The 115,343-nt window shown below is 36.9% G+C and carries 115 protein-coding genes, 3 pseudogenes and 1 riboswitch (2 of these 119 running past the window's edge); of the genes and pseudogenes, 51 read left to right on the plus strand and 67 right to left on the minus strand.

The genetic code is table 11. The features are described from left to right. A protein-coding gene (locus BLS02_RS11180) for a glycine betaine uptake BCCT transporter (RefSeq protein WP_092493088.1) crosses the window boundary here: on the plus strand, positions 1-1,002 show its 3' portion. Its footprint begins 507 nt before the window's first position; the window shows 1,002 of its 1,509 coding nt (coding positions 508-1,509); its start codon lies beyond the left edge, outside the window; it ends in the stop codon at positions 1,000-1,002. Between the two features lie 198 nt (positions 1,003-1,200). On the opposite strand, the gene lpdA is transcribed toward BLS02_RS11180, so the two are convergent. From lpdA to BLS02_RS11205, 5 genes are all read right to left on the minus strand, one after another. Beyond that, entirely contained in the window at positions 1,201-2,607 is a 1,407-nt protein-coding gene (lpdA, locus tag BLS02_RS11185) for a dihydrolipoyl dehydrogenase (protein WP_092493089.1), read from the minus strand. Between the two features lie 3 nt (positions 2,608-2,610). Then, the gene (locus BLS02_RS11190) at positions 2,611-3,924 is read right to left on the minus strand and encodes a dihydrolipoamide acetyltransferase family protein (RefSeq protein WP_092493090.1); all 1,314 of its coding nucleotides are present in this window, start codon (positions 3,922-3,924) and stop codon (positions 2,611-2,613) included. 23 nt (positions 3,925-3,947) lie between these two features. Then, positions 3,948-4,925, minus strand: coding sequence for an alpha-ketoacid dehydrogenase subunit beta (locus BLS02_RS11195; protein WP_092493091.1), 978 nt, complete (start codon positions 4,923-4,925; stop codon positions 3,948-3,950). Between the two features lie 3 nt (positions 4,926-4,928). Further along, positions 4,929-6,011, minus strand: coding sequence for a pyruvate dehydrogenase (acetyl-transferring) E1 component subunit alpha (pdhA, locus tag BLS02_RS11200; RefSeq protein WP_092493092.1), 1,083 nt, complete (start codon positions 6,009-6,011; stop codon positions 4,929-4,931). Between the two features lie 412 nt (positions 6,012-6,423). Then, positions 6,424-7,116 (minus strand): YkyA family protein, encoded by a 693-nt coding sequence (locus BLS02_RS11205; RefSeq protein ID WP_092493093.1) that lies wholly within the window; start codon positions 7,114-7,116, stop codon positions 6,424-6,426. A 175-nt stretch (positions 7,117-7,291) separates the two neighbouring features. On the opposite strand from BLS02_RS11205, the gene def reads away from it, so the two are divergent. The 3 genes from def to rnjA all read left to right on the plus strand — a co-directional run bounded on the left by def (position 7,292) and on the right by rnjA (position 10,314). Further along, positions 7,292-7,843, plus strand: a complete 552-nt coding sequence (def, locus tag BLS02_RS11210; RefSeq protein WP_092493094.1) for a peptide deformylase — start codon at positions 7,292-7,294, stop codon at positions 7,841-7,843. 584 nt (positions 7,844-8,427) lie between these two features. Then, positions 8,428-8,643: a DNA-dependent RNA polymerase subunit epsilon gene (locus BLS02_RS11215; RefSeq protein ID WP_092493095.1), complete on the plus strand. Its 216-nt coding sequence runs from the start codon at positions 8,428-8,430 to the stop codon at positions 8,641-8,643. Between the two features lie 3 nt (positions 8,644-8,646). Then, positions 8,647-10,314 carry a ribonuclease J1 gene (gene rnjA, locus BLS02_RS11220; protein WP_092493096.1) on the plus strand — a complete coding sequence of 556 codons (1,668 nt, stop codon included), beginning with the start codon at positions 8,647-8,649 and terminating at the stop codon, positions 10,312-10,314. Between the two features lie 612 nt (positions 10,315-10,926). Here the strand turns inward: rnjA and BLS02_RS11225 are convergent. After that, a complete protein-coding gene (locus BLS02_RS11225) occupies positions 10,927-11,589 on the minus strand; it encodes a potassium channel family protein (RefSeq protein ID WP_092493097.1) in 663 nt (220 codons plus the stop codon). Positions 11,590-11,902: 313 nt separating this feature from the next. On the opposite strand from BLS02_RS11225, the gene BLS02_RS11230 reads away from it, so the two are divergent. The 4 genes from BLS02_RS11230 to cydC are packed head-to-tail and all read left to right on the plus strand — an operon-like array spanning position 11,903 to position 17,750. Then, complete coding sequence (locus BLS02_RS11230; protein ID WP_092493099.1) at positions 11,903-13,249, plus strand: cytochrome ubiquinol oxidase subunit I; 1,347 nt, start codon at positions 11,903-11,905, stop codon at positions 13,247-13,249. After that, entirely contained in the window at positions 13,249-14,262 is a 1,014-nt protein-coding gene (locus BLS02_RS11235; RefSeq protein ID WP_175559477.1) for a cytochrome d ubiquinol oxidase subunit II, read from the plus strand. Before BLS02_RS11230 ends, BLS02_RS11235 begins: the two co-directional genes overlap by 1 nt. A gap of 39 nt (positions 14,263-14,301) precedes the next feature. Next, complete coding sequence (cydD, locus tag BLS02_RS11240) at positions 14,302-16,035, plus strand: thiol reductant ABC exporter subunit CydD (RefSeq protein WP_092493102.1); 1,734 nt, start codon at positions 14,302-14,304, stop codon at positions 16,033-16,035. Further along, complete coding sequence (gene cydC, locus BLS02_RS11245; protein ID WP_092493103.1) at positions 16,032-17,750, plus strand: thiol reductant ABC exporter subunit CydC; 1,719 nt, start codon at positions 16,032-16,034, stop codon at positions 17,748-17,750. The genes cydD and cydC overlap by 4 nt, the downstream gene beginning before the upstream one ends. 338 nt (positions 17,751-18,088) lie before the next feature. On the opposite strand, the gene BLS02_RS11250 is transcribed toward cydC, so the two are convergent. From BLS02_RS11250 to BLS02_RS11265, 4 genes are all read right to left on the minus strand, one after another. Then, a complete protein-coding gene (locus BLS02_RS11250) occupies positions 18,089-19,930 on the minus strand; it encodes an ABC transporter ATP-binding protein (protein ID WP_092493104.1) in 1,842 nt (613 codons plus the stop codon). Between the two features lie 14 nt (positions 19,931-19,944). Continuing rightward, positions 19,945-21,693, minus strand: coding sequence for an ABC transporter ATP-binding protein (locus BLS02_RS11255; protein WP_092493105.1), 1,749 nt, complete (start codon positions 21,691-21,693; stop codon positions 19,945-19,947). A gap of 417 nt (positions 21,694-22,110) precedes the next feature. Further along, a complete protein-coding gene (locus tag BLS02_RS11260; protein WP_092493106.1) occupies positions 22,111-22,563 on the minus strand; it encodes a TlpA family protein disulfide reductase in 453 nt (150 codons plus the stop codon). Positions 22,564-22,672: 109 nt separating this feature from the next. Further along, complete coding sequence (locus BLS02_RS11265) at positions 22,673-23,215, minus strand: peroxiredoxin (protein ID WP_092493107.1); 543 nt, start codon at positions 23,213-23,215, stop codon at positions 22,673-22,675. A 250-nt stretch (positions 23,216-23,465) separates the two neighbouring features. Here BLS02_RS11265 and BLS02_RS11270 point away from each other — a divergent pair, with 250 nt between their 5' ends. Continuing rightward, positions 23,466-24,284 carry a mechanosensitive ion channel family protein gene (locus BLS02_RS11270; protein WP_092493108.1) on the plus strand — a complete coding sequence of 273 codons (819 nt, stop codon included), beginning with the start codon at positions 23,466-23,468 and terminating at the stop codon, positions 24,282-24,284. Positions 24,285-24,465: 181 nt separating this feature from the next. On the opposite strand, the gene BLS02_RS11275 is transcribed toward BLS02_RS11270, so the two are convergent. From BLS02_RS11275 to cbpB, 5 genes are all read right to left on the minus strand, one after another. Beyond that, a complete protein-coding gene (locus BLS02_RS11275; protein WP_092493109.1) occupies positions 24,466-24,717 on the minus strand; it encodes a YkuS family protein in 252 nt (83 codons plus the stop codon). A gap of 72 nt (positions 24,718-24,789) precedes the next feature. Then, positions 24,790-25,905 (minus strand): N-acetyldiaminopimelate deacetylase, encoded by a 1,116-nt coding sequence (locus BLS02_RS11280; protein ID WP_092493110.1) that lies wholly within the window; start codon positions 25,903-25,905, stop codon positions 24,790-24,792. 14 nt (positions 25,906-25,919) lie between these two features. Continuing rightward, positions 25,920-26,639 carry a 2,3,4,5-tetrahydropyridine-2,6-dicarboxylate N-acetyltransferase gene (gene dapD, locus BLS02_RS11285; protein WP_092493111.1) on the minus strand — a complete coding sequence of 240 codons (720 nt, stop codon included), beginning with the start codon at positions 26,637-26,639 and terminating at the stop codon, positions 25,920-25,922. A 272-nt stretch (positions 26,640-26,911) separates the two neighbouring features. Next, the gene (locus BLS02_RS11290; protein WP_092493112.1) at positions 26,912-28,402 is read right to left on the minus strand and encodes an MDR family MFS transporter; all 1,491 of its coding nucleotides are present in this window, start codon (positions 28,400-28,402) and stop codon (positions 26,912-26,914) included. 86 nt (positions 28,403-28,488) lie between these two features. Continuing rightward, on the minus strand, positions 28,489-28,935 hold the full coding sequence (gene cbpB, locus BLS02_RS11295; protein WP_092493113.1) for a cyclic-di-AMP-binding protein CbpB: 447 nt from the start codon (positions 28,933-28,935) through the stop codon (positions 28,489-28,491). A gap of 302 nt (positions 28,936-29,237) precedes the next feature. On the opposite strand from cbpB, the gene trhA reads away from it, so the two are divergent. Next, positions 29,238-29,873 carry a PAQR family membrane homeostasis protein TrhA gene (gene trhA, locus BLS02_RS11300; RefSeq protein WP_092493115.1) on the plus strand — a complete coding sequence of 212 codons (636 nt, stop codon included), beginning with the start codon at positions 29,238-29,240 and terminating at the stop codon, positions 29,871-29,873. An 86-nt stretch (positions 29,874-29,959) separates the two neighbouring features. On the opposite strand, the gene fadH is transcribed toward trhA, so the two are convergent. Then, positions 29,960-30,727: a 2,4-dienoyl-CoA reductase gene (gene fadH, locus BLS02_RS11305; RefSeq protein ID WP_092493116.1), complete on the minus strand. Its 768-nt coding sequence runs from the start codon at positions 30,725-30,727 to the stop codon at positions 29,960-29,962. A 655-nt stretch (positions 30,728-31,382) separates the two neighbouring features. Here fadH and BLS02_RS11315 point away from each other — a divergent pair. The 5 genes from BLS02_RS11315 (at position 31,383) to ric (ending at position 36,018) form a co-directional block, all read left to right on the plus strand. After that, complete coding sequence (locus BLS02_RS11315; RefSeq protein WP_092493118.1) at positions 31,383-32,231, plus strand: metallophosphoesterase; 849 nt, start codon at positions 31,383-31,385, stop codon at positions 32,229-32,231. 122 nt (positions 32,232-32,353) lie between these two features. Then, positions 32,354-32,929, plus strand: coding sequence for an SCO family protein (locus tag BLS02_RS11320; protein ID WP_092493119.1), 576 nt, complete (start codon positions 32,354-32,356; stop codon positions 32,927-32,929). A 243-nt stretch (positions 32,930-33,172) separates the two neighbouring features. Next, on the plus strand, positions 33,173-33,655 hold the full coding sequence (locus BLS02_RS11325) for a YkyB family protein (protein WP_092493120.1): 483 nt from the start codon (positions 33,173-33,175) through the stop codon (positions 33,653-33,655). A 702-nt stretch (positions 33,656-34,357) separates the two neighbouring features. Beyond that, positions 34,358-35,236 (plus strand): DMT family transporter, encoded by an 879-nt coding sequence (locus BLS02_RS11330; protein WP_092493121.1) that lies wholly within the window; start codon positions 34,358-34,360, stop codon positions 35,234-35,236. Positions 35,237-35,325: 89 nt separating this feature from the next. Further along, on the plus strand, positions 35,326-36,018 hold the full coding sequence (ric, locus tag BLS02_RS11335) for an iron-sulfur cluster repair di-iron protein (protein WP_092493122.1): 693 nt from the start codon (positions 35,326-35,328) through the stop codon (positions 36,016-36,018). A gap of 222 nt (positions 36,019-36,240) precedes the next feature. Here the strand turns inward: ric and BLS02_RS11340 are convergent, their stop codons facing one another. Then, positions 36,241-36,402 (minus strand): FbpB family small basic protein, encoded by a 162-nt coding sequence (locus BLS02_RS11340; RefSeq protein WP_092493124.1) that lies wholly within the window; start codon positions 36,400-36,402, stop codon positions 36,241-36,243. A 110-nt stretch (positions 36,403-36,512) separates the two neighbouring features. Here BLS02_RS11340 and BLS02_RS11345 point away from each other — a divergent pair, with 110 nt between their 5' ends. Next, positions 36,513-37,679 carry an aminotransferase A gene (locus BLS02_RS11345; protein ID WP_092493125.1) on the plus strand — a complete coding sequence of 389 codons (1,167 nt, stop codon included), beginning with the start codon at positions 36,513-36,515 and terminating at the stop codon, positions 37,677-37,679. 12 nt (positions 37,680-37,691) lie between these two features. Here BLS02_RS11345 and BLS02_RS11350 read toward each other — a convergent pair whose 3' ends face one another. Continuing rightward, positions 37,692-37,871 (minus strand): aspartyl-phosphate phosphatase Spo0E family protein, encoded by a 180-nt coding sequence (locus BLS02_RS11350; RefSeq protein ID WP_092493126.1) that lies wholly within the window; start codon positions 37,869-37,871, stop codon positions 37,692-37,694. 156 nt (positions 37,872-38,027) lie between these two features. Between BLS02_RS11350 and BLS02_RS11355 the strand changes: the two genes are divergently transcribed. From BLS02_RS11355 to BLS02_RS11375, 5 genes are all read left to right on the plus strand, one after another. After that, complete coding sequence (locus tag BLS02_RS11355; RefSeq protein ID WP_175476803.1) at positions 38,028-38,381, plus strand: PilZ domain-containing protein; 354 nt, start codon at positions 38,028-38,030, stop codon at positions 38,379-38,381. Between the two features lie 75 nt (positions 38,382-38,456). Then, positions 38,457-38,981: a signal peptidase I gene (lepB, locus tag BLS02_RS11360; RefSeq protein ID WP_092493129.1), complete on the plus strand. Its 525-nt coding sequence runs from the start codon at positions 38,457-38,459 to the stop codon at positions 38,979-38,981. A gap of 281 nt (positions 38,982-39,262) precedes the next feature. Continuing rightward, on the plus strand, positions 39,263-40,441 hold the full coding sequence (locus BLS02_RS11365; protein ID WP_254788756.1) for a zinc ribbon domain-containing protein: 1,179 nt from the start codon (positions 39,263-39,265) through the stop codon (positions 40,439-40,441). Positions 40,442-40,472: 31 nt separating this feature from the next. Next, positions 40,473-41,615, plus strand: a complete 1,143-nt coding sequence (locus BLS02_RS11370; RefSeq protein ID WP_175559478.1) for a S1C family serine protease — start codon at positions 40,473-40,475, stop codon at positions 41,613-41,615. A 99-nt stretch (positions 41,616-41,714) separates the two neighbouring features. Beyond that, positions 41,715-41,819 carry a YjcZ family sporulation protein gene (locus tag BLS02_RS11375; protein WP_092493131.1) on the plus strand — a complete coding sequence of 35 codons (105 nt, stop codon included), beginning with the start codon at positions 41,715-41,717 and terminating at the stop codon, positions 41,817-41,819. 44 nt (positions 41,820-41,863) lie between these two features. Here the strand turns inward: BLS02_RS11375 and BLS02_RS11380 are convergent, their stop codons facing one another. The 5 genes from BLS02_RS11380 to BLS02_RS11400 form a co-directional block, all read right to left on the minus strand. Next, the gene (locus BLS02_RS11380; protein WP_092493132.1) at positions 41,864-43,816 is read right to left on the minus strand and encodes a sensor domain-containing protein; all 1,953 of its coding nucleotides are present in this window, start codon (positions 43,814-43,816) and stop codon (positions 41,864-41,866) included. A 30-nt stretch (positions 43,817-43,846) separates the two neighbouring features. Next, on the minus strand, positions 43,847-45,211 hold the full coding sequence (locus BLS02_RS11385) for a TrkH family potassium uptake protein (RefSeq protein WP_092493134.1): 1,365 nt from the start codon (positions 45,209-45,211) through the stop codon (positions 43,847-43,849). 227 nt (positions 45,212-45,438) lie between these two features. Next, positions 45,439-45,849, minus strand: coding sequence for a YwpF family protein (locus BLS02_RS11390; RefSeq protein ID WP_092493135.1), 411 nt, complete (start codon positions 45,847-45,849; stop codon positions 45,439-45,441). 17 nt (positions 45,850-45,866) lie between these two features. Next, a complete protein-coding gene (moaA, locus tag BLS02_RS11395) occupies positions 45,867-46,889 on the minus strand; it encodes a GTP 3',8-cyclase MoaA (RefSeq protein WP_092493136.1) in 1,023 nt (340 codons plus the stop codon). A gap of 22 nt (positions 46,890-46,911) precedes the next feature. Beyond that, complete coding sequence (locus BLS02_RS11400; RefSeq protein ID WP_092493137.1) at positions 46,912-48,174, minus strand: molybdopterin molybdotransferase MoeA; 1,263 nt, start codon at positions 48,172-48,174, stop codon at positions 46,912-46,914. 624 nt (positions 48,175-48,798) lie between these two features. On the opposite strand from BLS02_RS11400, the gene BLS02_RS18965 reads away from it, so the two are divergent. The 3 genes from BLS02_RS18965 (at position 48,799) to nfsA (ending at position 50,606) form a co-directional block, all read left to right on the plus strand. Continuing rightward, complete coding sequence (locus BLS02_RS18965; protein WP_175476805.1) at positions 48,799-48,951, plus strand: hypothetical protein; 153 nt, start codon at positions 48,799-48,801, stop codon at positions 48,949-48,951. 169 nt (positions 48,952-49,120) lie between these two features. Further along, on the plus strand, positions 49,121-49,843 hold the full coding sequence (locus tag BLS02_RS11405; RefSeq protein ID WP_092493139.1) for a hypothetical protein: 723 nt from the start codon (positions 49,121-49,123) through the stop codon (positions 49,841-49,843). Between the two features lie 13 nt (positions 49,844-49,856). Further along, the gene (gene nfsA / locus BLS02_RS11410; RefSeq protein ID WP_092493141.1) at positions 49,857-50,606 is read left to right on the plus strand and encodes an oxygen-insensitive NADPH nitroreductase; all 750 of its coding nucleotides are present in this window, start codon (positions 49,857-49,859) and stop codon (positions 50,604-50,606) included. Between the two features lie 188 nt (positions 50,607-50,794). Here nfsA and BLS02_RS11415 read toward each other — a convergent pair whose 3' ends face one another. Next, positions 50,795-51,238 (minus strand): hypothetical protein, encoded by a 444-nt coding sequence (locus BLS02_RS11415; protein WP_092493142.1) that lies wholly within the window; start codon positions 51,236-51,238, stop codon positions 50,795-50,797. A gap of 171 nt (positions 51,239-51,409) precedes the next feature. Between BLS02_RS11415 and BLS02_RS11420 the strand changes: the two genes are divergently transcribed. The 7 genes from BLS02_RS11420 to BLS02_RS11450 all read left to right on the plus strand — a co-directional run bounded on the left by BLS02_RS11420 (position 51,410) and on the right by BLS02_RS11450 (position 55,092). Beyond that, entirely contained in the window at positions 51,410-51,616 is a 207-nt protein-coding gene (locus tag BLS02_RS11420; protein WP_092493144.1) for a DUF1657 domain-containing protein, read from the plus strand. Between the two features lie 61 nt (positions 51,617-51,677). Then, positions 51,678-52,145, plus strand: a complete 468-nt coding sequence (locus BLS02_RS11425; RefSeq protein WP_092493145.1) for a YhcN/YlaJ family sporulation lipoprotein — start codon at positions 51,678-51,680, stop codon at positions 52,143-52,145. A 19-nt stretch (positions 52,146-52,164) separates the two neighbouring features. Further along, positions 52,165-52,644: a stage V sporulation protein AC gene (spoVAC, locus tag BLS02_RS11430; protein WP_092493250.1), complete on the plus strand. Its 480-nt coding sequence runs from the start codon at positions 52,165-52,167 to the stop codon at positions 52,642-52,644. Next, positions 52,644-53,660, plus strand: coding sequence for a stage V sporulation protein AD (gene spoVAD, locus BLS02_RS11435; RefSeq protein ID WP_092493146.1), 1,017 nt, complete (start codon positions 52,644-52,646; stop codon positions 53,658-53,660). The genes spoVAC and spoVAD overlap by 1 nt, the downstream gene beginning before the upstream one ends. Then, complete coding sequence (spoVAE, locus tag BLS02_RS11440) at positions 53,657-54,007, plus strand: stage V sporulation protein AE (protein ID WP_092493148.1); 351 nt, start codon at positions 53,657-53,659, stop codon at positions 54,005-54,007. The genes spoVAD and spoVAE overlap by 4 nt, the downstream gene beginning before the upstream one ends. Before the next feature lie 8 nt (positions 54,008-54,015). Beyond that, entirely contained in the window at positions 54,016-54,219 is a 204-nt protein-coding gene (locus BLS02_RS11445; RefSeq protein WP_092493149.1) for a DUF1657 domain-containing protein, read from the plus strand. A 12-nt stretch (positions 54,220-54,231) separates the two neighbouring features. Continuing rightward, positions 54,232-55,092 (plus strand): DUF421 domain-containing protein, encoded by an 861-nt coding sequence (locus BLS02_RS11450; RefSeq protein ID WP_092493150.1) that lies wholly within the window; start codon positions 54,232-54,234, stop codon positions 55,090-55,092. 489 nt (positions 55,093-55,581) lie between these two features. On the opposite strand, the gene BLS02_RS11455 is transcribed toward BLS02_RS11450, so the two are convergent. The 15 genes from BLS02_RS11455 to BLS02_RS11520 form a co-directional block, all read right to left on the minus strand. Next, a complete protein-coding gene (locus tag BLS02_RS11455; protein ID WP_092493151.1) occupies positions 55,582-56,565 on the minus strand; it encodes a zinc-binding dehydrogenase in 984 nt (327 codons plus the stop codon). A gap of 6 nt (positions 56,566-56,571) precedes the next feature. Next, positions 56,572-57,504 carry an ArsA family ATPase gene (locus BLS02_RS11460; protein ID WP_092493152.1) on the minus strand — a complete coding sequence of 311 codons (933 nt, stop codon included), beginning with the start codon at positions 57,502-57,504 and terminating at the stop codon, positions 56,572-56,574. Between the two features lie 248 nt (positions 57,505-57,752). After that, the gene (locus BLS02_RS11465; RefSeq protein ID WP_245251261.1) at positions 57,753-57,992 is read right to left on the minus strand and encodes a cory-CC-star protein; all 240 of its coding nucleotides are present in this window, start codon (positions 57,990-57,992) and stop codon (positions 57,753-57,755) included. Between the two features lie 90 nt (positions 57,993-58,082). After that, a complete protein-coding gene (locus BLS02_RS11470; protein ID WP_092493153.1) occupies positions 58,083-59,831 on the minus strand; it encodes a carbon starvation CstA family protein in 1,749 nt (582 codons plus the stop codon). A 190-nt stretch (positions 59,832-60,021) separates the two neighbouring features. After that, a complete protein-coding gene (locus tag BLS02_RS11475; RefSeq protein ID WP_254788757.1) occupies positions 60,022-60,501 on the minus strand; it encodes a helical membrane plugin domain-containing protein in 480 nt (159 codons plus the stop codon). Next, positions 60,491-63,442: a formate dehydrogenase subunit alpha gene (gene fdhF, locus BLS02_RS11480; protein WP_092493155.1), complete on the minus strand. Its 2,952-nt coding sequence runs from the start codon at positions 63,440-63,442 to the stop codon at positions 60,491-60,493. Before fdhF ends, BLS02_RS11475 begins: the two co-directional genes overlap by 11 nt. Before the next feature lies 1 nt (position 63,443). Continuing rightward, complete coding sequence (gene fdhD / locus BLS02_RS11485; RefSeq protein ID WP_092493156.1) at positions 63,444-64,262, minus strand: formate dehydrogenase accessory sulfurtransferase FdhD; 819 nt, start codon at positions 64,260-64,262, stop codon at positions 63,444-63,446. A gap of 679 nt (positions 64,263-64,941) precedes the next feature. After that, positions 64,942-66,321 (minus strand): Glu/Leu/Phe/Val family dehydrogenase, encoded by a 1,380-nt coding sequence (locus BLS02_RS11490; protein WP_092493157.1) that lies wholly within the window; start codon positions 66,319-66,321, stop codon positions 64,942-64,944. Between the two features lie 126 nt (positions 66,322-66,447). Continuing rightward, complete coding sequence (locus tag BLS02_RS11495) at positions 66,448-67,869, minus strand: hypothetical protein (RefSeq protein WP_092493158.1); 1,422 nt, start codon at positions 67,867-67,869, stop codon at positions 66,448-66,450. A 91-nt stretch (positions 67,870-67,960) separates the two neighbouring features. After that, on the minus strand, positions 67,961-68,095 hold the full coding sequence (locus BLS02_RS19330) for a hypothetical protein (RefSeq protein WP_302846741.1): 135 nt from the start codon (positions 68,093-68,095) through the stop codon (positions 67,961-67,963). Between the two features lie 69 nt (positions 68,096-68,164). Then, positions 68,165-68,740, minus strand: coding sequence for an energy-coupled thiamine transporter ThiT (thiT, locus tag BLS02_RS11500; RefSeq protein ID WP_092493159.1), 576 nt, complete (start codon positions 68,738-68,740; stop codon positions 68,165-68,167). A gap of 93 nt (positions 68,741-68,833) precedes the next feature. Beyond that, positions 68,834-68,939, minus strand: a riboswitch (TPP riboswitch). Positions 68,940-69,019: 80 nt separating this feature from the next. Next, on the minus strand, positions 69,020-69,832 hold the full coding sequence (locus BLS02_RS11505; protein ID WP_092493160.1) for an N-acetylmuramoyl-L-alanine amidase family protein: 813 nt from the start codon (positions 69,830-69,832) through the stop codon (positions 69,020-69,022). Beyond that, positions 69,833-70,081, minus strand: a complete 249-nt coding sequence (locus BLS02_RS11510; RefSeq protein ID WP_092493161.1) for a phage holin — start codon at positions 70,079-70,081, stop codon at positions 69,833-69,835. Between the two features lie 186 nt (positions 70,082-70,267). Then, entirely contained in the window at positions 70,268-70,591 is a 324-nt protein-coding gene (locus BLS02_RS11515; protein ID WP_092493162.1) for a hypothetical protein, read from the minus strand. Between the two features lie 21 nt (positions 70,592-70,612). Next, positions 70,613-71,068 (minus strand): DUF6884 domain-containing protein, encoded by a 456-nt coding sequence (locus BLS02_RS11520; RefSeq protein ID WP_092493164.1) that lies wholly within the window; start codon positions 71,066-71,068, stop codon positions 70,613-70,615. Between the two features lie 190 nt (positions 71,069-71,258). On the opposite strand from BLS02_RS11520, the gene BLS02_RS11525 reads away from it, so the two are divergent. Both BLS02_RS11525 and BLS02_RS11530 read left to right on the plus strand, forming a co-directional pair. Next, entirely contained in the window at positions 71,259-71,795 is a 537-nt protein-coding gene (locus BLS02_RS11525) for a YceI family protein (protein WP_092493165.1), read from the plus strand. Positions 71,796-71,997: 202 nt separating this feature from the next. Continuing rightward, positions 71,998-73,941 carry an aconitate hydratase gene (locus BLS02_RS11530; RefSeq protein ID WP_092493166.1) on the plus strand — a complete coding sequence of 648 codons (1,944 nt, stop codon included), beginning with the start codon at positions 71,998-72,000 and terminating at the stop codon, positions 73,939-73,941. A gap of 101 nt (positions 73,942-74,042) precedes the next feature. On the opposite strand, the gene BLS02_RS11535 is transcribed toward BLS02_RS11530, so the two are convergent. From BLS02_RS11535 to BLS02_RS11550, 4 genes are all read right to left on the minus strand, one after another. Beyond that, positions 74,043-76,067 carry an iron ABC transporter permease gene (locus BLS02_RS11535; protein ID WP_092493168.1) on the minus strand — a complete coding sequence of 675 codons (2,025 nt, stop codon included), beginning with the start codon at positions 76,065-76,067 and terminating at the stop codon, positions 74,043-74,045. 4 nt (positions 76,068-76,071) lie between these two features. Continuing rightward, on the minus strand, positions 76,072-77,064 hold the full coding sequence (locus tag BLS02_RS11540) for an ABC transporter substrate-binding protein (protein ID WP_092493169.1): 993 nt from the start codon (positions 77,062-77,064) through the stop codon (positions 76,072-76,074). Between the two features lie 13 nt (positions 77,065-77,077). Further along, a complete protein-coding gene (locus BLS02_RS11545; RefSeq protein ID WP_139180787.1) occupies positions 77,078-77,671 on the minus strand; it encodes a nitroreductase family protein in 594 nt (197 codons plus the stop codon). Between the two features lie 86 nt (positions 77,672-77,757). After that, on the minus strand, positions 77,758-78,861 hold the full coding sequence (locus BLS02_RS11550) for a tetratricopeptide repeat protein (RefSeq protein WP_092493171.1): 1,104 nt from the start codon (positions 78,859-78,861) through the stop codon (positions 77,758-77,760). Positions 78,862-79,100: 239 nt separating this feature from the next. Here BLS02_RS11550 and BLS02_RS11555 point away from each other — a divergent pair, with 239 nt between their 5' ends. Next, positions 79,101-79,451: a DCC1-like thiol-disulfide oxidoreductase family protein gene (locus BLS02_RS11555; RefSeq protein ID WP_175559479.1), complete on the plus strand. Its 351-nt coding sequence runs from the start codon at positions 79,101-79,103 to the stop codon at positions 79,449-79,451. Here the strand turns inward: BLS02_RS11555 and BLS02_RS11560 are convergent. The 3 genes from BLS02_RS11560 to BLS02_RS11570 form a co-directional block, all read right to left on the minus strand. Next, the gene (locus tag BLS02_RS11560; RefSeq protein WP_254788758.1) at positions 79,446-80,270 is read right to left on the minus strand and encodes a VanW family protein; all 825 of its coding nucleotides are present in this window, start codon (positions 80,268-80,270) and stop codon (positions 79,446-79,448) included. The genes BLS02_RS11555 and BLS02_RS11560 overlap by 6 nt on opposite strands. Positions 80,271-80,350: 80 nt before the next feature. Continuing rightward, positions 80,351-80,602: a hypothetical protein gene (locus BLS02_RS11565; protein ID WP_092493174.1), complete on the minus strand. Its 252-nt coding sequence runs from the start codon at positions 80,600-80,602 to the stop codon at positions 80,351-80,353. A gap of 349 nt (positions 80,603-80,951) precedes the next feature. Continuing rightward, a complete protein-coding gene (locus tag BLS02_RS11570; protein WP_092493175.1) occupies positions 80,952-82,160 on the minus strand; it encodes an NAD(P)/FAD-dependent oxidoreductase in 1,209 nt (402 codons plus the stop codon). Positions 82,161-82,351: 191 nt separating this feature from the next. Between BLS02_RS11570 and BLS02_RS11575 the strand changes: the two genes are divergently transcribed. Continuing rightward, positions 82,352-83,011, plus strand: a complete 660-nt coding sequence (locus BLS02_RS11575; RefSeq protein ID WP_092493177.1) for a DNA-3-methyladenine glycosylase family protein — start codon at positions 82,352-82,354, stop codon at positions 83,009-83,011. 2 nt (positions 83,012-83,013) lie between these two features. Continuing rightward, positions 83,014-83,454, plus strand: coding sequence for an SgcJ/EcaC family oxidoreductase (locus BLS02_RS11580; RefSeq protein WP_092493178.1), 441 nt, complete (start codon positions 83,014-83,016; stop codon positions 83,452-83,454). Positions 83,455-83,550: 96 nt separating this feature from the next. Here the strand turns inward: BLS02_RS11580 and BLS02_RS11585 are convergent, their stop codons facing one another. The 5 genes from BLS02_RS11585 to BLS02_RS11605 form a co-directional block, all read right to left on the minus strand. Further along, positions 83,551-84,282, minus strand: coding sequence for an SDR family oxidoreductase (locus BLS02_RS11585; protein WP_092493179.1), 732 nt, complete (start codon positions 84,280-84,282; stop codon positions 83,551-83,553). A gap of 294 nt (positions 84,283-84,576) precedes the next feature. Further along, complete coding sequence (locus BLS02_RS11590) at positions 84,577-85,710, minus strand: zinc-dependent alcohol dehydrogenase (protein ID WP_092493180.1); 1,134 nt, start codon at positions 85,708-85,710, stop codon at positions 84,577-84,579. Between the two features lie 73 nt (positions 85,711-85,783). Continuing rightward, the gene (locus BLS02_RS11595) at positions 85,784-86,854 is read right to left on the minus strand and encodes a Ger(x)C family spore germination protein (protein ID WP_092493181.1); all 1,071 of its coding nucleotides are present in this window, start codon (positions 86,852-86,854) and stop codon (positions 85,784-85,786) included. Further along, the gene (locus BLS02_RS11600) at positions 86,844-87,932 is read right to left on the minus strand and encodes a GerAB/ArcD/ProY family transporter (RefSeq protein ID WP_092493183.1); all 1,089 of its coding nucleotides are present in this window, start codon (positions 87,930-87,932) and stop codon (positions 86,844-86,846) included. The genes BLS02_RS11595 and BLS02_RS11600 overlap by 11 nt, the downstream gene beginning before the upstream one ends. 11 nt (positions 87,933-87,943) lie before the next feature. Continuing rightward, positions 87,944-89,407: a spore germination protein gene (locus BLS02_RS11605; RefSeq protein WP_092493185.1), complete on the minus strand. Its 1,464-nt coding sequence runs from the start codon at positions 89,405-89,407 to the stop codon at positions 87,944-87,946. Positions 89,408-89,620: 213 nt separating this feature from the next. Between BLS02_RS11605 and BLS02_RS11610 the strand changes: the two genes are divergently transcribed. Beyond that, positions 89,621-89,905: a hypothetical protein gene (locus BLS02_RS11610; protein WP_092493187.1), complete on the plus strand. Its 285-nt coding sequence runs from the start codon at positions 89,621-89,623 to the stop codon at positions 89,903-89,905. A gap of 52 nt (positions 89,906-89,957) precedes the next feature. Here BLS02_RS11610 and dacB read toward each other — a convergent pair whose 3' ends face one another. Together dacB and BLS02_RS11620 are read right to left on the minus strand one after the other, a co-directional pair. Then, positions 89,958-91,433 carry a D-alanyl-D-alanine carboxypeptidase/D-alanyl-D-alanine endopeptidase gene (gene dacB / locus BLS02_RS11615; RefSeq protein ID WP_092493188.1) on the minus strand — a complete coding sequence of 492 codons (1,476 nt, stop codon included), beginning with the start codon at positions 91,431-91,433 and terminating at the stop codon, positions 89,958-89,960. A 300-nt stretch (positions 91,434-91,733) separates the two neighbouring features. Then, the gene (locus BLS02_RS11620; protein WP_092493190.1) at positions 91,734-92,945 is read right to left on the minus strand and encodes a S8 family peptidase; all 1,212 of its coding nucleotides are present in this window, start codon (positions 92,943-92,945) and stop codon (positions 91,734-91,736) included. A gap of 520 nt (positions 92,946-93,465) precedes the next feature. Between BLS02_RS11620 and BLS02_RS11625 the strand changes: the two genes are divergently transcribed. Then, positions 93,466-94,170, plus strand: coding sequence for a DUF421 domain-containing protein (locus tag BLS02_RS11625; RefSeq protein ID WP_092493191.1), 705 nt, complete (start codon positions 93,466-93,468; stop codon positions 94,168-94,170). 80 nt (positions 94,171-94,250) lie between these two features. Here BLS02_RS11625 and BLS02_RS11630 read toward each other — a convergent pair whose 3' ends face one another. From BLS02_RS11630 to BLS02_RS11655, 7 genes and pseudogenes are all read right to left on the minus strand, one after another. Then, the gene (locus tag BLS02_RS11630) at positions 94,251-95,843 is read right to left on the minus strand and encodes a YndJ family protein (protein WP_175559480.1); all 1,593 of its coding nucleotides are present in this window, start codon (positions 95,841-95,843) and stop codon (positions 94,251-94,253) included. Beyond that, positions 95,830-96,444: a DUF4166 domain-containing protein gene (locus tag BLS02_RS11635; RefSeq protein WP_254788759.1), complete on the minus strand. Its 615-nt coding sequence runs from the start codon at positions 96,442-96,444 to the stop codon at positions 95,830-95,832. Before BLS02_RS11635 ends, BLS02_RS11630 begins: the two co-directional genes overlap by 14 nt. 10 nt (positions 96,445-96,454) lie before the next feature. Further along, positions 96,455-97,360 (minus strand): DoxX-like family protein, encoded by a 906-nt coding sequence (locus BLS02_RS11640; RefSeq protein ID WP_092493193.1) that lies wholly within the window; start codon positions 97,358-97,360, stop codon positions 96,455-96,457. 114 nt (positions 97,361-97,474) lie between these two features. After that, entirely contained in the window at positions 97,475-97,639 is a 165-nt protein-coding gene (locus BLS02_RS18970) for a hypothetical protein (protein WP_175559481.1), read from the minus strand. A 28-nt stretch (positions 97,640-97,667) separates the two neighbouring features. Beyond that, positions 97,668-98,228, minus strand: coding sequence for a flavin reductase family protein (locus BLS02_RS11645; RefSeq protein WP_092493194.1), 561 nt, complete (start codon positions 98,226-98,228; stop codon positions 97,668-97,670). A gap of 952 nt (positions 98,229-99,180) precedes the next feature. Further along, positions 99,181-99,351, minus strand: a pseudogene (locus BLS02_RS11650) (YozQ family protein); the annotation flags it as partial. 26 nt (positions 99,352-99,377) lie between these two features. Further along, positions 99,378-99,890 carry a DUF3231 family protein gene (locus BLS02_RS11655; protein ID WP_092493196.1) on the minus strand — a complete coding sequence of 171 codons (513 nt, stop codon included), beginning with the start codon at positions 99,888-99,890 and terminating at the stop codon, positions 99,378-99,380. A gap of 384 nt (positions 99,891-100,274) precedes the next feature. On the opposite strand from BLS02_RS11655, the gene BLS02_RS11660 reads away from it, so the two are divergent. The 7 genes and pseudogenes from BLS02_RS11660 to BLS02_RS11690 all read left to right on the plus strand — a co-directional run bounded on the left by BLS02_RS11660 (position 100,275) and on the right by BLS02_RS11690 (position 103,302). Beyond that, complete coding sequence (locus BLS02_RS11660) at positions 100,275-100,820, plus strand: hypothetical protein (RefSeq protein WP_368073013.1); 546 nt, start codon at positions 100,275-100,277, stop codon at positions 100,818-100,820. 4 nt (positions 100,821-100,824) lie between these two features. After that, positions 100,825-101,301, plus strand: coding sequence for a hypothetical protein (locus tag BLS02_RS11665; RefSeq protein WP_092493198.1), 477 nt, complete (start codon positions 100,825-100,827; stop codon positions 101,299-101,301). A 23-nt stretch (positions 101,302-101,324) separates the two neighbouring features. Next, on the plus strand, positions 101,325-101,771 hold the full coding sequence (locus BLS02_RS19335; RefSeq protein WP_092493199.1) for a CBO0543 family protein: 447 nt from the start codon (positions 101,325-101,327) through the stop codon (positions 101,769-101,771). Between the two features lie 148 nt (positions 101,772-101,919). Further along, a complete protein-coding gene (locus BLS02_RS11675) occupies positions 101,920-102,414 on the plus strand; it encodes a DUF3231 family protein (RefSeq protein ID WP_092493200.1) in 495 nt (164 codons plus the stop codon). After that, positions 102,350-102,652: pseudogene (locus BLS02_RS19185) on the plus strand (DUF3231 family protein). Before BLS02_RS11675 ends, BLS02_RS19185 begins: the two are co-directional and overlap by 65 nt. A gap of 35 nt (positions 102,653-102,687) precedes the next feature. Beyond that, on the plus strand, positions 102,688-102,891 hold the full coding sequence (locus BLS02_RS11685; RefSeq protein ID WP_092493202.1) for a hypothetical protein: 204 nt from the start codon (positions 102,688-102,690) through the stop codon (positions 102,889-102,891). A 9-nt stretch (positions 102,892-102,900) separates the two neighbouring features. Further along, a complete protein-coding gene (locus tag BLS02_RS11690) occupies positions 102,901-103,302 on the plus strand; it encodes a YetF domain-containing protein (RefSeq protein WP_092493203.1) in 402 nt (133 codons plus the stop codon). Between the two features lie 208 nt (positions 103,303-103,510). On the opposite strand, the gene BLS02_RS11695 is transcribed toward BLS02_RS11690, so the two are convergent. Beyond that, the gene (locus BLS02_RS11695) at positions 103,511-103,960 is read right to left on the minus strand and encodes a YndM family protein (protein WP_092493204.1); all 450 of its coding nucleotides are present in this window, start codon (positions 103,958-103,960) and stop codon (positions 103,511-103,513) included. Between the two features lie 209 nt (positions 103,961-104,169). On the opposite strand from BLS02_RS11695, the gene BLS02_RS18975 reads away from it, so the two are divergent. After that, complete coding sequence (locus BLS02_RS18975) at positions 104,170-104,325, plus strand: hypothetical protein (protein ID WP_175559482.1); 156 nt, start codon at positions 104,170-104,172, stop codon at positions 104,323-104,325. Positions 104,326-104,396: 71 nt separating this feature from the next. Here BLS02_RS18975 and sdhB read toward each other — a convergent pair whose 3' ends face one another. The 3 genes and pseudogenes from sdhB to BLS02_RS11710 form a co-directional block, all read right to left on the minus strand. Then, on the minus strand, positions 104,397-105,143 hold the full coding sequence (gene sdhB, locus BLS02_RS11700) for a succinate dehydrogenase iron-sulfur subunit (protein ID WP_092493205.1): 747 nt from the start codon (positions 105,141-105,143) through the stop codon (positions 104,397-104,399). 152 nt (positions 105,144-105,295) lie between these two features. Then, positions 105,296-106,594 carry a Zn-dependent hydrolase gene (locus tag BLS02_RS11705; RefSeq protein WP_092493206.1) on the minus strand — a complete coding sequence of 433 codons (1,299 nt, stop codon included), beginning with the start codon at positions 106,592-106,594 and terminating at the stop codon, positions 105,296-105,298. 452 nt (positions 106,595-107,046) lie between these two features. Next, positions 107,047-107,364, minus strand: a pseudogene (locus tag BLS02_RS11710) (AMP-binding enzyme); the annotation flags it as partial. Between the two features lie 176 nt (positions 107,365-107,540). On the opposite strand from BLS02_RS11710, the gene BLS02_RS11715 reads away from it, so the two are divergent. Next, on the plus strand, positions 107,541-109,127 hold the full coding sequence (locus BLS02_RS11715) for a peptide chain release factor 3 (protein WP_092493207.1): 1,587 nt from the start codon (positions 107,541-107,543) through the stop codon (positions 109,125-109,127). 83 nt (positions 109,128-109,210) lie between these two features. On the opposite strand, the gene BLS02_RS11720 is transcribed toward BLS02_RS11715, so the two are convergent. Further along, positions 109,211-110,074, minus strand: a complete 864-nt coding sequence (locus BLS02_RS11720) for a DUF421 domain-containing protein (protein ID WP_092493208.1) — start codon at positions 110,072-110,074, stop codon at positions 109,211-109,213. An 85-nt stretch (positions 110,075-110,159) separates the two neighbouring features. Between BLS02_RS11720 and BLS02_RS11725 the strand changes: the two genes are divergently transcribed. The 4 genes from BLS02_RS11725 to cdr all read left to right on the plus strand — a co-directional run bounded on the left by BLS02_RS11725 (position 110,160) and on the right by cdr (position 113,962). Further along, positions 110,160-110,504 (plus strand): DUF4363 family protein, encoded by a 345-nt coding sequence (locus BLS02_RS11725; RefSeq protein WP_092493209.1) that lies wholly within the window; start codon positions 110,160-110,162, stop codon positions 110,502-110,504. 127 nt (positions 110,505-110,631) lie between these two features. Beyond that, positions 110,632-111,363, plus strand: coding sequence for an ABC transporter ATP-binding protein (locus BLS02_RS11730; RefSeq protein ID WP_092493210.1), 732 nt, complete (start codon positions 110,632-110,634; stop codon positions 111,361-111,363). Continuing rightward, positions 111,360-112,124, plus strand: coding sequence for an ABC transporter permease (locus BLS02_RS11735; protein ID WP_092493211.1), 765 nt, complete (start codon positions 111,360-111,362; stop codon positions 112,122-112,124). The genes BLS02_RS11730 and BLS02_RS11735 overlap by 4 nt, the downstream gene beginning before the upstream one ends. Before the next feature lie 164 nt (positions 112,125-112,288). Beyond that, positions 112,289-113,962 carry a CoA-disulfide reductase gene (gene cdr / locus BLS02_RS11740; protein WP_092493212.1) on the plus strand — a complete coding sequence of 558 codons (1,674 nt, stop codon included), beginning with the start codon at positions 112,289-112,291 and terminating at the stop codon, positions 113,960-113,962. Positions 113,963-114,136: 174 nt separating this feature from the next. Here the strand turns inward: cdr and copZ are convergent, their stop codons facing one another. Together copZ and BLS02_RS11750 are read right to left on the minus strand one after the other, a co-directional pair. After that, positions 114,137-114,343 (minus strand): copper chaperone CopZ, encoded by a 207-nt coding sequence (gene copZ / locus BLS02_RS11745; protein WP_092493213.1) that lies wholly within the window; start codon positions 114,341-114,343, stop codon positions 114,137-114,139. 32 nt (positions 114,344-114,375) lie between these two features. Further along, on the minus strand, positions 114,376-115,343 hold the 3' end of the coding sequence (locus BLS02_RS11750; protein ID WP_092493214.1) for a heavy metal translocating P-type ATPase. It continues 1,426 nt past the right edge of the window; 968 of the gene's 2,394 nt are visible here — the last part of the coding sequence; the start codon falls outside the window, past its right edge — the gene reads right to left on this strand; it ends in the stop codon at positions 114,376-114,378.

Here is a 115,343-nt window from a genome sequence, read left to right on the forward strand (position 1 = left end):
CCTATATTCGGCGATAAAATGAAAGGAGCCTGGGGAACCCTTATTGACTTTATAGTTGTGTTTGCAACAATATTTGGTGTTGCTACTTCCCTAGGCTTTGGGGCTATCCAAATCTCTGGAGGTGTATCATACGTATTTGGTTTAGATAAAACAATTTCGCTGCAACTTATTATTATTGGAATTGTTACTGTACTATATATGACGTCTGCTATGACAGGTCTTAATAAAGGAATTAAATATCTAAGTAATACAAACATCGTTTTAGCAATTGCTTTAATGCTGTTTCTATTATTTGCAGGTCCTACAAACTTCATCATGAATCTATTCACTACAACATTTGGCAGTTACTTGCAAAACCTGCCAGGCATGAGTTTTAGAATGACTCCTTTTGATATGGATGACTCATGGATACAAGATTGGACTATCTTTTATTGGGCATGGTGGATTGCATGGGCACCTTTTGTAGGTACATTTATTGCCCGTGTTTCCAAAGGCAGAACAATTCGAGAATTCGTACTAGGCGTTCTTTTAGTGCCTACCATTTTCGGTGCTCTCTGGTTTTCCGTATTCGGTGGATCGGCAATCAACCTGGAACATTTTCAGGGTGCAGAAATTCAGCAAGTTGTTGATAATCTTGGCTCTGAAGCGGCTTTATTTGTGGTCCTTGAGCAATTTCCATTCGGCATTGTAATGTCAATCATTGCAATTTTATTAATCAGTACGTTTTTTATCACATCTGCAGACTCTGCAACATTTGTATTGGGAATGCAAACGACTGGTGGAAGCTTATACCCACCAAATACTGTTAAGTTTGTATGGGGAATTATCCAATCAAGTGCTGCAGCGGTATTGTTGTGGCAAGGCGGACTCGGAGCTTTACAAACAGCCTCGATTATAGCAGCCTTTCCATTTGCGATAATCATGATTTTGATTATATTTTCGTTAATGAAATCATTTAAAGAAGAGGCCAAAGAAATCGATTTACGGCGGAAAAGACATTAAATAGAAATATACAAGCAGTTCAGTTGGAGTACAAAAACAAATTTTGTACCCTTAACTGAACTGCTTTTTTTGGGCTCTATATGTTAAAAAACTTTGATTTTAAGCCAGCTTAATCCAGAACAATAAATACATAGTTGCATCGAACTGCCAAAAAAAAAGAGAACTGCACTATGACAGCTCTCTTTAAAAAAGAATGATTTACATTGTGTGTATTGGCATTCCTAATGCTACATCAGCAGCTTCCATCGTAATTTCACCAAGACTTGGATGGTTATGAATTGTCAACGCTATATCTTCGGCTGTCATTCCTGCTTCTATTGCCAATCCTACTTCTGCTATCATTTCACTAGCATTTGGACCTGCAATCTGAGCCCCAATTACCAGACCATCTTCTTCTCTGGTAATTAATTTCATAAATCCATCACTATCATTTAATGATAATGCCCGACCGTTAGCAGCAAATGGAAACTTGGATGCCTTTGCATTGTATCCAGCATCTTTTGCTTCTTGTTGACTATAGCCAACTGTAGCTAACTCTGGATCTGAGAATACAACTGTAGGAATTCCAATATAATCAATTTCTGATTTCTCTCCACCGATTACTTCGGCTGCCACTTTTCCTTCATATGATGCTTTATGAGCTAATGGAGGACCATCAACAATATCACCAATTGCATAAATATTGTCTATGTTTGTACGGCATTGTTTATCAATTTTAATAAGTCCTTTATCATCTACATCAATACCTACTTGCTCTAAACCAATTTCCGCTGTATTTGGACGGCGGCCAACTGTTACCAATACATAGTCAGCGTCAACGGTTTCTTCTTTGCCGTTAACTTCATAGGTTACTGTTACACCATCTTTAGACTCTTCAACACCTTTTGCCATTGCTTCTGTGGTAACTGTTACACCTTTTTTCTTAAGGCGTTTGCTTACTACTTGCTGCATTTGTTTTTCAAAAGCGCCAAGAATCTGCTTTGTACCTTCAAGGATTGTTACATCAGTTCCAAAGTTAGCATATGCAGTGCCTAACTCAGTTCCGATATAACCGCCTCCGATAACTACCATTTTCTTAGGAATTTCTTTTAGATCTAATGCACCGGTAGAGTCAATAACGCGATCCGTAAATTTGAAACTTGGAATTTCAATTGGTGTTGAACCTGTTGCAATAATACAGTTGTTAAATGTATAAGTCTGTGAATTCTTTTCATCCATAACTTTTACTGTATTTTTATCAACAAAGTATACTTCGCCTTTAACAATATCAACTTTGTTCCCTTTCAAAAGACTTTCAACGCCAGAAGTTAGTTTATTAACAACTTTTCCTTTCCATTCCTGAACCTTGGAAAAATCAACGGATACATTTTCCGTTTTAATACCTAATTCTTCATTACCATGAGCGTTTTCAGTCAGATGACCAGCTTGAATCATTGCTTTAGAAGGGATACACCCAACATTTAAGCAAACACCACCAAGTGCACCTTTATCAACAATTGTTACATTTTGACCGGTTTGGGCAGCACGGATGGCAGCTACATAGCCACCCGGTCCTGCTCCAACTACTAACGTGTCTAACTCAATTGGAAAATCTCCTACTACCATAATCTACGCCTCCATCATAATTAATTGTGGATCGTTCAATAATCGTTTGATCTGATTTAATGCAAGTTGTGCTGTGGCACCATCAACGATACGATGATCAAAGCTAAATGACACTGCAAGAACAGGAGCAACAACAATCTCGCCGTCACGTACAATTGGTTTTTCAGCAATACGTCCAATCCCTAGAATAATTGCCTCTGGATAATTAAGAACAGGAGTAAACCATTGTCCTCCAGCTGAACCAATGTTAGTAATTGTGTTTGATGCGCCTTTCATTTCTTCAGATGCAAGTTTACCACTACGAGCCTTTTCTGCCAATTCATTAATCTCTTGTGAAATGGTGAAAATCGATTTGCGATCTGCATCTTTTACAACTGGCACTAATAAGCCTTTATCAGTATCCGCAGCAATTCCAATGTTGTAATAATGCTTGTGAATGATTTCATCAGTTTCATCGTCAACAGCAGCATTTAGTATTGGATATTTCTTAGATGCTGAGACTAATGCTTTTGCAACGTAAGGCAGATACGTTAATTTTATATCCTGCTCCGCTGCTACTGCTTTGAATTTCTTACGGTGAGCAACAAGCTCTGTTACATCTACTTCATCCATAAGTGTAACATGTGGAGCTTTCGTTTTTGAATTAACCATTGCTTTAGCAATAGACTTGCGAATTCCACTCATTTTCTCACGGGTTTCGGCATATTCACCTTTAGGTGATTCTGCTCCTTTAGCTGCCGTTGCTTCTTGCTCGTCAGATGCTACATCTTCTGTATCTTCTGCTTTCTGGTCACCACTTAAGTATTTATCTACATCTTCTTTTAGGATACGTCCATTTTTACCAGAACCCTGTACGTCCTGAATAGATACTTCATTTTCACGAGCATATTTACGTACGGACGGCATTGCAATTACACGTTTATCGTCGGAAGATTTATCTTTCGTTTCTTCTTTATCGTCTGACTCATTATTCTTTTTTTCTGCAGATTGTTTTTTATCAGATTCCTGTTCACTACTGGCTTTTGACTCTTCCTTTGTCTCTTCCGCTTCTTCAGAGTCATCTTCCTGATCTTCATAGCCCTCTGCATCAATTGTAATGATAGTATCACCAACAGTTGATACTGTACCTTCTTCAACATGAACCTTTTCAACAGTTCCTTCAACCGGAGAAGGGATTTCAACGACAGCTTTATCATTTTGCACTTCACAAAGCACATCATCTTCTTTAATTTCGTCGCCTTCTTTAACAAACCATTTTACTATTTCGCCCTCATGAATACCTTCACCAATATCAGGCAGCTTAAAATTGTAAGCCATTATTACTACCTCCAATCCTTTAATTAAAAGTTAATTACTTGATTTACTCTTTCTACGATGTCTTCATGATTTGGCAGCCATATTTCCTCAGCTTGTGAGAATGCATAAACAGTGTCTGGAGCCGTTACTCGTAAAATCGGTGCTTCCAGATGGAGTATTGCTCGTTCCTGAATCTCTGAAATAACGTGTGCTCCAACTCCTGCTTGACGCTGCGCTTCCTGAACCATAACCATTCGATTGGTTTTCTTAACAGACTCAACGATTGTATCTACATCAACCGGTGATACAGTACGAAGATCAATTACTTCAGCATCAATATTATCTTTTTCAAGTTCATCAGCTGCTTTTAGGGCTGCATGAACCATTGCGCCATAAGCAACAAGTGTAACGTCTTTACCTTCCCGTTTAATATCCGCCTTATCAAGTTCAACTGTATATTCCTCATCGGGAACTTCACCACGGAAAGAACGATATAGTTTCATGTGTTCCAAAAATAGTACTGGATCATTGTTGCGTATAGCTGAGATTAATAGTCCTTTTGCGTCATATGGTGTTGATGGAATTACAACTCTTATACCAGGTTGCTGTGCAATTAACCCTTCAAGTGAATCAGCATGAAGTTCAGGTGTGTGCACACCACCACCAAATGGAGAACGTATTGTTATTGGCATTGATTGCGTACTGCCGGAACGATAACGCATTCGCGCCATTTGACCATTAACAGCATCCATTGCTTCATAGATGAAGCCGAAGAATTGAATTTCCGGTACCGCACGAAAACCTTGCAGAGCAAGACCAATCGAAAGTCCGCCAATTCCTGATTCGGCTAGTGGCGTATCAAATACACGTTCTTCGCCAAACTCATCTTGTAATCCTTCTGTAGCGCGGAAAACGCCGCCATTTTGACCGACATCTTCACCGTATACAAGCACATTTTCATCATTTTTTAATTCATTGTACATTGCATCAGTGATTGCTTGAATCATAGTCTTTTGTGCCATGGTCTACTTCGACTCCTTTTCTTTATATTCTTCCATTTGCTCCTGCAAATTTGGTGGAAGTTTCTCATGCATATTCTCTATTAAGTCAATTACAGTTTGTTTCGGGTATTCATCTGCTTTTTTAATAGCTTTTTTAATATCTTCTTTTGCTTCATCTATTACTTTGTTCTCTTCTTCTTCCGACCATAATTTTTTCTCTTCTAAAAACTTACGGAAACGAACAAGAGGATCTTTTTTCTCCCACTCATCATTAAGATCGTCAGAACGATAGCGGGTTGGGTCGTCCCCTGCCATGGTATGTGGTCCATAACGATAAGTTAACGTTTCAATTAATGTAGGACCTTCCCCTTTTATTGCTCGTTCACGCGATTCTTTTGTAACAGCATAAACAGCTAATACATCCATACCATCAACTTGAATTCCTTCAATTCCAGCAGCAACCGATTTTTGTGCTAAGGTTTTTGCATTTGTTTGCTCTTCAACTGGTACTGAAATTGCAAAGTGGTTATTTTGGATAAAGAAAATTGCTGGCGCGCCATATGAGCCTGCAAAGTTTATACCTTCATAGAAATCACCTTGGGATGTACCACCATCACCTGTATATGTTACGGCAACTGATTTCTTTCCACGCTTCTTCATTCCAAGTGCAACACCAGCAGCTTGTGTATACTGGGCACCGATAATTATTTGCGGGCTCAACCCTTTTACTTCCTCAGGAAACTGATTACCATGGAAATGCCCTCTTGAGAACAAGAAAGCTTGATATAATGGAAGACCCTGCCAAATAAGTTGTGGAACATCACGATATGCCGGAAGTAAAAAATCATCTGCTTCTAATGCATATTGACTCCCTAACTGAGATGCTTCCTGTCCTGCAGTAGGAGCATAAAACCCTAAACGTCCTTGACGGTTCAGTGCAATCGAACGTTGGTCAAGTATACGAGTATAAACCATCCTGCGCATAAGCTCTTTCAAATCATCATCTGAAAGATCAGGCATTGCGTCTTTATTAACAATCTTTCCATCTTCATTAAGAATCTGGAACATTTCGAACTGACTTTCAACACTTTCAAGTACGTGTTTCAAAATAGTTCACCTCTTCCTTTCTGAATACCTATTTTGTATTTTCTTTTTTAGCCTTCCCAAAATATGAAAAAATCTGTACCCTTTTGCTCTTATTCTTGTTCCCTATATTAAATTTTACTAATCACATTTAAAAATAAGGACTAAACTGTTACATAAGAATAGGAAAATTTAATGGTACAATTCATAATCTAGTTAAAGTTTAGCTTATATATACCAATTTGGTCAATCACTTTGTCTTATTTATTTATTTTTGACAAAAGGGTTGTATCGCTTACATAAAATTCACTCATTTAAGGAACCATCTGTTATAGTAACAAATTAAAACTGTATTAATTGACAGCAAATAGTATACAAATAAAAAAGAACCAAATGAATTTTCATTTGGTTCCACCTACTTACAATATTTACTCGACTATTCTGTACTGTTCTTTTCACCTGTTGGTGCATTATTTTCAAATTCCGCATCTATTCCAGCAGCAGAATAAAATTCTTCTTTTAATGCATTATATTCAGTAGTACGTTCATTGAATGTTTTGTTCGCTGCAATTACCTGTTGATAACTATCATTAACTTTTGTTATATGCTTAGTTAATGTTTTTTGCTCCAAGTCTTCCTTTTGCAGCATAGTATACAAATCTTTTTCAAGCTTTAGAGTTTTGGAGTACGCTTGATATAATTTATCGTATGCTTTATACCGGTCGGTCATTACACTATACATCTCTTGGGCACTCTTTTGTGCATCTTCTTGTTCCAAATCTTCAATCATGCTTTCAATTTTTGTGAATTCCTCTTTGGAGGCTGTTATACTTTCCTTTTCCAGCTCGATTTTCTCTTTTCTCTCATCTATATTTTCAATCGCCTGCTTGGAAAGTTCCTTGATTTGTTCAAACTCATTCATGCCTAGGTCAATTATTTGGCTATATATTTCCTGCTCCTTCTTTTCCAATTCCACGATTGGATCCTGCTGCTTAACAAAGGTGTCTTCTAGTTCCACTGCCTTTTCCAAATGATCATAAATCTGCTCTGAGGTTGATGCCCCACTACATGCAGTAAGTAACGCTAATATAAATAATAATAAAATAAAGAACGACTTTTTAAACGCCACGAGTCAATATCCTCCTTCAATCTAAGCTGCAAATTTTATACCTTAGTATAACACATTTTTCAGACAAAATAGGTTCAAATTAATTAATTTATACTTGTCCTATAGTAAATTTATGATGTAAAAATTCATATTATGTTAAAATATTATCACTATGAACTGTAAGGAGTGTCAATGCATGATAACTATGGATGATATAGTCAGAGAAGGCCATCCATCATTACGCGAAAAAGCAGATGAGGTACCAGTTCCTCCTTCTGACGAAGATAAACAGCTTTTAAATGATATGCTTACCTTTTTAAAAAATAGTCAAGATGAAACAATAGCAAGAGACTATGATTTAAGGCCTGGTGTAGGGTTGGCCGCACCACAATTGGCAGTAAATAAACGAATGGTCGCAATTCACTTCGAAGATTCAAAGGGAAAATTATATAGCTATGGCCTAATAAACCCTAAAATTATCAGTCACTCGGTTGAAGAAGCATATTTATCTTCTGGAGAAGGCTGTTTGTCAGTAGATAGAAATGTAGAAGGATATGTACCTAGATACGCAAGAATTACCGTAAAAGCAACTGGTTTGGACGGTACAGAACTTAAGTTACGTCTAAGGGATTATGCAGCAATAGTCTTTCAGCATGAAATCGACCATCTGAACGGTGTTATGTTTTACGATCATATTAATAAAGATAATCCATTTACTGTGACAGATAACGCCAAAGCCATTGAATAACTTTTAAAATACGGGGACATTCACACGTCCCTATTATTATATTTTGGTATAAGAATCATTTATAGGCTAAAAATATACATAAGGAAAACACGTAGAAATCAATCATTGATATAGAAAAAGAGTCTTTTTTTTAAACAATTGCAGTGTTTTTATTTCAAATTTCCTCAAACAGTATTATACTATGAATAAGAGGGTTGGATCGGTAGAACGTTTTTTGGTGCTTTTCTTAAATAATCGAAAGGAGATGTAGACCTCATGTTAAAACGCCTAAAAGAAAAGCTTAAAAAGCGCTGGAAGGATTTTTTAGGCAGAGGACGTGTACCTACTACTTGTAAAAAGGACTACCACCAGAGTTAACCATCATGTAATGGAGAATATTACCAAATCAAATTTACTGCGAATTATACCATTGCATATTATTAAAGCGATTGGTTAGAAAACACATGTGAATTGTTATGAAACAGCTGTTCGCCTAAATGCCATCAGCTTATTAAGTAATGCTCAGTATTATCAAATGGATAGGAATTTATTATTACGGAATGCAAATTTTAAAATAGAATAAAAAAGAAGTTAGGAGAGATGAAATGATTTTTAAAGTTTTTTATCAAGAATTACCAGGAGAAGTCCCTGTACGCGAACGGACACAAAGCCTATATGTTGAGGCAGATTCAGAAAAAGAGGTACGAAACAAATTATACGATCGCAAGTATAATATAAATATTGAATTTATCCATCCATTGGACGAAGCACATTTAAATTATGAAAAACAATCCGAACATTTTAACCTGGAGACTGTCTAACCAATGAAATTCGTAAAGAATGACCAAACAGCGGTTTTTGCATTAGGTGGACTAGGTGAAATTGGGAAAAACACTTATGGTGTTCAATTTCAAGATGAAATAATTTTAATCGATGCCGGAATTAAGTTTCCTGAAGATGAATTACTTGGTATTGATTATGTTATTCCAGATTACACCTACCTGATTCAAAACCAAGATAAAATTAAAGGATTATTCGTAACACACGGGCATGAGGACCATATCGGTGGAATTCCGTACCTCTTGCGTGAAATAAATGTGCCAATTTATGCTGGAAAACTTGCGATCGGATTAATCAGAAACAAATTAGATGAACATGGCTTATTGCGAAATGCCAAATTGCATACAATTCAAGAAGAAGATGTTATAAAATTCCGTAAAACATCCATTTCCTTTTTCCATACTACCCATAGCATTCCTGATTCATATGGTGTTGTAGTAAAAACTCCACCTGGGAATGTAGTTCATACAGGTGACTTTAAATTTGATTTCACACCGGTTGGCGAGCCTGCTAATATAGCAAAAATGGCTGAGATAGGTAAAGAAGGCGTACTTTGCTTACTTTCAGACAGTACAAACAGTGAAATACCAGGATTTACAATGTCCGAAAGTGTTGTTGCTGATAATATTAATGATATTTTTGCTAGAGCTGATGGACGACTAATCTTTGCAACATTTGCATCAAATATCTATCGCCTGCAACAGGTGGTTGAAGCAGCTGTTAAACACAACCGTAAAGTAGCCGTCTTTGGACGGAGCATGGAAACTTCTATTCGAATCGGACAGGAACTGGGCTATATCCAAGCTCCAAAAGACACATTTATTGAAGCTAATCAGATTAACCGTCTTCCGGCAAATGAAGTTACCATTCTTTGTACAGGCTCACAAGGGGAACCAATGGCAGCATTATCTCGAATAGCTAACGGTACACACCGCCAAATACAAATTATTCCTGGTGATACAGTTATCTTTTCATCATCCCCTATCCCTGGAAATACTGTGAGTGTAAGCCGTACAATTAATAAACTTTACCGTGCTGGAGCCGAAGTGATTCATGGCCGGCTAAGTAATATTCATACATCCGGACATGGCAGCCAGGAAGAACAGAAATTAATGCTAAGACTTATCCAGCCAAAATACTTCATGCCGATTCATGGTGAATACAGAATGTTAAAAGAACACACTAAGCTTGCCGAAGCATGTGGAGTAGAGCCAGCAAATTCATTTATTATGGATACTGGTGATGTACTTGCCTTAGGCAAAGATAATGCAATGGTAGCAGGAAAAATACCATCAGGTTCTATTTATGTGGATGGGAGCGGCATCGGTGATATTGGAAATATTGTATTGCGTGACCGCCGTATTCTATCGGAAGAAGGACTTGTCATGGTGGTTGTAAGTATTAATATGAAAGAATTTAAAATTGCATCAGGACCTGACATTATCTCACGTGGATTTGTCTATATGAGAGAATCTGAAGACCTAATAAATGAAGCGCAGAAGCTTGTATCAAATCATTTAGACAAGGTAATGGAACGCAGGACAACACAATGGTCGGAAATCAAGAATGAAATAACAGATACTATCGCACCATTCCTCTATGAAAAAACGAAACGCAGACCTATGGTATTACCGATTATCATGGAAATCTGATCAAATAATTGGGATGACATTTTTTATGAAGCCTAACACATCTTATAGTTGTGGATGGCTAACGAATAATGTCATCCCTTTTTAATTGTGTAGGAAACTATACAATTAAAGTGATGTAGATAACTGGACTCCCGAATCAGCCGCGTACAGGACGTACTAGTGCCGGTGACGCCACAGGACATGGCGTACTCACCGGCCAGCGCCTAGCGCCTAGGGACTTCCTTCCCCGTGTCTACGATAAGAAATAAAGGATGTTCGACTAAAACCACCACATCCTGTGGGGCAGCTTACACTCTTCGTGTATTCTTTTCGCTTTCCAAGCATAAGATCCATCTTGACTTTCGCCATCATTGGCGATAAGTCAAGTTCATCTAATCTCTGGGAAAAGGAAGATCGACTAAGACCGCCGCTTTGCGCGACAACGTCGACCTACCCGCAGCGCTGAACAGGCGCTTGCGCTTTTGTTCAATCCTTCTTCACTAATACAATCGAATCTGCAATAAAAAAAGTGGCATTAAAATTAAATTTTAATGCCACTTTTTTTTGTTGAGAAACGATAATAGTAAAAAGAGAGCTCTTTAACAATTATCAACCTATACCCATAGATAAAGCTTAGTCAATAATAAGATGCTTCTCAAATCTGGATATGTCTTTATCTGCTCCAATAACTATAAGGATATCTTCTTCCTCTAGAGTTTCATCTGCGGTTGGTGAAACATTAATATCTTTTCCATGCTTAATTGCAACAACGTTACACCCATAATTTGCTCGAATATCAAGGTCAACTAATGTTTTACCGCGCATCTTTTCACCAGCTTTCACCTCAACAATACTATGGTCATCGGATAGCTCCAGATAATCAAGTATGTTGTTCGAGATTATGTTATGTGCAATCCTCTTCCCCATATCTCGTTCCGGGTGAACAACCTGATCAGCACCAATTTTATTTAATATTTTCTCATGGTAATCATTCTGAGCCTTTACTGTTATTTTCTTAATGCCAAGGTCTGTTAAAACAACAGTTGTGAGGATACTTGCCTGAATATTATCACCTATTGCAACAATAACATGATCCAAATTTTTGATTCCTAGCTCTTTTAAAGTAACCTCATCTGTAGAATCTGCTATAACTGCATGTGATGCAATGTTTTTAAATTCATTTACTTTATCTTCATCAATGTCAACTGCGAGCACTTGCATACCTTCCATACTTAATTCACGGCAAATACTCCCGCCAAATCGACCTAAACCAATAACTGCGAATTCTCGTTTCATAATATTTCCTCCATCACTCAACGTACTTTTAATTAGTCTACCACACTACTATTACAAGTGAAATTGATTAAAGATAATTTTAACCTTTATTATTAGTTAGTATTAAAAAATGTCAATTAACTGTCATAAGCAAAGGGCTTTTACCATAACAAAATGTTTTATACTATCTACATAGGGAAAACTAAATCCGTTAACCTAAACGGCTTATCTCCCTTTGCTCAATCAAATCTTAAATGAATAGATTGTCAACGACACATGCTCAGTATTGAATATGTGTATAATAAATACTTTACTATTAGGGGAGGCTTACACAATGGATCTTGATACAGTCTTAATGAGTAGATTGATTACCGCAATGACATTAGGATTTCATATAATATTTGCAACACTTGGCGTTGGAGTTCCCTTGATGATTTCGATAGCAGAGTTTGTCGGAGTTAAAAAGAATGATCCGCATTACAAGATGATGGCCAGACGATGGGCAAGAGGATTTGTCATTACAGTTGCGGTAGGTGTTGTAACCGGAACAGCAATAGGGTTACAATTATCATTAGTGTGGCCTAACTTTATGCAGGTTGCAGGAAATGTCATAAGCCTGCCGCTCTTTATGGAAGTCTTTGCATTTTTCTTTGAAGCTATATTCTTAGGTATCTATTTATACACTTGGGATAGGTTTAAAAAACCTTTTACACATTGGTTTTTATCCATACCAATAGTAATCGGTGGAGGGCTATCGGCCGTTTTTATAACAACCGTAAATGCATTTATGAATACACCGGAAGGATTTGCAATGGAAGATGGCTCATTCTTGGCTGTTAATCCACTTGCTGCTATGCTAAATCCAGCTACTCCATCAAAGGTGTTCCATGTGTTAAGTTCTGCATACTTAGCATGTGCTGCACTTCTTGCTGCTATAGCTGCTTTTACAATTCTAAAGAAAAAAGCATCAGCCTACCATCAAAAGGCGCTAAAGCTAACTGTAACGATTATGTTTATATTCGCGGCGGCAAATTTGCTGACTGGAGATACATCAGCTAAGTTTCTTGCTGAACACCAACCTGAAAAATTGGCTGCTGCAGAGTGGCATTTTGAAACTGAACAAGGTGCGGACCTAGTAGTGTTTGGCTGGCTGAATGAAACGCATGAGATAATAGGTGAAATTCGAATACCTAAATTTTTGAGTTTTCTTGCACATGGTGACTTCAATGCTGAAGTAACAGGGCTGGAAGAAACGCCTGAGAAAGAGAGACCACCCCTTTGGATACATTATATGTTTGACTTAATGGTGACTATTGGAATGGCTCTCTTAGGAGTATCTTTTCTCTATCTTGTGTTTAGTATGATAAGAAAATGGAATGAACTTAACAAGTGGTTTTTATGGTCTCTCCTATTTAGTGGGCCTCTTGCCTTCCTCGCAATAGAGTTTGGCTGGATTTACGCTGAAGAAGGACGCCAACCATGGATTATACGAGGCTATATGACGGTTGACGAAGCAGCTACTTCCTCCCCTTATATAGGTCTGATGTTCTTTTTGTTCTTAGGTTTATATATCGTATTAGGTACTTTGTGTATTGTCACATTACGTAAACTCTTCCGTAACAATCCGGTCGAAGAAGAACTCGAAAAACAGTATCCCTCCATAGAAAAGGGTGATGAATAATGAGTTATGAATTAATAGGAATTACGGTATTATGGCTGTTCCTATATGGCTATTTAATAGTAGCTTCGATTGACTTTGGTGCTGGTTTTTTTGCATATTATGCCAAAATCTCGAAAAAAGACCATATTATGAATCAATTAATCTCAAGGTATTTATCTCCTGTATGGGAAGTAACTAATGTATTCTTTGTCTTTTTCTTTGTTGGTATTGTTGGATTCTTCCCGGAAACGGCTTATTATTATGGAACAGCCTTACTAGTTCCTGGTAGTATTGCAATCATACTACTTGCGATACGAGGTTCGTTCTATGCATTTGAAAACTATGGTTCGAAACAGAGCAATATTTATATGTTCTTATATGGTGCAACCGGATTATTAATCCCAGCATCCTTATCTACTGCATTAACACTGTCAGAAGGTGGCTTTATTGATGAGAAAAATGGAGAAGTCTCACTGAAGTATTTAGAATTGTTTACAAGTCCATATTCATGGAGTGTCGTATTTCTAGCAATTGTGTCAGTACTTTTTATCAGTGCTGCATTCTTGACATTTTATGCTGCTCGCGCACGTGACTACCCTGCATTAAAGCTAGTACGAATTTATGCATTATTCTGGAGTGTACCAACGATAATAGCCAGTCTAACAACCTTTATTGCATTAAGTCAGCATAATGAGAGACATTATGAAAAAATGCTTGACCTATGGTGGATGTTTGGCTTGTCAGTCGGTTTTTTCATGTTGGCAATAGGCTTAATTTATCAGGGTAAGCGTTATGGCATTGCATTTATTAGTATAATGTTACAGTATTTCTTTGCCTTTTTCGGCTATGGAATAGCTCATTTACCTTATATTCTTAACCCTTACATTACTATAGTAGAAGGAGCTACCCACGAATCGATGGGGATTGCCCTAATAGTAGCATTCATAGCCGGCCTATGTTTATTAATACCTTCACTCGTTTTACTATTGAGACTGTTTTTATTTAATGCTGAATATGTTAAAGGCAAAAAATAACCTGCTAGAATAATTTTAAGTTAGGAGATTTCAGCCAATATGAGTACTTTAAAAGATATTGCCTTCACACAGAAAAAAAGCATATCACTTCTGTTTGCCTCATCCATTATCACAGGTGCGATGATTATTTTACAGGCGTATTTTTTTGTTGCAGTTATCGACGGTGTTTTCCTGCAAGGAATGTCGTTTTCTGGAGTCCTTCCTATGCTGGGAGGACTTCTCCTAGCTCTTTTGGCTAGAACAATATTGATTTATATAAGCGGTCGTGAGGGAGTACAAATGGCCGCCAAAGCCAAGACGGATTTTCGAAAGAAGCTTTTAAGTAAATTTTCAGGAAATCCTGTACAGAATTCGTTACAGGGACAATCAGGGCAAAAGGTAAGTGTCATGATGGATGCTGTTGATGAAATAGAAAGCTATTTCAGTCAATACCTTCCTCAGGTTATTCAAACAGCTTTCATACCTCTCTTAATCCTTGTGGTAGCCTTCACACAGCATGTAAACACCGGGATCATATTGATAATCACTGCCCCATTTATACCTCTCTTTATGATTATTATTGGAATGCAAACAAAAAAGAAATCTGAAGAGCAGTTAGATAAGCTCGCATCCTTTTCCGGAAAATTCCTGGATACGTTACAGGGGCTTACCACTCTGAAATTATTCAGCCGGGCAAAACAACAAAAGGAAGCTATCAAGAAAAGCAGTCTAGGGTTCAGGGACGCTACAATGGAAATATTGAAAGTTGCCTTCACCTCTTCCTTTATGTTAGAGCTAATTTCCATGCTGAGTATTGGAATTGTAGCGCTGGAACTAGCGATTCAGCTGATAATTTATAAAAGTATATCATTCTTTACTGCGTTTTTTATTCTAGTATTGGTTCCAGAGTTCTATACGTCACTTAAGGAGTTAGGCAGCAGCTTTCATAATAGCCGTAGCAGTATGGGGGCAGCAAATAAAGTAGCAGAGGAATTGGAGGAAACAGAACAGATTATTCCATGGGGAAATAAGACTTTATCAGAGAATTCTCCCCCAGCCATTTCGCTTCGGGGAGTGGCTTACAGTTATGGAGAGGATCAGTTTTCTTTAATTAATATAGATACAATAATTCCACCTTATAATCAAATAGCAATTGTTGGTCAAACTGGTTCTGGAAAATCAACCCTTTTACATTTAATTGCAGGTCTAATTACTCCTTCAGAAGGAAAAGTAATTATAAATAATAATAGCTTGATGACTGATTATCAAGAACAAGACTGGTTTAATCATTTAAGTTATATTTCCCAGCACCCTTATATTTTCTCAGGCTCTATTGCAGAAAATATTGCAATTGGCGGAAAAACGGATGCATCACGTACAAGCATCGAGCAAGCTGCTGAAAAAGCAGGAATTGCAGAAATGATACATTCACTTGAAAATGGTTATGATACACAAGTCGGTGAAGCAGGTAGAGGTCTTTCAGGTGGAGAAAAACAAAGGGTCGCCATCGCACGTGCATTTTTGAAAAAACCATCAATTATCCTATTCGACGAGCCAACAACAGGGTTAGACCTTTACACAGAAAAGATTTTGCAGGATTCTATAAATGAGTTGTCGCAAAACTCAACTGTTGTCACTGTTGCACACCGCCTTCATACCATCAAGAACGCTGATAAAATTCTTTTCCTGGAGAATGGAAGATTAATTTCCGAGGGAACCCATAAAGAGCTTATTAAATCGGTAGCGACCTATCGTGATATGGTATCTATCCAGCAGGGAGGGACTCCAGAATGAGAGATTTAACACTTGTTGTTAAGTTAATGATGATTGAAAAAAAAGACATTCTCTATTCAATTATTTTTGGCTTTATTGCTGGTATTTCTGCTGTAGGTCTCTTTGCTGCCAGTGGATATTTAATTTCCAAGGCAGCATTGGCACCTCCTTTATATGCCCTAATTATTCTCACATCTACGGTAAAGCTGCTTGGATTTACGAAAGCAATAAGCCGCTATGCTGAAAGATACTTTTCTCATCGGGCAACATTTACGATTTTAAGTAATCTCCGTGTCTCTTTTTTCGAGAAACTCGAGCCCCTGACACCAGGAATATTTCAAAAATATCGCAGCGGAGACCTCCTATCAAGAATTGTTGGAGATGTCGAAAGTCTTCAGAATTTCTTTTTAAGGGTATTTTACCCGCCGATCGTTTTAATGATCGTCTTTTTATGTACGATTTTATTCACGTCTTTCGTTTCAATTTATATAGCGCTTGTATTACTCATTGGCCTCCTATTAACAGCTTTTGTCATTCCTGCGTTATTTGCTGTCAGGCAAGCTAAAATAGACAGTCATGTGCGGCAAGGAAGAGGAAATTTAACAACAGAAGTTACTGAATTTCTTCATGGTTTTCGTGATTTAAAGATATACCAGAAGCTTCATGAGAAAGAAGAGAATCTATTGCAATCGTCTGACGCTTATATTAAAGAGCAAGAACGCGAAAACATCAACACGCTATATAGTCAATCTATGAACACATTTGTAGCGCTTTTTATATCCTGGCTAGTACTAGCATTAGGAGCCTATTTAGTAGTAGACGGTCAATTGGATGGTATCTTCTTGGCAATGCTCATAATGATTTCCCTTACTGTTTTTGAAGATGCTTCTCCAATGGCAGTTTTCCCAATCCATATACAAGACAGTAAACAGGCCGCAACACGCTTATTTTCTGTAGTTGACTGGGAAAGTAAAAACAAAGTAAAACAAGATTATAAGGAGCAATTACAGCAAAGTAACGCTCATTCCATTGAAATGACTAATGTTTCCTTTTCATTTCCGAAAGAAACCAGACCAACCTTGGAGGAAATTTATTTAAAGCTAACAGCATGTTCGAAGACAGCTATTGTCGGGCCAAGCGGTTCTGGTAAATCAACATTGCTACAGCTGCTGTTAAAAATCAGCCCAGCAAATCAAGGCAATATTTATTTAGATGATGTAGCAATAAATCAAATAAACCAAGAAGAAATTTGGAAAAATGCTAAAGTTGTTCTACAGGAAAACCATTTTTTCTTCGGTACAATACGTTCTAACCTTGAGCTTGCCAAAGATGGATTAACTGACGCAGAAATGGAAGCTACCTTAGCAACAGTAATGCTTGATCACTTCTCCTTAGAAGACAAGGTAAATGAAAAAGGTGAAAATCTTTCTGGCGGGGAAAAGCAGAGACTTGCGATCGCCCGGGCAATGCTGAAAGATGGACATCTTTGGTTACTGGATGAACCCACTTCGTCTGTAGACGCAATTACAGAACAATCCATTTATAAAAATCTTTTCGAACAAGCTAAAAATGACACGCTTGTTCTTATCAGTCATCGCTTAACAAACTTGGAAAATATGGATCAAATTATTGTAATGGAACACGGGACTATAATAGAATCCGGCACATTTAATGAATTAATGCAGCAAAAAGGCTACCTTTATAAAATGAAACAGATCGAGAAAGAATTACTTTAAACCAGGACACTTATCGTAGGTTTTGTGGTTTTTAAGCATTGCAGTTGATATAAACTGCGACACAGTGAAAATTTTCTTTTGCACCACTCCGATACCAATGCAACATCTGCTCAAGCGAGCACTTTCGCAGTCTTACTAGCCATGGGCTCACTCAACAAGGTTATGAGAACCCGAACGCTGTTCAAATAGTGTGAAACGTGTCTTCATCAGGGCTATGAGACTCGGTTGAGTATTTTTCCACAGTACTTCGCAGTTTATATCTATTGTCAACGATAACAACCTTTTACTATAATAACCGAAATTAAAAAGCAACTTCTCAACTGAGAAGTTGCTTTTGTTTATATTGCATCGAGCATTTGAAATTGTGATTTCACAAGATCAAAATATTCCCCTTCCTGCTTCATTAACTCATCATGACTGCCATTCTCAAGTACTTTTCCATTTTCCAATACGTAAATGTTATCAGACTCTCTAATTGTCGATAAGCGATGGGCAATAATGATTGCAGTCCTACCCTTTAATAATCGTTGAAGAGCTTCCTGAATTTTCATTTCTGTTTCCGTATCAATGCTTGCTGTTGCTTCATCCAAAATTAATATTCTCGGATCAGCAAGAAGTGCTCTAGCAAATGACAACAATTGCCGCTCACCTGCTGATAATATATTTCCTCGCTCCTCTACTTCTGTTTCATATCCGTATGCAAGTCGCTGAATAAATTCATCAGCCCCAACAACCTTTGCAGCTTCGATTACTGCTTCATCTGATGCATCAGGTTGACCAAACCTGATATTTTCCATAATAGTTCCTGAGAAGATAAAGGTATCCTGTAAAACTACACTAATTTGCTGGCGCAAGCTATCTAGCTTTACGTCTCGTAAATCGTGTCCATCAATTTTAACAGTTCCTTCAGTTGGGTCATAAAAACGGCTGATTAAATTGGATATAGTAGACTTACCGCTTCCTGTATGCCCAACCAGTGCAATATTCTGGCCCTGTTTAATGTCTAATGAAATCTCATGCAGTGCGATGCGGTCGTTATCGTAAGAAAATTGAACACGGTCAAATTCAATTCGCCCTTTCATATTTGTTAATTCAATACTATCTTCTTTTTCTTTCACATTTGGCTGTTCATCCAGAAATTCAAAGATACGTTCTGATGAGGACATTGCCATTAAAAGCTGATTATACATTTGACCTAATCTTGAAATTGGTTCCCAGAACATTCCTAAATAAAAAGCGAACGTTACAAATGTACCAATTTCAATTCCGCCATTAGCTTCACCTAATAAAATTAAATGGGAGCCATAAGCAATCAGGATAATTGTTCCAATTGCATTACTCATTTCTACAAAAGGACGAAACATTGCACTCTTCTTCGTTGCCACACGCCAGCTCTCGAAGCTATCTGTATTTATGCCCTCAAAGAATGCTTCGTTTTCTTTTTCCTGTGAGAAAGATTGTGTAATACGAACACCTTGTATGCTTTCATTTAAGTGAGAATTTAATCGTGATTGCTGTATACGTACATCCTGCCACGAACGGCGGATACTTCTCCTGAGTTTTGTTGAAATATAAAACATAATCGGCAGAATAATCATAACTGCAAGTGCCAGTTTAGGACTTAATGCAACTAAGATGACAATCATCCCTGTTAGTGTAACCACATCCATAAGAAGATTAATAATTCCATTTGTAAATAACTCCTGAAGCGAATTGATATCATTCATAATTCTAACTAATATCGATCCTGCTGAACGTGAATCGAAAAAACGGTGTGACAGTCGCTGAACATGAGAAAACAAATGCTGTCGTATGTCATAGATAACATTCTGCCCTAATATATTAACCCACTTTATCCGGTAAACATTTCCAACATAACTTATTAAATAGAGTATTCCAATCCCTATAACAAGATAGGTGAGCATTGTTGGGTCCTCATTGGCTATCGCTACGTCAATTGCAACTTTACCAATTAATATTGGTACAAGTAAACGTACTGCAGTAGAAACTAGCATAGCTATCATAGCACCCGGTAAGTATGTTTTGGAATATGGTTTTAAATAACCAAGTAATCGCCACATTTGCTGCCAGTTAAAGGGCTTCTCGACCGCTTGATCGACTGTATAATAGAATCGCTTCAGATGACGATTTTCTTTTGGTAACTTTTTTTCTTTTGCCATTTCATGTCCCCCCTTTATGTTACAGTATTCATTATTGCTTCACGATCCTGGTACTGAATATCATATACACGCTGGTATGGACCATGATTATTTATTAGGTCATCATGAGTACCACGTTCAACTATTTCACCGTGCTCCAAGACCAGTATTTCATCAGAATGTTTTAGAGACGAAATCCGATGTGCAATAATAAAGGTTGTTCTACCTTTCATAACCTCTTTAAGTGCTTTCTGTATTTTAAATTCAGTTTCCATATCTACAGCTGATGTTGCATCATCAAGAACAAGTATACTAGGATTGATACAAATTGCCCGTGCAATTGCAATACGTTGTTTCTGACCACCCGACAAGCCCATTCCTCGTTCACCAAGCATCGTTCCATATCCCTCTGGCATCTCCATTATAAAATCATGCGCTTGTGCCCTTTTGGCTGCGTCAATTATTTGTTCATCCGATACATCTGGTGAACCGTAGGCGATATTCTCTCTAATTGAAGTTGAGAATAAGAAGGACTCCTGTAAAACAAAACCTATATGTTTTCGCAGCGTCTTAATCTTATAATTATCGACAGGACGGTTATCAACCAGCACGTCACCTTTTTCCGGTTCATAAAAGCGTGTTATTAACTGTGTGATACTCGTTTTCCCTGATCCTGTTGAACCAACAAGGCCAATCACTTTTCCTGGAGGTGCATCAAACGTTATATTTTTAAGTGCTGTATCATCGTCTTTTGTATACGTTAATGTGACATCATTAAATGTTACATGACCGTTTATTGGTGTATCTATCGCATCATCCTTCTCGACAATGTCTTCTTCTGCTTCTAATATCTCCAATAAACGTTCTCCAGAAGCTTTAGCTTGAGAAAACTGATTAATGACAAATCCCAAGTTCATAAGTGGTCCTAATATATACCAAACAAGGCTAAAAAATGCTACTAATTCTCCGAGTTCCAGCTGATTATTAATAACCAGATAACCACCAAATGCTAACAATGCAACCGCACATACATTTCCAATGAATTCCATAAGCGGCATAAACTTTGCCCATATTTTTGCAGTAGTCAAAAAGTTCTGCTTATAGTTGTCATTACTGCTGGAAAATCTCCCTATTTCAAAGTTCTCCCTGGATAAAGATTTAACTGTATTCATGCCACTAATATTTTCCTGGACACGCGTATTCAAACGACCGAACGATTTTCTAATCCCCCTGAACGCCGGGTGTACACGTTTATCAAATTGGAATACTACTATTGCCAAAAACGGCATAGCAGCCATCGTTACCAATGCTAGTGGAATAGAATAGTAGAACATAACACTTAAACTGAAAAGGATAAGTAATGTGATCCTAATTAATTCTGAAAATCCAAAAGAAAGGAAAAAACGAAACATCTCAACATCTGCTGTCAACCGTGACATTAAGTCTCCTGTTTTTGCATTATCATAATATTTGAATGATAGTACCTGAAGCTTTTCATATAATGCTTCCCTTATTACATAAACAGACCTGATACCAAAGAATTCTCCAAGATATTGATGATAGTAAGTTGAAAATCCTTTAAATACCATTATAAGAAAAAACGCAACTGAAATATAAGGTATTAATGAATACCTGCCCGCTCTCATTACTTCATCAATCGTTATCTGCAATATTATTGGGTAAACAACAGTAATAGCTGCCACAAATAATAAGAAAACTAATGAAGTAAAGAAAAACTTTCTGTATGGCCAATAAAAATGCTTTAACTTTTTAAAAGTATCCAATATGTTCCCTCCCCCTGATGTTTATACGTAATATCTAATATAACGGGTTCCGAAATAAATTTCCACTCTTTTGTTTAATTTTTTTAACTTTTTTATTTATTACAAAATAAAGCATATTTGACTAAGTTAATTCTTACTGGTGTAAATAAAGCAAAAACGCTCAGATGGATTCTGAGCATTTTAAACTTCCTTATAGCGGAATCAGTATTCAATTTATTGTCCTGCCGTATTCTCGTTCTGCTATCCCCATTAAATTCCTATTTTTAGGGCTAAGTTAGGATCATGGTACAGCTTTTCTGCCTTTTAGCGGAATGAGGATCCATTTGGCTTTCCGCATTTCGCGTCTGGATTTTTGTTGTTTTTTTCCTTTATAATCGCAGAACCATTATTTATAAATAGATGCTGTCTAACTAGTAATTATCTCTCTGTTTTACCTAATACTCGGTTGACGCGCTTACGAAGCATTTTCATCCCGCTCCCACCAGCCTGAAAGTGTCTTAATTTTCCATCAGAATCAAATACATAATATGCAGGTACATACTTATTTTGAAACGAATCTGTTAATGTATGATCGTTATCTACAAATATTGGCTGTGTAATATCATGTTCATTCGCAACCTTTTTAATCTGATCAAGATCTAAATCTTTTTCTGAACGTGGCATATGAACCGCAATTACATTTAAGTCGCGTTTGTATTCATCACGGAATTCATTTACTTTTGGCATTGCCTCTTTACAAGTTCCGCAGCTTACCGACCAGAAATGAATTAGTGTTGGTTTATTTCCAATTAAAGCTTCTTTTTTAATCGCTTTACTATTCAACCACTTTGTAGCTCCTTCTAATTCGGGCATTTGATCTCTTAACCTCATAATGTCTACCTCCTGTTAAATAAGCAAAAAAGGCTGACTTCAATTGCCATAACGTATGCGATGAGCCAGCTCTAATAATTTTTATACATTTATTATATATGATAATTTTTTATAATGTTTCCTGGCCAGGTTTCCAGTTTGCTGGGCAAAGTCCACCAGTTTGAAGAGCTTGTAGAACACGCAGCGTTTCATCAACATCCCGACCAATGTTGTTATGGAATACTGTTTGGTATTGTAATTCACCTTCCGGATTAATGATAAATAATCCACGTAATGCAACACCTTCTTCCTCAATTAACACCCCATAATCCTTGGATACAATATGGTTTGTGTCTGCAGCTAGAGGATAACCAAGCTGGTCCAGTCCATTATCATCACGTGATGTGTTAATCCAGGCTTTATGTGTATGAATTGTATCGGTTGAAACACCTATCACTTCTGCATCCAAATCTTCAAATTCATCATATCGATCTGACATTGCTGTTATTTCTGTTGGACATACAAATGTAAAGTCCATTGGATAGAAGAAAAGAACAGTCCACATATCATTTTTCATATTTTCTTCTAAACTAACTTTACCAAATTCCTTATCAGGCATTACAGCGTCCATTTCAAATCGTGGTGCCTGTTTTCCTACCATTCTTTCTGCCATATGTAATCCCTCCGCTTAGATATTTTATCAAGCTAATTTTTATTATAGAACACTCTATAAACCAGTCAATATGAAACCCTAGTCTTTTAAAAATGTACATATAAATTACATAATATGTTCTTATTATTGACAAAAATCTGTTCCAGTATAACCTTTTTATGGGTGTATATGATTTAAAACTAAATAAATGTGGTAAATTAATAGAGTCTGTCGAGTTAGATACACTAAAAATACAGAAAGGAGGGTACATATGGGGATTTTCGGAATCGAGGTAGATGTAACTAATCTGATAAATATTGGTTTAAAAATCGGTTTACTCATTTTAGCCTTTATTATTTTTATTCCAATTGGCAAAAAAATTATTGAAAGAACAATAAATAGAGCTGGCTCTAATCAAAAAATATCTGAGAGTCGTGTGAAGACGCTTGAAAAATTATTAGTCAACTTGTTTTCTTATGTAATGATTTTTGTATTTATTGTTATGTTGTTTGCAATATTTACTATCCCGATTGGACCACTACTTGCGGGTGCAGGTGTTCTTGGTTTAGCAATCGGTTTTGGTGCTCAGGGACTTGTGAGTGATGTTGTAACAGGTTTTTTCCTATTACTTGAACGACAAGTAGAAGTTGACGATTATATTACAGCTGGTGGCTATGATGGGATTGTAGAGGAACTTGGCTTACGAACAACAAAAATCCGCAGTTTTAATGGAACATTAAATTTTATTCCAAATAGAGAAATCATTGGTGTTGCCAACCATTCACGTGGAAATATGCGTGCACTGGTTGATATCGGAATTAGCTATGATGAAAATATTGATGAAGCTATTAGTTTATTGGAAAAGGTCTGTGCTGAATTCCAGCAGGATGAACGATTTAAGGATGGTCCTAATCCGATAGGTGTTCAAGGTTTGGGTTCATCAGACGTTGTCCTCCGTGTTGTGGGACAAACTGAAAACGGAGAACAGTTCGGATGCCAGCGCGACATGCTTAAGCGAATAAAAGAAGCGTTTGATGAGGCAAATATTGAGATACCATTTCCACACCAGGTTAATATTCAAAAAGATTAAATAAAATTAAAAAACTTGGCATTTGTAAAGGGATGCTTATGTAAGCGTATTTTGCTTTTTTAGAATCCCTTATACTTAGGAGTGCAAGCCTTAATTGCGAAAGCCGTAAGTAAGTATTTATACTTTCTTAACTGCAAGCAAAAACCCCAGTTCGTATTATACGAACTGGGATTTTACTATATTACTCGTTTCCATTTAATTTCTGATTTACCATTTGGCAGACCTCTTCAGCACTATATCCTTCTGCATTAATTACAGGGCCGGCAATACTTGTTGTAGACATACCCATTACATTTTTATCCTGTCCTGTAATAACACAGCAATCACAATATTCTGTGTCATCCTCTGAGTGCAGATCAACTACATCATGTCCCATTTCCATTAGACCATCCTTCACATCTGAAAGACTTTCTTCAACACCAATACGCGCCATTCATAATACCTCCTCTAGATACAAAGCATTTACGCATCTAGTTTTTCCAGAAGATAAAATGATATACAGAAATCAACAAGCAGATAAAGCTTGTATTGTATTTTTAACAGCCTTTACGCCTATCTCTAGCGCATCTTCATCAGGGGTTAGTTGAGCATTGTGTAAACCAAATGGAGAATCAACGCCAAGCCAGAACATGAATCCTGGAATATCTTTTAGCATATAGCCAAAGTCTTCTCCAGTCATTGCAGGATTAGCCTCCTGATAATTAATATTGTTAGTTGTCATAGTTTCAGCAAATATATCAACATACTGCTGCTCATTGTATACCTGATAATAATTTGCACCATAATCAATAGCAATCTTGCATTCATGGGAAATTTCAAACCCTTGAATCAATCTTTCCAACTTTTGCTTAATTACATTAATTGTAGCAGGTTCGAGTGTACGGATTGTCCCTTCCAACCTTGCTGACTCAGCAATTGCATTTTGCACAAACCCACTCTCCATCTTACCAACTGTAACGACAGCACTTTCCAATGGGTTAAGGTTTCTTGCGACAATTTGCTGTAATTCCACAACAAAGGAGCTTGCTGCAACAGTCATATCCCTAGTTAAGTGTGGGTATGCAGCATGTCCTCCTTTGCCAGAAAAATCAAGGAACAATTCACTCGTATTTGCGAATAATAATCCCGGGCGACTGGACACTGTTCCGGTAGGTAGCTCAGGAGCAATGTGTAAAGCAAAGACAACATCCGGCTTCCATTCCTTAAAACTATCTGACTCCATCATCGGTAATGCGCCACCAGGTCCTTCTTCAGCGGGTTGAAACAGAAACACAACATCATTATCTATCGGGTGATCAATAATGAGTTTAAGTGATCCTAACGCAATTGTCATGTGAAAGTCATGTCCACAAGCATGCATTTGACCTTCATGTGTGGATTTAAATGGAAAATCTGTTTGTTCCGTAATCGGCAGGCCATCAATATCGCAGCGAAATCCAATTGTTTTATTGGGATTAGCTCCTGAAACACGGACCATGATTCCAGTTCGCCACTCTTTTACTTCTACCCTATCTGTTTGCATTGCATTAATCTTATCCAGCAAATAGGTTTGCGTTTTAAATTCCTGAAAACCCAACTCAGGAATTTGATGCAATTCCCTTCTGATTTCTACTAAATTCATGCTAATCCCCTGCTTTAGTTATCTAATTTACGAAGCTCTTGTTTGATTTCTGTTTTTGATTTTGTACTATCATCGATTTCTTTCAATACTTTAGCAGGTGTACCTGCAACCAATGTATTTGGTTCAACATCCTTTGTCACAATTGATCCAGCAGCTACAATTGACCCCTTACCCACTGTTACTCCTTCTAGAATAACAGCATTTGCACCAATAACTACTTCATCTTCAATGACAACCGGTTTTGCTGAAGGCGGTTCGATAACACCCGCAAGCACTGTGCCGGCACCGATATGACAATTTTTACCAACAGTAGCACGACCACCAAGAACAACATTCATATCAATCATGGTGCCCTCACCAACAACTGAACCTATGTTAATGCTTGCGCCCATCATAATAACTGCTCCGTCTCCAATCTCAACTTGGTCACGGATGATTGCACCTGGCTCAATTCGTGCATTAACTTCTTTTAAATCAAGTAACGGAATGGCAGAGTTTCTGCGATCATTTTCCACAGCGTAGTCTTCAATTTGCTCATTATTGTTTGCCAAAAAGGATTGGATGTCCTTCCACTGTCCAAATAACACACCACTATTTTTCTCAACAAATGACTGAATTGAATCACCGTAGTTTAATTCATTCAATTGCTCACCTTTAATATATACCTTTACAGGTGTACTCTTTGTGCTATTTGAAATAAAGCTGATAATCTCGTTTGCATCCATCATTTTCATAATCTGTTCCTCCAATTTTATGTATTTATTTTACTGTAGCAGACCACACAAGCACTCGCAAGAACAAAAGCGCAAGCGCATGTTTATTGCGTATGACCAGTACGGCACCATATGAGATAAAGGAAACACGAAGAGCGATGCGAATCGATGTTGACTTATCGTAAGGAGGTGCCGGAAGTGCGCTAGGCAATAGGCGCTGGAGCTGGACATGGGTGAACCGAAAAGTACAGTAATCCCAGTAACTTATATTTTATAATCACCTTAGCAACAAGCTATTCCTGTCCTTTTTTTGGCAAAAAATAAATCAGGATAAAACTGATCACTGCCAGAACTAATAACCCCATGTAAACGAGATGCAATCCTGAAGTAAGACCTTCTTGTAATACAGACTTAACTTCATGCGACAAGGAAGCATTTTGTTGTGGATCTAATAAACTATTTGCCGTATCGACTGAGACTTCATTTTCCAATTCTTTATTCTGAATAAAGGTTTGTATCCTGCTGTTTAGTAATCCGCCAAGTAATGCTGCACCCAATGCACTGCCAATCGAGCGCATAAACATGTTTGCAGCAGTTGCAATACCACGAGTTTCCCATCCAACAGCATTTTGTATTCCTACAATAAATGATGTATTTGTTAAACCCATACCTATTCCAATAAAGAACGATCCTGCAGCCGCCCATACCGGACCTTTATCAGGTGATAACAGGAAAAACAATAGTGCTCCAATAATTAATGATGTTCCACCAATTAATGATGTCGCTCTATATCCTATTACCAACAAAAGCCTGCCCCCGACCATAGCTGCAATAGGCCAGCCAATGGACATTGTTGTTAACGTAAACCCTGCTACTGTTGCAGAATAACCCATAACACCTTGTACGAAAGCAGGTAGGTAACTGGAAACACCAATGAGTATCATTCCAGTCGTCAGCGATGTTAAATTAGCAATACTAATTATTCGATGTCTCCAAATCTCAAACGGCATCATCGGGTCCACTGCAAGCCGTTCCTGGTTAATAAATAATATTAACCCAGACACAGCTAAACCAATCAATCCATACATTTCAGTGGAATTCCACGGAATCCCTATTCCACCTTCAACTAAAATGAATAGCAATGATGTAACAGATATTACAATCCACACCGATCCTAGATAGTCAACAGAACGCTTTTGCTTTTCAATATTTTCATGAAAAAAGAAAAATATCCCTAGCATAGCAAGTATACCTAGTGGAATATTCAACCAGAAAACATAACGCCAACTTAAGACATCGACGAAAAGCCCACCAAGCAATGGTCCGGTAACAGCAGATATACCCCATACGCTAGACAACTGTCCTTGGATTTTGGCCCGCTCTTCTTTGCTGTAAATATCACCAATTATCGTAGTTGCGATGGGCATCAATGCACCTGCACCAACACCTTGAATAAACCGTGAAATGATCAGCATTGTCATGGTTCCACTAAAGCCTGAGAGCGTAGAACCTGTCAGGAAAATTGTAATGCCAATCATAAAAACAGGCTTTCTTCCGAAGATATCAGAAAGCTTCCCGAATATTAATACAGTAGCAGCATTAGTCAGTAAATATGCAGAAAACACCCAACTATACAGCGAAAATCCTCCAAGATCTGCCACAATGCTAGGCATTGCTGTTGCAACAATTGTCGCTTCTATTGCAGCTAAGAACATGCCAAGCATAACGGCTGCCAATACAAATGGGCGTTTCATCGTTTTAATTTTTTTTAGACGAGTTACCATAGGTTATCACAGTTTCTACTTAAATTAAAAAACACCCTACGCATTTATATTTTCTGCAAGGGTGCAGCAATAACTCAATTTTATAATTAATCATTTCTGTTTGTATAAAAGTCTCGCTTCATTTGTTTTAGAATAGCACGTCTGGTTACAATTCCATCAAAATAACCCTCATCATCAGAAACACATACAAATGTATTATTAATAACTGCTTTTAACCCATTCATAAACGAATCATCTCTTGATAATGATGGTATATCTGTATTCATTACTTCATGAACGCGCATGTCAGAAAGTTTCTCTATCTCAAATCGCTCTAAACCTAGAATTTCATTTAAAATGATTGTCTTACCTATCGTTCCTACTAACTTATAAGATGCATCCAATACAGGAACAGCGGAATAACCGGATTTCACCAATACTAATAGTGCGTGTTCCAATGGATTATTCAGCTGAACATGGGCAACTTTTTCAGATGATATCATTATATCTTCTACTACAATATCTGTTAATTGCTTATCTTGTATCGTACTCATACTAAATCGCTCCTTTTAGAAATACTGGCAGCAAACATCATTTTTATTTAGACTTGAAAAAGGAGTTAAAACCTACATCCACATCCTTAGTTTACCATAGTTAATGTTCGAGAAACATATATAGTTCTTACATATTAATAATATTATCGGTTAATTTAATGACAAATTTTTTTATAAAGTTTATGAGAAAACATAACTGAACGCTCTAAATTAGAGGCAGGAATTGTTATGACTTTTGTAACTAGTTTTATTCAAATTTCAGTGTACAATAATAATATGTCGAATAATTAAGAGGATTTTAAATGGAAATACACACTTTCACAAAGAAAGAAGAAATTGTTAATGCTATAACACATGGGATTGGTGCATTATTAAGTATTGCTGGTCTTGTGCTGTTGATTTTATTTGCTTCACTTAACGGGAACCCATGGCAAGTTGTGTCCGTTACCATATTCGGAACAACGATGCTAATTATGTATTTATCATCAACGATTGTTCATAGCCTGCCTGAAGGAAAATGGAAAGATATTTTCCAAATCTTTGATCATTCCTCTATTTATTTGTTTATTGCAGGTACATACACCCCTTTCCTGCTTGTGCATTTACGCGATGACTTGGGCTGGATTTTGTTTGGGACTGTATGGGGGATTGCATTAATAGGAGTTGTCTTCAAGATATTTTTCGTAAAAAAATTCCTTGTTCTGTCAACACTATTTTATGTTTTAATGGGTTGGTTAATTACTCTGGTATGGAATCCGCTTATGGCAACTATGGATGGAACAGGTATGCTGCTATTAATGATTGGTGGAATGTTATATACACTAGGGGCAATCTTTTATATATGGCGCGGGTTTATTTATCACCATGCTATATGGCATCTATTCGTACTGGCTGGTTCCATATTTCACTTCTTTACTGTATTTTATTATGTTATTTAAGACTATTTTCGCAATTAAAGTTGGGTTGCTATCCTCTTTGGGATAGCAACCTTTAAATTTTTGAAAACTTAGCTTATCGCCAAGTGCTAAAAAGGAAACTTATTAAGCCATTGTCCTCCATCCATTGTTATGACTTCACCATTAATGTATGCAGCTTTGCCGGAGAGTAAAAAGTGAGCAAGATCAGCAATCTCCTCCGGCTTACCCAACCGTTGTAACGGGACTGAATTTATTGTACGTTCCGCAGCTTTTTCTGATTCAAATAGTTTTTCTGCTCCTCCAGTACGCTCAATCGGTCCCGGGGCAATTGCGTTCACACGGATACCATACTTTGTTCCCCATTCCACTGCTAAAGTACGTGTCAGATTGAGTACCCCTGCTTTTGCAGCAGAAGAATGAGCAACACCTGCCCCAGCGTTCCATGCATATGTAGCAACCATATTAATGATTGAGCCTTTTATTCCATTCTCAATCCAGTACTTCCCTACCTCTTGGCTGCAATAAAATGTTCCATTTAACACGATGTCAATTACAGAATTCCAGCCATTAACTGAAAGTTCTTCCGCTGCAGCAATAAAATTACCAGCTGCATTGTTCACGAGATGATCAATTGAACCAAATTTTTCGACTGTCTTCTCGACCATCCGTTTCACGTCTTCAGGCTTTCTTACATCCATTGAAATTATATATAATTCACCTGTTGAGTTTTTTTCCAACTCCTCTTTAGTCACTTGCAATCGATCTTCATTTCTACCTGTAAGAACAACATTCGCACCTTCCACAGCAAACTTTTCAGCCATATACTTTCCCATTCCACTAGAACTTCCTGTTACAATAACTGTTTTATTATTCATATAATCCCCCTTTTTCAATTAGGTTCTTTTCGTAAGTTTTGTTGCTCCTTAAACCCTCGCTGTTGACAAAAACTGCGATAAATATACGCTCCCTTGGACTGGCCCTCTTTGCTCGCAGAGAACGCTCAATGTGGGGACTCATCGTCTTCGCTTTCTCACATGAGTCTTCATATATTTGATGTGCCAGCATCCAGGTTTTCTAACAACAATCATTTAGAAAACAACCTTCGTCTATATGTATTATCATATTTATAACAATCACAAAAGTCAAAAAAATAACCGTAAACAAGATGCATCTTCTATTAAAATCTTATTTAATCTCATATTAAAATAAGGTATGATTAATATCATAATAAAAAATAATTACAAGCTGTTTTCTATATGATTGTTTCTTTCTCAAAGTAATGAAATCCTAACGTACTTGATGTAAACTGCGAAGTACTTTTCAAAAAGTTTGAGTGCTATTATGCCGCTTCGGAGGTTGAGGCCGTGCCCTAAGGTGCGCATCCGCCCGTAGCGACCCCGGACGGCGGGACGAGAGTTTATAGAATTTATTCTAGCAGTTAGTTCGCAGTTTATATAAACTGCGAAGATTAAAAAACAATGTTATAAACTTAACTAAAAGAATTTTAAACCCCTGAAAGGTTTGACATATATGAATAGACGCACTTTCTTAAAGAAATCTATTGGAAGCCTACTTGCTTTGGTTGGCTTAAGTGGCGGTACTTATTACTATGCACGTGAAATGGAGCCAACTATGCTTGACATTACCCAGCAGACTCTAGCATCTTCCAAGTTACCTGAGTCATTTAACAACTTTAAAATCGTACAGTTTTCTGATACACATATCGGTTTTCATTATTCACTTGATCAATTTGCTGAATTAGTAAAAACAATAAATAAACAGAAACCGGATTTAATTGTATTTACCGGAGACCTTGTCGATAAACCACACACGTATGACTGGAATAACGAGCTAATTCAAGAATTACGAAAGCTCAAAGCAAAACATGGAAAATACTGGATATACGGCAATCATGATCATGGTGGTTATGGGACTGACATCGTAAAGAATGTCATGGACAAAGCTGAATTTAATCTATTAAAAAACAACCATACAATAGTTAAAGTAAATAACGAAAAATTTGTATTAGCTGGTATCGATGATGTAATGCTTGGCAGACCAGATTTAGAAAAAACATTAACAAATGCAGATCCAAACCTTTTTACAATGTTACTTGCACACGAACCTGATTTTGCTGACACGACGGTTCATTTTCCAGTGGATATTCAGATCTCAGGACATAGTCATGGCGGACAAGTTCGCTTACCTTTTATCGGACACTTATATACTCCAATGTATGCAGAGAAATATGTACAAGGAAAACACACATTACAAAACGACAAATTAACACTATTTGTAAACAGAGGCCTAGGTACAACCCGTTTACCGTATCGGTTCTTATGCAAACCAGAGATCCATACTTTCACCTTAAAAAGCTGAGTAATTTCATAGCTAAACAGTCACCACCGCGTTTCAGCCCCGAATCGTAACAGTTTGTTCATAGTTTTTTTACTGGAAACATGCTACACTAGTTACGATTTCATTTAGGAGGAAAATATAATATGTCAAAATTTAAAATCATACTTCCTTTTTTAGTGGTTGTTATTTTAAGTGCATGTGGTGATAAATATGAAGGTGACTATTCCTACAAAGTAGGGGATTTTACATTTACAAACCAGGATGGAGAACAGGTGAGTAAGAGCGATTTAGAAGGTAAGTTTTGGGTAGTAGACTTTATTTTCACGAATTGTACTACTGTTTGCCCACCAATGACTTCGAATATGGCAGATTTACAAAAACAATTAAAAGAAGCTGGGCTTGAAGAAGAAGTTCAACTTGTGTCATTTAGTGTCGACCCTAAAAAAGATACTCCAAAAATCCTTAAAGATTATGCCAAAGCTCGTGGTGGTACATTTGACAATTGGCATCTTCTTACAGGCTATGAATTTGAAACAATTAAAGAATTATCTATTAAATCCTTTAAAGCAGCAGTCGAAAAGATTGCAGATTCAAATCAGGTGATGCATTCGACCAGATTTTTTATTGTGACGCCAGAAGGAAATGCTATCAAAGGATATGATGGCAGAGATCAAGCAAATATGGAGAAGATCGTTCAGGATATTGAGGATATGAGTTAAAACGCTGAAGCAGGTCTATCCTGCTTCTTTTTAGCAGTTAATAAATCTTGTACTCCGAAGTAAATGAATTCTTAGAAAGCTTGGATTATCGACAAGCCTTATTTGCACTTATACAGTAAGAAAAGCATAATAAGCTCTCATAAAAAACCTTATAAACTTAGATTTTTTAAATATTGCAATAGGACGAGCTTTACGATACGATATAACTAAGTAACTCTAATAACCTAGAGAGGAGAGAAACGTATGAATGGGAAGCAATCGATTCCTCTAAGCGAAATTGCCAAAGCGCTTTATTCCATTAACCGTCATGCCAAAACAGCACCAGAACCCAAACATCTCTATTTTATAAAGAAAGAAACAATTAATCGCCTTTTAAAAGAAAAGCGTGCACAAAAAGTTGGTTTACACTTCTCAAATCATCCAAAGTTTAGCAATCAGCATTCCACACTTTTGGTAAAAGTAGACGACTATTTTTTTCATATTCCCCCTACAAAAGATGACTTCAAACAGCTTGAACATTTAGGTGATCTTGATTCAAGCTATCGTAACCCTCAAACAAAGATGTCACTTTCACATGCAAAAAAAATCGTCTATAACTATATTAATTGGCACCCAACAGATAAACAGAATCGTGTTTCACAAAGAAAACACACGTCTTCTTACTTCACCCCTTCTTCTCTTGGGAAAATGGAATGGCCCCCAACCAAAACGCGCCGTAATTATTAAGCATATTAGAAAACTTGACATCCGTTAAAGGGATTCTTATAAAAGTGTATTTTGCTTTCGTAGAATCCCTTTAACCTTGGAGTGCAAGCCTCAATATAGGTAAACTTTTGCAGCGTTAGGCGCTGACCGGTGACGCCACGTCCTGTACATTGGAGCTGGACGTGGCTGATTCAGTAGTCCAGTTATCTACAGTACTTAAATTTTATAGTTTTCCAGACAACTAATAAAGCGCTTTTAGCACAAGCGCTTTTTTATATGCTTTTATTTTTCCTAAATATATGCTGGAGTGTATGAATAATAATAAGACATCCTCCAAAGATTGCAAGACACTGCAAGGTCATGGCAAACAGTGTTAAATTAAGAACTGTAGTTAAAATAATTCCTAACAGAAATAACACTAGAAAGGCTAAACTACTCATGACATACGTTAATAATATGGTCGATTGCATCGAAACCACCCAGTTTACAAATGGATGCACCATTAAATAGATTATTATAATTCCAATAAATATATATACATACTCTACTCTTACTCCTGTTGGTAACAAATAATTTATATTGGTTGCAACTAGACTTCCAATCATTTGATTCAACTACTTTCTACAAGATATATTATCCAATATAAACAATTCGCATTATGAATATACACAGTATGATAATCTGATATAATTGCAATTATTGAATGGTAAAGGGGGATCTGCCATGAACAGAGCTTTCGTCTTTATTATCTTGGGTGCTGCCCTCTGGGGTACAATTGGCTGGTATGTTAAAAACTTATATTCTTACGGATTCACACCTATGGAAGTTGTAACACTCCGGGCATGGTCTGCCGCTAGTATACTAGTTATTTATTTAATTATTACCTCACCAATAGAGCTGAAACTAAAATCCATTCGTGACATAAAATATTTTATTGGTACCGGTGTTTTCAGCATCATTTTTTTCAATTACTGTATGTTTACTGCTATTGAATTATCAACAATTCCTGTTGCAACAGCATTGCTTTATACAGCTCCAGCATTCGTTACTCTTTTATCATTTTTTCTTTTCAAGGAACCTCTAACTCGACTGAAGGTTATTGCACTTTTAATTACGCTACTGGGTACAGCGATGGTTGTTGGATTAATTCCTTTAAACCTAAGAGCCTTTCAACTAACGAGTATTCTATTTGGATTAGGATCAGGTATTGGGTATGCCCTATATAGCATTTTTAGTAAATTTGCACTTAAAAAGTACTCAAGTCTTAGTATTACCACCTATACATTTATCGTTGCTGCTGTCACATTATTGCCATTTTTTCCTTATCATGAAAAGTTCCATATGCTACTGGACCCAACCGTATTATTTTATGCATTCGGATTAGGCTTTCTGCCAACAGCATTTGCATACATTATTTACACGTATGGATTAAACAAAACAGAAGCTTCTAAAGCGTCTATACTAACGACAATCGAACCTGTTGTTGCAACATTAATTGGGGTATTTATTTTTCATGAAGCCTTCTCGGTTATACAAATGATTGGAATGGTGTGCATTATCGGTGCAGTAATTTTAATTCAGGCATATTCCAGCCCTAATTAAAAAATTCCTGAGTAAGTGACATCAATCACGACACGCAAACAATAAATCCACTATTATCGAAGTAAGTTCATTAATAGGAGGTAATAGTAATGAGTCAATTTACTACTGAACATACACCGGCTGAAATTGTGAAGGTATTTCCAAAAGCGAGTGATTTGTTCAAAGAACGCCGAATCGATTTTTGCTGTGGTGGGGATCGTCCACTTGGAGATGTTTTTAAAGAAGGAAAGATAGATGAAACAGTTGTACTAGGAGAACTTAATAGTGCATTTGATAGCTGGAAACAAGAAGATCATGAAATAGTTGATTGGGATGCCATTCCGCCTACTGAGTTAATTGATCACGTTGTTCATACACATCATGCGTATCTTAATGAAGAACTCCCTGCGTTAGGACAATTTGTTACAAAGATCTTTCGTGTGCATGGTGCAAACCATCCACATCTAAAAGAATTGCATCGTTTATATAACGATTTTAAAGTAGATATGGAAGAACATATGATTAAAGAAGAAGGTGAAGTATTTCCTTTAATTAAAGAATATGAAAAAAATCCAAGTGAAAAACTTTTAGATCATATCCATGAAGCTAATGGAGGGCTTGAAGACGAACATGAAGCATCAGGAAATATTCTAAAACGTATGCGGGAAATTACCAAAGGGTTTGAACCTCCAGCAGATGCATGCAGCTCATACCGAATAACGTATGCCCGATTGGCGGAAATGGAAGCAGACACATTCCAGCACGTTCACTTAGAAAACAATATACTTTTCAAGAAATTGTAATTTGAAACTTGGCATAGTTGCACTTATGCAGTAAGAAAAGTATTTATACTTCCTTATCTGCAAACAAAAAACAGGGGGAGACATTTAATACAAATGTTTCCCCCCTGTTTTTTTGAGGTTTTAAAGATAGTTTCTGCTTAACAACCTATGTTATGATTATCATTAGAATAAGTGACTTATAAATGAGTAATCAAATTATAAGCTTTTTCACTACTAAAGTAATCATTGATAGTAGGATGAAAAGTGTTCTGGATTAGATTTTTTATCTGATTGCTTTTTTTCCAGACGAAGTTCAATTTGTTCTAACTCATTTTCGTCTCTTAATAGCTCTTGCTTGTTTTGCTGTACAAGGTCTTCAAAATTTTGGTATTTTATTGGGCGCATAATTTCACACTCCTTTATAACTGCTCATTATCTATTATACCCTTTATGTTGTATAACAAATCAAAATTATTTGAACATTTTATGAATTTTTTACACAGGAGGTTAAACTGATGCGACCAAATCTTAATAGTTCCGTTAAAGATATTGAAATATCGGGGATTCGGAAGTTTTTTAACATGGTTTCTGAAGAACAGAATGTAACGTCTCTAACAATAGGACAACCCGATTTTCATACACCAGAACACGTAAAAGAAGCTGCAAAAGTTGCACTAGATCACAATAAAACTATGTATACACATAATGCAGGGATAATTGAATTGCGAACTGTTATTTCAAAATTTTATGAACAAAATTATGGCGTTAACTATGACCCAAAATCGGAAATTATTGTTACATCAGGCGCATCACAAGCTATTGATATAACGTTTCGCACCATTTTGTCTCAAGGGGATGAAGTAATTCTTCCTGCACCAATTTATCCCGGATATGAACCACTTATAAAATTGGCTGGAGCAGAGGTTGTTTATGCAGACACAACCAATGATGATTTTAAACTTACAAAAGAAAACCTGAAAAAACATATCACAAGTAAGACAAAATGTGTCGTTCTCCCCTACCCTTCCAATCCAACAGGGGCTTCGTTCACTAAAAATGAATTACAAGAACTGGTTTCAATTTTGCAGCATAAAAATATATTTATTTTAGCAGATGAAATATACAGTGAGCTTGTTTATGATTGGAAACATACGTCAATCGCAGAGTTTAACGAGGTTAAGGATAGAACAATAGTCATTAATGGAGTTTCTAAATCACATGCTATGACTGGGTTTCGAATTGGATATACCCTTGCGCCAGCATGGTTAACAAAACACATGCTAAAAGTTCACCAGTACAATGTGTCTTGCGCAACGTCCATTAGCCAATATGCCGCATTAGAGGCGTTAACGAACGGGTTGGACGACCCCGCTAAAATGCGAAGTGAATATAAGAAAAGACGTGATTATGTATATAATCGTTTAATAGACATGGGGCTTGATGTCAATAAACCAGATGGAGCATTCTATTTTTTCGCAAAGTTTCCTATAAAAGATAAATTATCCTCATTTCAGTTGGGAATCAATTTAGTTCGGGAAGGTAAAATAGCATTAGTTCCAGGGGATTCCTTTTCTTCCTTAGGTGAAGGTTATATGCGTCTGTCATACGCGTATGATATCGAAACAATCAAACTTGGACTTGACCGCCTTGAGGCTTTTTTACAGAAGGAAAAATTAATTTAATACAGTTTAACTTTAATCTATACTTTTCTGATGTTCAGTCTGCTTTACATCATCGAATAGATTTAAAAGCCTATCTAATTCTTGACTGATAGTAATTGATTCAATACTTGTAAATCCTTTTTTAAGAGCAACATCAGTCATTTTATTACGTAAAAATTCTATTCTTTCCAGAAGCTTTTCTGTAGTGCACATATTAATGTATATAGTACCTCCTTTTATTGCTTACTTAACTTTAGCACAGGTTCATAAATAATGACAAGTTTCTGCTTAAGTAATTCAAAAGCCTATTTTAGCTGTACTGAAAGTGATATTTTAGAAATGTGGTTGCTAAACTTTAGGAGGGTTTCGATGTATTACAAAAGAAATGAAGCATATCGCTTCGTGTTTAATCAGCCAGTTGAAGGAAAAATGACTAAAAGAGAAGAAAACAGTACAGTAACAACCAAAGTTCATATTCTTGATGTAAGTAATCAAGGGGCAAAAATTAACTGTAAAAATGTAATTGATTTGAAAAAGGATACTAAAATAAACCTTTCCTTTAGCCTAAAGTCTCATTCCTTTCATGCATCAGGAAGAATAATATGGATCAAAAACTTCCACAATTCTTCTGAAGTAGGATTACAGTTAAATACGGATGACGAATACAAGAACAATATGATAAAGGAACTAAAGGAAATTGCCAAACAGAACAAAAAGAATTAAAATAAAATTTTTCTCGAAATAATTACTTTCATACTATGTTTTCGAATGAACGGGTATTGAGAAAGGATGTCTTCATTGACTAAAACAAAAAAGAAAAATGAATGGCTCGAATGGGTAAAAGCTATATTAATAGCAGTAGTACTCGCTTTCTTCCTAAGGTCATTCGTATTTGCAACATCGGTTGTTGATGGTAAGAGTATGGAACCCACTCTTGAAGATGGAGAAACAGTACTTTTCAATAAGTTCACGTATTTAATTGATAAACCTCAACGCGGTGACATTGTCATTATAGAAAGACCCCTTAAGAATTACGTTAAGCGAATTATTGCGATGCCTGGCGAGACCATTAAAGTAGAAGATCACATATTGTATATTAATGGTGAAAAATATGGGCAGCCATTTATAAATAAAGATGCAAAAAGCAATACCGGAAAATTTGGTCCTATTCAGGTACCAGAAAACAGTTATTTTGTTATGGGTGATAACCGAATATTAAGCAAAGATAGCAGAAATGGTCTGGGGTTTGTTAGTGAAGAAAATATCATAGGAAAATCGGAGATGATTATCTTTCCTTTTGACCAATGGGCTATGACAAAATGAAGAAAAGGGTCAGGCATCAATATTGTCCGACCCTTTTTATATTTGAATTTTATTATTCATTATCAAAAATGCAGTATCCTATATTTAACGCAAGTAATCCAAAGCAAATGATCCCAAAAGCGGTTTCCCAAAGTTCCATATGCGTGTACCTCCTCTATTAAAATTATGTATAATCGTAACAATTAAATTATCTTCTTCCTCCTCCTATCATATCAATTTCCTTTTCCTAAATAAAGCAAAAATATGATAAAATAGAAAGAAAATCAGAATAGGCTTAGTAAATGAAAGTAGGTTTTATTATGCACCACTGTCCTTATTGTGGCACAAAAGTAAAAGAAAATGAGTTATATTGTATAAAATGTGGCAAACAACTACCAGAAGATGCAACCGAGCGACTCATAAACCGTAAATCGTTTAATAAGTACTGGTACATCCCCATTTCGATATTGGCTTTAGTTATTTTATCTGCAGGTATCTATTATGTAATTATGCAAAATCAAACGGCTGAGGCAAGCGACTTATACAATAAAGCCGAAGAAAGCGTTATGGAGGGTCAGTATGGAGAAGCGAAGGAATTACTTCAATCTGCGCTTGAAAATAGTAAAGAATTTAAGCAAGCTGATATTGCCTTGACTTATGTACAAGAAGCTTTAAAAATAGAAAACAGCATTGAAAAAGCGAATAACTATTTAAAGAAACAGGAATACCAAAAAGCACTATCTCTAATCAATGATGCAGAGAACTCATTAAGTAACTATAATGGCAATGCAGTTACCCAATTAATTGATAAACTTACATCAAAACGTAATTTAATAAAGATAGAAGAGCTTAAACATAAATTAAATCAAAATCCCAGTATTAATGATATGAAAGCCTTGCTGTGGGAAGCTGAGTCGATTAAGCATGATGAAGCAGCTGAAATCACTACTGACATTCGAAATCAAATTGTTGATTATACCTTTTCAAAAGCAAGCGAAAATCTAAATGATAAACAATTTTCGGATGCGCTAGTAATAGTTGAAGACGGCTTAAAGTATGCTCCAAACTCAGGGAAGCTGCAAAGCCTGAAAACCACTATTGATAAAGAAAAAACAGCGTTTGAAACGGCACAGCGTCAACGAATTGAGCAGGCAATAAGTTCTGCAGAAGAAGAACGGAAATTAAATGAAAATGATGCGATTGAGCTTGTTTCAGTCAATGTTGAAAATAACGAACAAGATAAATTAGTTGTAAAAGGTAAAGTAAAAAGTGTTGCAACAATTCCTATAAATACTATATTGGTAGAATATGCATTATCATCTAAATCAGGAAGCGAATTTTTATCAAACGAAGTATATGTATATCCAGAGACACTCTACCCTAATGAAGTTGGTGAATTTGAGTTCACCCATTTTGATATAGATCAAGAAGGTAAAAACATTAATATCAAAGTGGATAAAATAAAATGGTATACCAATTAATAGTATCTAATGTTCTTAATGAGGTGAACACATGAGTAAAATGCAGACAAAACCAATTATAGCGTCAGCGCTTGTTGTTATTATAGGGGCATTCCTATTATTTTCCATCAATGACTATTGGGCTTCCAAAAATGTCTCTGTAAACAACCCGGTTATAAATAAAGTAGAATCTAGTTCCAGAAGTATTGATCTTAAAACAATTATTCATGAATCTGAAAAAAATGTTGTACAGATAGAAGGGCAAAATGAATTTAATACAATCACTGGCTCAGGATTCTTATATAATGATAAAGGTGATATTATTACCAATGCACATGTTGTAAGAGATGCTGATGTAATATATGTTAGAACCGCAAACGCGCGTATATACCCTGCTGCAGTAATTGGTATGGGAAAAGATACAGACATTGCTGTTATTCGTGTGCCACAGCTTGCTGGTCAAAACTCCTTATCAGTTGAAAAAGATATACAAGCTGAAACAGGAGATGAAGTCATTGCACTCGGCAGCCCTCATGGATTTCAGAATACAGTTACTTTAGGAATAATATCTGGTACTGAACGAAATTTTTCAGTTGACGGATTTAATTATGAAAATGTTTACCAAATATCAGCGCAAATAACGCATGGTAATAGTGGTGGCCCTCTAATCAACAGAGAAACTGGGAATGTTATTGGAATTAATTCTGTAGGTACCGAGGATGGAACAATTGGATTTAGTATTCCGATAAGCGAAGTTATTGAAAAAATTACAACATGGTCGAATGAGGCGCAAAATGAACAATTGGATTTTGCTAATACTTCCGAAATTGGCAGTACTACAAAGCCGGAAGAACTTAAAGAAAACGCTGAATACATAATTGACTACTTTTTTGAAAGTATTATTATAAGAGATTATGTAGGTGCGTACACATTGTTAGGTAGTTCAATGCAATCAGAAAATTCTTACTCAGATTTCCGAGAACGATATATTCATATTATTGATTTGCAGTACTCTGATTTTTCCAGCAAGATAAAAAAGAACAATCAAGTAGAAACAACAGTTGATGTAACTGTGGAAACTAATTTGCAAAATAAAGAAGAAACAAAAAAAGAAACCTTTAAATATGTACTTACAATCGGAAATGAAAATGATCAATTAAAAATTTTAAATTTATCAAAAACCCTGATTGAATAGTTCAAACAAACATTCATATTAAATTATTTAGTCAAACGTCCATACGTTTTGTTGCGTTTATCATATAGTATAAGTGTAACGCGTAGGAGGTGATAATGAATGGGTGGTTATGGTGGATACCAAGGAGGATATGGAAACAATTTTGCGCTAATCGTTGTACTATTTATCCTGCTTATTATCGTAGGTGCAACTTTTTATTATTAAATAAAGCTTGTGCTACTCTTAGCACAAGCTTTTTTTACATATTTTTACCCTACTATCTTAAATAATTTTGTTAACTTATCAGGCGGCAATGGTTTGCTAAAATAAAAACCTTGCATCTCATCACACTTCTCACCTTCGAGGAAGTTAAGCTGATCAATTGTTTCTACACCTTCTGCAATAACCTTCATATCCAGGGAATGTGACATATGGATAATTGATTTTACAATTGCCTGATTTTGTTTTTGATTTTCGTTCATAAACATTTTATCAATTTTTAATTTGGTGATTGGAAATAAACTTAAATATTTTAGTGATGAATACCCCGTACCAAAATCGTCAATTGAAACTAGTACACCAAGGGTACGCAATTGTTGAATTGTTTCCAGTATATACTCTTCATTTGTCATTGCCATACTTTCGGTTATTTCAAGTTCCAAATAAGAAGGGTCGAGACCAGTGTCGTCTAGGATATTCTTTATCTTTTCTACTAATCCCTTTTGATGAAATTGCTTGGCCGATAAATTAACGCTTACGATTACAGGGGAGTATCCATTATCTTGCCATAACTTGTTCTGTTTACACGCTTCTTTTAAGACCCAATCTCCAATATCAATAATAAGTCCGGTTTTTTCTGCAAGTGAAATAAAATCATCTGGTGGAATATATGCTTTAACAGGATGATTCCAGCGTAGTAATGCTTCCATACCAATAATTTTTCCAGTGTTAAGGTTCTTTTGTGGTTGATAATGCAATTCGAAATGCCCTTCTTTTAGCGCTTCCCTTAATTCACTTTCCATAGTCAGCATTGCTTTGAAATTCTCTGAAATTGAGGATTCAAAAACATTATAATTATTATGGTGTTGTTCCTTAATGACATACATCGCTGAATCAGCATGTTTAATTAAATCATTCGGTGTTTGTCCATTCTCGGGATATATACTAATTCCGATACTAATGGATAGGAACATTTCATAATCATCAATTTTAATTGGCTTTTCAAACTCAGATATCAAACTCTTCGCTAAATCAATTGCAGACTCTTTATTTGTAGTACGTCTTTGCAGAATAAGGAATTCATCACCAGCCATTCTAGCGATAAATGTATCCGTGTGTAAAAATGCTTTAAACCGATTACTACACGCCTTAAGTAATTGATCACCAAAAGAGTAACCTAATGTATCATTAATTTCCTTGAAGTAATTTACATCAATAAAATATACTGCCAGCATTTCGTCATTTAAGTGGGCTTCTTTAATAGCTTCACCTAATACTTTATAGAAAAAATTTCTATTTGGTAAATCAGTAAGCTCGTCGTAATATGCCATGAATTCTATTCTTTTTTCATTTTCTACTTTATCTGTGATATCTTTAATGATTGCTACACGAATAATGTTACCCAGATTATTATACGGATGCTCCATGAACTCCATGTGAAACCATGTGCCATCTTTTCTGACACCTGTTAATTCATAGGGTTTATCAGGGGCGTTATGGATAATTTCAGCTAATTTATAGGTGCTGTTAGCATCCATTAATTGTGATATTTTCATGTTTTTGATTTCACTTTCTGAGTATCCAAACATATCTGCAAATTTTTGATCACAATCAATTATAACCTCATTATCATACATTACCATCCCCTCGGCACTAGCATGAATTAAATGATTAATATATTTCTTAACTTCATCAGTTTTATCATGGATTGGTAAACCACTCATTATAAGACAATATACATTATCTTCAACACGTATGGATTTTATTTCAATAAGCTTACCATTATTATTCTTTTGTTCCATTAAAAGATGACTTTCTTCATTTTCTGTTAGTAGGCTAAAATCCAAGTAATCGAAAATAGATGTATACTCCTCCATCTTTAATAAGGATTGAGCAGCGTTATTACCTTTTATAATTTCTCCGTTTTTTCGGACCAAAAGAATGGCCTCTTTTAAACTATCAAAAACTCGATTATGTATTGGTAACACATCTTCTTTTGACATAGAAATCCACTCCCAGCAGCCTCTGCATCTTTATCCAATTATCATTTTTTCCTTTGGATAATGAAACTTTCCGCTCTTTTTACTATTTTTGAACATGAATAAAAAGGTAATAATTCCTACTCTTCCAATAAACATTAAAATCATCATTATTACTTTACTAAACGTAGACAGTTCACTTGTAATTCCAAGCGATAAGCCAACTGTACCGAAGGCAGATGTAATTTCAAATAAAATTTCTGATAATCGGAATGGCTCAACAATTGACACTACTAAAACAGATATAAATACAAAAATTCCAGCCATAAGTGTTACTGTTACTGCTTTAAGCAAATCATCCTCATAAACCTCTCGGTTGAAAATCCGAATGCTCCCTCCGCCTCTAGCATACGTAATCATAAATATGATCACTAGTGCGAAGGTCGTTGTGCGAATTCCCCCACCAGCACTACTTGGAGAGGCACCAATGAACATAAGAAATGACATAAAAAAGTGGTTGGATTCAGTTAATTGACTAACATCCATTGTCGAAAGTCCACCACTGCGAGTTGTGATTGATTGAAATAAGGAATAAAATAAAATTTCATGCCAAGATTTATCCGAGAAAAAGCCCCCGATATCCAAAAGCATAATAAAAACAGTTCCAACAACAATTAGCACCAAAAAGGTTAGGGTTGTCACTTTTGTAAATAATGTAAATCTTAAGTGTTTTCGTTTTTCTGAACCGGCAAACATATATTCTTTTAGCTCAATTAAAACAGGGTAACCAATTGCCCCAAAAATAATCAATAGCATATTAATAAATTGAACAAAGTAATCATCTTTAAAAGGAATTAAGGATTGACCTGTTATATCAAACCCACCATTTGTCGTTGCACTTATTGCTCCAAAAAAGCCCTGCATATATGCTTCTGATGCTGTTGGAAAGTATTGTAAGAAATGAGTTCCCAGTATTATAAAACCAATGAATTCAATCGTAAGAATTACAAGTACAATCTGCTTTATTAAACGTACGAGACCTCCAAATGTTGTTTGATTCTGGTCTGTCATTATTAATCGTCTTTCTCGAAGTCCAATTTTTTTACCAATTAGTAACCAAATAAATGTTCCAACTGCCATTACTCCAACGCCACCAAGCTGAAGAATTAAAGCGAGGAGAAAAAAGCCTGTTGTACTAAAGGTATCTGCAATCGTTATAGTGCTTAGACCTGTTACACTGATGGCACTTACTGCTGTAAATAGTACATCTATAAATGGTATATTCACTTCATCCTGATGTGCGACTGGCAACGCTAACATAGCAGTAGATACGATAACAGCAATTAAATAAAATAATAGTATTAGCTGTACTGGTGATAGCTTATTTATCCATCGAAAAATTAAATTATTGTAAAACATAGCGTTGCTCCTTAATAGCCTACATTAGTTATATCGGTTAATAAATAAGAATATTAATAACATTATAGCAGTAGACTGTATTATTTGCCTTCATTTTTGACATTTTCCGTCTAAATAAATCTAATTTTGTAAAATTGTTATAATGATTAAGAAGTAAGAAAATTTTGGGTTGAACCTAGTTAGACTGTATAACAAAGGGAAAAGGCTAGATTTGACAACCCAGCCTTTTAGATATCCTCCTTAAATTTTATCAATAACTCCTCACCACTGTAACCCTCATCAATTAATGATTTCAATTTATCTTCAACGATACTTTTTCGTTGATCCACAATTGTCCCTCTTAATAGGACATTCATGTGTGCTCCAATTTCATTAATACCGATAAGACTTGTAATAAATGTTGCAGGCTCATTACTCTCTTTTGAAATTTTCACCTGAATTAATACTTCTTCCTGCTTTTCTTTCAATTTTTGAAAAAAAGTATAATATTTATGCAGAAGATATGCCTCGATTACCCAGCGGTTCTGTTCATCCTCTCGGTTAATAACCAAACCATCCAATAAAGGAAAAGACTGCTGGACCATATTTGTTTCCTGGCTATCAAGGATTTCCAGTGATGCAAGTTTAAATGTTTTCATATATCCGCTTCCTCTCTTCATCCACCAATATAAGACATTTCAATTTTTTTACGATTATTATTTTTTTGTTCTGACCGTTCTTCAGAATAACGATCCCTGCGATTCCCCCATAAACTTGTCACTTCTTCTTCAAGCTGTTCGTCAGTCAATTCATCACGCATTTTTTCACGAATATCAAAACCACTTGATGCAAACAGACACGTATATAGCTTACCATCTGCTGACAAACGAATCCGGGTACATGTGCCGCAAAAAGAATCGGAAACAGAAGAAATAACTCCTATCTCTCCCCCGCCATCCTTATAGCGGTATCTTGAGGCTACCTCCCCATAATAATTCTCTTCTGCAGGCTCCAGTGGCATTTCCTTATCAATCATATCAATAATTTGTTTTTTAGTAATAACATTATTAAAATCCCATCCATTATGATTACCAACATCCATAAATTCAATATAACGTAAAATGATATTTGTTCCCTTAAAATATCGTGCCATCGGAAGAACCTGACTTTCATTCATTCCTTTTTTGGCCACCATATTAATCTTTACCTCCAGACCAGCTTCCTGGGCTGCTTCAATTCCTTTTAACACTGGACGGGCTACGACACCTTTTCCATTAATTTGTTTGAAAACCTCGTCTTCGATAGCGTCAAGGCTAATATTCACACGCTTTAGTCCAGCAGCTTTTAATTTTTTAGCTGTTTTTGGTAAAAAAACAGCATTTGTTGTTAGCGCGATATCTTTTATTCCAGGAATTACTGTTAACTGTGCAATCAATTCATCCAGGTTTCTGCGCATAAGTGGTTCGCCACCTGTTATGCGAATTTTTTCTACACCTAATTTCGCAAATGTTTTAGCTAATCGAACAATTTCATCAAAGCTAAGTAGCTCATTCTCTGATAAAAAAACATGATCCTTACCAAATATTTCTTTTGGCATACAATATGTACAACGAAAATTACATTTATCGATTACAGATATACGAAGGTCTTTCAATGCCCTACCAAAGTGATCCTTTATTGGTGATACTTCATTTCGCACTGTAACAACTCCTTTTTAATAACTAAAATTCCAGTTGACCCTCACTGCTATTTAATAGCAGCACTTCTACTTCATCACCTGATTTAAAACCACGTGTACCACCGGGCAACATCATTAACCCTGTAGTGTGGGCTAATGATGTAACAACATTTGACTTATCCACACCTGCTAATCTGGCAGATATTTTACCATTTTCATAAGTTATATAATTTCTAACAAATCGTGTAAATGGATTTGGCTTTGGAAAATCATCTGCTAATGTAGCATTTATCCTTTTTAAATATGGTGTCTTGCTAAATAAGCTATGATGTATTATAGGACGGACGAATAACTCAAACCCTACATAACATGCAGAAGGATTTCCAGATAAACCAAATAATAATTTGTTTCCGTTAGACGCAACAGTCGTAACACTTCCAGGCCGCATTGCTACTTTATTGAAAAGTATACTTGCTCCAAGTTTCTCGTAAATGGCCGGCATTAAATCAAAATCGCCAACTGAGACGCCTCCAGTAGTAATTAATATATCTACTTCTTCCAGAGCCTGCTTGATTGTCTGATAACTGGGTTCAAATTCATCTGCAAGCTTTCCGAAATATTTATATTCAGCTCCTGCTCTAAGTATCTGTGATTCAATCATATATGCATTGGAATTACGAATTTTACCTGGTTGTAATGGTTCATTAACATCCAGTAATTCGGTACCAGTTGCAATCACCCCTACTACAGGTTTCTTAGCAACTTTTACTTCACTATATCCAAAGGTGGCCAATAATGCTTTAACACCAGGGTTTATTAGTGTTCCCCGCTTAATAAGTTTTTCGCCTTCAGATACCTCTGATCCTTCTTCAATTATATTTTGACCAGCCTTCATTGTTCGTTTAATTGACATGCAGGCCATATTATTTTTCTCATATGTCTTACAAACTTCAAACATAGCAACACAATCTGCGCCTTCCGGAATTTTTGCGCCTGTCATAATTCTTGTTGCCTGACCTTGCTCCAGTCGAATTGTTGGTACTTGGCCAGCACCAATATGTTCCACAACATCGAATTCTACAGGATTATTTAAACCGGCATGTAAGGTATCTTCAGAGCTGAAGGCAAAACCATCATATGGCGATTTATTAAACGGTGGTACCGCATGACTAGCCACGATATTTTCTCCAAGGCTTCTATTATCACAATCATTAATAGAAATATATTCCGTACACCCTTGATGACGGTGATTCCAGACATGTTCAATTGCTTCCTGCACGGGGATTGGTTTTCGTATTTCTACCATTCTAGATCAAACCTTCCATTACTAATCAATTACTAATCATTACCATCAGTGTAACAAATTTGGCCCAAAATTGATATTTCACCACATACAATTAAAAAATAGGCTGTTTAATAAAATATTGTTGCTTTATCAAAGTAATGAAATCATAACGTAGTTGATATAAATTGCGACACAGTGAAAATTTTCTTTTGCACCACTCCGGTACCAATGCAACATCTACTCAAGCTAGCACTTTCGCAGTCTGACTAGCCACGGGCTCACTCATCAGGGCTATGAGAGCACAAACGCTGTTCAAATAGCGTGAAAATTGTCTTCATCGGGGTTATGAGAACCCGAACTCTATTCAAATAGCGTGAAACGTGTCTTCATCAGGGTTATGAGAACCCGAACTCTGTTTAAATAGTGAGAAACGGTCACTCATATCGAAGTTATGAGCCCCGGTTGAGTATTTTTCATGTTAATTCGCAGTTTATATCAATTGCGAAGATAAAAAGCAACAGAACTTTCGAAAAGTGCCAAAGAATAAGAAATGTTTTAATGTTCTTCCTACTGGGTATTTAATTACCAACACCCCAGAAATAATCATAGTGATTACTAAATTGTGATTTAAAAGGAGTGCTTAGTGTGGATGAACATAAAGATGTGGAAGTAGAACGTGTAGAAAAAAAATCCGACTCAAGTAAAGTCGGAGTTGCTGTAATCAAATATGTAACATATTTGATCATATTCTTTGGGATTTTATGGTTCCTAATTAATTATGTATTTCAATTATTCTAAAACAGACATGACCACTAAAAACATCACTTACGAGTGGTGTTTTTTTATATAAAAAAAGAATCCAGATTTCCTTTATAAAAAGTCAGATTTTCTAATAAAGTTTTTGCCCTAGAAAAAGGTTTTCTTTAATGTATAATTAGATGTATGCAGATGTTGGGGGGTGTTTATAATGTATAAGTGGTTATTATGTATAGGTGCACTTATACTGTTGGTAGCTTGTAGTGAAGAGCCAGTAATTATACAAAAAGACACGAAACTAGTTGATCCTAACCAAGGTCCTGAATTTATAGAAGAACAAACTGAAGATGAAGAAGTTGAACAGTTTATCGAGTTCACCCTTCCTGATGAAGAGGTTAAGATCAACTTGGAAATGGTTCCTATTTTGAATGCTTATTTACAAGGTATTCCAAATCACCAACAAGCACTAGAAAAAATGAATATGTTTCGTGTAAGTGCTGTTGATAAAAATCTCTACTTACTTGAATTCTCCTGTCAGGATGAATTATGCTCATACTTATTACTTGATCAAACAAAGGACAATCAAGCATATTTGATCGCTGATTTAGCAAAGTACATTCAGGCAAAGGCTTCACCAGACAACACAAAAATATTACTACGTTTTCATAGGAAACTCACATCTCCTGCTCCATACTCCAACATTGCTGTTATTGACTTAGAAGAATGGAGGTTACTTCCACTCGTAAACGAAATGAACGACAAAGATGTTCTGAACTACAAATGGCCAATCTTAACTGCCGATTGGGTGGATAATGACACAATCATAGTATCCCATCCAGATATAACTGAGGTATCACCTGAAAATATTAATCAGTGGCAGGAAAGTAAAAAAACAACGGTAAGTGTTGAACTAACACTAAACACAATTGATTAAAGGAGTTTCAATAATGAATGATACAGTAAATATAATAAGTAATCATCGATCAATACGAAAATTTCAAAGTGAACAGTTAACGACTGAACAAATACATACAATTATCGGTGCCGCTCAGCAAGCATCCACATCAAGTTATGTTATGGCATACACTGTTATCGGTATTACAGATGAAACTGTAAAGGCAAGATTAAAGGAAGTATCTGGGCAGGATTACGTAAAAGAAAATGGACATTTCTTCGTTTTTTGTGCTGATTTAAATCGTATCTATCAGCAAGCTACCCCAGAAGAACAAAAGGCTATGCAGGAGAGCATAGAAAGTACTGAGCAGTTCCTTGTTTCAACAGTAGACACAGCATTAGTTGCTCAGAACACTGTAATCGCCGCAGAATCAATGGGTTTAGGAACATGCTTTATAGGTAGTCTCCGAAATAATATTAATCGAGTTAATGATATCTTGGAGCTTCCAGACTACGTTGTACCTTTGTTTGGGATGGCTGTGGGCTATCCTGATGAAAATCCTGATAAAAAACCGCGTCTTCCTATAGATGCCGTATATCACGAGAATAAATATAATACAGACTATCAATTTCAACGGGAATTAATAGATAACTTTAATGAAGAACTCAAAACATATTACCAGACAAGATCAAATAATACACGTACAGACACATGGTCAGAGCAGATGGTTCGTAAATACAAAATAGCAAATCGAATGGATGTTACCCCATTTATTAAAAGTAAAAACTTAAATAAGCGATAAAATATTAGAAAACTTGGCATTCGTTAAAGTGATTCTTATGAAAGCATACTTTGCTTTCTCAGAATTCATCATACTTTGGATTAATTGCCTTAATTTAGATAAGCTTTAGTTACACTTATGCAGTAAGATAGAATTTATAATTTCTTACGTAAAAAAACAGCATCCGTTTTTATTCGGCATGCTGTTTTTTAATTAAACATTAAATTTTCTTGATAATTTATTTTTATTTCTTCACCATCCACGTTAAATCTTGATTCACAAAACAATGTATATTCACCTCTGCCCGGTGCTTCAAACGTTTTAGAACCTTGAGGATGATAACTACTTCCTGAAGTTAGCACTCTTGTAACATTGCTTCCAGTATAATCATGATTTTTATGTTTTAGCGAGACAGATATAAGTGGAGTTTGATGTGTTATCTCTACCTGTTCCTCCCCTATGTACTGGATTGACCGAAAAACTTGAAATCCCTCAGACATTTTTTCCACACGGATATGTAAAATAAATTCATCTTGTTGTATTTCTTTACTTTGGTTAACTGTCAGTTCTGCCCCAGCCTGCTCGTAAAACCAATAAAATGAGATCAAGAGAAATACCGACAAAATCGATAGTACAAATACCCCTTTTTTCATTTTTCACTCCCCTAACTTATATATAAGACGTATTAACCTACCAAAAAGTTTCCATTTATTTAATTTTATATTAATTAAGTATAAATAGTAGGTAAAATATAGAAAGTATAAATAACCGCATTTTATAAGATTATATATAGTGAAGCGAAACGCAAATAAAGGAGGATATATATGACAGTCTCAAGCCAAGTTAAGCAAACACTAGCAGGTCTTAAAAGTGCACAGGCTAGTTTTGAACAGTTCGCATTAGAAACAGAAAATAAACAAGCGAAACAGCTTTATGAGAATGCTGCCCAGCAAACAGAGTCAATCTTACAGAGCGTTGAACCAAGAGTATCACAAATTGAGCAGGAAGAACCACAATATAAAGGACTATAAATACATTACTACATGAGGTTGGTTCCCTATCGCCAACCTCTATCAACGGGAGGATTATATTATGAATAGTTATCAAATCTTGTTTACACTTGGTATAATATTTTTCCTATTTGGCTGCAACCCAAATACAGATAGTGATCCCTCCCAGAACGGTCAGATTGATGGAGTTAATTTTACCAACATTTCTACTGAAGCATCAATTGATCAATCCGTTTCAAATAGTGCTAAGCAAAGCCTTAGTCAGCACAAGGAGATAACTAATATCTATGCGGTAAACACTGAGGGGGATCTGGTTATTGCAATTGAGGTACATCATAATGAACGCTTTAAATTAGCGAAAATCCGGAAAAACTTGCATAAAAAAATGGAAAAAGTTTTTCGTGATCATAAAGTTCAACTATCAACTGATCAAAAAATAGTAATTGAAACAAAACGGCTTGAAAAACAAATACAAAATAGAGACATTTCAAAGAAGAAGCTTGAAAAGGAAGTTAAACATTTAATCAAACTTATGAATGAACAAACATAAGGAAAAGAGTGAGCAGTTTATGGCAGATAAGAAAAAGAAAAATCTACCACCTAGTGCACAAAAGTACCAAGCATTTCAACAGGATAGAGAAGTTAAGAGGCCCATTTTTAAAAACTGTATTAAAGCCTTTTTTGTAGGTGGATTCATTTGTTTTATCGGCCAGATAATTTCAACAATCTATATTTATTTCTTTGACTTTACAGAGCAAACTGTTGGGAATCCAACTGTTGCTACTTTGATATTTATTACAATGCTTTTAACAGGCTTTGGAATATATGACCGAATCGGACAATTTGCTGGTGCCGGTTCTGCTGTTCCAGTTACAGGCTTTGGCAATGCAGTTATATCTGCTGCTATCGAACACCGTACCGAAGGATTTGTGTTAGGAGTCGGTGGAAATATGTTTAAATTGGCAGGATCAGTCATTCTGTTTGGCGTTTTTTCTGCTTTTGTTATTGCATTAATTAAAACAATTCTCATTCAGTGGGGTGGATTATAATGCTGACTGGACATCGCACTTGGATTTTTGAAAATAAACCTGTCATTATTTCAACCGGCACAGTAGGTGGACCTTTTGAAGCAGAAGGGAATATCCCCAAAGACTTTGACCTTTTACATGATGATATGTGGCTTAAGCAATCAACCTTTGAAAAAGCTCAACGAACAATGATGGAAGAAGCAACTCAAATTGCTGTAAAAAACAGTTTGATTGAAAAGGAACAGGTGAATTTTTTTATTAGTGGTGATTTAATTAATCAAATAACACCAACAAGTTTTACAGCCAAAACATTGGATGTGCCATATTTCGGCTTATTCAGTGCCTGCGCAACCTCTATGGAAAGCCTTGCACTGTCAGCATTTCTTGTAAACAGTAATGGGGCTGACTATGTTTTAAGTGGCTCTTCCAGCCATAATGCAGCCACTGAAAAACAATTCAGATACCCAACTGAATATGGCGGTCAAAAACCACCTACTGCACAGTGGACAGTAACGGGCGCAGGATGTGCGCTCGTAGCTAAAGAAGGAGATGGACCCAGAATTACTTCCGCAACAATTGGTAAAGTTGTTGATATGGGTATGACTGATCCTTTTAACATGGGCGGCGCAATGGCTCCAGCTGCTGTTGACACGATTGAGCAACATCTAAAGGAACGTGATATTGCCCCGTCATATTATGACTTAATTATTACGGGAGACCTTGGTTATGTTGGTCGTGAAATAACGATAGACCTTTTGCAGAAAAGAAATGTTGCTGTTACAGAAGAAAATTTTAAGGATTGCGGATTAACTATTTACCGTGATGGTCAGCCTGTTCTAGCTGGTGCAAGTGGAGCTGCTTGTTCAGCTGTTGTAGTGTATGGACACTTTTTAAATCTAATGAAACAGCAAAAGCTTAATCGAATTCTTGTAGTTGCAACCGGTGCCCTGCATTCACCTCTTAGCGTGCAGCAAAGTGATTCAATTCCATGTATTGCACATGCAGTCTCTATCGAATCAGGAAGTGATATACAATGATTTTTTTCTGGGCATTTGTTGTCGGAGGACTTATTTGTGTCATCGGCCAAATTATGTTTGATGTATTTAAATTTAATCCAGGACTTACCCTCAGTATCCTTGTAGTTTCCGGGGCAATTTTGGACGGTTTCGGCCTATACGAACCGTTAATTGACTTTGCAGGTGCAGGTGCAACAGTCCCGATTACAAGCTTCGGTAACTCACTTGTCCATGGGGCAATGGCAGAGGCTGAAAAACATGGTCTGATTGGGGTTGTAACAGGAATGTTTGAAGTCACGAGTTCTGGTATTTCAGCTGCTATTATATTTGGAATGATTGGTGCTATTATTTTTAAACCGAAAGGATAGAATAAAATATGACTGTAGGATCACAAGTTAAAGGCTGCTTTTCATCTATTAAAAGCGTTGAAGCAACACTTCTCTCATTAGAAAATAAAACACAAAATCCAGAAGCACGAGAATGTTTCCATGAAGTTCAAAGTATCATTTCTGATATAAAGACTGATTTGGAGAAACAAGTAATATATTTATCTCAGCAAGAACCACAATATAAGAATTAAAGGAGTGATACAATGCCAGGCTGGGTTGAAATCCTAATTCGATCACTAAGTTTATTGATTGCACTGTTTTTTATTACCAAAATGCTTGGTAAAAAACAAATGTCTCAGCTTGATATCTTTCAATACATAACTGGAATTGTTATTGGGAGTATTGTCGCAACACATGTGACAGATTTGACAACTCAATTTGAGTATGCACTTATTGCACTTTCAGTATGGTTCTTTATCCCATTCGGGTTAGAATATATAGCATTGAAGAGTAAAAGAGTACGCGACTTTACTCAAGGGAAAGGCACCGTATTTATTCAAAATGGTAGAATATTGGAAGAAAATTTAAAAAAAGAACGTTATACGACCGATGATTTGCTTGAAGAATTGCGTAACAACAACATGTATAAGGCAGCGGATGTCGAATTTGCTGTTTTAGAACCAACAGGAAAGGTCAATGTATTACCTAAAAAAGAAAATCAGCCAGTGACAGTTAAGGATATTGGCTTAAAACCAGCTCCAGAAAAAGAACCCCAAACAGTTGTCATGGACGGACATGCATTACTTGAGCCTTTATCAAATGCTTCACTAAACACAAATTGGCTTGAAACCGAGTTGGACAAAATGGATGTCAGTATTGAAAATGTGTTTTTAGGTCAAGTAGATAGCGACGGACAATTAACAGTAGATTTATATGATGACAAAATTACTGTACCTAGTCCGAGTGAAAAACCACTGCTTCTAGCTGCAATGAAAAAAAGCCAAGCAGACCTTGAATTATTTGCATTGGCTTCCGAGAATCAGGAAACGAAGAATATGTATGAAAAAAATAGCCAGAAAATGCAGGAAGCAATTGACAAAGTATCTCCATACCTCCAATATTAGAAAACCTGGCTTAGCGCCAAGCCTTAATATAGATAAGCCTTAGTTGCACTTATGCATTAAGAAAATAGTTATACTTTTGACTCTAGCTCTATTACAAATTTAATTTCATAACAGATGGTTGCTGCGCATTGCAGAGCCACGGAGGTTTAACGAAATAGATTTTTTCTATACCTTTTACTTTTTAACGGACACAGGAGACGCTATTACTATAAAAAAGTCACCTTTTCGAATTTATCCGGACACAGAAGCTCTTATTTCACTTATATCATGGCTGATAGAGTGGATTTGTAACAAATAAGGTCCTTGGTGTCTGCAAACATCAACATTTTCCTGTATTTCAGCCAAATAAGGTCCCTGGTGTCCGCAAAACCTCTCAACATTATTTGTATGAAAATTCAATTACAATAGATGGTGGCTGCGCACTCGACAGCCATGCTGCTTTCTTAACTGCAAAAAGACTCTCTTGCTATAAAAGAGAGCCTTTACTATCTATTCACTTACTACAAGTGCAACATTCCCAAACTGCTTACCTTGTTCAAGGTAGTTCATCGCTTCGTTTGCTTTGTCCAGCGAAAATGTACTGTCAACAACTGGATGTGTTTTAAATCTTTCAATGTGCTTCAGCATTGCACGAAGCTCTTGCCTGCTTCCCATAGTTGAACCGAATAATTGATATTGTCCATAGAAAAACTTCCGTAAATTCAAATCAATTGTGTCCTCTGTTGTAGCACCAAATGCTACAATACGTCCACCCTTCTTCAGTACCTCCAATGAGCGATTAAATGTAGCTCGTCCCACACTTTCAATTACTAAATCAATGGTTTCATTTTCAAGCTCCGCTGTCCAGTCACTGTTTGTATCCAAAACAATATCAGCACCTAATTCTTTGGCTCGTTGACGTTTATCTGCACTGCGCGAAGTTACAATCACTTTTGCACCAACGTTTTTGGCGAACTGAATAAGATATGTCGCAACTCCACTTCCAGCACCAGGAATAAACAATGTATCCCCTTCTTTAAGCCCACCTTTTGTGAACAATGCACGATAACCGGTTAAAGCAGGTAAGGCTAGTACTCCTGCCTCTTCCCATGTGAGATGCTCTGGCTTTGCTTCCACCTGTTCAGCAGGAAGCACAATTTTTTCCGTAAATGTTCCATTATCAGGCATTCCAAGGATGTCAAATCCCTTTGGAGGCGCATCACTATTTTCATACCATTGAAGTGATGGATTAATAATTACTTCATCTCCAATTGAAAAATCTGTGACGCCTTCCCCCACTGATTCAATTATGCCAGCACCGTCAGACCCGAGAATCAGTGCAGCCGCTTCATCTCCTCTACGCTTTGGAATCGAGATATCACGTCGATTTAATCCTGCGGTTCGTATTGACACTGTAACTTGTCCGTGATCTGCAAATGGATCTGCCATATCTTTAATCTTCGTTTCTCCAAATTCATGTACAAATGCTTTCATATTCAATCACTCCTTCACAAAATATTTACTGAAATCATTAAGTTGTTGCTTGTCCATTATATCGCGAGAAAATAATGGCACATAAATCAATTGCTGCTTCGTAAAAGTTTCTTTTATAGTATCCATATATTGCTGTTCATGCCCTTTACGTTGAAGTAGAAAATTACCATCCACATCATCTGGTAAGACTTTATTTACAATTAATGTTTTCACATGAAGATGGTATTTATCAAGCAATTCAATCGCTTTTTGTGTTTCCAAAATAGGCAAACGCTCAGGATTCATCACAAAGACAAACCCAGTAACTTTTCCATCCAATAAAACTTCTCTTGCCTTTGAAAACCTTTCCTGGCGAGTTTTAAGTACATCATAAATCGGGTCTTCAATCGGTTCTCCATCATTTAATAATTGTGTATAGTTTTCATTTGTCTTTTGTCGTTTCTGTAACATTCCTTCAATCCATACTCCCATTAGCTCTGGCAATGAAAGCAGGCGGATCGTGTGCCCTGTTGGAGCTGTATCAAAGATAAGTTTATCATAATGCTCGCTTTCTTCTAAAATAATAGAAATTAGTTTATCAAACAACGCAGCTTCATCTGCTCCTGGGGAAGCCTTTGCAGTATCCAACTGTCGGTAAACCTCTTCCATCATACCAGAATGAACTACACCTTTAATGTTTTCCTTTACCCCTTTAATATAATTATTAGTCTCTATTTCCGGGTCAATCTCAAGGGCCGAAAGATTCTTTGAAACATTTGTTGTCTTTCCTCCAATTGATTGATTAAAAATATCTCCTAAATTATGCGCAGGGTCTGTGGATACAAGCAATGTATTATGGCCTTCCTCTGCTGACTTCCAAGCAATTGCTGCAGCTGAAGTTGACTTACCCACACCGCCTTTTCCGCCAACAAAAATAATTTTTTTCTCTAGAACTTGCATATTTAGGCTCCTTTTCAATGAGTATCTAACAATATTAATTAATACCTATACAGTTTTATATAAAGCGTAGCCACGTCCAGCTGTAGCGTCTAGTGGACTCGAATGTTCGCTTACTCAATGTTCCCTTTATCTCATGGTAAAAGAGAGATTATCGAAAGACCAACGCTTTGTGCGGCAACGTAGATCCATCCGCATTGCTGAGCGCAGTCCATACGTCGCTAATAAGTAAGACGCTTACGCTTTTCTAATTAACAACAGCGGATTCCTGTCATTGGTGACTTTTCCATTCCCATTCTTAAATGCCAATCATGGAAACGCTCAATCATATATGGATATAGTTCAAGTGTATAGTAATAAACAGGATTTGGAATACCAATCATCTCAGAATATAATAGAAGCAAAAACAAGTCATCCTGGTCTCTTAATTCCCTTGCAATTTCTTGACGATGCGGCATATTTAATACTTCTTCATAATATTCGATGAGCATCTTAATTTTATCTAACACGTTTCTCACCTCTTCTTCTATAATCAGAAAAGGGATCACTTTTAAAAAATGATCCCCCTCTAATTTAATTTCCTACTTAATCATCTTATCATCAGTATCGATATCCTGATCCATTTTACCCGTTAATGCTGTAAATGCGGTCAATATAATCCATACCGCAAACACAAATATGATTGCTCCGAAGACAAAGAGTAATGTGCTGGAGCTTGATCCAAACCATGACCATTGAAATACAACCTGTTGGAACATTGCCCACAATGTCATAAACATCAAGAATACCATTGGAATGAAGGTGATCATATAGTTTCTGCCTTGTCGTTTAAGCCAAATGGAAATCAGCAATAAACTAATCCCTGCGAGTAACTGGTTAGATGTCCCAAATAACGGCCAAAGCAAATATCCACCTGACCCAAAACCTTTTGGACCTTCTGGCAGTAGTACTAACGCCGCACTTGAGACAACAGCAATTGAAGTTGCAACATGTGTTTTTGTAAGTGCCGGCATTTTATATTCAACACCTAGTTCAGCTATAATATAGCGCATTAGGCGAACCGATGTGTCTAGTGTTGTTGCAGCGAAACTCACTACGATTACAGATACAATTGTAGCAGCAACATCTGGAGGTATCATTAATCCTGTAGCTAGCTGACCAGCACCTTGAACAAACACATTAAGTCCTGCGCCGCCCGCTGCTGCAAAGCTGCTATACGTTGCTAGGAATTCATCGGTACTAGAGAAGAATGTAACAACAGCAATGATTGCTATCAATGCTAGTGCCCCTTCACCAACAGCACCTAAATACCCTACAAATCGTGCTTCAGACTCGTTATTTAATTGTTTACTAGAAGTACCGCTCGATACTAAACCATGGAATCCTGATATGGCTCCACATGCAATCGTGATAAATAATAGCGGGAACCATGATACATCTGTATTCGTATGAGTTAGTGGCGCTGTGATTTCTGGATTGCTTAATAATAGTCCCAAATACAAAATCGCAAGACCAACAATTAGCTGATGTGAATTAATGAAGTCACGTGGCTGCAGTAACTTCCAAACAGGTAATGTAGAAGCGACGTATACATATATCATCAATATAATAATCCAAATAAAAAATGCAGATGAAACAGCCCCAAGTCCAAATAGTCCTGTAGCACCTTCACCGCCCATATACTGGACTAAATCTATTTGCATAAAATCGACCCTACTTGCAATAACTGCAGTTATATACATAACTGCCAAAGCCAGCAATGATGGCACAAGCATTTTTTGCTTACGTTTATATACCGCAACACCTATCCATATTGCTAAAGGAATTTGAATAAACACCGGAATAACACTAGCCGGGAATGAAATAAACAGATTTGCAATTACCCATGCAAATACTGCATTAACCATTAATACCAGAATAAGAATAATGAATAAAAACAGGACCTTCGCTCGTTGTCCGATAAGTTTATTTGCAAGCGTTCCAATCGATTGACCCTTATTTCGAACAGATAATACAAGTGTTCCAAAGTCGTGCACACCTGCAGCAAACACTGTCCCAAGAATTACCCATAGGAATGCTGGGAGCCAACCCCAATAAACTGCTATAGCCGGCCCAACAATTGGTGCTGCCCCTGCAACTGACGTGAAATGATGTCCCCACAAAACAAATTTATTCGTAGGTACAAAATCCACACCATCTTTATAACGATGTGCAGGTGTAACATAGTTAGGATCTAATCTGAAAATCTTTTCTGCGACAAACTTAGAATAATAGCGATAACCTAATGCGAAAACAAGCATCCCGATTATCGCAACCAAAATACTACTCACCTTCTCAACCTCCCCCAAGTTATTTGGTATGTCTCCTAAAAATTGTGAGACATACCTACTAAAATCTATGTGAAAACAATAATAAATAGTACAACTCCATCTTACTGAACAAATATTAATTAATGCAAATCTTTTGAATTAAAAAGTTTTTTTAATTTTCATTTGGTGCTAATTGAACATATTTTGAGGCTCAAGTTTTTTGCTCTCTACCCATCCCGCGTAAAAAATGAAGCAGCATGGTAATACTTCGATTGATTTCTGGATCCTTCAGCGCCTTTAATAGATCCACATATGACGTCTTAACGGAATCTTCAGATGTACTTGCTACTTCCATACCACTATTAAGTCTATCTGCAAAATATTGAATTTCATCTACTTTGAGCTCACCAATAAATAGAAACAATTTACTCAAGTTCTCAAGTGTTCCCGAATATTGCGGTTTGTTTAATTCCCCCATCACGTTTTCTAAAGCATCCTCTTTATGTTTTACTAAGGCATTTACAGTATCCAACGTGTCACTTTTGTTAAGTGTCGCTAACAATTCAATTCCTTTTAAAATTGCCTCTTTGTTTTCGCTGACCGCCCGAGCAACATCGTCAAGATTCCGTTCTTTTATAGTTTCTTCTGGAATTTCCATTCGCTTAATATTTGTTATCGGATTAGACATCATGTTTCACCTGACTTCCCGGAAAAATATAGTCATCACGATCCCATTTTTGCTCTACCTTCACACTAACTTGAGGTTGTGGATTGCCTCGTCGATAGTTATTCGGTGGCAATGGACTTTTGCCCTTTTTCTTTATAACATCCATTCTCACAGCAATCTCCTTATAGGAGGGGGTGTTCGTGTCTTTATCCACATTATTGTCAGTTAAATAATTGACGGCTGATTTTCCATTATCATTCAATGGAAGATACAATTCTTTACCACGTACACGATCTGTAATGTGAGCAATTCCAGTAGCTTCCCCGGCTTCCGATGTTAGTTTAATTTCAGCACCCTCTTTAATCCCACGTTCTTCAGCTAATTCAGGTGAAACTTCAATAAACGCATTTGGCATTTTATTTGTAATTCCTTTTGATTTATATGTCATATTGCCCTCATGAAAATGTTCAAGCACTCTTCCATTATTCACATGCAAATCATATTCTTCATTTGTATCATATTTTAATTCATATTCGAGTGGATACAATCTGGCTTTATAATCATCAAACGGAAACCCATCAACGTACAGCAGCGGTGTATCTGTCCCATCCGCGTCAACAGGCCATTGAAGGCTATTATAGTCTATTAACCTATCATAATTTACTCCTGCAAATAATGGTGTAAGTGATGCTGCCTCATCCATAATGTCCGATGGATCAGAGTAATCCCAGTCATACCCGAACTTATTTGCAATATCCATAATAATTTGCCAATCCGGACGTGAGTCTCCCACAGGATCTAGCGCTTTGTACAAGCGTTGAATACGTCTTTCGGTATTCGTAAATGTTCCTTCTTTTTCAAGACTCGGAACAGCAGGTAATATAACATCAGCATACTCCGCTGTCTTCGTTAAAAATAAATCCTGAATAACGAAGAAATCGAGTTTTTCAAATGCAGCAGTAACATAATTGATATTCGCATCAACTATCCCCGTATCTTCACCTAACACATATAAAGCGTTCAAACTCCCTTCATGGATCGCCTTAATCATTTCATGGTTATCCTTTCCAGGTTCACTTGGAATTTCTGCACCCCAGGCATCTTCATAGCGCCCACGAACATCATCGTCTGTAACCTGTTCATATCCAGGGAAGAAGTTAGGCATACTACCAAAATCACTGCAGCCTTGGACATTGTTATGACCCCGTAATGGATATGCCCCTGTACCGTTTCGCATATAGTTTCCAGTAATTAATAATAGATTTGAGATTGCTGTACTCGTATCACTGCCCAGTTGATGCTGAGTTACACCCATTGCCCAGCAAATTGCAAGCTTATCAACACTGACAACCTGTTCCGCGATTTCGATTAAATCCTTTTTGGAAATACCTGTTAATTCCTCTGCAAAATCAAGTGTGAACTTAGCCAGTGATTGTTTATAACTTTCAAAATTATTCACCCATTTATCAATAAACGGACGATTTTCCCAGCCTTGATCTATAATATATTTTGTTACTGCAGACAGCCAAACTAAGTCAGTTCCACTTTTAGGCTGGAAAAACCTATCAGCACGCTGTCCCATTTCATGTTTTCGTAAATCAAATACATACAGCTTCTGACCAAATAACTTTTGCGAACGCTTAATGCGCGAACCAAGCACAGGATGTGATTCTGTCGTATTAGAACCTATTGTTATAACCATTTCTGCCTCACCAATATCATCAATTGAGCCAGAATCCCCTCCATGTCCTACCGTCCGAAAAAGTCCTTTTGTAGCCGGTGCCTGACAATAGCGTGAGCAATTATCGATATTGTTTGTCCCAATTACCTGTCGCGCCAATTTTTGCATCACATAGGATTCTTCATTTGTAGCTTTGGAGGACGAAATAAATCCAAGTGCATCAGCACCATTACCATCTTTAATTTCTGAAAAACGTTTTACAACATAATCTATCGCTACATCCCATTCAACTTCCACAAAAGATTCACCGTCACGAATTAACGGCTTGGTTAACCGTTCCTCAGAGTTCACATAATCCCAGCCAAATTTCCCTTTAATACATGTAGAAATACCATTTGCAGGAGAATCTTGCTGTGGTTCTACTTTCAATATTTTACGGTCCTTTGTCCATACATCAAATGTGCACCCGACACCACAATATGTACAAACCGTTTTTGTCTTTTCAATTCGCTCTTCTCGCATCGATGCTTCTGTATCAGATACCGCAAATAATGGACCATAACCTGGTTCTGCCTTTTTCGTCAAATCAATCATGGACCGTAATAATCCTGGACTGTGATCAGTCATATACCCTGCTTCACCAACCATCGATGTTTCCATTAAGGCATTACATGGGCATACTGTGACGCATTGTCCACATCCTACACAAGATGATTCGTCAATTGGTACGTCGTTATCCCATACTACGCGAGGTTTTTCTCTCTTCCAGTCAATCAGGAGCGTCTCATTTACCTGGATATCCTGGCATACTTCTACACAACGCCCGCACAATATACACTGGTCCGGATCATAACGGTAGAACGGACTTGAGTTATCAATCTCATATGGCTTTGGTTCAAAGGGTCTTGATTGGTGCTCCAGCCCAAAATCTGCAACAGTATTATGAATCTCACATGAGCCGTTGTTATAATCACAGACAGTGCAATACAACTCATGCTTTTCTAGTATTCTATCGAGAGCTTCTTTTTGAGCTGCATTTACATGCTCAAAGGTTGTATCCACTATCATGCCAGGTGTTACTGATGTTCCACATGCACGAACAATTTGACCATCAGCTTCTACCATACACGTATCACATGTTTGCACAGGCCCTAGTGACTCGTTGTAACAAATTTGTGGCACAAATTCGTCTGTCGTGTTAATCAAATCCAATAGATTTTGGTTATTTTCTGCTAAGTATTCTTTACCATTTATCGTAACAACGATATGGTCTTGATTTTGCACATTATCTCCTCCCTAAAAAATGTATATTTTGGTTCGTGTCACCATAAACTCTGTTCTCATGAGTATATACATTCAGGTTACTATCACGGGCGAATCCGACAGCGGTTATTTGCAAATCATCAGCCAGTCTTAAAGCGAGATCTGTTGGTGCCGATTTAGCCACCAATAATCCAGCGCCAATCTTGGAAACTTTCAATACAACCTCAGACGAAATTCTACCGCTAAACAAAACACATTTATTTTTCAAGGTAATACGATTTTGTAGTATATATCCATACAGCTTATCAAGCGCATTATGACGACCAATATCAATATAAGAACCTATAACCTTATCACCGGATGCCAATGCCGCTTGGTGAACACCTCCTGTTCTATTAAATATTTCTGCCATGGAGTCAAATTCCATCATTAATTGATTGATTTGCTTAGTTGAAATATTTGCTTGTGACATTATTGTTTTAGCAGTATTTACGTCCTGTTTTAAATAGAATTCCCGGCTCTTTCCACAGCAAGAACCAATCCACCTCTCGGACCGTTTGGGAAATGATACAGGAATTGATAAATCTGCATATGCAAAGCCTTTTGCTTCATCAATCGATAGATTTTCCACTTGATCAACTGAACGAATAAGTCCTTCAGAAGCCAGATACCCAAGAGTCAGTTCATACACATCATTTGGTGTGCAAACTATTGTGGCATACTGATCTCCATTAACAGTAATTGTTATTGCGGTTTCTCTGGCTATCTCTTCCTCTTCTGTTGCTTTCAAATGGTGGTGGTACTTTGTTGTCTTCCATAACGACAGGCTTTTTTCACTCACTTTTTAAACCCCTCCTTAAAGCGCTTACATTATTATCTTTAATACATGATTACCCAATTAAAAAAATACAATTTAAAACGTTATCTTTATTTACTGAATATTATAACACATTAATAGTTTAGAAAACCTGGCAATCGTTAAAGGGAGACTTATGAAATTTTTCTTAATAATCTTATACTTTGGTGCAGCACAATCCCTAATGGCAAATGCCTTAGTTACACTTATGCAATAAGAAAGTATTTATACTTTCTAAACTTCAAAAAAAGAGGGTGGGACAAAAGTATTTTAGTCAAAGTAAAATCCGAACCATAATTCAAAATTCTTGAATTATGGTTCGGATTTATTTTTGTTGCTGATTAAAGTTAAATTGTGATGCAATTTGAAAAGTAATTTTTCTGCGACGATGCCGCTTAAGGAAATACATTCTGCGCACCTCTTAGGGCAACGCTTCAGCTTGAGCAGATGTCGCCTTTGTTCCCAGAGCGATGAAAGCAAGTATCTTTCAAATGCGTGGTTAGAGAGCCAAACTAAATACTATAATCGATAATCCTAGTATCTGTCGCATTTTTTATCAAGTAGGTATTAGATCCAACCAATGAAAATGAACGTTCTAAAAATTCTATCCTGTTATTATTCGTCTTTAAAATGGAAAGTTTAATTATGTCCCTGTCTCGTTCATTTAATAAAGTTTTCCTTGCTTATATAAAATGGTCGATATTTTCATTACGGCGTGAATGTAACAGTTCTGCCGCAACGGAAATGGATCACCAAAAAATTGGGGAAAAATCGTATCAAATGTTTCCTTCATTTTATCAAATAAACGCTTAAAAACTTCTTCTTCAGTGAAAAATTGTGTTTCCCGACCTTGCAGCCATTCAAAATAAGAAACAATAACACCGCCAGCATTTGCTAAAATATCTGGGACAATAATGACACCTTTTTCACTTAAATATTTATCTGCTCCACTCGTAACCGGTGCGTTCGCCCCTTCCACTATAATATTAGCCTTAACCTGTTTCATGTTTTCCTGGTACACTTGGTTTTCAAGTGCAACTAAAAATAACACATCAACATTTAAGCTCAGCACGTCATCTCGGTCCTTAATGGTAGCTTTTACCTCCGCTTCTTTTAACTGCTCTTCATCAACTGGAAGGTCCCCACCACTACTGGATGTAAATTTGACAAGACCAGGAATATCTAATCCATCGGAATTATATAGCGTTACATTCCGGTCACTAACCGCCACGATTTTATTGTTCAGATGATTACACTGGAATGCTTCAAGTGCGGCTACAGATCCCACATTACCAAATCCCTGGAATGCCAGTGACAACGTTTTATCCATATGGTCCAATGCAGTTCCAGCAAAAATGTTCTTACGTTCAGAGAGCCACTTTTTCTGATCTTTAACAAAGTTATGAAGCATATAGCGGAATGTAAAATAAACACCTTTACCCGTCGCTTCTCTTCGTCCTAATGATCCACCATTTATGACACTTTTACCGGTGAAGCTGCCACGATATGAACTCCCAGGTCGAATACTCTTATATTCTCCCATCATCCAGTCCATTTCACGATCACCTGTACCAACATCCGGTGCTGGAATATCTTTGTCAGGTCCAAGAATTTCGCTGAAATACTGCACATACTTTTTGCAAATCATATATAATTCTTTATCACTATAATCTCTGGGGTTAATCACTACTCCGCCTTTTCCACCACCAAACGGTACTTCGTGGAGCGCATTCTTCAATGTCATGAGTGATGCAAGGTTAGCCACCTCATCTTCATTCACTGATTCATGAAAACGAATTCCTCCCTTATAAGGTCCGAGAATATTATTATGCTGAACTCGGAATGAAGGAACACGTGTTACCTTGCCATTTTCAAGTGCAATTCGTAAAAAAGATTTATTGACATGATTAGGAGTAGATAAGATAGATACCAGTGACGTAAATGCCTTCTCACGTGTTTTGCCCGTCAGTTCTGGTAAAAATGATTTATCATCCAACAGAGCTTCTAGCGATTCTTGAACAATTTTTGAAGTACTGCTTGCCATATTGAAAACCTCCATCAATAGTAAAATTATCCTAATTCATTAAAGTGTATCATAAGAATTTGCTATAAACTTATATTAGTGTTCTACTTGGAGGATTCACATGTTTATATACAATTATTCAAGTCCTTATAGAATTAAAACAGCAAAAACGGTTGAAATGATTAACCCTAGTATTACCGGAATAAAGTTTTTCCGAACTAAATCCATGACTGAAACTCCACAAAATCCGGCAATCGCAATCATAGAGGACCATGCAACAATTGTTCCTCCACCAGTCCAAATTGAGCCCATTTGACCAATAGCTGCAAGCGTTCCAGAGTCAATCGAGGTACTTTCCAGAGAGGCAGCAAGGGCTCCGGTCAATGGCAGTCCAGAAAATCCTGATCCATCCAGCCCAGTAATAATTCCAATAATTAATACACTAAATGCTGCAAATAATGCACTCTGTGGCAGAAAGGACTGTGTCGATTGAACAAGATCAAATAGTAATCCTGGTGTATTTTCGTCTACACCTAAAATACTTCCGGAAAAATCTGCACTGCCAAGGAAAAAGAACCCCGCAATCGGAATAACCGGACCCATTGCCTTGAAAGCAAATACGAAGCCATCTGTAATATGGTTACTAATATAATCAAGTGCATGTTGTCGACCAAATGCAACCGTCGATAATAATAGCAGGATAACAGCAACTCCACCAATAAATGCGGCGCCGTCTCCACCTTCGAATCCACTCATTCGCCCTGACAGAAGTTTTGTGTACATCATGTAGATTACTACTGCCAAAAGAGCTACAGGAACAAGCACTGCAAATACTTTACTCCACATATTTAAATGTGCCGAATGCGCTTTATTCGTTGACTCTTGCGTTGATTGCAGAGCCTGAAGCTCTTTTTCATTAAGCTCACTATTTTTTGCACGGATTGTTTTTCGATAAAAGAGATATGCTAATCCTATTGCAGCTACACCTGTAATTATGGATAGGATTAATGCTTTATCAGCGACAAGACTTACATCAATACCGGCTGATTTTGCTGACAAGCTTGGAGCAACCTGAACAATATAATCAGAAGACAGCGCCATTCCTTGCCCAGCCAATGCAACAGCAACTGCTGCAGTTAACGCTGGAAGACCTGAGCGAATCGCAGCAGGTACTAGTAATGCGCATATAAGCGGTACAGCTGGTGTCGGCCAGAAGAACAATGAAATCACATACGTAACCCCAATCAAGACAAAAAACGAGACATGGCCATTTATCATTACCTTTTGGATTGGCTGAATCATCCTTCGGTCGGCACCTAAATCACGCAATGAATGAAGCAGAGCCATCATGAAGGTAATAATCAGGAATATACTGAATAGTTCTTTTGCTGCAACAAGATTGGCATTAAAAATTGCGGTAAAACCATCGATCAAGCTTCCATTGTAAACCCAGGCAATCACAAATGTCCCGAGTAACGAAGGAAGTACTACACCTTTTCTGAATATCATCGTGAAAATAATTAGTAGTGTAAATAAACCGTATAGCCAATGAGAAATCGTTAGCTCCACCGATAACACTTCCTTTCTTAAGTGTGCTATAGCCTATGCACCTTAAAAGGAAGCGGTGAGAACTTTGTTGAAATGTTAAAACTATAATTTCCTAATTTGATTCTTTTTCATTTACACATTCATTGCAAAGTAACTTTCCATTTTTTTGAACACCGTCAAAAAAGCCATCCTTACAATAAACGTTTTGCCCACACGACTGGCACTGTCCGATTAATTCTTTCATCATAATCACCTCTACCTTAAGTATAGAAAATTAGCCCTTTTATTTAAAGGGCTAATTCCATGGGCGAAACTATTATGCAGTTCGCAACAATGTTCTAGGCTGTTTGTAGAATAATAGGAATACGAGAATTGTACAAATAATAAAAGATGGCAACATGTAAGATCCACTATACAGTAGAGAATATAACCAGACTGCCTGCCCTTCTGGTGCATAATGTCCAAAGAACACAATTCCAGCAGTAAAATGTGCCAAAAAGCGTAGTGCAGAACCAATAAATACGCCTAACATAATTAATAAAAAGCTTATCTTCGCTTTTCCTTCTTTGACAGCGTGTTGAACAGGTTTAACAAATATACCTGCCATTCCTATTAGAGTGAAAGCAACAATATAATCAAGAAAACCCTGCACAGGTGTTAAAATTATTGGTCCAGACATAACGACCTGCATAGCTCCTAATAAAAAGCCGGCCACCAGACCGCCTTTCAGTCCCCAGCGGAAAGCTATAATGAATATTGGGATCATTGCAAAAGAAACAGATCCACCTTGTGGCCAAATAGAAAATTTTAAAAAAGGTATTATATCTAACAGTAATGCCATGGCAGCAAATATTGCCACCTCAATCATAAACAACGTACGCTTCGAACTCATTCAGATTACCTCCCCTTTAAATAAACACAAAAAAAGCAATGCCAAGGGGAAGCTTCCTGATGGGGAATCCGCTCACAACATTGCTTTTTATTCCATCAAAAAAGCCACCATCCCTACGCTAGTACTAACTAACAGGTTCTAAGGGTAAGAACAATAAATCATGTTCACTCTCAGCCAATCGGCTCCCCCTGTAGGCTTCTATTAATCTGCTTTTTTCATTATATGCATTATAACGTATCAATTTAAAATTTACAACGGTTTCATATTATGAGGAAAAACTTATTTTGTTAAAACTTTAGCTCCTGTATTCGGATGACCGTAGATTTGAACCTTTCCAAAATCCCGGGTTTGAATTAAGTAGACATGTGCTTGCGGCGTACCCAAAATCTGGTACGTTAATCCTCCAAATTTTTCAGGGCGCAGAAAACCTTTTTCATTCCCTTTAACAGGAGATGCATTTAGTGGATAAATTCGCCAAGTTGAAGCCTCCGGTGGCAAACTCAAGTATTTTTTAAGGGTTACGCCACCCCTAATACTCTCATACGGAAATTCAACATACGAGCAAAATGCCTTTACAACTGATTCTGCTAATACTTGCCAATCATCCTTAATCTGCCGTATATCATCACCTCGTGAATCTGCAAATCCATACTCAATTATGTTTGTTATCACCGCCCCTGTATCACGGTTCATATAATAAAAATCGCGAGTACGATCATTTGGCAGTGGCCTTGTAAAAATCCTGCGTATATTTTGACCTGCATGCTGTAATTCAGCAGCTACCTCTTCTGCCATATCCTCTCCACCATAGATAGAATGGATAACCTCACCACCATCCCCTCCACCGGCATTGATATGATTAGAATGACAATACTTTGCACCACTTTCCCGTACAATCTTCGTTCTTTCTGCTGGTGATAAAGTGACATCCTTTTGACGTGTAATTGCAACCGGAATTCCTAACTGTTGATAACGCTGAAACTGATAGAGTGAGATAGTTAGATTCATATCTTTCTCAACCCAATATTTATTGGATCCGCCGCCTGGATCTTTACCTCCATGACCTGGGTCAATTATTAAAACTGGCTTCATTTAAATACCTCCATTTCTCCCATTTAAACCTTTTTCTAGTATCGCTTCCTTCTGTTTCAGTCCTGTTTTTGTTACATAGTTATTTTTGAACCAAGCGGATATTGATGTTACAGCCAGGAACGAAAATGACATTACTTGTTCCAACATTTCACTATCTATAGGCAAAGGGGATTTCCCAAACATAACAAGGCATTGATTTACAAGTGCCAAAAGAAGTGCAGCCGTTCTTACAACAGTACCTTTATCCACCAGTCACCTCCTAACATAGACTTGTAGTATTATAGTATTTTTAGCTTGTCATAAATAGGAACGGCTAATGTAAGGGACAATTCAAAATCATCTGTTCTACACCTATAATCGAACCTCAAACGAAAAAAGTGTCATTAATGAAGAAAAAAAACGCTGCAAGCTAATTTAGCCTACAGCGTTTGTTATTTACTTTCTTTTTCGTTGGATTGGTAATATACCACTCGTTATTTTATAAGCAATTGCACTAAAAGTAAGTACACTTACGACCAATACTACTAAGGCAATTATAAATTGAATAATCATACTAAATATATCATTAGATACAGCAGCATCAAAATAACGAACACTATTGAAAAGGATATAACACCCGATTCCAACAACACCAAGGAATGAAATTGCTACCCCTAATTGCTGTGGGAAGGACAACTTTTTTACTGTCTCCTTATGCTTAATTGTGATGTATACCATATATACTATTAAAACAACAGCTATCAAAACTACACGATTCATTATGTCTAGTCTCCTATCTAATTAGTGAATAGGTGTGTTCTTCTCCAGAGATTGCTTTAATGCCTGCAGAATATAACCAATTCCTCCATATTGTGAGAGAGGAAATGTCCGTGAAAGACCATCATCAAAACACCCATTAATAACCGGTTTATATTTTTTTCCTGTTAAAACAACCAATTGATCAAACATATCCAGTTTCTTATCTTGAACTTGTTCTCTCAAGCTATCAAATGTAATAATCTGGTCATTTTTTTGATTAAATGTCACATCATACTGTCCATCAACTATATCATCTGCGAACAGAAAACCATGCTTGGCAGATAGTATTACCCATTTATCGGTAAACTGTTCGGCATAATTTCTGCACAGTTTATGTAATGTGCCAATATAAGCTTCTTTTGCCGGAACAGCACCTAAACTCGGATTTTTATCCCATACTTTTTTCCTGCCACATGGAATTATACTTAACTGACTCATTTTTCACAACCTCTTAATCTATGACTTCTACTGTTTATTATAGCACGGTTAATTTGTTTATTAATATGAAAATACGGGTAAACTTATTTTGAAATCAAAATTTTTCTTATAAATTACTTGACAATACCTATTTATTATTCTATACTAAGTTACATAAAGTAACTAATGAATAATTAATGGAGGGATTTACATGACAAGAACAACATGGAGTGTAGACACAGTACACAGTGAATTAGGATTTTCAGTAAAACATATGATGATTTCAAAAGCGAAAGGTAGCTTTGATAGTTTTGATGCTGTTATAGAAGCTGATGTAGATAATTTAACAGATTCAAAAATTGAAGTAACAATTGATGCAAGCAGCATTAATACTCGCAATAAGGATCGTGACGACCATTTGCGTTCAGGAGATTTCTTTGATGTTGAGAATCATCCAAAGATAACTTTTGTTGCAACAGACATCAAAAAGAAATCGGATAACAATTATGATGTTACCGGTGATCTTACTATTCGCGGAACAACGAATCCTGTAACAGCTGATGTAGTATTCGAAGGACAAAGTAAAGATCCAATGAGTGGTAATACGGTTGCTGGCTTTAGTGGCGGAACTAAAATCAGCCGTAAAGATTTCGGTTTAACCTGGAACGCAGCAGTAGAAACTGGTGGCGTACTAATTGGTGACGAAATTAAGATTAACTTCGAAATCGAAGCACATAAAGAAGCGTAACCAACAAACTGAAAGGATGTCACCAAAAAGGTGGCATCCTTTTTTTAGTGGTGCCTGTTTTTTTGGTGCCTGTTACTTCCCGTTTTTTAGCGAACATTGTCGAAACACTCCACTATTACTCAACCTCCAAACCTCCCTTGTTTTATTTTACGTCATTTGAGGTAAACACTTCTATGGATACAATTCAAAAGGAGGATTAGAAATGGCTTTAAATGTAGCTCAAAAATTAATTAAAAACCATCTTAAATCAGGAAAGATGGAACCAGGATCGGAAATTAGTCTTGACATAGATCAAACACTAACACAGGACGCAACTGGAACAATGGTCATGCTGGAACTTGAAGCAATGGGATTGGACTATGCCAAGACAGAAGCTTCTGCACAGTACGTTGACCACAACCTTATTCAGGTTGATAACAAGAATCCGGATGACCATTTATTTTTAGAAAGTGCAGCACAACGATTTGGTTTGTACTATAGTCGTCCTGGAAATGGCGTTAGTCACCCAGTTCATATGCAGCGACTTGCTGTGCCAGGTAAAACACTCCTCGGTTCAGATAGTCACACATGTGCAAACGGCTGTATGGGAATGCTAGCGATGGGCGCTGGTGGAATTGACGTTGCCATGGCAATAACTGGAGAGCCATTTTATATTAAAATGCCTGAAGTAATGGGTGTGAAATTAACTGGTGACTTACCAGATTGGGTCAGTGCGAAAGACGTAATTTTAGAAATGCTTAGACGGTATGATGTTAAGGGCGGTGTTGGAAAAATTATTGAGTATTACGGACCAGGCCTCGATAATTTATCTGCTATGGACCGACATGTCATCGCAAACATGGGAGCAGAACTAGGTGCAACTGCTACTGTATTTCCATCAGACAATGAGGTGAAGCGATTTTTAGCCCAGCAAGACCGCGAAGATGAATGGGTAGAGCTGGTTGCAGATAATGGTGCTACCTATGATAGTTATGATGAAATCAATTTGTCAGAACTAGAACCGTTGATTGCCAAACCTTCCAGTCCAGGGAATGTTGTGCCAGTAAGTGATATTGCTGGAACCCCAATCTATCAATCATATATTGGTTCATCAGCAAATCCGGGCTATCGTGATTTTGCTGTTGCAGCTGAAATCGTAAAAGGACGGCGCATTGCGGATGGAATGTCCTTTGATATTAATCCAACATCAAGACAAATGCTAACAAATCTAGTAAAAGAATTTCATATTGCCAGTCTATTGCAAGCTGGTGCCAGATTACATCAGGCAGGCTGTAACGGGTGTATAGGCATGGGTCAAGCTCCTGCTTCAGGCAGAAACAGCCTGCGGACAACACCACGGAATTTCCCTGGCAGGTCAGGGACAAGTGAGGACAGCGTATTTTTATGTGGCCCAGAGACTGCTGCCGTATCGGCGCTGACAGGTGAAATAACTGACCCAAGGACAATGGATTTTGCCTATCCGGAAGTAAGTGAACCAAGTGATCCTAACGTAGAGGATCTATTAGATAGACCACTCCCACCTGAAGAAGCAAAAGAAGTAGATTTAGTAAAAGGATCAAACATCGTTTCCATTCCCGGAATGGGTGATCTGCCGGATAAGCTGGAAGTTCCAGTTCTTCTTAAAGTTGGCGATAATATTTCTACTGATGAAATACTTGCAGGTGGCGCACGTGTTCTTCCATACCGCAGCAACCTGCCTGAGATCAGTAATTTCACATTTGAAGCTGTTGATTCAACTTATGTTGATCGAGGAATTGAAAGTAAAAATGCCGGCGGTCATGCTATAGTCGGCGGGTATAACTATGGTCAGGGTTCCAGTCGTGAACATGCTGCATTAGCACCCCGTTATCTCGGATTACGTGTTGCCGTGGTAAAAGACTATGCTCGAATCCATTGGCAAAACCTTATAAACTTTGGTATTCTTCCATTGAAATTTACCAACGAAGCTGATTACGATAAGCTATCAAAAGGAGAAGTGCTCAAATTCACGAATCTGCGCCAGCAACTTTTGGAAGGTGATAAATTGACTGCCACGCTCGCAGATAATGGTGAAGATATTACAGTTGAACATAATTTAACACCACGCCAAAAAGATATTATCCTGCATGGCGGACTGATAAACTGGATAAAAGCAAAGCAAGTATAACAAAAGAGCAAGTTCTGTCCGCACAGTATCAAAAGAGTGTGCCCCCAATTTAATTTGGAGCACACTCTTTTGCTTTTTCCATATATTAAACTGCTTTCCCATCACGCACGCTTCTTCATCAGCCACAGGAAGTATGGTGCACCAATTATAGCAACAAGAATCCCTGAGGGTATCTCATTTGGAGCTAATAACGTACGGCTAAATAAATCGGCTATCACTAGCAGTGCACCACCGATTAAAATTGTAACTGGCAGTAAGCGCTGGTTCGACGGCCCCACAAGTAATCGAGCCGCATGTGGTGCAATCAAGCCAACAAATCCGATTGCCCCAACAGCAGCCACACTGAATGCAGCCAACAATGTTGCAATTAGAGCTAGCTGAAACCGGGCAGACATTATATTTAATCCTAATCCTTTTGCAGTATCATCACCTAAGGACAATGTATCAAGCACACGGATTCGCATTAACAATAATGGGAACAAAATCACTACAGGCCAAATAAGGAAATCAAGTAATTCCGACCACCCTCTGGCATAGGTTGTCCCAGATAGCCACGTAAGCGCAGAAGCAACTCCCATATCAGCCCGAACAACTAATATCTGGATAATAGCTGAACCAAACGCAGAAACACCTATCCCAAGCAAGGCCAGAATGGTAGGCTGAAATTGTGCGCGAACCGCCAAAATCATAACAAATACAAAAAATACAAATGAACCAATCATTGCTCCAATCGGAACCCAAACAGCAGACACGCCAAACACATACATTGTAAGCAATGCCCCAACGCCAGCTCCTGAAGTAATTCCAATAACGGACGGATCTGCTAATGGATTTCTTAATACACCTTGAAAGATTAAACCGCTAACAGCCAGCACCATTCCACTAAGCAACGCCACGAGTGCCCTAGGTAAACGTAAATCTAATATCAGACCAAGCATAAAATCATTTGATTCACCAAAAAACGTATTCCATAACAGTACCGGTTCAAACCCATAATTTCCTGATGCCAAACTTACGATCATAGTAAGGATAATAATACCAATCAATAAAGGGATAACAACCTTCAGAGACATACTCATAGTTGCTTTCCCAGCCATAACTGCAGAATTTTCTTCCCCATACTTTGACCGCTTCATACGTAACACTAAATAAGTCAGCCACGGCGCCCCTATAAGTGCAGTTATAGCGCCAACAGGCAGTTCCGAAAATGATGGATCAATCACCCTTGCCAATACGTCAGCAAACAGCAGTACATTTCCTCCCCAGATAAACGAGGCTATAACTAATGGCAAATGTTTTCGATAACCGATAAGCTTTATAATATGTGGGGCAACCAAACCGACAAATCCTATGGGCCCGACAACACTTACTGTTACCGACGTCAGTAATACAGCAGCAATAATCGATACAAACTTGACGACGTTTACGTTTTGGCCCAGTGCAACAGCAACATCATCACCTAATGTCAGTGTATCCATTTTGAATGTAGATCCCAGAATAACTACTAAACCAATTACTACAAACGGTAAAGAAAAATTCACGCCGCTCCAGTCATTTTGAACAAGCGTACCAGAGCCCCATAAAAATAACCCCGCTGTTTCATTTTCATAAAAAATCTGCAATAAACTTGTCAAGGATGAAAACAGAAATGTCACAATCATTCCGGCTAAAACCATGCGTACTGGCGTGGCACTGTTACCACCTGATAATATAAACACAATTAAAAAGGTTAAAATACCGCCTAGAAACGCGACAATAATTCCATTTCCCAGTAATGCCGCTGGGAAGAACACCGTACTAAAGATTACTGCAAAATAAGTCCCGGAATGTATTCCTAATGTACTTGCAGATGATAAAGGATTCTTGGTCACTGTTTGCAGAACAACACCAGCAACTGCAAGCGCACCCCCGGCAATAATGCCCATGACCGCACGTGGCAGCCGTAAAGTACGAATCGTATGATGCTGTAATGTATCTTCCGGTGCAAAGATTGAATCAATAATTGTACCTGTTGGAATGGATACACTTCCCTGATTTATATGTATAAAGGTTAATATGCACAAAAGCGCGGTTCCACCCCCAAAGGTGAGAACCGCAATTATAGATTTTCGTAATGCCTCATTCATCAAATCACTCTTTTACCATAGCATCGACTAACTGTTTTGTTAAAACTTCTGCTGATAATACACCACCAAATGTCCACGTATCACCTGGTAATTGATGGGTGTTACCATTTTTGACAAAGCTTAAATTTTCCCATACTGGATTTCCTTTAAGCTGATTTTCAAAAATATTATCTTCTTCCTGTACAATATACAGGAATTGGAGATCATCCTCCTGAAAATTTTGCAGTGCTTCCACTGTGACTTCGCTATACCCGTATACTTCTGTTTTATCTGTTGAATAAGCATTCTCAAAGCTAAGTTTACTCATTAATTTGGCAACGATAGAATTCTCGGTGAACAATCTTATTGTCGGCGTATTTTGTGCTGTGAACGCCTGTGTTGCAACATATTTCGAGCCTTCCAGCCCTGCGTCTGCTACACGCTGCTTTTGTTCATCGACAAAGTTATTTAGATCCGTTACCGCTTGCTCTGCTTCGTCCTCTTTGTTAACTATTTTAGCAACCGTGTTCAATTCATCAACCATGTTCTGATAATGGTCTTGTATAGCTTCTTCACCATATGGAGCAAACATAACAACTGGAGCAATTTCTTCTAGTTTATCAAGATACTGTTCATGACGAAATTTAACTGCAATAATTAAGTCTGGATTTAATCGGGAAATAGCTTCCAAATTTGGTTCCTGGCGTGTTCCCACATCTTTAACACTCTCATCAAATTCTTTATCGATATTTACCCATTGATGAAAGCCATCCAAATCGGCAACACCAACTGGCTGAACTCCTAGCGCCAACAGATTTTCTGCGTAAGACCACTCTAGTGCTACTATTTTTTCAGGTGACCCTTCAATTGTCTGTTCACCCAATGCATCTTGGATTTTTACTTTACGCTCCTCATTTGAACTATTATCCTCATTCGCATTATCATCATCACTATTACCACTGCATGCAGCTAAAATTGATAATACTAAAATTAACATAAAAATGGCTAATTTCTTCATGTAAATCGCTCCTTTATTCTGTTTGAATCCACTCGATAGAATTACGTATCGGTGTTCGTCCACGATTGCGTGGGATTTTGTTAGGATACCCAATCTGAACAACAGCTATTAGTCGATGTTCACTAGGCGATAAACCAATATCTCTTATAAATTCTTCGTCCAAAAGTGTCGGTTTCGCTGTCCACATCGTACCTATTCCTTTTGACCAGGCAACTAGCTGAAAATTCTGGATGAATGCACAAACCGCAGCATAGTTTTCATCATCCAAGTACCCGCCATCATCCTCTTTATCCATATAAAAAAGAGCATGGTGTGGTACGGAATTGAAAAATTGATTATACTTTTGTCTGGCTTTCTTCAACTTCTCGTCTGAAAGTGCACTTAAATATCCGTATCGTATGTAACTATCTACAATCTTTTCACCAAAACCAGAACGTGCTACATCTTCAAAAATTTTAATTCTCCATGGTTCCTTTAGGTGATGATTCGGTGCATATGCAGCATGGTCAAATAATTCAGTAAGTAAATCCCTATCTATCTTTTCTTCTTTGTAATCAAGAATCGTGCGCCGGCCACGCATTAGTTCAATAAGATCGATCTTTCTCACCTACTCTTCAAATTAGCTAATTGATAAAGATTATCATTATCACCTATAATACTACGGTGTATCCTGAACCCTGTCAAGGTAATCTTTTAGCTATTAGCCATTTCTACAAATTTATTTTCATAGTACCGCTTTTTCTTTGTATTGTTTGTGTTATCAAAAAATGCTATTACATCAGCCAATGCATTTTCCAGCAGCTGACGGTCCTTTGTCAGCTCAAGACGCTCAATTGCCTTTTCGTAATTTATCCCTGCATGCTGGATGCTACTTCCTTTTTTATGTTCGAGACAATAAGCGTATTGCATATGAATCATCCCTAACTGTCGATGGGAAGGAAATTGCAAATTATTATACCTTTCAATTGCATCCTGATAATACGGAACCGCCTCATTAAGCTGTGATTTGTCAAAGTAGTAATATGCCATCTCTGTTAATGCCTCAGCGTGTGCTATGGTATTCACTAATGAAGAGCCCTGTAAAAGCTGTAATGCTTCTTCTAAGTACGGGTATGCCTGCTTATTTTGATCTTTACTGCCGTATGTCTTCGCAATACTTACGAGACTTTTAATCTTAAGCTCCTCATTATCGTTACCTGCCATTTCGATCACCTTATTTAGGTATGAAATAGATTCTTCCCCTTTATTTTGCATCGAATACAGCATCCCAATTTTAAAATGGATATACAATATCATATACTGGTCCCGGTTATCACCTTCCTCGAAATAGCCAAGCCCTTTTTGGAAATACTTCACAGAGCGAACAAATTTTTCAAGCTTTTCTTCCACCTCAGCCAATACCAAAAAGCCCCGTGCAAGTTTGATTCGATCTGTCTCCTCTTCTTCCTCCATTTGTTTAACGGCAGCAGACATAATTCTGCGCGCTAATTTATAGTCGCACATAAATGCGAGTTCACCGAGTAGCATCAAATCGCTATCGTCATCCATATAAAGTTTAGAGATAATTTCGGATGCTGCCCTGCTTTCGCCAATTTCCGCATGACAAATTGCCTCAACCATCCATAATTTTTTAACAAGAACATTATGTAATTCATTATTTTCCCGTAACGTTTTTAACTTGGACAAAACATTTGGATAGTGTCCACGCTTAAACTCGTCCAAAATCTGAACTAAATCCTCTTTATGTTCACCTGACACATTATCATTAAAAAGTTCTTCTAAGTTTAAAATATCCATAACCTAAACTCCCCTCTATACCTAAATATTAACCAAAATTTATGTTAAAATAAAGCAAAAGGGGTGTATGTAAAAGGGATGAAAATGATTGAGTCGGCTATGTTCGTAACGGCCTGTGCGGCGAAAATTCGAAGTAGCGAACTTGTACTGGATGTACTGAATTATAAGTTGCCCACGTCGAAATTCGAAGCATCAACTTTATCGGACTTTTTGAACAACTTCTAGAGGGGAGTATGAAAATGATTATATACTTTGATAGCTATTGTAAAATGTGCACAAGTTCATCAATATTCTGGAAAAAAATAGATTGGAGGAACCAGCTTTCATTTGAATCCTTCCGTACGATCGAAAATTACCCAAAAGCAATGGAAGAAAGCCTGCATGTATACCATCAGAAAAGGTGGTTTGAAGGGTTTGATGCTATTATTGAAGTCTCTAAGAAACTACCGCTTATGTGGGTTCCTTTGCCTATCATGTATCTATTCAAATGGATAGGTTTAGGTGACTTTATTTACAAAAAAATCGCCAGGAATAGAAGGCTTGTGCCTGTCAATCAATGTGACCATGACGGATGCAGAATAGACTCATAGTGATTCAGAGGAAAGTATCCTGATAATCATTTTCCCTTCATCAGCTGTTGCCCGAATCAGTATTGGTTGTCTGTAATTATTCTTAAAGACAAAGTCAGGACCATACCAGCTAACTGTTGCATCACGTCCTGGCGGTACATATGGGACGCTTCGGCTGTGTGAATATCGTTCAATTATCTGGACACCTTTCAGTTCGACCGCATTGTACAACGTTGAAGAAACCTGGCATATCCCCCCGCCAATGTCCTCTGCCAGTTCACCTTTCACTATAACCGGTGCTCGCTTATAGCCTCTTTCCTTCGTTCTTTTACCAACTACATTGTTAAAAGAAAATCTTTTTCCAGGAAAAACAACATGATTATTTATTGCTTCAGCTGCGAGCAAGATATTATGTGATCGTTCTTTATTATTCTTCTTAAAATAAGTAGTATAACTTCCAATTTCCTTTTCACGGATTTCTGCAAGTAATTCACTATCAACACGAGGGTAAACCTTTTGTTTCGGAAGAATGATTTCTTCCCTGCTATTCTCATAAAAATAATCCTGAAAAAGCTGTCGGAATTTAATACGGTCAAGTGTCAATCCAGGTTTTTCCTGCACTATTTGACCTTCATCATTAAGTTTTGCATCTGTAGCTTTTTCATATACTTTTTCACTTAAAATATTCATTTCGAGTTCCAGCTTTTGATTGTCTACAAACAAGCTATCTACATAGGTTAACGCAAAATCATTCCTCGATAATTCCCCTACAGTGTTTTCATCATTAATTATCGTTAGAGGAGTCGAAGCTAATAAAAAAGACAAGATAACGGTTTTCAAAAAACCACCTCCTGTCTTAGTATTCGATAGATAAATAAAAACATGTAACAAATAAACTACTTGTATTTGTGATAATCAAATTAAGAGAGATAAATTGCAAAAACCACAAGTGAAATTATAATCGTAACAGAATAAATTATAAGTTGTAGGGGAAGATTCGACTTCAGCGATGATGATTCATATTCATGTGATCGACGCAGCTGATCTTCTACGGTATCCCCTTCTTCTTCATATCGTTTCATTTTATTTTCTTCTTGTTTAAATACTAGTAACGTTCCAACCAACGCAACAACAAAAAGAAATACTAACAAGATAATAAGTTCAATACTCACGAAAAGCCCTCCTCTATATAATTACACTATAAATGATTAACACCATGTAAACAGTGATATCCATCACAGATATAGAAAACAACCCCAATCAATACTTAGAAACTAAGCTTGTCGCCAAGTCTTAATGACTAAGCCTTAGTTTCATTTATACAGTAAGAAAGTATTCATGCTTTCTTTGATGCTAAAAACCACCCTGCTATTCTAGCAAGATGGTTTTGAGTAGTTTTATCGAAAATCTCTTGAATCCTCGAGGCTACGGGTTGCTACCGTATACCCAATAATTGATGCAAATGTAATCAATAATAAATATAATGTTCCATTTTTCATGAAAATGTCCCTCCTCGTTTATTTAAAGCATGCGTAATTTACCTTTTTTCAAGATAAGTTTAGGTCCACCAAGTAAGAACAAGTAACGATTATCAATAACTTTTTTCATTGCAGTTGCTGGTGTACCATAAAGTAGGCGCTCAGAGAATACAGTTCCCATCGCGTCACTTTTACCGAGGGAAGCTACTGTACCTTTGTCATCAAAAGTAAAGCTTTCTAATTGTTCATTACGGATTAGACCTTTTAAATTGGTAGAACATGTATCAGCATGCTGCATTGCCGCTTGTGCAGTTGGTGGGAATGGACGACCTTCCTCTTTATTCATTACCCAAGCACAATCCCCAATAATGAAGATATTTTCTTCTCCCGGTGCACGAAGATCAGATTCAACGGTAACTTTACCTTTTGTTATTTCAAATCCTGATTTGCCAAGAATTGAATTACCGGTTACACCGCCAGTCCATACGATAGTTCCAGCTTTAATTTCTTCACCATCATCTCCAATAACAAAACTGTTTTTCTTACATTCGGAGATTTTGGCGCCTTCTCGAATTTCAACGCCACGATCTTCTAATGATTTCTTAGCATATGCAACTAAATCATCATTAAAACCAGGTAAAATTCTTGGTGCAGCTTCCACATTAATAATACGTGCTTTACTGCGATCAATATCATACTTTTTGCAAAGCTTCGGTACTTGTTCAGCAAGCTCACCAACAAATTCGATACCAGTGAAACCGCCACCGCCAACAAGAATTGTTAAATCATTTTCATTTTTCTTGACTGAAGTGCTGTATTTTGCAAATTGATACTCAATATGTTCGCGAATCATGCGGCTTGATTCGATGTCTGTAATGGAAAATGCATTCTTTTCCATTCCTTTAATTCCAAATGTATTTGTTTCAAAACCGAGTGAAATAACAAGATAGTCATAAGAAACTTCACTATTTTTCAATACAACACGATTCTCTTCTTTTTTCACTTCAGTAACTTCATCATAGATTAAACTTACACGATTTGGGTTAATTACATCACTAATCATCATTCGTGCCTGATTCTGATTCCTCGTACCTGCAGCAACCTCATGAAGCCAGGTTGTTTGATAATGATAGTTATGTTTGTTTACTAATACTATCTCCGCTTCATCTGGTCCTAGTTTTTGCATTAATCGTTTAGTCGTCATCATCCCAGCATAACCAGCGCCAAGAACGACTATTTTTGGTTTACTCATATAATATCCACCTTCCTCAAATAGTAAAATAGCAATTTCATACGAAAAATCATATAAAATGCAGGAAAAACCTTATGTCCACTTCCTCTATAATATCAAAGTTTTTGTAAATAGGCTAACAAATCTATGTTCACCCGGGTATTCTTTGTAATTATGATGAAAATCATTCTATAATTATATGGAGGTGGATTATGGAGAAGATTAAAATTTATCAAGATGACAAATCTGTAGAAGAATTATGCAATGCTGATTCGCAAATGAAAAAACTCATACAAATTATTGGAGATATCGAAGTTGTAATGCGCCTCGACTTTTTCACCTCATTGGTGCGTTCGATGATCGGACAACAAATTTCTGTACAGGCAGCAAACGCCATATATACAAGGCTTGAATCGCTTATGGAAAATAACATTACAGCTACCTCCATTCTTAAAACATCTGAGCAACGATTGCGTTCAATCGGTTTATCAGCACGAAAAGTTATCTATTTACGTGATCTGGCTGAAAAGGTTTATCATAACGAAGTTGATTTACAAAAGCTGCACAAACTTGATAATCAGACGGTTATTAAACAATTGACAAGTATTAAAGGTATCGGAAAATGGACAGCTGAAATGTTCCTTATTTTTTCACTAGGCCGAATGAATGTACTGGCATTAGATGATATTGGTATCCAGCGGGGAGCAAAATGGCTTTATGAAGTTGAAAAGTCAGAACGCCGGAAAATTTTAGCCGAAAAACAGCCGGTTTGGAGCCCCCACCTGACAATCGCATCATTTTATTTATGGGAAACTGTGCATTTGGATTTAGTAAAAAAATATAATTCGATTGAAGATATTGGAGGAGAATAATCATGCATGATAAAACTGAAATCAAAGCGCTTTACCAGAAAATGATTGACGGATGGAACACGAGAAATGCCAATGATATGGCAGGACAGTTTACCGAATCCGGTGAATCGATTGGGTATGATGGCAGTCTGATGTCGGGCCAAGATGAAATGATTTCGCAACTAAGTGCAATATTTAACGAGCACCCTACCCCACCATTTGTAACGAAGGTTAAAGAAGTCCGTTTTGTCGGAGAGGATACCGCAATCTTACGCGCAATTGTAGGTATGGTGCCACCAGGCCAGACAGAGCTGAATCCTGAATTAAATGCCTATCAGACAATTGTGGCGGTAAAGCAGCCAAAGGGATGGAAAATTGAACTGCTTCAGAACACACCTGCACAATATCATGGCCGACCAGATCTGGTTCAAGAGATTACGGAAGAACTGAAGTCTGAAATGTGATATTACAGAAACTTCGATGATTAAAATGCAAAAAAATTTTCGAAAGAACTAAAATTAAAGGGAATGCTGATTCTTTCAACATTCCCTTTATGTTAACTATACCGGTCTTACTGTTACTTCATTAACATTCACATAATCCGGTTGTGTAACCGCGTATACTACGGCACGTGCGATATCATTTGCTTCTAACTTTTTCCGATCAGAGTTGGAGGCTTTCTTTTTAAGATCTTCATCTGTTCCATGTGAAGCAAGATCAGTGGCTACAGCTCCTGGTGAAATGTTTGTTACACGTACACCTGTCCTTGCAAGTTCTTTTTCCAAGCCCATTGAAAGTGCACGTACAGCAAATTTTGTTGCACTGTAAACTGCATTCACTTTTGCAACCTCATGTCCTGCCACTGAAGAAATATTGACAAGATGCCCTGTTGAGCGCTCTACCATTTTAGGTAAAACCGAGTTAACCCCGTAAAGAACACCTTTTATATTAACATCAATCATCTGATCCCATTCATTAACATGTCCTTTTTGAATAGTAGACATTAACATCAGCCCTGCGTTGTTAACATAAATATCTACTTCGCCAAAGGTTTCGGAAGCTTTTTCTGCAAGCGTGTCAACTTCTGATTGTTTTGCAACATCGGTTTCAACAGCAATTGCTTTTCCGTTCTCCTCTTTATTAATTGATTCTACAAGCTCCTCCAGCTTCTCCTTACGTCGTGCAGCTAGTACTACATTAGCGCCTTCACTTGCAAGTTGTTCTGCAATTGCAGCACCAATTCCGCTGCTAGCGCCTGTTACAATAGCAGTTTTTCCTGATAATTTTGTCATGAATAATTCCTCCCTTACTTTCATGAGTTTATCATGTTAGAAATGCAAGTTCTAAATATTTGGACTAGGATTAGAGTTCCATTGACAAGAAATGAGAGTTATCATCGATACTCGATCACTCTCATTTTTAACCCAAAATTGTGAACTTCGGCGGGGAAATTGTGAACTTGAGCGGAAAAATTGTGAACTTCAGCCGAATGTGTGACAACTTCGGCGAAATCTCTGTGAACTTCAGCCATTCGACAAATTTCGACACATTGGAACCATACTCGATCCCGGAAAAGTCCTCACATATCATGGCCGCAGTACGACCTTAATGCAGTCATCTTCTTTCCCGTTAAACATTTTATACCCATCTGAAGCATCATCAAGCATCATATGGTGCGTTATGATCTCTTTAGGATCGATTTCCCCCCGAACAATCTGATGATATAGTTTATCCATATAAGACCTGGCATGTGCCTGACCTGTCTTAAGTGTAATATTCCTTGTAAAAAACGGACCCAGTGGAAACATATTATACAGCCCGCCATAAACACCTGTGAGCTGAACGATTCCACATTTCTTTACTGCTTTTGTTGCTATTTGGATTGGTCCAAGTGTGCCGCCCTGCAGTTTAAGCTTTTGTTCAACAAATTCAAGGGGCGACTTTTTGCCGTCCATTCCGACACAATCGATAACAACATCTGCTCCACCGTGAGTTACCTCTTTCAATTCTTCACCCATATCATCATATTCAGCAAAATTATATGTTTCAGTTCGATTTATTTTTTTTGAATGCTGGAGGCGAAATGGGATATGATCAACTGCAATTACACGTGATGCCCCTTTTTGCCATGCAAACTTTTGAGCCATTAATCCGATCGGACCACAACCCAATACCACAACTGTATCTCCTCGTTTAACCCCGGCATTCTCCACACTCCAGTACGCAGTTGGTAAAACATCGGATAAAAATAACAGCGAGTCATCATCCAATTCACAGTCTTCTGGAATTAAGTAAGGTGTATAGTTACCGAATGGTACACGGAGGTATTCCGCCTGTCCTCCTGGATAATCGCCGAATTTCTCTGAATATCCAAAATAACCGCCTGAATCATAATGAGGATTCGCATTATCACATTGGGATTCCTGATGATTCTCGCAATATGGACAGCTACCGCACGCAACGGTGAAAGGAATTACTACACGATCACCTTTTTTGACCTTTGTTACATCTTTGCCAACTTCTTCAACAATTCCCATCGGCTCATGCCCGATAACATAACCTATAGGTAGTGGAAAATTTCCCTGATACAAATGTAGGTCTGATCCACAAATAGCTGTTGATGTGACTTTTAGAATCACATCTTCTGGATCCTGAATTTTTGGAAAAGCAACTTTCTCGACACTTATTGAATACTTTCCTTGATATGTTACTGCTCGCATAGATAGTCCACCTCTGCTAAATAAATTTAACTAAGCATTAAGATGTCCTAATTACAATAATGTATGTGCGCTATTACTTTCTTGTACCAGTCTCCGTAACTTTAAATTTTATTTTCAAATCAATAGGAAGTGTCTGATATTCTGCTTTAAACTGTTTCTTATCGTATGTTCGAATGCTGCTTCTTACATGTTCTTCAATTCCAAGTGGGTCAATATTTAACTCCTGAAATTGTTTTATTAGTTCATTTGCTTTCTTTTTAAAATCTTTTTCTAAATCTTTTTCAAAAGAGGGAATACGTTTGGTTAAATTCCCCTTTGTGTATTCCCTTACAACCCCCGATAATTTAACATTTATCGTAACTTTTATACTGCCTTTTTCATCTCTAACATGGAAATCCCTCGTTGAATCAACATTTTGAATTGATGCCTTGTAATTCTCAGTGACTAAATTATACAGTCCGTCATTAAAATTTTGATAAAGCATTTTAAAGATATTTGCATCCTCGATTGGTATACTGTCAACAAGTATATCACCATTAAAGAAAGCGATAGATTCTATACTGGGAAATCCCTTCTCCTTATTTAACATCGGTAAAAACGGATCCCTGGTCTTACTATCTAGCGTGGAGGAGAACATTTTTAAATTCGTTTCGGGTAGGTTTCCATGTTGAACATTGTGTTCGAATAAATCGGATAAATAAACCCCCGCTCCCTTACTACTATCAATAGAGTTCAATAGTTCATATGCCGATCCCTCCACTATTCCTAAGTATAAACGTGAACCTATGGTAGGGTCTCTCAAAAGATAATCAAGAGTTTCTCTAAGTCCGTTCTCTGCCAACTCCTTGTTAAAAAAAGCGATTTCCAATTTTCCGTTATGAAGCTGTTCAGAAGCTTGTGCATTCAGTTTCAATCTGTTTTCATAAACCATAGAGGATGTATCCGTATACACCAAATCCTTTAATTGGTTTTTCTGTAAAAACATTGGTGATACGACAGTCCCTTGAATGGTCTCTTTATCAACATAATCATATCCTGCAACCGTGGCCATCCGAATTTGATCAATAATCTTCTTGGGCATATCAAAATTCGCAAATATACTGACTGCTATAAATGTAAAGAAAATAATATATTTAAGAGGCATTTCTCTTCACCTTTCTGCGAATTAAGTTAATCAAAAATAATATTGGAATGTAACCAAATAAAAGTATGCCTCCTATTTTACCTGTCATGTTATTGATAAAGGATATAAATTCCCTTCCCCCGGTAATAATGCAGGCAATATAAACGATAACAAGTAGAAATACTGCTGTTTTTTTATGGGAAATACCAAATAAATTGTGTAGCGATCTAGTACTTGCCCACAAATATAATGCAACATTGGGCAGGATGCTAAAAAACAGTGTTGCAATACCAACGTATTCAAAACGAGCAAGAAAAGGCATCTCAATAATTTTCCATAAACCTAATGTAGCCCATAATATATTTTGCAGTTCACTTTGATTGTAATATATGTACGAAACCAGGCAAATAAATACATATAAGAAAGTCGTATATATATTTCCGATATGAGCAAACTTTTGTGATTTTCTGGACTCACGTATAAAAGGATAAAAAACGAGTAAAGTGCTAACCCCCATGAAACTGAAAATGGCCAATGATGAAGACTGCAGTATTTCAGTAAAGGAGTGATCAAGAATCGGTAATATATTTGTTAGATTAGAATACTTTAATGGATAGAATAAGGTGAAAATCAAAAAGAAAGGATAGAGAACACCAAAAAAACATACACCAACGATAATTCTAAACTCCCCTGATATAATATAATAAATCAGTGGTATAAGCAGTAATAACAACGCCCACACTTTCACATATGGGAACATCCAAACCTGAATAATTTCAATATATGTTCGCAATACAACTACCGAAGTCAATATTAAATACATAGAAAATATAAAAGAAAGAATACCTCCAAGCCATTTACCATATGTGAACTTGTGAATGGAAACGATTTCTGCACCATCATTATTTTGCAGAATTCTATACATAATCCAAATGATAATATTAAATCCAAGCCCAGCCACAATCACCGATATCCAAGCATCATGACCAGCATACTTATTGATAACACTTTGAAAACCAAGGACCCCAACACCTGTTTGTGCAGCAGATATCAAAAAGAACACCATAAGTGCCGGCACTTGATCATTTACCTTAACCATCGCATACCCCTCTACTTATCATAGTTTTGTTTTGTAGATCGTAAAACTTTTTCAGGTCTTACTGCAAAAGGACGCTTATTTTGTTTATCAAAAGGTAAGCGGATAAAAGCATCTTTTAGATCGGTCAATCGAAATGGAAATATTGGTTCTAAAAACGGTCTTCCTAACGATGTTAGCTTTAGCAAATGAACCATAATATATGCAATACAAATACCCACTCCAAGAATCCCGTAAATATGTGCAAAAACCAGTAACGGAAATCGGATAAGGCGAATCGTGTTACCCATTTGATAGACAGGAGTTGTGAAAGAACCCAATGCTGCCAATGCAACAATGATCAGCAAAACATTACTTGTCAGACCCGCTTCCACTGACGCTGTTCCAATTACAATTCCTCCAACGATACCAATTGTCTGCCCAATTTTACTAGGCAACCTTGCCCCAGCCTCACGTAACAATTCAATTGTCAACTCGAGAATGATAGCCTCCAATATTGGAGGGAATGGGACTTGGGTTCTTGAACTAACTAACGTTCCCAGCAATGTTTTAGGTATTAATTCAAAATGATGGGTAAGAACCGCAACATATAAAGGCGTAATTAAAATAGAGAAAAATACCGCAAATAAACGAATTAGACGAAAAGCCGATGCAAGCGTCCAATTTAGAAAATAATCCTCAAAAGCTGAGAAGAACTCTACCAGCGTTGTTGGGCCGATTAAGACATGTGGTGAACCATCTACAAAGATAGCCACTTTCCCTTCCGTCAATACCGCCGCAATTCTGTCTGGTCTTTCTGTATCAAGTAATTGAGGGAATGGCGAATTCTGGTTATCAGTAATCGCCTGTTGGATATAAGAACTATCTATAACCTGGTCCATCTGAACATCTTTAATCCGCTGAATAACAGTTCTAACATTTTCTTTGTCAGCTATACCTTCGATAGATACAACTGCAACCTTCGTTTTTGTTACTGTACCAACCTTCATCTTTTCTATGCTTAATTCAGGAACAGCAATCCGTTTTCGAACTAGATTTAAATTTGTATCAATATTTTCAACAAAAGCCTCTTTTGGTCCCACAACACTGAATTCTACTTCTGGGATATCAACTTGACGTGTTTTGGTAAGTGGAATAGGTACTAGTAAATACTGTGGATTCACATTTTCCATATAAATGAATACATAGCCTTGAATAAGTTTTTCATGTAGTTGATTAGGGTCATCTATTAATTGTGACTTAGTAATAGGAATATCATTAATAACTTCATTTAAATCAATATAGTCATTTTGCTGTATTTGTGGAAGTATGTACTTTTCTAACTTTTCTGTGTCAATTGCCGACTTTAAATACCCAAGACAAATAGAACTGTCATTGTGTTCAAATTGATAATCAATAAAATCATCTTTTTTTACCAATTCAGCTAATGTATTTTCGAAGTCTCGTTGCTTCTTCCTTTTAGATGCTTTCTTTTTCATAGGAACATCCTCTTCAAACAGTGCTACAAGGTAGTATGAAAAATAAAGTGGTTTCTTATGCATTTGTTTTAGTCAACATTTATGTAAGTAATTTATAAACAGAATTAGCTTTCACACAAAATTTTTGAAAAAAATACATAATCTATTGAAACTTGCTAAACAATACGTACGGAGCACAAAAAAGCTCAATAAAATTAATGGAGGTTTTAATTTATGGCACAACAAAATCCACAGCAGCAACAATTACAGCAAGCAGTACAACAGGCTCAACAAGCACAACAGGCGGTACAGCAAGCTTCTGCTAGTGCTGATCCACAACAACTTCAACAAGCTCAGCAACAACTACAGCAAGCTGAGCAAGGTCTTCAAAATGCTCAATCCCAAGCTGGTGCTGCTGGTCAGCAAGATCCACAAGCTCAGCAAGCACAACAGCAGTTGCAACAGGCTCGTCAGCAAGCAAATCAGGCACAGCAAGCACAGCAAAACAAACCTCAATAATGTCAGAAATAATAAGGGAGCCTCCAATATAAAACGGAGACTCCCTTCATCATTATTGGTTTGCTATAATTTCCACAATTTTATCCTCAATTTCCGGACCATCCTCCTCATCCAACAAGTTATTAAGCATAATTGAAAAAATAAGACTTTCTCCGCTTTCGCTCTCCACCATCCCTGATAACGTACTGACACCATATATTGTTCCGGTTTTCGCCTGGATATTTTTATCCTCCATCCGGCTTCGCAATGTTCCTACAGTCATCCTGTCACCCTTACCAGCAATAGGCAATGAATGAAGATATGAATCGAACCAACTTTGATTCTGGACTGTATAAAGTAACTTTGAAATCTCATTTGGAGGAATTAAAGTAGCATGTGATATCCCAGAACCATCACGAATCATGAGGGTATCAATATTAATTCCCATTTTTGCCAATTCCGTTTCAACCACTTCCAGCCCTTTCTCCCAACTTCCTTCACCGTGTACAACCTTCCCCATTTCTTTGACCAATATTTCCGCAATCGTATTATTACTTAACTTCATAAACGGTACAAGCATCTCAGAAAGTGGCATTGATTTATAGGAATAAAGAACCTCTGCGTTATCCGGAGCCGACCCAGTTTTTACTTTACCCTCCCAGGTTATCCCCTGTTTCTGAAGTGATAGCTGAAACAATTCCATCGCATACCCAGTTGGTTCCCATACAGTCATCCACTCTTTAATAGTAGTAGATTCAGCTGGAATCGTTCCCTCAATTGTTATGGTATTCTCACCATGTACACGCTTAAGCGTCAAGTCCTCTTCCACGCTTGGTTCACTGGTTAAAGCCGTATTCTTCACTTCTATATAGTTAGTCTCAGGTGAAACAGTTATTTCTGGTTTTTCCCCTTTACTACCGGGACTCACCTCAACAATAACTGTACCTGCGTCGTAGTCTTTATCTGGTGAAGCAGTTAAAGCAGAAATTTGTGCACCATAATACCAATGCTCATCACTCCAAATCAGATCTGGGGACAGTCGAACATCATCATACCACGTATCATCTCCTACAATATCCCCCTTTATCACATTGATACCACTTTCTCTTATTTTTTTCGCGAAATTATCAAAGTCAGCAGGCAATAATGTTGGGTCACCTTTTCCCTTTAAAAAAAGATCCCCAGACAATGTACCACCATTAATCGATCCACTCTTAAGCAACTCAGTAGAAAAGGTATGATTCTCACCCAACACGGAGAGTGCCGATGCAGCTGTCAAAAGTTTCATGTTTGATGCGGGTCGCAAACGGACATCACCCATATGATCATAAATTTTCTCCCCATTTTTTGCTGAACGGATACTTATTCCAGTAAGTGCTCCTTTCAAATTCGGTTCACTTTTTATAAAGCTCTCTATCTGTTCTGCCATCGTATTATCCTCCTCTGTTGTATTTGCTGGTTCATTTTTTTTATCTGTTGCAGCAGACCCTATGATGAAGACTAATAAGAATAGGAAAAGCATACCAAAGCTATAATTTTTCACCGTCATTCCTATCACCTCATTTCTGCCCTAATAATGATTTCTGTTTTTATGTAAAAGAATCCTTTATTCTGCCCCTTATATTTAAAGAAATTTACGATAACTGACCCGGGAATAGCCTATTCCCAATGATGTACTTGACTCTGAAATTATATACACATTACATTATTTTTAGAAAACACGGCTTATCACCAAGCTTTATGGTGAAAGCTTTTATTGGGCTTATACAGTATAAAGGATTTATAATTTCTTAACTGCCAAAAAAAAGCACCGCATAATTGAGCGGTGCTTCCACTTCCTTCTATTCTACTAATAATTAACTGCGTCGTAAGAATTAATTAATCCGTCTTCAAAATAATAGCCAGCACCATTGATGTTATCAGCTGTATTCTCAATAGCAGCACGGATCTGGTCATTATCTCTTCCCTGACCTGCCAATAAACCAGCAAGTCCAGCTACATGTGGTGAAGCCATCGAAGTACCTGACATATAAACATAATCATCACGCAAATAAGTTGATGCGATATCGACACCAGGTGCCATCACATCCACCCATTCACCATAATTTGAAAAATTAGCAATTTGATTATTACTATCTACAGCCCCAACAGCAATAACATTTTCATAGGAAGCAGGTTCGAAAGTAGTCGAAACACCATCATTTCCAGCAGCAGCTACAATCAGTGCACCATTATTCCATGCGTAATTAACTGCATTTTCCAATGTTTGCGTATCGCAATCACAGCCGAGTGATAGATTGATAACTTCCGCCCCATAATCAGCAGCATAGATAATTCCATCCGCAATATCTTCCAATGATCCACTTCCTCTAGCATCTAATACTCTAACAGCAAGAATCGACGTATTTGGTGCCATACCAGCAATTCCAATTCCATTATTAGTTTCTGCTGCTGCTGTACCAGCTACATGTGTACCATGGCCGTTTCTATCCATTGGTTTATAATCATTTTGAACAAAATCATACCCTAAAATTGTTTTGCTATTTAAATCTTCGTGACGATAATCTACACCAGTATCTAAAATAGCAACTTCCTGCCCACTATTTCCCCTGATAACATCCCATGCATCGTTAGTATACGTATTAAATATTCCGTATTGGTAACTAGGATTTGCGTATGTGTCATTTGGATCCCAGGTAGCACTCATTTTGTAATTTGGTTCTGCGTATTCGACATTGGGATTTTTGTTAAGTGCTTTGACCACAGCCTCAACATTTCTGACTTCCAGGACTTTAAATGGTGATTTAACGGCATCTTCATCAGGTTTCACTTCCGCCTTCATCCCTTTTAATGACCTTTTCTGCTCCTTTTCTGTTACACCAGTCTTAAACTTGACGATCACCTCTCCTTTTACATGTGAACCAATTTCATCTGATTGCTCCATGGATGACACTTTTTCTAAATTATTTTTATTACTCTGATAAGATAATTCCGCATTTCCTAATGTTGGAAATGCCAGCAGCATCGCAATAAACAACCCACTAAAAAACTTTATTCTCATTACTATTCCTCCTTTTTTAGATTTATATATATATTCTGAAAAAAGGAGATGAAACCCTTTATAAAAGGTTTGGGAAATAAGGGTCAAAAATTGTCGAATAACGGAAACTTTTGACCTACACTTTCCTGTATTTAGGAATGTACTATTCTATAAAAACTAAAAACCTCTTCGGAATAACGGTTTGAGACTAACATTTTTCCTAAGAATAATTAGATATTTTAATAGAAAAAGGTAGTTAGAAATAAATATTGTAAGTGACATTATAATTTCAGTTAATATTACCTAGTGCAGACTTCAATAAAAATTCGTTAATTAAATACATAAGTATATTTGCGCAAGTGAGAACTCCAATTTAAAACTTACTTGGCTTTTATTACCAAGCCTAAATGTTGAAAACCTTAGTTACACTTATGCGGTAAGGAAGGATTAATACTTTCATAAACTGCTAAAGAATTATAAATAATTTTGATTAAAACAGCCATCCTAATTATGTTAGTAATGTGTTAAAGGTGTGAGCGTAATGGATTTTTTCAGTGGCCAAGAGTCACTTACCGCAGTACAATGGGCGTTAAGAGCTATAGTTGGATTTATATTTTTAATTGTCATAGCAAAAATCATGGGTCAGCGATCGATTTCACAATTGAGATTTCTCGATTTTGTCGTTGCATTACTAATAGGAAACATTATTGCTCACCCTCTATCAGATGAAGGACTAGGACTTAAGGGGTCAATGATAACAATGAGTGTTGTAGTAGCGTTATATATATCTGGAGTGTTTTTGAGTTTAAAATGGCCTCCTATACGAAAGATATTCAATACTCCCCCAATACCTCTGATTGAATACGGAAAAATTAAGTATAAAAACCTGAAGAAGGCACGGATATCAGTAGACGTACTTTTATCCGAACTGCGAAAGGAAAAAACAGAGGATATTCAAAAAGTAGCACTCGCATTGTGGGAACATGGTGGATTTATATCTATATTTCTATATCCTCAATACCAGCCACTTACACATTCGAATCTGACGCCACCTCTAAAACCATTCCATTTTCCTCATACTCTTGTTAAAGAGCGTAAAGTCGATTATGAAGTACTGAAAAAGTCTGGAAAAGATGAGGAATGGCTGATTAAGGAACTGACAACAATTCATAACGTAACATTAAACAACGTACTTTTAGCAACTATTGATGAGAGTAAAAACCTAAAAGTGTTTCTGTATAACTGATCAAATTGTTAACACATATTAATCATATTATTAGAAGACTGGGTATACCCCATCCTTAACGTCGAGTGCCTTAATTGCACTTATTGGTGCTTTACCAGATCCTGATGATAAATATCATAATTAATTTTTAAAAAAGGCAATGAAAAAATCCACATATTGTGCTGTGCTCGTAGAATTCCTGTCTCTACCTCCTTAACATAGAATTGTTCTTCAATAGGTAAACGAAATAAATACTTGCCAAAGGTTAAATATATTCCTGAATTATTAACCTTATTTGTACTTGAAAGTTGAAGTGCCTCCTCATATTGAGTAAGTTCAAGTACACCAACCATTGAAGCGTACGGTAAAGGTAAGGCTATATTCATATAAGACCGCCCTAGTTCCTCATGTGAAGAATACAATGCTACAAAAGTGGTCTCCTTATTTATTTTTCGAACCCATGCCCTTACTTCATTTCGTCCATCAGCATCATCTTTAACCGAAAATATATTCCCACTCATTTCGACCTTTTTACTGGAGAATGGTAAGTTAACCTGCCTAACATATCTGCTAATCAAACGATATACCGCTGCAAAGGGCTTAAACCATGCTCGCCATTTCACTTCAGCAAATAACCGGTATCGATTTGTGTTTTCATAAAAATCTATGATATCTGGTGATAATGTATCCGTATTTATATCACCTTCATACACGCTCATGTCATCTACTAATCCCTTATAGGTCTTATGATCTGTTCTGTCAGCTAAAATTGCTTCACCAATGACCCCCTTCCCTCTTATTCGACTGACCGGAAAGCTCAACCTTTGCATCCTGGTAAAAGGAAGCTGGGCATACCAGCCTATAATCCCTGCTGCTGCAAACAATATGGAGTTAGTTACCCCATGAAATAGAAGCATAAAATTAATTGTTACGGTATACAGTCCAGTAACATTACCAAATGCGTATACTAATGAAAAGATAATCGCCACACCTAACGCAGCATAAGACGCTCGATTCAGCCAGTTAATAGACGCTTTAAAAGATATGTAGACTAAACCATAAATACCAATAATATAAATAATTACCGATAGCAGTTCTAAAGAAGTGGAAAAAGTAATACCTAACGCTACAATAATTGGTGAAACAATAACAATTATGCCTGCTAACCTATACAATGCTGATTTGTATAACCTGCCAAGCAGTCCAGTAAAGACAGGCAACAAAAAGGCTGAATAGTGAAAATGAATACCTGTCAGCCATGTCATCATTGGGGAGAACCCAGTATCTATGTTGGCTTCATAAGCAACAAACCAGCCCCCGCCGATTGCTATATAAATAAGGCCGATATCAATTAGAAATTCCTCCAAATGAATAAAACCTCTATGTAAAAATCGACTGAATCCATAACCAGCAATGAACAATGTAAAAAGAAAATAAATTACCGCAAATATCGTATCCCCCGCAGTATCATTTGTAATTTCCAAAAAAATAACAGCAGCAAATGCTGGTATTGCTAGATAAGGAAGATATCTTGGAATATACCCATTATCACTTTCCATTACCAGATGAAGTGTTAGCGGAAGGTAAATTAATTGAGCTACCGTCAACATCATAAAATACCATGGATGTGGACCAATTATAGCAATAACGAGTACTATTAATATGTTACATAATCCAATGTTACGAAATGTCATCGGCAGTAAACTCTCCTTCATACGAAAACAATGTACCAATCAACGGATTTCTAACTATTACATGTATCGAGTATGCATCTTTCTCCTCGACATACTTCTCCGTAACTGTCGCCAAACCCTGAAACAACGTTGGCAATGGTATTTCCAGCCGACCGAGTACCAAGCGCTGCCGCTTCGATGTGATTTTCAGGGCTCTCTCTGCGGTTACATCAAGCGATAAGTCTGAATAAAATAGGCGCGGTTCACCGAGATAGTCCTTTATAATATTCCGTTCGGAGTCTAAACTCATCAGCGCATTAAAATACCTTTTCTTCGTTCCAAAATAAAATGTCCGCTCCCAGCGGATCTGCTCCTCACCGTTCCTGCCAGTTTCTGGAGTATTTACAATCTTAAAGGGGATATTCTCCCCATGTTCCGGAAACAGTAACTTAAACTTCACACCTGTCCAAAATAAGGGGAACAGCCATTTCGGTCCACCTTTTATACTTTCCATCATTCCTGTTCCTGTAAAGGGCATTCCCCTTTGGATCTCATATCTTTTTTGCAGCATGGGGTGAAGCCGATAAAAATCTTTCCCCATAACACGTTTATAAATGGACATCTTAATCTCCCTATCTTTTCCGCTTACAATTTTTTGCAGTAGGAACATTTTTACTGGACATAAACCCCACTACAGACAAAATGAATAATGCTAAGTTAAATGTTAACGGATTAAACGGATCCACAGCACTGCTCGGCTGTGCGATAATTGCTCCCACTGTTAACAGGGGAAAAATAATAATCTGTAACCGAAACAATTGTCTTTTTTTCGAATAAACCAGCCAGACTAACCCGAATACTACTTCGATAATTCCAGCGATTAGAACAATCCAGGATGCTTGAATATACGAAATAGGTACAGCACTTTGGACCATACCTATCTCAGCTGGATGCAATCCAATTATTTTTGGAACAAGCCCATGATACAGCCAGATGAATGAAAATAGGAGCGTAATAATCCAATTACTAAAAAACCTCACATACTGCGATGATGGTGAATCCCCTTGCTCCAGCCATCGTTTCAATACATCAAAACTAAGCGCAGTCCCCCACCCTATAAGTGGTCGAAACATAAATTGATCAATCAATTTACCAATCCTGCCAAGACCGGGTTCATAATTATATTGTGTTAAAAATGTAATGGAGGAATCTGATTGAGGGATATACTTCCAATACCCTCTTCCTTCATGAATAATGGAGCTTACCTGGTCCGTTCCAAAATGTAAAGAAGATGTTCTCGACCCATCTTTCTCATGAAAACTGCCAGCACTTTTTCCCCATCCTTCAACTGATAGACCAGGACCAATAATTGTCTTATATGTAAATTCCTGTGGCTTGTTTTCTTTTTTAGGGAGATAGGTAATTGAGGAAAAACGAAGATCCCACTGTTCATGGAGATCAGGAGTTTGTGTTGCATCCCATAACTTATCCATTTCTGATTCAATGGGTAATTCAACATATATTGGTTTTCTTTTCACAGTGTTCACCTCAACTTGCACATGTTAATAGTAGTTTCAGTTTAACATATAGCTGTTTAGAAAAGCTTAAACCCTTACGAGAGACTTAAGCTTAACCTAATAAACTATTGAATTCTAATCTTTATTGGACTTTCTGCTTGCTACCCAAAAAGCTAGTATAACTAATGGAATTACCAGGAATATTGGAATGTTAATATGACTTTGTGTAAGCATTGCTAGAAAGAACAGTACTACAATCCCAATAATTATGTACAAACACCCGCGCCCGAATGTTTCCATTTAATCTCCCCCCTTCCAATTCGAAATTCTAATTATCTATTGTATATGTATTAACAGTACTCTTATGATCTAGCCTCGCATACTGCGAACGCCCTAAGTAAAGCGGAATTTCAAGTTTACTGAAATCCGGGAGTCCATTCTCCAAAAATAAATCATCGTCACGATAACATTGGGTAATATCGCCGACAAACCAATCATGATCACCGTACGTATTAATATCAACTGTCTTACACTCATAGGCAACATATGCATCATGAAGAATTGGTGCATTGATAGTCATTCCGCTATCATATGATATTTTCCCATAGTCAAATTTGTCGACATTCTCCCCAGTAAATACCCCTGTTTCTTGAATGAACGCAGCTTTTTCATATGGAACGAAATTAATTGCAAATTCTCCAGCACCATTAATCAGATCAAATGTATAACGTTCTCTCCCGATTGCCACCCCATACATTGGTGGGTCAAAGGAAATATAGGAATGCCATCCAGCAGCCATTATATTACTTTTTCCATTATGGGTTACCGTAACTAGTGCGACCATACCAGGATAGCTGTGCATGACCGTTTTTGTTGTAGCTCTCCTCATTGTGACCACCCTTTCTATGTATCTATTTTAGTTAAAAACACTTTCTTGAGCCTTACTCCAACTTTTATAAAATCTTTCATTCCTCTTCCCATATCATAATCGAGATTACAATTAAAAGAGAGAACATCGCTAGAATATATTAGTAGCCCAGTATGTAAGCAACAGTAAAAACATACAATATGCTTGTAATAATAATGCGAGAACTTTTCCAGTCACCCCCGCATCATTCGAAGTTAAGTAATAATCTTTATTTATATTAACACCATAGCAGTGAAGCAACAAGACAATAAGCAGTTAGTTCTTTATTTTATTAACAGGTTTTTTCTATTACAAAAAAGAGAAAAACTGCGACATAGATTCAATTAATATCATTTAGTGAGGCTCACCAGCCGCCCGCGGAAAGCGTAGTGTATTCCCGTAGCGGTATCATAGCACTCAAGTATATTACCACATTGTGTCGCAGTTCATATCAACTGCTAAAATTATAGAGCAATAAAAATTACTTGAAGAACTTTTTAAAAGACAATTTTACTATTTCCATGCCACCTAAACCAGATGAGAATCGATAGTAATAATAAGAAAGGTTCATTACTACTATCGTTTGCCGAGCATAAAAGGTGGCATACTAAATGGAATTTATTTCAGAATAATGGATGTTAAACAATAAAAAAGTCACTTTTCAATTAAATGAAAAGTGACTACAAACCTCTTACTGTTGTACTGGCTGATATATATCAGCTATCGTTTGGATTACCTTTTGTGGTGCAGCCACTAATGAGTAGTAACCCTTTTAGGTCATGTATTGCCATATTTCATAAGCGCGACGATTACTGTTTAGGAACGCATTTTCTAGAAACGTGTGTAAATTTAGATTTGAACATTCTATTTAGATCATGTAACTTATGTGATGCTAATTGCATAGAAATTTTCTCCTTTACTATTAATAAAATCTCTATTCACGTTTTTGGTCAAGTGTTCCTTCAAAATAATCATCTGAAGCTTGTTCATGTGTTTCGGCCAAGCCTTTTTCAATTTGCGTGTTGCCTTTGTAATCAGATGGCTCATAATTCTTTTCAGCTACCCGACGGCTTTCTTCTGGATTTACTTTATTCTGTTTCTTTGACACTTTAGCACCTCCATTGCCTCTATTTATTGCTGACTAGGTATATCAGTATGAAGCGGCGGTGTCATTAACCAGCCTTTTTCTTTATTTAGACGAAGTGCCTTTGCACTCGCTTGACTTTTGTTCATGTGGTACTGCCCAAATAGCATTGCAACATCTTCACGAGTACATTGGCCCATAATTGTACTGCAGGATACTAGGCCAGCAGCAAGGCTTGCTGATACCATTGCGCTTATTTCCTGATCATTAAACTTTGCACCTGAAGGAATGTCTTCCAGGTCAGCTAAAGAGCGTTCTGGAGGTGAAGGAGGAATCGGGATGCCATTCGTTTTCAAAATTTCCTCTATATCTTCAGATTCTTTTTTTATACCTTGAATTAATTCTTCTAACAATTGTCTTAAATCCTTGTCACCCGTGTGATTAATATAAGTTTGAAAAGCAGCGTAATTCCCTTTTGCTACTACCAAATATGACCACATGCTAAATACCTCTCCATAGTGAAGTGGCTGTTTCTTTGGATTACCTGACAAAATACCCATTATAATACACTCCTTTGATTTTATTTACAAAGATAGTTTTACTCAAGACGTTATTTCTATTCAACTAAAACAATAAATATAAACCTGACAAGTTGTTAACAATAACGTTTAATGTGGTGGAAATGAGGGGATATTTTGCAAAATTACCAAAACACAAATAGGGCCAGACGATATAAAGCATATGTAAGCCAATTAGGTACCACTCAAATCCATTTAAGGAACCCATATGTGATTGCTTGGTGGTCAGCGGCTTTTCCCGGATTAGGACATCTTCTACTTTCCAAATATTTAAGGGGGTTTCTCTTATTTATATGGGAAATTGTTATTAACGTTAATTCGAAGCTAAATCTATCTATGGTATATACCTTTGGAGGACAATTTGATATGGCAAAAGAGGTTCTGGAACCTAGATGGATACTTTTATATATACCTGTCTATATTTACGGGATATGGGATAGTTACCGGACATCGATTGATTTAAATAAAGTTTATTTACTTGCTGAGCATGAAAATGCAAACTTTATAAATTTTAAAATCACCTCCATGGAGATTAACTATTTGGATAAACGAAAACCCTGGGTGGCTGTAATGTGGTCTTTTTTCATGCCAGGAGCTGGTCAGGTTTACATCCACCGAATTGTTGTAGCTTTTTTCCTTGTAACCTGGACGATTATCATTGTTTATTTTTCACGTGTTCTTGAAAGTGTAGATCTTTTAGTTTCAGGAGATATTAATTATGCTAAGGAGATACTGAATCCTCAGTGGTTAATGTTTTTACCCTCTGTTTATTTCTTCTCTATCTATGATGCCTACGTAAATACTGTGGAAAATAATAAATTATTTGATAGTGAACAGAGAACTTACCTAAAAAAGAAATACCAGAATAAGCATTTTAATTTACCCTTAAACCTTATAAAAAGGAGCAAGTGAAGAAATGTATATAATGGCCACTTTCGATCATTCAGTCTATTTGGAGTTAGCGCTTGCTTATTTGGAAAAAGAGGATATCCCTAAGGCGAATATTCTGGCAGTCCCCCTCGACAGCAGAAAGGAAAAAATGAAATTGTTTGATACCCTTCATAAATCGGACGGATTAAGCTTATTTGATATGGCAACCGCCTTTGCAACTGCTTTTGCTGTAATTGGGGCAAGCGTTGGATTCCATTTGGAATTGGGGCCGATTATATGGGGGATTATTGGAGCAGTAGGAGGTTTTGTTTTAGGATTTGTAATTAAACTTATTATCCAGAAGCTGAAACAAAATCACCGAATAAAAATGAATAACAAATCAACTGAACTTATTCTAATCATTCATTGTAATAAAAATCAAGTGGAAATAATTGAAAAATTACTTTGGGAACACTTAGCTTTTGGTGTCGCTGTCCTGGATAACAACTATCAAAGTCAATAACGAAAACAAAGGGATGTGGCAAAATGATATTTTTACTTGTGTCTGTGGCAGTCTTTAACCTGGCAGCAATATTAGTACCAAAAAATATTTCATTGATAGAAATTTATGGCACAATTTTAATTTCTATTGTCCTTCATCTTCTCATAGATATTTTCCTTGATCTTAAATATAACCTGTATGGCTATTTTGATAAGGGGGTCGATTCTAAGACCTTGATTTTCACCTTTGGTATTTACCCTGCAGTAAATATAATAATTGTAAATTTATACCCTTTAGTCCATGGAATCCTCTCTAAAACATTATATATTCTTATTGCAACAATATTTGCGTTATCATATGAAGTTGCACTTTTGTTTGTAAATATTTTTTATCACAATGAATGGCGACTTTGGTATTCTGCCATAATATATCCCTTCCTATTAATTCTGCTGTTTCTAAATAGGAAATTTCTTAAACATCTAGCGAATTAGCATATTCGAATAATTTATCAATGAGCGGGGAAATTAATCATAATGACTATATAGGAGGGAACATTGTTGAAAAATACAAACGTTTTAACACCTGGGGAAAACTCCTATCTCGGTAATACAATGGCTGTGGGGGTGACAAGATACTTTATTGGTACAGCAAAGGACCCAGAAAGTAGTCGAGTGGCTCGAAAATGCCCTTGACCTTGCTTCCTTTCAAGTACGTGGAGCGAAGAGTTTATTAGATCAGTCCGGTCATCCTTTGCCTCAAGGCTTTTCAAGTGAAGATTTAAATTATAAGGCACCAGCACTATATAATGACAACGTTATTCTATTTGTGAAATATATTTTGTCAGAAGATGCTGGTCCGGTTTATACGATTGCATTGTCAGAGGCAACACGCTCAGATGTACGCAATTACTACCTAACTGTTATAAATAAATTAGTAAACTTAATAAATCAGCTTGTCATGCTAATGGAGAATAAAGGGCTATTCGAGCCAAAAATTCACCTGCCTGTCCCTGGAAGTATCGAAAAAGTACAAAAACAATCCTTTGCAGGAAATTATAGAGAAGAAACACATGGACATTTTTCAATCACTATTGACTGCAGACGAACTGCCAAACCTTCCTACGTGGGAAAGTGAAATCACAGATAGTACAGTTTCTCCTTTTTCAGAACGTTTAATGCTATATAAAATTTCGATTTTTATATCATAAACTGTATCTCGGTATGGTGCAACGCTACGTTTGATTATGAGAAAAGATATCGGTGTTGAATTTTCACGTCTATTAGCAGAGGTATCGTTGTATGGCGAAGACACACTTAATTTGATGATAGAATTTGGTTTCTTGGATCAAATACCAATGGCTAAAAGCAAATAATATTTATATTGAGAACAGGTAAACAATATGGGGATATGCCTAAATTACTATTACAAATTATATTAACATTTGTTAATTTTGTATCTGCAATTGTAATTGGTAACATTGCCGAAAATCAAAATCCAAGTATACCGAACAGCATTTTCGGCATTGGTTTGATGGACTTTATTTATCCTTTTTGGTTTATTGATATTAAATCGAAAAGCGCAAGCAAAGTAACTACCGGAAATCCCGTATAGTTATTAAAGATGGTAAAATTATGGAAAATTCACTTCGTAAAACCCAAATTAGATATTGAAGCACTTAAAGCATTGCTAAGACAAAAGAATGTGTTTTCTATGTCTGATGTTTCCTATGCCATTTTTGAAACAAGCGGAATACTATCGGTAATGAAAAAAGAGATAAAACAGCCAGCAACAAAGGGTGATATGAATGTTTTAAGCATAACACCAACCCCCTATCCTATAGCAACAGAAATTATTTCTGACGGTGTTGTTAATACTAAAAACTTGGCTAAATTGAACCTTGATAGAAATTGGCTGGAAGAACAAATAAATAATGCTGACGTACATTACCTCTCGCAAATCTTTTATGCAGAAGTTCAGTCAGATGGCACCCTTTATATCGATAAAAAAGACGATATTATCTAACAATTAATAAAACTAATGTATGTAATCGGCCCTAGTCATTGGGCCTAAAGTAAATTATTCCATTGTATTATAGTTATTTGGCAATGCATAGTACTGTTCTGCCATATTCCCTTCCATTTGCATTTGTAAGAGCTTCATTAACTACTACCCTGTACTTCCTATTAAAAATTGGGAAGGAAACTGTAATGTCCATTGTTTGAAATGAAATTTATTTTTCATTATCTTCTTCACTTTTAATCGTATATTCATTCGTCTCCTCAGAAAACTCGGTTTGTAATTGATTTAACGGTCGTGAATCCTCACGTTCATCTCCATCAGTAAAACGATTTTGTATAAATCCGTGTATAAAAGGTTCGCAACAGGTGATGAAGAAGGCTACCATTATAGAAAGAGTTACAATGGGAATTCCTTCTGCTAGAAACAAACTTCCCAGGATCCATAATGACAGAAATGCTAGCGGAAAATCTGCAATGGATGCCGTAACATTGCCGAATTTTCTTAGGATAAATAAATCTCCTATTAAATATGATATCCCTGTTACCAGTAAGCTTATCCAAAACAGATTATACAGGGTGGCATCATAGAATATCCCGAATATCGAGAAAACTGTAATAGAAATAGCGACAAATTTAAGTCCTAACGCTTTAAAATGATCCATAGAATAAAAACCACCTTTCCTAATTTGTATTTATTAGTGTTTGTCAATTCATCTAAAATATCACGATTATCATGAAAAGCTTTATATTTATATTGCCCAAAAAATAGGATTAATTTAAGTGAAATGGATAAAATAAGGTTTGCGGTGAAATTATACTTCGGCAACAAGAAGTAACTTTTTACCTTAAGTCTAAAAATAGGAGGTTAGTTATGGATAACAGAGACAAAAGTCGCAATAAGCGCAACAACAATAACAACCGGAACCAGAATGCTGACAATGTTGAGTTTGCTAATGAGAATGAGTTTGTTGAGGATTTAGATAACAACAACAGAAATAACAGAAACAACCGCAACAATCGAAACTAAATTAATGGTATTAAAAACCTGTATCACTCTAGATACAGGTTTTCCTATGTTCATCCTCTTGAAGATTCCAATCAATCTGCACCGAAGAAGCTTTTGAATGACTGAATTGTAGCTTCCCTGTTGACTGCGCCAATTGAAGTGGTTATCGGAATACCCTTAGGACATACTTGAACACAATTTTGGGAGTTTCCGCAGCCTTGTAGTCCGCCATCCTCGATAAAACCTTCAATACGCTCATCTTTATCCATTTCTCCGGTAGGATGAGCATTTTTCAGTCGAACTTGAGGAAAAACAAATGGTCCCATAAATTCACTCTTATCGTTTACATTCGGGCACGCCTCTAAACAGACACCACACGTAAAACATTTTGAAAGCTCATAGGCCATTACACGCTTTTTTTCATTCATCCGTGGACCAGGACCGATATCATATGTACCATCAATGGGTATCCATGCTTTTACTCTTTTAAGCGAATCAAACATATCTTCTCTATCGATGATCAAATCTCTAACAACCGGAAATGTACTCATCGGTTTTAAGTGTATTGGATGTTCTATTTTATCGACCAAGGTAGAACAAGCCTGACGAGGAACATCATTTATAAGCATTGAACATATACCACAAACTTCTTCCAAGCAACTCATTTCCCACTGTACTGGAATCGTGTTTTCCCCATCTTTATTAACTGGGTTTTGCCGAATATACATTAAGACCGAAATTATATTCATATTAGGGCTATATGGCACCATAAACTCTTCATCATACGGCTTTGAATTCGGACCTTCTTGTCGCTCAATAATTACATGAATGTTTTCCATATCGAAGCTCCTTTAAAGTTAAATCAACAATTCTAGTCTCTACATATTGTAATCAAAAAACTTTATTTTAAACTAATTCTTTAATTTTTAAATTCAAAATAGATAAACCAAGATTGTCAATTGGAGCTTTTCATTAAAAATCTATAGGCTACTTATTGGAGTTTTTCTATAAAATTTTTCAATACATGAACGGTTTGTACGCAATTGTTTAAATCAGACCACTCTGCAGGGTTGTGGCTTATACCATCTTTACTTTGTACAAACAGCATTGCGACGGGAAGTTTGTCGCCAATAATCATTGCGTCATGTCCTGCGCCACTTGGTAATTTATATGGCTCAATTCCTTGTTCATGGAATGATTGTTCAAAAATGTTCTGTGTTTGTTCCTCGATTGGAACTGGTTCTACACGCAACTTCTCTTCATGCTCGACAGTAATTTGATGTTTTTGGGATATTTTCTTTGATACAGCCAATACTTCATCTACCAACTGATCCCTTGTTTCCAGAAAAATATCCCGGACATCAACATATAAAATAACTTTACCAGGAATTACATTCACGCCATTTGGCTCAACTAATTGCTTTCCAACCGTTGCTACTGCTGAATCACTTATTTGGCCTGGCAGCTTATTTACTTCAAATATAAATTCACTTGCTGCTACCAATGCATCTTTTCGGTCGTTCATAGGTGTATTCCCAGCATGTCCTGCTTCTCCTGTAAACGTTAATTCCAGCCAGCACGGACCTGCAATACCAGTGACAATTCCACATGGTAACTCCCTGTTTTCAAGCCTCTTCCCCTGCTCGATATGTACTTCGACAAACATTTCAATCTCATCTAAATTTCGATTAGCCGTAGAATAACCTTCAATTGTTAATCCAACATTGTTAAGCACTTCTTCAAAGCCTAATCCATCTTGATCAACGAGCTCTAATTTTTTCTGTAGATCAGCACTTCCGATTAATGCTTCACTACCATTTAGTCCTCCATTAAAACGTGATCCTTCTTCATCCGAAAAAATAACTACTTCAAACGGTTTTTCAGGCTTAAAACCAGTTTTATTCCAAGCTTCAACCACTTCCAACGCCGATAATACTCCAAGCGGTCCATCAAAATGCCCACCATTCGGTACGCTATCAAGATGTGAACCACATAAAATTGCAGGGAGTCCATTATTTTTTCCATCAAGTCGTCCAAATATATTCCCTGCCCCATCCTCTCGTACATCCAGACCTGCTTCCTGCATCCAGCTTGAAACCAATTTTTTAGCCTGTTTCTCTTCTTTTGAAAAACCAGGACGATCTGATCCATTATCGTCCGTTAGACCAATCTGTGACAGCTCATTTAATCGATAGGCTAATCGATCCCCTAGAACACCGTCATAATTATGTTCAACGTTATATTGTTTCAGCAGTTTTTCATTTAACGATAAATAGTTATTCGTATCCATTGTATCAGCTCCTTTAAAAAGTGTTAGAAAACTTAGCATTCATTAAAGGGATTCTTATGAAAACGTATTTTGCTTTGGAGTGCAAGCCTTTGTTGCATTATGCAGTAAGAAAGTAATAATACTTTCTTACCTGCAAAAATAAGCATGGATTAGTATCCAGCTCATTATGCAAAAGTAATCATTTAAACCTGTATATTTTTCTCTACTTTACCATCTTTTCAAGACAACCTGCACTTTATCATTATCAGCAAGTGAATAGATATCCTCTAACGGATTTCCTTTGACGACAATTATGTCAGCAAGTTTTCCCTCCTCTAATGTTCAAACCTTGTCTCCAGCGTAGTAAAGCTTTAAAACAAAAATAATGCTAGGCATCCGTTGATGCCTGGCATTTTTCAAAAAAACTATTACATTTTATACCATGAAGTGACATGCGCTCCCTCTCACGTTTACTAATTCACCTTCTTCGCCCCCTCCCAGTACATTTCCCTTAAGCGGTATTTCTGCAATTTCTCTGTTGCTGTTTTCGATAATGCTTCCACGAATTCAACCACTTTGGGTGCTTTAAAATGAGCCATATTAGACCTGCAATAGTTTATAATTTCCTTATCAGTCACATTCGAATTTGAATACAGCACTACAATTGCTTTAGGGACCTCCCCCTATGTTTCATCAGGTATTGAGATAACAGCAGTCTCCATAACAGCCGAATTTTTATATAATACACCTTCTACCTCAGTGGAAGAATTATTTTCTCCACCGGAAAATATCTATTCTTAATAACCTTTGTGTTCATTGACTTTAAAGCTGTAATCATGCTATCTTTTGATGGTATAATCAATAAATGAAAGAATTTAAAGGAGAATTATTCCGATGTAAATCAAAAATCCCCGATTACAACTATAATAATTACAATTGGACAATTTTAAATGAAAGGGATTTTGTTATGAGTTTATATGATGAAGTTAACAAACGAAAAACGTTTGCTATTATATCTCACCCCGATGCCGGGAAAACAACTTTAACGGAAAGGTTACTTTTGTTTGGAAATTTAATCCGCTCAGCGGGAACTGTCAAAGCAAAAAAATCTGGTAAATTTGCAACCTCAGACTGGATGGAAATAGAAAAACAACGTGGCATTTCGGTAACATCAAGTGTAATGAATTTTCCCTATGGTGGCTATCAGGTTAATATTTTAGACACCCCTGGACACGAAGATTTTAGTGAGGATACGTACCGGACGCTTACTGCAGTAGACAGTGTAGTTATGATAATTGATGCAACAAAAGGGATTGAAGCACAAACAAAAAAATTATTTAAAGTATGTCGTATGCGTGGAATTCCGATTTTTACCTTTATCAATAAGCTGGATCGTGAAGGAAGAGAACCATTTGATCTATTAGAAGAAATTGAGGAAGTATTAGATATTGAGACCTACCCAATGAACTGGCCTGTAGGAATGGGCAAGCGTTTTCTAGGAGTTTTTGACCGCCATAAAAATCAATTTGTCCAATATAACGGTAACGAAGAAGAAATCTATATACCATATGAGGATTTGGATAAACCTGAACATCAGGAACTAGTGTCTAATTCCACATTTAAAGCAACAGAAGATGAGCTTGAATTATTGGATGAAGCAGGAGATAATTTTTCATTAGAAACTGTTTTATCTGGAAAACAAACACCTGTATTCTTTGGAAGTGCCCTGGCACCATTTGGTGTGGAAACTTTTTTCGATACATTCATATCCATGGCGCCCGCACCGAAACCAAGGAAATCTACAGAAGGAGTCATCCAGCCTGATAACCCGAATTTCTCAGGATTTGTCTTTAAGATACAAGCAAATATGAATCCCGCCCACCGTGACAGGATAGCATTTTTACGAGTATGCTCAGGTAAATTTGAACGCGGAATGAGTGTTAATTTGGCAAGAACCAATAAGCCGATTAAACTGGCGCAGTCGCAGCAATTTGTTGCATCCTCAAGAGGTACAATTGAAGAAGCATATGCTGGTGACATTATAGGGATATACGATCCGAATGCCTACCGAATTGGTGACACGTTAATTGAAGGAAAAGAGCACTTTGAATATGATGAGCTGCCTCAATTCCCTCCAGAATTGTTTAAAAAAGTAACAGCTAAAAACGTAATGAAAGCAAAGCAATTTAAAAAAGGTCTTGAACAGCTTGTGCAAGAAGGCGCTATTCAATTATTTAAGAGACATCGTACTGAATCCTATATTCTAGGGGCAGTAGGTGAATTGCAATATGATGTCTTCAAATATAGAATGCAAAATGAATATAATGTGGAAGTAGAGTTAGAGTCAATTGGAGAGCGTATTCCCAGGTGGCTAAAGGTTGATCAAGTTGACGAATCACTTTTTGATGAACGAAACATCCTAGTTAGAGATCGAGAAGATAATTATATTGTTTTATTCAGAAATGAATTTGCTCTACGCTGGTTCAAGGATAAACACCCTAAAATGGAATTAATTGATTTATTCGAAGTAAATCAATATGATCAAACTAATTAAAGAATCAGCCGTTACCATGAGCTTAGCTAGCTTTGGTAACGGCTGATTATATAGATAAAACAAAAACCACCTAATTATATGATTTACTCTTTAAGATATGGATTGATTTTATTAATAAGATCTTGGAGTTCTATTGATTGATTGTAATACATTTGTTTAGCATTTTGGTCGTTAGTCTGAATTGCAAATCCCTCCAAATCAGCCTGCATTTTTCTCAATTGTGCAGAAAGAAGAGGCTTCTGTTTAACTTGTGTCACCTTTTCTTCTTCATTATATAAATCAACATAAACATTACCTTTTGAATCAATTTGGGCTAAGAACACGTTTTTAAAATTTTTAGCACCTTGTTTCAGAACTTCACCAAGAAGCCACTCTTTCGAATAACCAAGATAATTCAGCCGCTTATCTAATAATATTCCATCGACAATAATCAATGATGGAGTGTGCTCTGCTTCGACTGGCATACCTATATCTTTTGGTGTTAAGGGATTATATTCTGCTTTTTTCATCACAGTTATAACGCCACTTGTCTCCAGGGTTGCCATTTCAACGTCTGCTAATTTAAAGACACTCTTCTCTCGCAAACCCTGCATTAAGTCATCAAATGTTATCTTCTCTTTGAACAAATTCTTTTCTAGCACATTTCCATTTCTTATTAATATAGTTGGCCTTCCCTCTACGAGTTTTCTAAATTTTAGTGATTTTAAGGCACCAAAAACGACTAGAGTAGTTAAAAGCGAAAATAAGAGCAAGCCTATTATCGCATCCATCGGTTGCATATTTACGTCAATTGCTAAAGCTGCAGCCATATTACCAATTGAAATTCCTGTTATGTAATCAAAAAATGTCAGTTGAGCAATTTGTTTACTTCCAAGTAGTCTTGCTAGTAATAATATAAAGAAGAAGGCAAATATAGTTCGAACAATTACTATTGTATATTCAGACATGTAAATCCTCCGCAATTAAGAACTATTGTTCATATCTTTTATTATTATGGTTAAGTTAATTAAAAAGATACGAGGAGTACAAGATATGAAAATACCAATATTAGTTATACTCTTCCTTTGCTTTACAATATTATTCGGGTGTTCAACAGAAAAAATACAAGGTCTGCCAATTTCACAAAAAGCAATCGAAATTAGAAAATTGGTGAATCAGTCCCAATGGAAAAAAGCCGAGCAAGAGGTAGCTCTTATCCAAGAATTATACAAAAGTAATAAATGGAGATACCAGATATTAGGTGATAAAATAGAGTATCACAACCTAAATATACATATCAAAAAGTTAAAAGTTGCTTTGGAAGAAAAAGATAAAACGGAGGCTAAGCTAAATATAGTTATGATAGAAAACTACATAGAATCACTGTACTTCAGATAATGAATAACATCCTTAAAGCAGTTATAAGCTACTTCCTCTCATCCCCCCAAATAAAGACGTTAGGTAATGTACATCATTTAGGTTACAATAATTGTAGTGCTCGTACGTCAAAGGAAGTGAATTACACATGAATAATGACTACAACAAAGCCTTGTTATTTAAGCAGGTAAATTACTCAGTTGACGGTCTTCATATACTGAAAAACATTACAGGATCGATACCTAAGGGTAAAATAACAACACTAGTAGGTCCCTCAGGGTCAGGGAAAACTACTTTATTCAAACTGTGCAATGGATTGCAATCACCTGATTCAGGCGATATTTACATAAATGACAAACCTATCAATAGCTATGATCCGGTGAAATTGCGTAGGAACGTTGGCATTGCTCTGCAAAACGCTGCAATGATTAGTGGAAGCGTAATGAAAAACCTTTCCCTTCCCTTAGATTTGCAAGAAGAAAAATTATCTGAAGAACGTGCAAAGGAATTACTTCATCTCGTCGGAATGAATAAAGATTCATTGCAGCGAAATACCAAGGATTTATCAGGGGGACAACGTCAGAAAATATCAATTGCCCGAACTCTCGTAAACAAGCCGAAGATTTTACTGCTTGATGAAATTACGTCTTCGCTGGATAGTGTATCAAGACAGGATATTGAAGAACTTATTACTAAGATTAATCATACGTATGATACGACGATTTTCTGGATAACACACAATCTCCAGCAGGCTATGACAATCGGAGACTACACTTGGGCCATGATGGACGGAGAAATAATCGAAACTGGGGAAAGTAACTTTCTAAAAGATCCAAAGAAAGAAAGAATGAAGGACTTTGTTAGGGGTGAAGTGGAATGAGCTATCTTACGTTATCCATTGCGCTTCTTTTCGTAATTATTCCATTGATTTTATCCAAAACACTAAATCTAGGTTTGGAAAAGGATACTGCCATTGCCGTAGTTCGCTCCATCATCCAACTGCTCGCTGTTGGGTACGTCCTTCAATTCGTATTCGATACCGAAAACATCATCTACATTTTACTGATGATACTGCTTATGATTGGAGCCGCCACACAAAATGCCAGGAAAAAGGGAGTGTCTATACCTGGAATCACATGGAAGTTAATAGTAACCTTTGTGTTTATTGAAGTCCTGACACAGAGTATTTTACTTGGCCTGAATATCACTCCTCCTACACCACAATACGTTATCCCAATCAGTGGAATGGTAATTGGAAACTCAATGGTGCTGTCAATTTTATTTCTTAATCGCTTTACATCAGAAATCGAAACACATCAAGATGAAACGGAACTCATCCTATCGCTTGGTGGAACTCCCAAACAGGCGATTCACACCCAACTAATTACATCCATTCAAGCGAGTACAATCCCTACAATTGAAAGCCAAAAAACAATTGGGCTTGTACAGCTTCCAGGAATGATGAGTGGGCAAATAATTGCAGGAGCTGACCCGGTACAAGCAGTATTATTTCAATTACTCATATTATTCCTCCTTCTGACTACCGCTGTTATCACAAGCATCATGCTTGGTTATTTATCATATCCAACCCTATTTAACCAGCGCATGCAACTATTAAAGGAAAACATTCAAAAAGAGTGAGTTTTACTTATTATGACTGGTAAAACTCTTTCATTTTTTAACTCCCTTAATACCCACCATGGTATTTTTTAATGTGTGACATATATCACTGCAGATAATTATCTTGTGTATTATTATTAAGATATTAAATACCCTGCTAGGTATTATACAAGGAGGAAAGTATTATGAATAAAAAAATTATAATAGTTGGTGGAGTTGCAGGTGGTTCAACAGCTGCAGCACGACTTAGAAGATTAGATGAAAATGCGAACATTATCATGTTTGAAAAAGGTGAATATATTTCCTTTGCAAATTGCGGATTACCTTACTATATTGGCGAAACGATTAAAGATCGTGAAAAACTACTTGTTCAAACTGTCGATAGTATGTCTGCCAGATACAATCTTGATATTCGTACATTTAGTGAGGTCACACAAATTGATCGCACGAACAAATCAATAAAGGTGAGCAACTTACAAACGAATGAAACGTATGTAGAAACTTATGATGAATTGATTTTGTCACCAGGTGCGCGTCCAATCTTACCACCTATACCGGGTATTGACGAAGCAAGAGCCCTATTTACATTACGTAATATTCCAGATACAGATAAAATTAAGGCCTATATTGATGAGCAAAAACCTAAACAAGCTGTTGTTGTCGGTGGTGGTTTTATTGGTTTAGAAATGGCCGAAAATCTACATGATCGTGGTATTGAAGTGACTTTAGTTGAAATGTCTAACCAAGTAATGGCGCCAATTGACTATGAAATGGCTGCAATTATTCATCATCATCTTGTAGAAAAAGGAGTAAATCTTATCTTAAATGATGGTGTTAATTCCTTTAAGAATAATGGTAAAAAAGTGATTACAAACAATGGAAGAGAAATTGAAACTGACATGATACTACTGTCAATCGGAGTTCGTCCGGAAAATGAACTAGCAGTCAATGCAGGCTTAAACGTTGGTGACCGTGGCGGAATCCAGGTAAACGAGTCGTTACAAACCAATGATCCTAATATATATGCAATTGGTGATGCTGTCGAAGTAAAGGATTACACAAACAAACAACCGACAATGATCCCATTAGCATGGCCAGCCAACCGGCAAGGTCGAATTGTGGCAGATAATATTTACGGTGAAAAAGTAAGATATAACGGTACACTCGGTACTTCAATTGCCAAAGTTTTCGATTATACTGTCGCTGCAACAGGTAATAATGAGAAAACGTTAAATCGCTTAGATATCCCATATCAGGTTGTTCATATACATCCTGTTTCACATGCCGGATACTATCCTGGGGCTTCACCAATTGCATTAAAACTTGTTTTCGACCAGGAAACAGGCAAAATTTATGGTGCTCAAGCTGTTGGAACAGATGGTGTCGATAAGCGTATCGATGTGATTGCCACAGCCATAAAAGGTGGCTTAACAGTTCTAGATTTACCAGATTTGGAATTAGCATACGCACCCCCTTATTCTTCGGCAAAAGACCCGGTCAATATGGCTGGTTATGTTGCTGGAAATATCGTAGAAGGTTTTATTGAAACAGTTCAGTGGAATGAAATCGATGAAATTGTAGCAAATGGTGGTGTATTAATCGATGTGCGTAATCAAGTCGAGTTGGAAAATGGATTTATCACAGGTGCCAAGAATATTCCACTTGATGATTTACGGAATCAGCTTGATAATCTACCAAAAGATGAAACAATCCATGTTAATTGTCAAGTAGGCTTACGCGGATATATAGCGACCAGAATATTGCAGGAAAATGGTTATAATGTTAAAAACCTAGATGGTGGTTGGAAAACCTACTCATCTGCACTAGGCCACCTTGACAAAGTAAAATCATCTGTATAGATATATATTAGAAAACTTTGTATTTGTTAGAGGTTCTTATGAAAGTGTATTTTGCTTCCATAAGAACTTATACTTTGGAATATAAGCCATAATGGCCATTTATGGCAGTAATTTATACTTTTTTAACTGCTTAAAAAGCTGGTTCCCGTATATGGAAACCAGCTTTATTTTATATTATGCTACTACATCATAGCCTTGATCTTCAATTGCTTCGTGCATGTCTTCTACTATAACAAGTGCATCATCATAAGTTACATCGACTTTCCCAGAACCTAAATCTACTTCTACACTTGTTACTCCATTCAGTTCTTCAAGTGCACCTTTAACTGAGGATTTACAGTGGCCACATGTCATACCTTTAACATCCAATGTGATTTGCATACTAATTCCCCCCTTTCCCAAATGCTTTTTAATTATATCTTAACTCGCTTCAACCGAAGTGAGTTAGAAACAACACTGACTGAACTTAAAGCCATAGCACCGCCAGCAATCCACGGTGCCAATAATCCAATAGCAGCTATTGGGATACCAGCGCTATTATAAGCAAATGCCCAGAATAGATTTTGACGAATATTTTTGATTGTAGCTTTACTGATTTTAATTGCCTTTGGTATCAGCAGCAACTCGCCGCCAAGGATTGTTACGTCCGCTGCTTCAATTGCTACTTCTGTACCAGTACCAATGGCAATGCCAATATCAGCAGTTGCCAATGCAGGCGCATCGTTAACTCCATCACCAACCATGGCTACCTTTTTACCAAGCAACTGAACTTCTTTAACTTTATCCGCTTTTTCCTCAGGTAAAACTTGAGCAATAACCTGATCAATACCCACCTGTTTTGCAATTGCCTGCGCAGTTCTTTCATTGTCCCCTGTAAGCATTATTACTTCCAAGCCTTGCTCTTTCAATTGACTAATTGCTTCAACAGCTGTTTCCTTAATTGTATCTGCTACCGAGACAATTCCACGATATTCACCATTTACCGCTATTAGCATAGCCGTTTTTCCATCTGTCTCATACTTAATCATTTCTTCTTCAGATTGAGCAATTTCTACACCATTTTCAGTCAATAATTTTCTGCTTCCTACAAGTATCTGATTATCAGAAATTACAGCATTTATACCTTGGCCGGGTACTGCTGTGAAACTAGTTGCATCTGTTAATGCAATACTTTTTTCCGTAGCATATGCAACGATTGCCTCTGCTAAGGGATGTTCTGAGCCTTTTTCAGCACTGGCCAATAGTTTGAGTGTTTCTTCATCACCAGTAAAATCAGTCACTTCCGGTTTACCTTTTGTAACCGTTCCTGTTTTATCCAGAATAATAGTATCCAACTGATGTGTGCGCTCCAAATGTTCGCCGCCTTTAAACAAAATACCAG

Source organism: Virgibacillus salinus, from assembly GCF_900102415.1.
GTDB lineage: Bacteria > Bacillota > Bacilli > Bacillales > Amphibacillaceae > Lentibacillus > Lentibacillus subterraneus.

What these genes read in the sequence shown, in the direction of transcription:
- BLS02_RS11660 (WP_368073013.1), top strand. Translation starts at nt 100,275, where the DNA reads ATGGCAAAAGAGGTTCTGGAACCTAGATGGATACTTTTATATATACCT.
- BLS02_RS11620 (WP_092493190.1), bottom strand. Translation starts at nt 92,945, where the DNA reads ATGAGAATAAAGTTTTTTAGTGGGTTGTTTATTGCGATGCTGCTGGCA.
- BLS02_RS11725 (WP_092493209.1), top strand. Translation starts at nt 110,160, where the DNA reads ATGAAAATACCAATATTAGTTATACTCTTCCTTTGCTTTACAATATTA.
- BLS02_RS11600 (WP_092493183.1), bottom strand. Translation starts at nt 87,932, where the DNA reads ATGGTTAAGGTAAATGATCAAGTGCCGGCACTTATGGTGTTCTTTTTG.
- BLS02_RS11235 (WP_175559477.1), top strand. Translation starts at nt 13,249, where the DNA reads ATGAGTTATGAATTAATAGGAATTACGGTATTATGGCTGTTCCTATAT.
- BLS02_RS11195 (WP_092493091.1), bottom strand. Translation starts at nt 4,925, where the DNA reads ATGGCACAAAAGACTATGATTCAAGCAATCACTGATGCAATGTACAAT.
- BLS02_RS11605 (WP_092493185.1), bottom strand. Translation starts at nt 89,407, where the DNA reads ATGAAAAAGAAAGCATCTAAAAGGAAGAAGCAACGAGACTTCGAAAAT.
- def (WP_092493094.1), top strand. Translation starts at nt 7,292, where the DNA reads ATGATAACTATGGATGATATAGTCAGAGAAGGCCATCCATCATTACGC.
- BLS02_RS11340 (WP_092493124.1), bottom strand. Translation starts at nt 36,402, where the DNA reads ATGCGCCCAATAAAATACCAAAATTTTGAAGACCTTGTACAGCAAAAC.
- BLS02_RS11590 (WP_092493180.1), bottom strand. Translation starts at nt 85,710, where the DNA reads ATGCGAGCAGTAACATATCAAGGAAAGTATTCAATAAGTGTCGAGAAA.
- BLS02_RS11270 (WP_092493108.1), top strand. Translation starts at nt 23,466, where the DNA reads ATGGGGATTTTCGGAATCGAGGTAGATGTAACTAATCTGATAAATATT.
- BLS02_RS11540 (WP_092493169.1), bottom strand. Translation starts at nt 77,064, where the DNA reads ATGAAGAAATTAGCCATTTTTATGTTAATTTTAGTATTATCAATTTTA.
- BLS02_RS11375 (WP_092493131.1), top strand. Translation starts at nt 41,715, where the DNA reads ATGGGTGGTTATGGTGGATACCAAGGAGGATATGGAAACAATTTTGCG.
- BLS02_RS18970 (WP_175559481.1), bottom strand. Translation starts at nt 97,639, where the DNA reads ATGGAAACATTCGGGCGCGGGTGTTTGTACATAATTATTGGGATTGTA.
- BLS02_RS11365 (WP_254788756.1), top strand. Translation starts at nt 39,263, where the DNA reads ATGAAAGTAGGTTTTATTATGCACCACTGTCCTTATTGTGGCACAAAA.
- spoVAE (WP_092493148.1), top strand. Translation starts at nt 53,657, where the DNA reads ATGATTTTTTTCTGGGCATTTGTTGTCGGAGGACTTATTTGTGTCATC.
- BLS02_RS11685 (WP_092493202.1), top strand. Translation starts at nt 102,688, where the DNA reads ATGCCTAAATTACTATTACAAATTATATTAACATTTGTTAATTTTGTA.
- cydC (WP_092493103.1), top strand. Translation starts at nt 16,032, where the DNA reads ATGAGAGATTTAACACTTGTTGTTAAGTTAATGATGATTGAAAAAAAA.
- BLS02_RS11350 (WP_092493126.1), bottom strand. Translation starts at nt 37,871, where the DNA reads ATGTGCACTACAGAAAAGCTTCTGGAAAGAATAGAATTTTTACGTAAT.
- cbpB (WP_092493113.1), bottom strand. Translation starts at nt 28,935, where the DNA reads ATGAGTACGATACAAGATAAGCAATTAACAGATATTGTAGTAGAAGAT.
- BLS02_RS11225 (WP_092493097.1), bottom strand. Translation starts at nt 11,589, where the DNA reads ATGAAACGAGAATTCGCAGTTATTGGTTTAGGTCGATTTGGCGGGAGT.
- BLS02_RS11520 (WP_092493164.1), bottom strand. Translation starts at nt 71,068, where the DNA reads ATGAGTCAGTTAAGTATAATTCCATGTGGCAGGAAAAAAGTATGGGAT.
- BLS02_RS11530 (WP_092493166.1), top strand. Translation starts at nt 71,998, where the DNA reads ATGGCTTTAAATGTAGCTCAAAAATTAATTAAAAACCATCTTAAATCA.
- BLS02_RS11730 (WP_092493210.1), top strand. Translation starts at nt 110,632, where the DNA reads ATGAATAATGACTACAACAAAGCCTTGTTATTTAAGCAGGTAAATTAC.
- BLS02_RS11415 (WP_092493142.1), bottom strand. Translation starts at nt 51,238, where the DNA reads ATGAAAAAAGGGGTATTTGTACTATCGATTTTGTCGGTATTTCTCTTG.
- BLS02_RS11690 (WP_092493203.1), top strand. Translation starts at nt 102,901, where the DNA reads ATGGTAAAATTATGGAAAATTCACTTCGTAAAACCCAAATTAGATATT.
- BLS02_RS19335 (WP_092493199.1), top strand. Translation starts at nt 101,325, where the DNA reads ATGATATTTTTACTTGTGTCTGTGGCAGTCTTTAACCTGGCAGCAATA.
- dapD (WP_092493111.1), bottom strand. Translation starts at nt 26,639, where the DNA reads ATGAAAATGATGGATGCAAACGAGATTATCAGCTTTATTTCAAATAGC.
- BLS02_RS11280 (WP_092493110.1), bottom strand. Translation starts at nt 25,905, where the DNA reads ATGAATTTAGTAGAAATCAGAAGGGAATTGCATCAAATTCCTGAGTTG.
- BLS02_RS11420 (WP_092493144.1), top strand. Translation starts at nt 51,410, where the DNA reads ATGACAGTCTCAAGCCAAGTTAAGCAAACACTAGCAGGTCTTAAAAGT.
- BLS02_RS11695 (WP_092493204.1), bottom strand. Translation starts at nt 103,960, where the DNA reads ATGGATCATTTTAAAGCGTTAGGACTTAAATTTGTCGCTATTTCTATT.
- BLS02_RS11330 (WP_092493121.1), top strand. Translation starts at nt 34,358, where the DNA reads ATGAACAGAGCTTTCGTCTTTATTATCTTGGGTGCTGCCCTCTGGGGT.
- BLS02_RS11580 (WP_092493178.1), top strand. Translation starts at nt 83,014, where the DNA reads ATGCATGATAAAACTGAAATCAAAGCGCTTTACCAGAAAATGATTGAC.
- BLS02_RS11555 (WP_175559479.1), top strand. Translation starts at nt 79,101, where the DNA reads ATGATTATATACTTTGATAGCTATTGTAAAATGTGCACAAGTTCATCA.
- BLS02_RS11260 (WP_092493106.1), bottom strand. Translation starts at nt 22,563, where the DNA reads ATGAGGTTAAGAGATCAAATGCCCGAATTAGAAGGAGCTACAAAGTGG.
- BLS02_RS11585 (WP_092493179.1), bottom strand. Translation starts at nt 84,282, where the DNA reads ATGACAAAATTATCAGGAAAAACTGCTATTGTAACAGGCGCTAGCAGC.
- BLS02_RS11445 (WP_092493149.1), top strand. Translation starts at nt 54,016, where the DNA reads ATGACTGTAGGATCACAAGTTAAAGGCTGCTTTTCATCTATTAAAAGC.
- BLS02_RS11535 (WP_092493168.1), bottom strand. Translation starts at nt 76,067, where the DNA reads ATGAATGAGGCATTACGAAAATCTATAATTGCGGTTCTCACCTTTGGG.
- BLS02_RS11400 (WP_092493137.1), bottom strand. Translation starts at nt 48,174, where the DNA reads ATGGTAGAAATACGAAAACCAATCCCCGTGCAGGAAGCAATTGAACAT.
- fadH (WP_092493116.1), bottom strand. Translation starts at nt 30,727, where the DNA reads ATGAATAATAAAACAGTTATTGTAACAGGAAGTTCTAGTGGAATGGGA.
- BLS02_RS11720 (WP_092493208.1), bottom strand. Translation starts at nt 110,074, where the DNA reads ATGTCTGAATATACAATAGTAATTGTTCGAACTATATTTGCCTTCTTC.
- BLS02_RS11550 (WP_092493171.1), bottom strand. Translation starts at nt 78,861, where the DNA reads ATGGATATTTTAAACTTAGAAGAACTTTTTAATGATAATGTGTCAGGT.
- BLS02_RS11455 (WP_092493151.1), bottom strand. Translation starts at nt 56,565, where the DNA reads ATGAAAGCATTTGTACATGAATTTGGAGAAACGAAGATTAAAGATATG.
- BLS02_RS11380 (WP_092493132.1), bottom strand. Translation starts at nt 43,816, where the DNA reads ATGTCAAAAGAAGATGTGTTACCAATACATAATCGAGTTTTTGATAGT.
- BLS02_RS11715 (WP_092493207.1), top strand. Translation starts at nt 107,541, where the DNA reads ATGAGTTTATATGATGAAGTTAACAAACGAAAAACGTTTGCTATTATA.
- BLS02_RS11505 (WP_092493160.1), bottom strand. Translation starts at nt 69,832, where the DNA reads ATGAAGCCAGTTTTAATAATTGACCCAGGTCATGGAGGTAAAGATCCA.
- dacB (WP_092493188.1), bottom strand. Translation starts at nt 91,433, where the DNA reads ATGACGGTGAAAAATTATAGCTTTGGTATGCTTTTCCTATTCTTATTA.
- rnjA (WP_092493096.1), top strand. Translation starts at nt 8,647, where the DNA reads ATGAAATTCGTAAAGAATGACCAAACAGCGGTTTTTGCATTAGGTGGA.
- BLS02_RS11450 (WP_092493150.1), top strand. Translation starts at nt 54,232, where the DNA reads ATGCCAGGCTGGGTTGAAATCCTAATTCGATCACTAAGTTTATTGATT.
- BLS02_RS11460 (WP_092493152.1), bottom strand. Translation starts at nt 57,504, where the DNA reads ATGCAAGTTCTAGAGAAAAAAATTATTTTTGTTGGCGGAAAAGGCGGT.
- spoVAC (WP_092493250.1), top strand. Translation starts at nt 52,165, where the DNA reads ATGGCAGATAAGAAAAAGAAAAATCTACCACCTAGTGCACAAAAGTAC.
- cydD (WP_092493102.1), top strand. Translation starts at nt 14,302, where the DNA reads ATGAGTACTTTAAAAGATATTGCCTTCACACAGAAAAAAAGCATATCA.
- BLS02_RS11630 (WP_175559480.1), bottom strand. Translation starts at nt 95,843, where the DNA reads ATGACATTTCGTAACATTGGATTATGTAACATATTAATAGTACTCGTT.
- trhA (WP_092493115.1), top strand. Translation starts at nt 29,238, where the DNA reads ATGGAAATACACACTTTCACAAAGAAAGAAGAAATTGTTAATGCTATA.
- BLS02_RS11610 (WP_092493187.1), top strand. Translation starts at nt 89,621, where the DNA reads ATGGCACAACAAAATCCACAGCAGCAACAATTACAGCAAGCAGTACAA.
- BLS02_RS11515 (WP_092493162.1), bottom strand. Translation starts at nt 70,591, where the DNA reads ATGAATCGTGTAGTTTTGATAGCTGTTGTTTTAATAGTATATATGGTA.
- BLS02_RS11405 (WP_092493139.1), top strand. Translation starts at nt 49,121, where the DNA reads ATGTATAAGTGGTTATTATGTATAGGTGCACTTATACTGTTGGTAGCT.
- BLS02_RS11190 (WP_092493090.1), bottom strand. Translation starts at nt 3,924, where the DNA reads ATGGCTTACAATTTTAAGCTGCCTGATATTGGTGAAGGTATTCATGAG.
- BLS02_RS11320 (WP_092493119.1), top strand. Translation starts at nt 32,354, where the DNA reads ATGTCAAAATTTAAAATCATACTTCCTTTTTTAGTGGTTGTTATTTTA.
- BLS02_RS11385 (WP_092493134.1), bottom strand. Translation starts at nt 45,211, where the DNA reads ATGTTTTACAATAATTTAATTTTTCGATGGATAAATAAGCTATCACCA.
- thiT (WP_092493159.1), bottom strand. Translation starts at nt 68,740, where the DNA reads ATGAGTTCGAAGCGTACGTTGTTTATGATTGAGGTGGCAATATTTGCT.
- BLS02_RS11290 (WP_092493112.1), bottom strand. Translation starts at nt 28,402, where the DNA reads ATGGTAACTCGTCTAAAAAAAATTAAAACGATGAAACGCCCATTTGTA.
- BLS02_RS11575 (WP_092493177.1), top strand. Translation starts at nt 82,352, where the DNA reads ATGGAGAAGATTAAAATTTATCAAGATGACAAATCTGTAGAAGAATTA.
- BLS02_RS11635 (WP_254788759.1), bottom strand. Translation starts at nt 96,444, where the DNA reads ATGTCCATTTATAAACGTGTTATGGGGAAAGATTTTTATCGGCTTCAC.
- BLS02_RS11525 (WP_092493165.1), top strand. Translation starts at nt 71,259, where the DNA reads ATGACAAGAACAACATGGAGTGTAGACACAGTACACAGTGAATTAGGA.
- BLS02_RS11655 (WP_092493196.1), bottom strand. Translation starts at nt 99,890, where the DNA reads ATGGGTATTTTGTCAGGTAATCCAAAGAAACAGCCACTTCACTATGGA.
- BLS02_RS11645 (WP_092493194.1), bottom strand. Translation starts at nt 98,228, where the DNA reads ATGAGGAGAGCTACAACAAAAACGGTCATGCACAGCTATCCTGGTATG.
- BLS02_RS11705 (WP_092493206.1), bottom strand. Translation starts at nt 106,594, where the DNA reads ATGGATACGAATAACTATTTATCGTTAAATGAAAAACTGCTGAAACAA.
- BLS02_RS11265 (WP_092493107.1), bottom strand. Translation starts at nt 23,215, where the DNA reads ATGGCAGAAAGAATGGTAGGAAAACAGGCACCACGATTTGAAATGGAC.
- BLS02_RS11315 (WP_092493118.1), top strand. Translation starts at nt 31,383, where the DNA reads ATGAATAGACGCACTTTCTTAAAGAAATCTATTGGAAGCCTACTTGCT.
- BLS02_RS11275 (WP_092493109.1), bottom strand. Translation starts at nt 24,717, where the DNA reads ATGGCGCGTATTGGTGTTGAAGAAAGTCTTTCAGATGTGAAGGATGGT.
- BLS02_RS11390 (WP_092493135.1), bottom strand. Translation starts at nt 45,849, where the DNA reads ATGAAAACATTTAAACTTGCATCACTGGAAATCCTTGATAGCCAGGAA.
- sdhB (WP_092493205.1), bottom strand. Translation starts at nt 105,143, where the DNA reads ATGGAAAACATTCATGTAATTATTGAGCGACAAGAAGGTCCGAATTCA.
- BLS02_RS11425 (WP_092493145.1), top strand. Translation starts at nt 51,678, where the DNA reads ATGAATAGTTATCAAATCTTGTTTACACTTGGTATAATATTTTTCCTA.
- nfsA (WP_092493141.1), top strand. Translation starts at nt 49,857, where the DNA reads ATGAATGATACAGTAAATATAATAAGTAATCATCGATCAATACGAAAA.
- BLS02_RS11595 (WP_092493181.1), bottom strand. Translation starts at nt 86,854, where the DNA reads ATGCCTCTTAAATATATTATTTTCTTTACATTTATAGCAGTCAGTATA.
- BLS02_RS11475 (WP_254788757.1), bottom strand. Translation starts at nt 60,501, where the DNA reads ATGATGTCTAATCCGATAACAAATATTAAGCGAATGGAAATTCCAGAA.
- spoVAD (WP_092493146.1), top strand. Translation starts at nt 52,644, where the DNA reads ATGCTGACTGGACATCGCACTTGGATTTTTGAAAATAAACCTGTCATT.
- lpdA (WP_092493089.1), bottom strand. Translation starts at nt 2,607, where the DNA reads ATGGTAGTAGGAGATTTTCCAATTGAGTTAGACACGTTAGTAGTTGGA.
- ric (WP_092493122.1), top strand. Translation starts at nt 35,326, where the DNA reads ATGAGTCAATTTACTACTGAACATACACCGGCTGAAATTGTGAAGGTA.
- BLS02_RS11625 (WP_092493191.1), top strand. Translation starts at nt 93,466, where the DNA reads ATGGATTTTTTCAGTGGCCAAGAGTCACTTACCGCAGTACAATGGGCG.
- copZ (WP_092493213.1), bottom strand. Translation starts at nt 114,343, where the DNA reads ATGCAAATCACATTGGATGTTAAAGGTATGACATGTGGCCACTGTAAA.
- BLS02_RS11345 (WP_092493125.1), top strand. Translation starts at nt 36,513, where the DNA reads ATGCGACCAAATCTTAATAGTTCCGTTAAAGATATTGAAATATCGGGG.
- BLS02_RS11370 (WP_175559478.1), top strand. Translation starts at nt 40,473, where the DNA reads ATGAGTAAAATGCAGACAAAACCAATTATAGCGTCAGCGCTTGTTGTT.
- cdr (WP_092493212.1), top strand. Translation starts at nt 112,289, where the DNA reads ATGAATAAAAAAATTATAATAGTTGGTGGAGTTGCAGGTGGTTCAACA.
- BLS02_RS11735 (WP_092493211.1), top strand. Translation starts at nt 111,360, where the DNA reads ATGAGCTATCTTACGTTATCCATTGCGCTTCTTTTCGTAATTATTCCA.
- BLS02_RS11665 (WP_092493198.1), top strand. Translation starts at nt 100,825, where the DNA reads ATGTATATAATGGCCACTTTCGATCATTCAGTCTATTTGGAGTTAGCG.
- BLS02_RS11355 (WP_175476803.1), top strand. Translation starts at nt 38,028, where the DNA reads ATGTATTACAAAAGAAATGAAGCATATCGCTTCGTGTTTAATCAGCCA.
- BLS02_RS11325 (WP_092493120.1), top strand. Translation starts at nt 33,173, where the DNA reads ATGAATGGGAAGCAATCGATTCCTCTAAGCGAAATTGCCAAAGCGCTT.
- BLS02_RS19330 (WP_302846741.1), bottom strand. Translation starts at nt 68,095, where the DNA reads ATGATGAAAGAATTAATCGGACAGTGCCAGTCGTGTGGGCAAAACGTT.
- BLS02_RS11490 (WP_092493157.1), bottom strand. Translation starts at nt 66,321, where the DNA reads ATGGCAAGCAGTACTTCAAAAATTGTTCAAGAATCGCTAGAAGCTCTG.
- BLS02_RS11215 (WP_092493095.1), top strand. Translation starts at nt 8,428, where the DNA reads ATGATTTTTAAAGTTTTTTATCAAGAATTACCAGGAGAAGTCCCTGTA.
- BLS02_RS11230 (WP_092493099.1), top strand. Translation starts at nt 11,903, where the DNA reads ATGGATCTTGATACAGTCTTAATGAGTAGATTGATTACCGCAATGACA.
- BLS02_RS18975 (WP_175559482.1), top strand. Translation starts at nt 104,170, where the DNA reads ATGGATAACAGAGACAAAAGTCGCAATAAGCGCAACAACAATAACAAC.
- BLS02_RS11465 (WP_245251261.1), bottom strand. Translation starts at nt 57,992, where the DNA reads ATGCTCATCGAATATTATGAAGAAGTATTAAATATGCCGCATCGTCAA.
- BLS02_RS11570 (WP_092493175.1), bottom strand. Translation starts at nt 82,160, where the DNA reads ATGAGTAAACCAAAAATAGTCGTTCTTGGCGCTGGTTATGCTGGGATG.
- BLS02_RS11250 (WP_092493104.1), bottom strand. Translation starts at nt 19,930, where the DNA reads ATGGCAAAAGAAAAAAAGTTACCAAAAGAAAATCGTCATCTGAAGCGA.